Genomic DNA, 113,210 nt, shown 5'->3' with positions numbered 1-113,210 from the left:
CAGCCTTGACGGCGTCACCGAACTGGTGTGTCGCAGTGGTCTCCGTCAGGCCGGGTTCGTTCGGCGGCTCGACGCCCCACTCGTCGGCGACACGCTGTCGGGATTCCGGGTCCGTGACGGGTTCGTAGCCGGGGAGCACGTTGGGAAGCGCGCCGACGTCGCCGGCTCCCTGGACGTTGTTCTGGCCGCGGAGCGGGTTCACGCCGGTTCCCGGGCGACCGACGTTCCCGGTCAGCAGCGCGAGGTTCAACAGCGCGTGCACGTTGTCGGTCCCGGACGTGTGCTGGCTCATCCCCATTCCGGTGACGATTGCCGCTGTATCGGCCTCGGCGTATGCTCGGGCCGCCTCCCGGACGCTTTCCGGTGCAACACCGGCTGCGTCGGCACCCGATTCGATGTCGGCATCGTCGAGATGTGCTGTCAGATCTGTATAGCCAGTCGTTCGCTCCTTGATGAACGACTCGTCGACGAGTCCCTCCTCGAGAACGACTTTGGCCATCGAATTGAGGAGCTGGATGTCGTATCCGGGACGGACGTCGAGGTGGATGTCGGCGGCGTCGGTCGTGTCCGTCTCGCGCGGGTCGATATGGATGAGTGTGGCTCCGTTGCGAATCGCCGGCAAGAAGTACGACCGGAAAATGACGGGATGCTGTTCGGCTGGATTCGCACCGGTGACGAGTAGACAGTCGGTTTCGGCCAGGTCATCGAGCGTGTTCGTCATCGCCCCGGCACCGAGGCGCTCGCTCATCGCGGCGACCGTCGAGGAATGACAGAGGCGAGCGCAGTTGTCGACGTTGTTGGTGCCGAGCATCCGGGCAATCTTCTGGAAGACGTAGTTCTCCTCGTTCGTACAGTTCGATGACGCGAAGAACTCGACGGCGTCTGGCCCGTGCTGGTCGATGATTTCCGAGAGTTCAGCAGCGACGCGACTCAGGGCAGTTTCCCAGGGAGCAGTGACGAAGTGACCGCCCTCACGGACAAGCGGCTCCGTCAGCCGGTCCTCATGCGCAACTACGTCGAATGCGGCCACGCCTTTCGGACAGACCTCACCACTCGTATTCACCGGCCCCGCTGTTCCGGTTGCTTTGCCGTTGCCCGCGTACTCTATCGTACAGCCGACGCCACAGTAGGGACAGACTGTCTGCTCGGCCCGGGGGTTTTGATCCTGACTGTCACTCATTACTCTTTCGAACAAACGGAACGCAGATACAAGTAGCCGACCGGTAAAACCTGTGCGGGTTTATAGAGATTCGAGGCGAATACACCCGCCTTCCCGTGAGGGACGAGTGTTCCGACCGCTAGTCGGAACCGAGGACTAAACAGGCGGGTGATGAAGCCGACACTCCGATGACCAAACCCCCAGCTACACCACGTCTGGATATTCAACGCCAACCGCAATATTTACAATTTAGACTGTTATAACCGCTTATAGAGCCGTTCCAAACGATGCTGGAAGTTCACCGCACCCACCAAGCGAAAATCTGCAACCACTCACAGGTTGGAGAGTCGCTTGACCGGCATGGGTGGAGTGCCAGCAAACTCTGGAACGTCGCCAACTATCACGCCCGCAACGTCTGGGACGAAACCGGCGAGATTCCCGACCATGAAGACTTGAAACGCGAGTTGAAAGACCACATCAAATACAATGGGCTGCATAGCCAGTCCAGTCAGCGAGTTCTTGAGGAGCTTGCTGAAAGCTTTCACTCGTGGTATCAGAAACGCAAGTCCGATGACCGTGCGAACCCGCCGGGGTACCGCAAACGCAACTACTACGACCAAGACGGCAACCGTGTTCACGAAGAACACCCGCGTTCCACCGTGACATGGAAGCAGAACGGGTTCAAGCACGACAAGAAACACAACAAGATTCGCCTGTCGAAAGGCGCGAATCACAAAGAACACCCGAAAGCGTGGGAGTATATGCTGGTCGAATACGAAACCCGGCCTGACGCGACTGTTGAGAACGTCCAACAGGTGCGTGCCGTCTACAACCGTGCGAAAGGTCAGTGGGAGCTTCACATCGTCTGCAAAGACGAGATTGAACCCCCAGACGCTCCCGGTGATGAAACCGCTGGCATCGACCTCGGCATCTGCAATTTCGCCGCCGTAGCCTACAGTACCGAAGAAGCCGACCTGTATCCGGGCAACCGTCTGAAACAAGACGGGTACTACTTCCCGAAAGAAATCGCCAAGTGCGACGACTCAGGCGGCAAGCGAGCAACCCGACTCCATACGAAATGGAGTGAACGCCGCAGCCACTTCTTCCACAGTCTCGCCAAGCACATCGTTGAGCGGTGTGTTGAGAAACAGGTTGGCCGAATCAATGTTGGTGACTTGGAAGGAGTGCGTGAAGACGGCGATGGCGAGGCGAAAAACTGGGGTCGGCACGGCAACCTCGACTTGCACGGCTGGGCGTTCGACCGCTTCACTTCGATTCTCACGTACAAGGCGAAAGTGGAAGGTATCGAAGTGAACGAAGTGGACGAACGCGATACCAGTAAGACGTGTTGCGTGTGCGGGAAAACAGATGAGAATCAGCGTGTTGAACGTGGTCTGTACGTGTGCGAGGAACACGATGATGCGTTCAACGCGGATGTGAATGGGGCGGAGAACATCCGTCTCGAGATAAACAGCGACGATGAAAGTAACTCCGAGTCTTCCGGGCAGTTGTCCGGGGATAGGTGTACCGGCTGGTTGGCACAGCCTTCAGTCTACCTGTACGACCTCTCCTGCGGATTCCAACCGCAGACAGAGGTGGTGGACTGTAGATCTTAATATCCCCACGCTTGGGATTCCTCCGCGTTCACGCGGAGGAGGATGTCAATAGTGTGTCAATAACCTCCGTTTTGGAACAGTGCTAGACCCGTTTTCGGGCTGTCGCAGCTGACCGTGCTTGCGGGTGCGCCGCCAGTTTCGAGAGGCGCACCAAACACTGTAATGGGACATCGGTCGTAGGGCCGGTAGATGCGACCAGCCCTGACGACCGTGCAAGTCTTCGCGCTACTCGCGGTAGTCCTCTGCTCACTGGTTTTCGCCGCGTCGTTCGCTGTCGATATCAGCAGCGCCCGACCTGAACCAGTACCGTTCGATAACACCGTCCAACGTGGGATCACGATGGCCGACGAACAGATCGCACGGAACCAGAGCATTAGCGTCCCGAAAGTAGAGGTCTTCTACTCGCAGTACCGCTACGTCGTCGGCTACGTCGGCCTCGACCAGGCTGTGACCGCGCTCACGGAACCGGGGCACGAGCAGCAGTTCGGCTATCCGCTCGCGGTGTACGTTTCCGACTACAGTGACAGGCCGGTCAGGTGCGGCGACGACGGCTCTCTCCGGACCGCCACACCGCCGGACTGGGTCGAAGCCAATCAGGCCCACTACGTCGTCGATGGGTCGGCGAGGGTCCCGTCCGGTCCGGCGGTTGTGCCGTTCGCCGACCGTGACGACGCCGCGGCGTTTGCCGACAAATGTGGCGGACGAACCATCGACTGGGAGACCCTCAAGACCCAGTCGTTCGACCTCGAACAAGCGGGGGCGATCCGAAACCAGGTCGGTCCGCGGCGGAACGATGCGGATGCCAGTGTGCAGGCGGCGCGAGAACGCCGAAACCGGCCTGTTTCGGTCGAAGTCGGAACCGATGCTCAGACGATACAGGGAGCCGTCGACGCGGCACCGCCGAACACGACGGTCGTTGTCCCAGCTGGCACCTACGACGAGCGGGTGACGATAGACAAGCCGCTCACCCTCAGCGGTCCCGGGGCGACGCTCGACGGCGGCGGGAACGGGACGGTCGTGACAGTGACTTCCGACCGGGTCGGTGTCACCGGGTTCGACATCGTCGGTGTCGGAAACAAGACGGTCGGCGACCCGACGAACGCCAGCGATAGCGCCTGGGACGCAACCGTGACGACCGCCTACGGCAACAGCGACGCCGCCGTTACCGGGCGCAACGCGTCCGGACTGTACGTTGCGAACGTCAGCGTCGAGACGCCCGCCAGCGGCGTCGTTCTGCGGCGGACCCCCGGTGCGGTCGTCGAGAACGTCACGGTCAACGGGACGGCAGACTGGCAAGACGGGTTCATGGGCGTCATCGGGATGCACGGGCCGATTGTCGTGCAGGATTCGGTGTTCAACGGTGGGCGTGACGGCGTGTACCTCCACCGGGCCGACGGGACCGCTGTCCGGAACAACACGTTCAGGGACAATCGCTTCGGCGTCCACCTGATGTACACCTCCCGGTCGCTCGTTGCGGACAACGTCGCCCGGGGGGAGGAGTACGCCGGCGTCGTCGTCATGACGAACCCCGTGGCGAACGCCATCGTCGGGAACGACGTGCGCCACTCCGGCAGCGGCGTCATGTTAGCCGGCTCCCGGAGCTATATTGCGCACAACGTGGTAGTCGACACCGACCAAGCGATGTCGACAAACGCCGACCGGTCCCTGTACGAGCACAACGTCCTCTACGGGAACGACATCGGCGTGCGAGCATCGACGGTCGTCCCGTCGAACATCGTCACCGAGAACGATTTCATCGCGAACGACCGTCACGCGGTCTCGGGACCGGGGCCGCAACGCGTGTACACGCACGAAGGCAGGGGGAACTACTGGAGCGGTGCGTACGACCTCACTGGGGGGGCTGGCCCGGTGTTGGTCCAGTCCTACTCGCCTACCGACTCCGTCGACCGTCGCCTCCACCAGACCGACGCTGCGGTCGTCCTCAGGTCGGCACCGAGTGTCCGGGGTCTCCGGGCACTCCGCGGAACCACGCCCGGCTTCCGCCGGGGAAGCATCGTCGACAGGGCACCCCTGACAGACCCTGCTAACCCCGAGGCCGTCAGGCATCTTCGAAACGAGACCTCGATGGAGGGGGCAGCATGACTGGCGAGACGTACCTCACGGCGGACGAGGTCACGAAGAAGTACGGCGACGTGACAGCCGTTTCAGAGGTCTCACTCGACGTGCCGTCCGACGCCGTGACCGGGTTCATCGGCCCGAACGGGTCCGGGAAATCGACGCTCCTGCGCGTGCTTCTGGGCGTCGAGCGACCGACCAGCGGCACCGTCTCGTACAGCGGGCCTGAGGCCGAACGCCAGCTGGGCTACCTGCCACAGCGGCCGACCTTCCGGCCGGGCTTTAGCGTCCGGGAGACCGCCGCGTTCTACGCGGACCTCGTCGACGACGACCCGGACCGGCTCCTGGAACGTGTCGGCCTCGAAGAAGTGGCCGGCCGTCCCGTGTCCGGGCTCTCCGGGGGGATGACGCGCCTCCTGGGAATCGCACAGGCACTGGCCGGTGACCCACCCATCGTGATGCTCGACGAACCGGCAAGCGGTCTCGACCCGGCGATGAGTCGGCTGATATTCGATATCATTGAATCGATTGCCGACGCCGGTCGCGCCGTGGTTCTCTGCTCACACGAACTACCGCTAGTCGAGGCGACGGCCGACCGACTCGTAGTGCTCGAATCCGGCCGCCTCGTTCGGACCGGGTCGGTCGAATCCCTGCGGGAACAGACCGGGGGGCCGCTCCACGAGACGTTCACGGCGCTTCTGGATCAGGACAGAGCTGCTATCGCCGCTCCGGGGGGTGAGCAGTCATGATGAACGGAAACCGATTCTGGACGGTCTTCGTGCGAGAGGTCCGGAGTGCGGTCAGGACACGCACCTATCTCGTGCTCGGACTGGTCACGGGGATTGTCCTGTTCGGCCTCGCCTACGCCGGGGGCGGCCCCGCTGGCGGCTACGTTCCAACCGTCGTCGATACGCTCGTCGCCGTCGAAGTACTCGTGCCGACGCTTGCCTTCGCGGTCGGCTATCGCGCGATAGCCGACCCCGCCGTCCGGGGTGAACTCGATATCCTCGACACCTACCCGCTCTCGACGTGGTCGTACGTCGGGGGGGTGTACGCGGGTCGTGCCCTCCTGTTGCTCACCATTGTCGTCGTCCCGCTGCTGGCGCTGGGCGTCAACGTGGCGACGACCGCGGGACCGGAGACAACGGTGTTTGCGAGCCATCGCGGCGTCGACTCGCCGTTCCTGTTCATCCGGTTCGTGGCGTTGACGGTCCTGTACGCGCTCACGTCCCTGACTATCGCGTTCCTGCTGTCGGCGCTCGCCCGAAGCCGGGGCCGAGCACTCGTGCTCGCACTCGCCGGGCTGCTTGTCCTCACCGTCGGCAGTGACCTCGCGGTGTTTGCAGCGCTCGACACCGGCGTCACGACGGGCACACTCGGCGGCGCGCTCGCCATGACTCCGGCGGGCGCGTATCGCGGACTCGTGTTCGATCAGGTCCTGTACGTCGCTGTTCCGGGCCGGTCAGCGTTCGTCCCGACGTGGGTCGCCGCCCTCTCGCTCCTGTTCTGGTGGGGACTCACGTTCGTAGGGGCGATGCTTGCGACGGATGCGGCCTGATTTCAGCCGTCGTCCGTTGCGGCCGCGAGTCCGCCGTCGACCAGCCGCGTGAACCGGTCGATGAGACGGTCCGTGAGCGATGGACGGACTGCAGCGAGCAGCCGCCGTGTCTCGTCAGGGTCGGTCAGGGCCACGACGACACGCCCCCGTTCGCCGTACGACTTTTCGAGTATCCCCGCGTCGGCCAGTGTCGAAACGTGCCAGGAAACCGTACTCCGGGCGACTCCCAGCCGGTCGGTCAGTTCGTCTGCCGACAGGGACTCTGCTTCAAGCAGATGCAGGAGAAGCGTCCGCGCAGTTTCGCGCCGGGCAAACGCGAGTACACGTCGCTCCCAGGGATCGTACTCCCGGCTGTAATAGTGCGTCTTGCCCTGAATCTCCTCGGCGACGACGTCGCCGGTGCGGCGTAGTTTCCGCAGGTGATACTGTGCCTGCCCAGTCGCGATATCGAGATCTGCCGCAAGCGCGTTGAAATGGACTCCCGGTTTGGACTCGACGTGGGAACGCACTTGCTCAGTAACCGTGGACATAGTCTTCAGTACGGCTTTCCAGCCACCGGGACAACAGGGTATCGGACGTTCTCACTGCGCGGGAACCCGCTTACATCCCGCCCACCAGTTCTCGCGTTATGTCCTCGGCAGGGAGGGTCTGGCCGCCGTACTCCTCGGCGAACGACTCGGCGTCCGCGCTGTCGCTGAACGGGACGATGGCGGTCCCCATCGACCCCTCTATCTCCGAATTCGCGACGACTGTGAGCTCTTCAGTCGAAGCGAACGCCTCTGACTCCAAGTGCCGGGAGATGATGGTCTTGCCCCCATCAGTCCGGACATCGTAGTCGGTTGCACTGTAGTCGGTCAGGAACGTCTCCGCGGGCGTCCACCCCGACTGTTCTTTGGCGAACCGGTGGCGATACGTGCAGGTCGTACTGCAGAACCGTGCTGGCGGGTCGTGCCCCTCGGGCGTGTTGTCCTGATAGTACGTTTGGCCGACTGGACCCGGGTGCTGGTCGATGACCATCCCACACTGGTCACAGTTCTGTCCGCTCTCGATGGCGACCGGTTTCATCTCTTCACTGGTCCCCAGACACCCCGAGAGCGACACGACTGTCGCGGTCCCGACGATGAAGTGCCGGCGTGTCAGGGCTGGTGCATAGTCAGACATACTAGATAGTACACTAGACGACACCAAATGGTTCGTGGTGCGAGCGTCGAAACGCCGGTCAGTCGGGGACGCTCGGCGGCGCGACCGAATAGATCGCACTCAGCACCAGCAGCGCGATGAGGAAGTCGAACCCGTGTTCGGTGAGGTGATGTACTACCATCGGGACAGCCCCGAGTACAGTCCCGATGCCGACCACGGACCGAAGGACCAGCAACCCGATAGCGACAGTCAACAGAACGTACGGCCGCGACCGGCGTCGGTGTGTACTGGCCGCCGCGACGAAAAACAGCGCCAGCGTTCCGAGCGTAGCGAGTCCCAGCACGGCGATCAACATTGCGGATTGACCGGGACTAATCCAGTCAGCCGTCGGTTGGAGCATCGCTCAGATCATAGATCAGACGGTGACACTGGAATCGGTTTCGGTCGCAGTCGTTGCTGCGCCTGACTCTTACGCCGAGGTGAGTGCTCTGAGACAGTTCCGCCGGTGTATGCCCGTTTGAAAGGGTCTCTGTGTCACTCTCTCAGGTAGCCACCAGCACCGGTCGTCCCGCGTTCTGGACGACTCGGTCGGTCACGCTTCCCATTTGACCAGTTTTCGTGTGAGAATGGCCGTGGTATCCGAGCACGATCAGGTCAGCGTCGACCTCGTCGGCATAGCTGATGATCTCCACGTACGGTTTCCCGTGACAGCAGCGAGTGGTGACCTCGACGCCGAGCGCGTCACCCCTCTCGGCGACCTCTGCGAGTTCATCGTTCCCCCATTCCTCGATTTCGATGGTCTCCAGTTCCATACTACTGAGGGCTGGCTCGGCGTGTCGGTCCGTATCGACAACAAAGACGGCGTGAAGCTCGGCACCGTGTTGCTCGGCCTGTTCGAGCGCGTGTGTCGCTGCGCGGTTCGCGTCAGCACTGCCGTCGGTCGCGACCACAATCGTGTCGTACATACTAAAAGAATGCACCGCTTCCTATTTCAATCCGCTGACCATTATCACAAGCTAATAATCTATTGTTGTATTGGGAACCCGTCCACATATCGATCCGTTCGATTTTCGGAGGTGGCGCGTATCGTATTTACAACGGCTAAACCGCCATTTCCTCCCCAAGTCGGTGGCAATCACGGTTCGATGTTCTCCCGGAAGTCGGGTGCCAGTCCGGTCTGTCGGATACCGGCAAGGTCCGTTATCTCGAACTCGTAGAGTGCGACCCCGCCGGAGGTGGTGGCCGTCTGGAGCGTGTTGGGTCGCCAGGCGTTCTGTGTCATCGCCGTGATATCCGACCATTCGTCCTCAGGCACACTGCTGATATCGCCGGCAAGCATCACGCTCTGCCACTCGAACGCCGTGTCGATGTCGTAGACGAGAAACCGGCCACGGCCGGCTCGCTCAGTCAGTTCCGCTTTCCGACTCGATTCGCCGAGGAGATAGGTGAAATAGAGGCAGGCTCCGTCGTCGAAGCCGTACGATAACGGCAGCAGATACGGGACATCCGCCGTCGGAAGCCCCAAGACTCCGGTCGAGTGTGTGGCGAGGAATTCCCGAATCGCTTCGTCGTCCATCTGTTCGAGTCCGTACTCTTCTAATTGGTCGATTGTCATAGGTCGCGTCTGATCATCCGGTTACGTATCACGAATGCAACCCCACGCTAAAAAAAGTAGAGCGGACTTCTCAGAGGGAGTGGCTGTTCACAATACGGCACAGATACTGTTATATCGCCGAAGTCGGCCGATACTCGTCGGACGGTAGTACGTATGCCCGCTGGTTTTCAGCCAGTGAGAAGTCCCACCGGACGCTATATTGTTGCACTACCAACACGAATACATGGACTTCGATGAGTTCACCGGCGAGATACAGCACAGGCTTGAACTACCCGGTACTGGTGAGGCCGTTCGGGCGACCCGCGCGACACTGCTACCCCTGGGACAGCGCATTCCCGCGGAGAACGCCGCGGACTTCGCTGCCTCCCTCCCGATGGAAATCAAGTGGTATATGACCGGCGCCGTCCGCGACCACGGGCAGCGGTTTGACTGGACGGAGTTCGTCGACCGTGTCGCCGAAATAGAAGGGGTTGAACCGTCGGACGCAGCGTACCACGCACGCGTCGTTGTTGACCTGATGCATACGGCGGTCCCGGCCGCCGATTTTCAGGACCTCCGCGGCCAACTCCCCGAAAGTGCGGACGAGGAAAACTGGCGCGAACTCTTCAGCATAGTCGATGCCGGTGGCTGGGGCGAGGCGGAAGAGGTGCAAACCGGCGGTGGTCCACAAAAGTCTGCTGAAGCCCCTCAGTGGGACAGTCAGTAGCAGCTCTCATATCGGTTTCAAACGAATATATCTTGACACAATCTGGTAATAACTGTACGATTGTTACGCCTTCCCCTCATACTTTGGGAGGTGTACCGACGAGAACTGCTGGCAACGCAGTCTAACTATTCGAGACGCCGATCTCAGCCGCCGGATTTCTAATAGCGTGAGAATCGCGACTACAGTTTATTTACTGACAGCAACAATTCGTAAACACAGCAATGTTCGATTCAATTCTGGTCCCGACTGACGGCAGCGAACACGCGACCCGGGCCGCCGAGCACGGGGCAGCGCTGGCCCGTGCGTTCGGCGCGAGCCTGCACGTCATCGCTGTCATCGACACGCGAACAGCAGGCGGGCCGTTCAGCGGCGACGATCTCGAAGACGAGACACTCGACCGCATGACGGCCGACGCCGAAGAAACAGTCGCGGCTATCACGGACGCGGTGGACGCCGCCGGAGCGATTCAGACGACTATCCGCAAGGGAGATCCAGTTGACGAGATTTGCGCATACCGCGACGACCATGACGTGGACCTGATTGCGATGGGAACGCACGGCCGCACAGGCGTCGGGCGATATCTCGCCGGGAGCGTGACAGAGAGCGTCGTTCGGCAGGCCGACGTCCCTGTTCTCACTGTCCGTGCAACCGACCGAAGTCGCGACACCGCTCCCTACGACGATATCCTCGTCCCGACGGACGGAAGCACACCTGCAGCGGCCGCAGTTGAGCCCGCATGCGAGATTGCGGCGCAGTTCGACGCCCGCGTTCACGCACTGAACGTCGTCAACCTCAGCAATATCGCAACCGGCTCCGAATACACGCTACCGAAAGACCTGATCGAGTCCCTGGAGTCCCAAGGGGAGAAAGTGACAGAGCGGATTGCGGCACGAGCACGCGAATCCGGAGTGGAAACTGTCACACGGGTCGTCAGTGGATTCCCGGCGGCAGATATTCTTGAGTACGCTGACGAGAACGGCATCGATCTGATCGCCATGGGGACGGCCGGTCGGACCGGTCTCAACCGGTTCCTCGTGGGAAGCACGACAGAACGGATCATCAGACACGCCGATATGCCTGTACTCGCAGTCAACGCCCGAGACCAGCGCGGTGACGAGGCCTGAAGACAGGAACGCGTCTTCCTGTCTGTCAGCGTCTGATTGGGTGCGCCCGTGTCCCCGGCGAGGCGGCAGTCAGACCGACACGACCATGCACTTATTACTGTTCCTGTCGTGACACTACCCATGGCTGCGGACAACCCGGTTACGATGACGGACGAGGAACGGGACGCGTTTCTGGACAACGGGGGGACGGGCGTCCTCTCGCTCGCCGCCGGCGACGCGCCGCCGCATTCAGTCCCGGTTTCGTACGGGTACGACGCGCCTACCACCACATTCTACTTCCGGCTAGCGGTCGGTGTAGAGCGGTCGAAGAGAGAACTCGACGACCGCGCGGCGACGTTCGTGACTTATCACGAGACGGATGCGGGATGGCAAAGCGTAGTCGCGAGCGGTCGGCTCGAAGATGTCGAACAGGAGGGGATCGAGACGGAAACACTGGAAGGACTGGAACACGTCGATATGCCCATGGTCGACATCTTCGAACGCCCCCTCCGCGAGGTGGACTTCGAGTTCTACCGCCTCGTACCGGATGAGCTAACCGGACGGACCGAATCCTAGGGCGGACGGTTCTCCGCAGTACCGACTCGAAGAAGAACCGCTGTACTGAATAGGCGAACTCATATCAACATAGCGGTAGAGTACCCTCCATGTCCGAAGCCGCCCACACACAATCGACTGCCGACGCTCTTTCGGGGCTCGACAGCGAATCTGATGGGCTGTCGGCGTCGGAAGCCCGAACGCGGCGTGACAGACACGGCGAGAACGAGATAACGCAGGGGAGCAAACGGACACCACTCGACATCGCTATCGCCCAGTTCGATAGCGCCCTTATCTGGGTTCTCGTTGCGGCCGCGATACTGTCCGTGTGGGCGGGACACGCTGTCGACGCAGTCCTGATAGCCGTGATCGTGGTCGGGAACGGCCTGTTCGGCTTCGTCCAGGACTACCGCGCAGAGGGGACGCTCGAATCCTTGCGGGAACTGACCGCCCCAACCGCGACAGTCAGACGCGATGGGCAGTCCGTCGAGGTCGACGCGACCGAACTCGTTCCGGGCGACGTTATCGAACTGGAAAGCGGCGACGTCGTTCCGGCCGACGGTCGACTGATCGGCTGTCAGTCCCTGGAGGTCGACGAAGCGGCGCTCACTGGAGAGAGCACGCCGGTCTCGAAGGGAACCGACCCGGTGGACCTCGACGCACCGCTCGCGGAGCGAGAACCGATGGTGTACAAGGGCACCAACGTCACGCGCGGTTCGGGCGTTGCCGTCCTCACGGCGACCGGGATGGACACTGAGGTCGGCGCCATAGCCCGCCAACTCGCAGGAACGGAGGAGACTGACACACCACTGCAGACGGAACTCGACACGTTAGGCCGGACACTCGGCATCGGCGTGATGGTACTTGCTGCCCTCGTGGTTCCACTCCTCGTCTTCCGGGGGACCGAACTGGTCCAGGCGGCACTCACCGCGATTTCGCTCGCTGTGGCCGCGGTTCCCGAAGGCCTCCCAGCGGTGGTGACGCTCACGCTGGCCCTCGGTGTCCGGAAAATGGCCGACGAGAACGCTCTCGTGCGGCGCCTGCCCGCCGTCGAGGCGCTGGGGTCCGTCGATGTCATCTGTACGGACAAGACCGGGACACTGACCGAGGGGCGAATGTCCGTCAGCCGCATCTGGGTCAACGACTCTGTTGTCGACAGTGACGAGATGGACGGGGAAGCCCTGTCGGACCGCGTTGCCACGGTGCTCCGCGCCGGGACACTGTGTAGCGATGCGACGCTCGAAGCGGGGGACCCGACGGAGCAGGCCATCGTCATGGCGGCTGACGAGTCCGGAATCGACGTCGAACGCCTCCGCGAAGAGCACCCGAGAACGGACGAGATTCCGTTCTCGTCGGAGCGCAAGTGGATGGGCACTGTTCACGATGACACGGTCTACGTAAAAGGCGCACCCGAAGTAATCCTCTCGAAGTGCTCCCGCGTCCTCACCGATACCGGCCCGGCGGACCTGACGCCCGACAGAGCCGAGCAGATCAGAGAGCAGGTCGGTGCGTTCGCTGACGACGCGCTCAGGGTGCTCGCAGTGGCGTACACGGAAGATCCCACCGTGGTAGAACGGAACGACACAACTGGCGAGGCCGACGATGTCAGTGCCGACCTGATCTTCGCCGGGTTGGTCGGCATGATCGACCCGGCCCGCGAGGAGGTCGCCGACGCGATTGCGGCGACCGAGCGTGCAGGTGTGGCCGTGAAGATGGTAACTGGCGACAACGTCCGGACCGCCGCGGCCATCGCCGGAGAACTCGGTCTGGGGCAGCGCGTGATGGAAGGCCGCGACGTCGAGGAATGCTCCGAGGAAGCGCTCCGCGACCGCGTCGAGTCGGTCGACGTGTTCGCACGCACGTCTCCGGAGCACAAGGTCCGGATTCTGCAGGCGCTACAGGCGAACGGGCACACCGTCGCAATGACGGGCGACGGGGTCAACGACGCACCGGCGCTGAAAAACGCCGACATCGGCGTCGCGATGGGCGTCCGCGGGACTGACGTGGCCAAACAGGCCAGCGATGTTATCCTGCTGGATGATAACTACGCGACAATCGAGCGGGCAATCGAGCGGGGACGGGCGATCTTCGACAACGTCTGGAAGTTCGTCGGGTATCTGCTGAGTGCCAACGTGGCCGAAGTCGCCATCGTCTTTATCGCCTCGCTCTTTGGCTACCTCGTCCTGCCGGCGGTCCAGTTGCTGTGGATTAATCTACTGACCGATGGTCTGCCAGCGCTTGCGCTCGGGGCCGACCCCAAAAGCGATGACGTGATGCAGCGACCGCCCAGAGACCCGGATCGCGGCATCGTCGACCACGATATGCTCGCGCTCATCGGGGGTACAGGCGTCATCTCGACAACTGTGATGCTCGGCCTGCTACTGGTCACGCTTGCCGGCGCACCCGCAGTCACGCCGTACGCGATGACGATGATATTCACCGGGTTCGTGTTCCTCGAATTCGAGAAGCTGTACGTGATCCGCTGGCTCCGCGAGACACCGACGCTGTCGAATCGGTGGCTGGCGTCCGCAGTAGGCGGGTCGATACTCCTGCAACTCGCCGTGCTGTACACCCCCCTCAACGTCTACTTCGGGACGGTCCCGCTCAGACTCACTGATTGGGGGTTGATTGGCGGCATCCTCTTACTCGCCTTGCCACTGTACCTCGCTGTCGCCAGCGGTGTGAAACGCCTGTGACGCTCCGATCCGGTAGTACCGGCCGTTCGGTCTGGGTTTCCACATCTCGTTGCCGATTCCGCCAGGCGTGCGCCTGCAGACGGAGACCGGGCGGCCCTTTGCCCCGGAGTGATTGGCTATCGTTGGGCCGCTCCTCTCGAAAAGCCGTCTACCGTACCGCTCTCAATCCAGTTGTCCGCTGAGCACTTTGGCGGCGACCAGCACCGGGTCCCAGACGGGGCTGAACGGCGGCGCGTACGCCAGGTCCAGCCGTTCGAGTTCGTCGATGGTCATGTCCCCCTCGATGGCCGTCGCGAGCGTGTCGATACGTATCGCCGCCCGGTCTTCCCCGACGATTGCGCCGCCCAGCAGGCGACCGCTCTCCCGGTCGGCGACGAGCGTCACGTCGGTGTCGTCGCCGCCGGGGTAGTACCCCGACCGGGAGCCGGCCGTGACTGTCTTCGACACCGGGTCGAAGCCGGCGGCGCTGGCCTGCTCGTGGTCGAGGAGGCCGACGCGACCGCATTCGAGGTCGAACGCCTTCACGACGGCTGTCCCGGCGATGTTTCCGACGGGCGAGGGGTCGCCGGCGACGGTCTGCCCGATTGCGCGACCGGCCCGGTTCGCGGTCAGTCCGAGCGGGACCCAGTCAGGCTCGCCAGTCACGGCATGGTTGTCCTCGGCGCAGTCTCCGGCGGCGTAGACGCCGTCGACGCTCGTCGCACCGTACTCGTCGACCGCTATCGCACCGGAGGCCCCGAGTTCGACCGGTGTGTCTTCGACGATGGCGGTGTTCGGCTTGATGCCGATACCGACAAGCGCGAGGTCTACGTCGGTGATACCGCCGTCGTGAGCGACCGACGCGACGCGCCCGCCCTCGTCGCCGACGAGTTCCTCGACGGCGGTGTTTAGATGCAGTGTCACGCCCTGTTCCCGGAGGTGATCGGCAACGCGCTCGCCAACTGCTTCCCCAAACGGCGGCAGGAGGTGGCCTGACCGCTGGAAGAGATGGGTCTCGACGTTGTGGGCTCGGAACGCTTCGGCCATCTCCACGCCGACGTAGCCGCCGCCGACGATAGCGACTCGCTCCGGTGGCTCCCAGTCGGCGTACTTCTCGACGAGTGCTGTATCGACGTACTCGATACTCGTATCGACGGCGGAGTCGCCCGGCTCAGAAAGCGCGGTGCGGACCGCGGCGGCCGAATCGAGACCGTGCATCGTGAACGCGCCGTCGAGTTCCGCCCCCGGTATCGGCCCGGTCACCGCGTGTGCGCCCGTCGCGACCAGCAGGTCGCTGTATGGCTGGCTGAACGTCCCACCGTCGTGGGCGACGGTGACCGTTTCTGCGTCGGTGTCCACGCCGACGACTTCGTGGTTTCGGCGGAGGTCGATACCGCGCTCAGACGCCTTCTCGGGCGACAGCGAGAGAAGTTCCGTCAGCCGCTCGACAGTTCCTTTCACGTAGTAGGGCGTCCCGCAGTGGGCATAGGATACCCACTCCCCTTTCTCGAAGACAATCACGTCACGGTCCGGTGCCTCACGGGTGAACTTGCTCGCGGCGCTCAGTCCGGCCGCGTCGCCACCGATGACTACGAACGGGTCCGTCATACAGACCCTCGTATCGCTGCGGTACTAATGATTGCGTGAGGGTCGGGTAACTGCGTGGGCTACTGGAAGCGATTGTGTCCGGGACGGATTCGAACCAGCCAGTCGGTCTGTCCCCTCTCCATGGTCGACCGTCACCAGCATCTGCGGCTGAACGTGGTTGAGGACATGCTGAGCCAACTTTCACACGACTCCAAGACCACTGGCGACCAGTCTGAAGCCGATAATCGATAGTAAGGCTAGCACGGCGGCTCGACGGACCCGGTCACTGACAGCGGTCCTGAGTCGCTTCCCGACTGCGACACCGGCAACGGCCGGCACGGCTGCGAGAACGGACGTTCCAGCGACAACCGCGCTGGGATAGAGCCCGAAGACGCCGGCAAAAGCGACCCGCGTGACGCTAAGTCCCAGAAACACCAGCGCGACGACGCCGACGAACACGCTGTGCGAGAGGTCGAAACTCCGGAGATACGCGACGAGCTGGACGCCGACGTTCGTTCCGCCGAACAGCGCCCCCGAAACGCCGCCGATGCCGACCATCGCAAGCGGTGTCTTCCCGAGGTCGCTGTTGCCCACTGACACCCATCCGGGAAGCGGCACCCGCTGCTGGGCGGTCGCCACAAACCCCAGGGTCAGCAGGCCGAGTCCGACACGGAGCGGCGCTTCCGGGAGCCTGTCGAGTACAGCCATCCCGACAACGGTCCCGACCAGCGCCGCAGCGATGAGCGGTCCGAACCGCTGGCTACAGGTACGCAGTTCACGCCGTGAGAGGTCCCGAACCAGTGAAACGTTGACTGCGAGGATAGGGAGAATCATGAACACGACGGCGGTCGCCGGGTCGATGACCGTCGCAAGCGCCATCGTCCCGACGACGGCGAAGCCGAAGCCAGCAAGTCCGTTTGTCGCCCCAGCGACAAGGACGATGGCCGTCACTATCACGACCATTGTCCACGAGGCTGGCAGAATCATATGGTATCTTGTCCTGTGCGACTCCCACGGCGGCCCGGAACCGATTCCGGGCCGGGGAGTGGTTCTTGCGAAGTACTTACACGGCCCTGGATAAAGCCGCGTCGTGTTTCGCCACGGTGGGTTCGAAGGTGACCGGTTTGCTGCCGGGATCAGAACGTGATGATTTCGTAGTCGTCGTCGACGAGCGAGCGAATGCTCGGGTGGCCGTCGTGCTCGTCCAGCGTGACGAGTCCGGAGTCGGCGACGGCGTCTTCCACGCCGAACGCACCGGAACAGTAGTCACAGACGGCCGTATCCTCTTTGACGGTCTGGTACAGTTCGTGGTAGTCGCTGTCCTCGTCTTCGAGTTCCGGAATCCACTGCGTTCCGGCCCCGTCGAAGATGAGTTCGAGGTCGTCCTCGTCGTTCTCTGCGAACTCCTTTGCGGCTTCGAGGCCGTTTGCGAGTCGGCCGAGATTCTCGTGTCCCTCTGTCCCTGCGAGGATGATGATGGCTGCTTTCGTCATTACGTAGCGTAATAGCACTCCCACTAATATATTATGAATGGGTGCGTGCGACGGCGCTGAACTCGCACCAAGTGTTTATTAACTAGTGCCAGTCGGCAAGTGAATGAGTCGACATACGAGGTATCGTCTACAGATATGGCCTTATTCAGCGTAGGATTCGATGAGCGCTCGGAGCGCTTCTTCTCCTTCCAGGCCGACGACTTCCTCTACCTGCTCGCCATTGGCGAACAGGATGAGCGTCGGCACGCCCCGGACGCCGTACGACTGTGCGAGTTGCTGGTTCGCGTCGACATCGACTTTGGCGACGGTCGCGCCGGTCTCTGCGGCCAGCGTCTCGACGATCGGTTCGAGCATCTGGCACGGGCCACACCAGTCGGCATAGAAATCCGTGAGGACGACGTCGTGCTTGTCGACGACATCGTCGAGATGGTCCGTTCCGTCGATGTGAAGCGGTTCGTTCGCCGTGGTCGTCCCGGCGTCGGATGCAGTATCAGTTGCCATCAACAGACTATACGCGTCAGCGCCAAATAAAGGTTTGCACAAAATATACAATACTGTGAAACACTATTTGCAAGCCAGTGGTAGCGGGATATCTATTCGCGCAGGCGCAGAAATCGGCTCGGCTCGGACGCGACAGCGTGTAATAGAGAGAACGGCGGCGTTAGCTCTCGACAGTCGGGGCCGAGGACTCGGACTGTTCGTACTTGTTCTCGAACTCCTGAATCAGTTGGCCCATCTTCGCGTACCAGTCGTTGAGCATGCGCTGCATCTCGTCTGCGATCTGGGACGGGTCCGTCGGCGAGTAGACGTGGTAGTAGCCGCCCTGGTCGTAGTTGATCTGGTCTTTCTCGATAAAGCCCGTCTGGAGGAGTCGCTGGACGGCGCGATACGCGGTCGAGCGCTCCCGGTCGACTGCCTCGGCGAGTTCGTCGACGGTCAGTTGCTCGTCAGCCTCGACGAGCGCTCGAAAGCACTCCTTGTCGAGTTCTTTGAGCCCGTGGAAACACTCTAACAGCCCCTCACACTGCATATCCCGGCGGAGTTGTTCAGACATCGAATCTGGCATCGTTATCACTGTTCTGTAGCCACTACGCGGTAATAAGACTTGTGTACAGTTCGCACAAATGCATGCACGATCCGGCAAAAACTGCCCTCGGGTGGGCGGTCCAGGCCGTTCACCTCACAGCCGACACACACGCCCGCGAACGGTTAGTCTGCGCCCGTCACGGCTGTATCGCTGGTCTCGCTCCGGGTGCGCCAGTAGCCCTGGAGATATGCGCCGAGAAACATCCCGGCGAGCGCCCAGAGGATGGTGACGTTACCGATACCGAGGCTCGCGTAGGCGGCCCCCGGACAGATACCGGACAGTCCCCAGCCGACGCCGAAGATGGCACCGCCGACCAGGACGTTCCGGTCGAAGGACTTCAGACGCCGTTCGAAGGTGTCTCCGGTCAGCGGCGCGCGGCCGAGGAGGCGGGGTGCGAGAACGAAGGCCACCCCTGTCACGGCAGCGCCGCCGAACATCACGAACACCAGCCCGAAGTCCTCGAATTGGAGGAAGTCAAGGACGACTTCCGGGCGCGCCATGTGGCTGTACGCGAGTCCGAACCCGAAGATGAGCCCGCCGACGAGAATCAGCGGCATGAACGCGGGGTGGCGGTCGTCACTCATGTGTCGCTCCCCCCGGTCGCTCCCGGTCGCTCGCTTCAGACTCTTGCTCCGCTCGTGTCTCGCAGCTCACGGACTCACCCCCAGTGCCGAAACCAGTTGTGCGGTGATGATGGCGACGGCGAGGAACGTCAGGACGCCGGCGATCGACGTTTTCGACGCCGAGCCGACGCCACAGACGCCGTGGCCTGACGTGCAGCCCTTGCCGACGCGTGTCCCGATGCCGACGAATACCCCGCCGAGGAGGAGTCGCCACGGCTGGACGTCCGTGGTCCACGCGCCGCCCTGATAGACGACCGCGTACACGGCCGCCCCGAGGATGATGCCGAGCGTGAACACGACGCGCCAGTCACGGGAGCTGACGTACTGCTGGAACCGGGACCGGTCCGAGACGTACGACAGCGTCGACTCCAAAAACGTGCTCGCGCCGGCGCTGATGCCGGTTCCGAGGTAGATGACGACAGTCCCGAGCCCCACCAGCAAGCCACCGACGGCGTAGCGACTGATGCCGTTCGGAAACAGTTCGGCGGTTGCCTGCAGTGGAAGTGCCTCAATCACCATTGGCGTCGTTAGTCACCCGCAAGGGATTCCTGGCTAGCGGCGCAGTTGTTCGGCCCGAGTTCCAGGGTGAATGCTTCCTCATCGTCGACGGCGTTCTGCCCGAGGTTCGTCGCGATAATCTCCTCGTAGTTGGCCGGCCGCGGCGGCATATCCGAGAGGACGAGCTCGACGAACGCGTCCTTGTCCACGGTGAGCGCGTCCATCTCTTCGACGAGCGCACCGATTGGGGCGGTAAATGTGCCGTCCTCGGCGGGTTCGGCCGCGTCGCTGAAGTGCGCGCCGCCGACCAGCGTGTCGTCGGGCAGGGTCAGCACGCGCTCTTGAAGCGACTCGTAGAGCATACGCGCGGCTTCAGGCGCGCCCTCGTCGCCCTCTTCGAGGTCGGGGCGAGCGACGCTCTCGATGAAGAGCCCGTCACCGGTCGCGAGCAGGCTTCCGTCGACGAGATAAGAGGTCATCCCGGTCGTATGGCCGGGCGTGGAGACTGTCTCGATAGTCGCGTCGCCGACCTGGAACGTGTCGCCGTCCTCGGCGGTCGTCAGGTCGTCGGCGTCCTGCCGAGCTTGCGAGGCAGGGCTCGTGGAGCCTTGCTCCGCGGCGTAGGTGACGCCGCGGTCGACGGCGGCCTCTGGAATGACGCCCTCGATGCCCTCAGCATCGAGGTCGCGAACGCCGGAAATGTGGTCGGCGTGGATGTGCGTATCGAGCGCGTATTTCAGGTCGACACCGAGTTCAGCGGCGTCGTCGAGGTAGCGGTCGGTGAACGAGCGCAACGGGTCGATGATAGCGGCTTCGCCGTCGTCGTAGAGGAGATAGCCGAGACAACCAGAGGACGGGCGCTGGTACTGGAGGAGCGTGCCGGCGCCGTCGTAGCGTTCGACTTCGACGGCCTCGTAGATGCTCGCCCATCCGTTCATGCCGTCTTCGAGATGGTTGACGTCGTAGCCGTGTTCCGCGAGCGTGCCCGCGACGTACTCGCTTGCGCCGCCTTTCGCACACAGGACAGTCACTTCGTGGTCGTCGGGGATCTGAGCGAGGACGTCGCCGTCGATGTCGTCCTCGAGGAACTCGAAGTATGGGATGTTGAGCGAGGTGACGTTCTCACCGTCGATACGCCACTCGTCGTAGTCCGATTGCATACGCGCGTCGAGAAGCGTCACGTTCTCACCGGCGTCGATGCGGTCTTTGAGCGATTCCGGATCGGTCGTTTCTACGTCGGCGTCCGGCGTCGGAAAGTCGTCAGCGTTCATTTTGTGCACTCGTTTCTACCGGGCGGACGCACAAAAGCATTTGCATAGTAATCCACATTCTAAACAATACTATTGGCCAAATAAACCCACGAGTAAATTAAATATAGGCTGAATTAGCATATTAGGGCACTTGAGGCCGGAAATCTGATCAGTAGTTGTTTGCTGAACTTACAAGAATCGACAATCTTTTACTTGGCCGGGCGGTATTGTGCGTTAGCTCCAAGACAACTCAACGGAGCGAATAACCAATGAACGCTGAATTCGATATCGCGGAGACGCTCGACGTGAAAGGTGCATCGTGTCCCATGCCAGTGGTGAAGACGAAGTCGGCTATCGACGACCTCGCCGAGGGTGACGTCCTCGAAGTGCTGGCGACCGACCCCGGGAGTATGAGCGACATCGACGGCTGGGCCGCCGGCACTGCGGGCGTCGAACTCGTCGACCAGGAAGAGGGCGACGACGTGTACAAGCACTACGTCCGCAAGACGGAGTAACGATGAGCACGGACACACCAGACGCGCCGTCCGACGACACGCCCTCGCGTGCGGAACTGGCCGCTCGCGTGGACGAGCTGGAAGACGCGCTCGCGGAGGCTACCAGTGAGGACGACACGAAGAAGATGAGCATCATCGCGACGAAGGGGACGCTGGACATGGCGTACCCGCCGCTCATCCTCGCCAGCACCGCCGCTGCGTTCGGCTACGAGGTGACCGTCTTCCACACGTTCTGGGGGTTAGATATCCTCCACGAGGAGCGTTCGAAAAACCTCAAACTGAGCTCCGTCGGGAACCCGAACATGCCGATGCCGAACGCGGTCGCCGCGATTCCCGGCATGGACCGCGTAACGACGAAGATGATGGAAAAGCGCATCGCGAACAACGACACCGCCACCATCGAGGAGCTGCTGGAGACGAGCCTCGACATGGGTGTGGAGTTCCAGGCCTGTCAGATGACCATCGATCTGATGGACTACGACGAGGACGACTTCTACGACGGCGTCACCACGGGCGTCGGCGCTGCGACAGCGCTTCAGGATATGGCTGACGCCGATATCCAACTTCTCGTTTGAAACGACTAATCGCGTACAGGTAGCTGCGGCGGACAACTATTCTGTCTTTTCCTCGGCGCGCTCACGGCCGACTGCGCCGGCAAGCGCCAGCAAGTAACCGAGCCCGTACTGAACGTCCGGGTCGCGTAGCCCGCGAAGCAATCCGACGGGACCGACCGGCTCGGCCGGTTCGCGCTCCGCTTCACCGAGGCTCGCCAGTAGCGTCTCGATACCGTCGCGGGTGTCGTCGTCCGCAGCCGTCTGTGCGACTTCGCCGAGCGCGGCACCAGTACCGGCCAGCGACGTGACCATCTCGTCGTCGAGCGCGGCGGTCGCCAGCGAGCCGACTTCGGCGAGTTCGGCCAGTTCGTCGAGCGTGCCGCTTCGCTGGAGCGCGAGCAGGGTTTCGAGCGCGTCCTGCAACTCGTCGCCGTTCTCACCGACGGTCTCGGCCAGGGCGACGGTCTCGTCGGTCGCAAGCCCGTCTGCGGACTCGGCGAGCGTCGAGCCCGTGGCAGAGAGCTCACGCACCATCTCGTCGGAGAGCGCACTCTCGCCCAGCGAGAGGACGTCCAGGAGTTCGTTGACGGCGTCGAGATGTTCGACGAACTCGGCGACGGCTTCAGGGTTCTGCTGGATCGCCGCTTCGAGATCGGTCTGCTCGGAGACCTGTTCTCCGGACATGGTCAAAGTAACCCCCGTGCGGTGAGCCAGTAGGACTCGTTGTACGCCAGCTTCGACCAGTGGAGCTTCTCCGAGGGCGGTGCCGGCGACGGCTGGTTCTCGTAGTCGAACTCGACGAACGACGCCGCGTGCATCCCCGTTTCGATGAAACACAGCGTCTTCCCGTCGTAGGTCGCTGTTGCTGGACGGCCGCGGATTTCACTGGCGAGGCGCTGCCCGACGACGCCGGCCTGGTAGTGGGCGACGCTGCCCGCGTTCGGGACGCCGGTGTCGGCGGTATCACCGAGCGCGTAAACGTTGTCGGCGGCCGCGGCTTCGAGCGTGTGCTTGTCGACGTCGACCCAGCCGTCGTCGCCAAGCCCCGCCTCCTCGATGAGGTCGATACCGCCGTGGGGCGGAATCGTCACGAGGAGGTCGTAGTCGAGTTCGGTCCCCTCCATCGAGACGAGCGTCTCCGAGTCCGGGTCGACCGCCTCGGCGTTGAAGAACGTCTCGACCTCGATGTCGCGTTCGTCCATAATCGGCCGGGCCCACTCGGCGATATGGGGGTTGCCGTGGACGCGCTGGATCGGGTACGTGTAGGTGATGTCGACCTCGTCGCGGAGCCCGCGCTCGCGGAACCAGTCGTCGGCCATAAAGACGAATTCGAGTGGCGCCGCCGGACACATATGCGGCGAGCCGATGACGCTCAACACGAGGTGCCCCTCGGTGAACCCAAGCAGTTCGTCACGGAGGGCGGTCGAGCCCGACTCGCTGTAGTAATCGTGCCCGCCGTCCGCGAGGCCAGGAATCTGTTCGGGCTCTAGCGTCGACCCGGTCGCCAGCACGAGGTAGTCGTAGCCGACTGACGGGGCAGTGCCGTCGAACTGCAGTCGCTGGGCTTCGGTGTCGATTTCGGTCACGCGGTCGATTCGAAGGTCGACGGCGTCGTCGACGAGCTCGTCGAGCGGTCGCCGACCGTCGTCCGGTTCACGTTGTCCGAACGGCACGTACAGCCAGACCGGCTTGTACACGTGGTCAGGCCCGTCGTTGACCAGCGTGATTCGGACGTCGCCGGCGTCAAGTTCAGGGTCGAGTCGGTCGGCGAGGTCGTTCGCGAGGACGGTGCCACCGGTCCCGCCACCGACGATGACGACGTGCTCGGTCATGCTTTCTCCACGTAGAACGCGTTGTGGTCGTCGAGTTCTTTGACGGCGAGCAGTTCGTTGCCGGCCTCTTCGGCCCATTCCGGAACGTCGGTGAGCGACTGGTCGGTGTCGCTCAGGAGCCGAACCACGTCACCGGCTTCGGCATCTCGGATCTGTCCGATGAGGTCCATCAGCGGACCGGGACAGGCCGCGCCTCGGGCGTCGACGGTCTCGTCAGGTTCGATGTCAGTCATGGGAGTCTCACAGGTGGTAGTTGGGGCTCACCTGTATTAGTATTGTGCGTAAATTCCAAGATTGTGAAAACAGAAGAGTCCGGCGCAGTGGAGCAAGCGTATCGAACGTACGGCGAGTACGGAACCGCCGGGAGCGCGCCGCTATCTCTATCGGGTAAACACGAGGGCGTAGTGGTACGGCGGGAGTTCGACCTGCCGCTCAAGCGTGAACTCCGACGCCGAGAGCACTGCGTCCTCGGTTTCCTCGGGTGTCATCCGAAGCGCTGTCGGCGGCCCTCGCGGTTCGCCTGCAACGGTCGTGGTTTCGCGCGGACGGTCGTGCCAGTTCACGACGAGTAGGCTCCCGCCAGCCTCAATCGCCCGGAATGCCTGCCGAATAAAGCCTGGCTGGTCGTCGACGCCGTGCAACGTGTTTGCCACCACGAGCGTGTCGACGCGGGCAGGGAGCGCCGAAGGTAGGTTCCGGGCATCGCCGTGGATCGGATCGACGTTCTCGATCCCCTGTTGGTCGGCGAGATCTTCGAGTTCGTCGAGGAGGGCCACATCCAGATCGAGCGCGTACACCGGCTCGGGCTCGACGATGCGGGCGGCTGGGAGCGCAAAGTACCCGCTTCCACAGCCGACCTCGGCGACCGACTCGCCGGACTCGACACCAAGTGTCCGGAGCGTCGCGCCGGGCGTCGGCCAGAGTTTGCTCCACCAGTCCCAGTCGGGCTGGCCGGTGTTCTGGAACCGGTCCATCCCTAGCGGGAACCCGTCGTGTCGATACCCACCAGTCGGTACAGGAGGCACATCCGGACGAGGCCAGTCGCGATGAGGACGACACCCAGCAGTGTCGCGACCGCGCCGACCGTCGTTCCGAAGCCCAGCAGACCGCCGAGCGTCGCCAGTCCAACAACTGCCAGCACGAGGCCAACAGCGATGCGGGTCAGTCTATCAGTCGCTCCAATATTGTTCTCCATACCCATAAGTACGCAATACATCTACCTAAGTCTTACTCGATGCACGCTGGCCACCAGAGCAGTCGCGCCGACAAAATCACACCGCAACGGACTGCTACGGTGCTGTCTGTGACGCCCACGTTGCCGGCAGTCTCGTGTAGACGGCTGCATTGTCGACAAGCACATCGACCGGGACGTACTCGTTGGGGGCGTGGACGGTGTCGGTTCCGAGCGCGAACTCGACAGTCGGGATACCCGCGTTCCGGAGCGTCTTGGCGTCGCCGCCGCCCGTGGCACTCCGGCCGAAGACGCGTTCACCTGTGATGTCCGCCGCCGTCGACGTGACAGCTTCGACGAGCGGGCTGTCAGACTCCTCGGCAGTCCCGACGCTCCAGGAGATATCTGTAATCGTAATCCCCTCGCAGTCGGCGACACAGGACCGGATGTCCGAGAGTACGTCGGGCGTCTCAACCCCGGCGGTCAATCGGATGTCGATTTCGGCGCGGGCGGACTGCGGAACACTGTTTACCGCGTCGCCACCTTCGAAAATGCCGAGGTTTATCGTGGGGTACCGGAACAGATCCCGCGCGACATCTTCACCCAGCGATGGGGCGTAGTATTCGACCGACTCGTCGACGATCGGTTCCACTTCGGGAGCGATATCGAGTCGTCTAGAGCCAAAGCGGTCACGCAGCGTCTCGACGGCGTCGTAGAGTCGGTCGACCGCGTTGATGCCCAGCATCGGCCGGGAACCGTGGGCCCCCTCGCCGCTGGCTTCGAGCGTCAACCAGATGCTGCCCCGGTCAGCAACCGTGACGGAGTGCCGGCCCGCCTCGCAGGTCGGTTCGCCGATCACGCACGCGTCCGCGTCGAGTTTCCCGGCCTCCAGCAGCGCGGGAAGGCCGGCGTCACCGCCCACTTCCTCGTCGCTCACAAAGGCAAACAGGAGCGTGACAGGCGGTTCAGCGTCGGTTGCGGCGAAAGCCTGGATGGCAAGCAGCATCGACGCCACGGCACCTTTCATATCGGTCGCGCCGCGGCCGTACACGCGGTCGTCGACGCGCTCGCCGAGCGGAGCGTGAGTCCACGCGTCGGCCTCGAAGGGAACCGTATCGAGATGCCCGTTGTACAGCAGCGTTCGGTCCGACTCGCCGGGAATCCGAACGAGCAGGTTGGGCTTCGCCGGGTCGACTGCGAACCGCTCGACGTCGACCGGCAGCGGGTCGAGGAACTCCTCGATATCGGTCACAATCGCACGCGTATCCCCGGGCGGGTTCGACGTGTCTATCGCCAGGAGGTCGAGGGCGAGTGTGACCAGTTCCTCGCGGTGGTCTCGAACGTAGGCGAGGGGAGCAGCGGGGCTCATGTGTGGCCGAATATACCGTTAACGACCTTTGCTGTCGTCCAGACCGTTTCTGGGTGGGTGAAGACCAACGTCATATCTTATAATAGAACCAGTGTGCGCAAAAGTATTTCGCAGATATTACAATACTATGTGGTATTATACGTGGAGCCCGCCTGTGGAGAGAAACGACTACAGAACGGAGTCCAGATGAACCGCTACGAGTCCCCTACGCTTGTGAGACGGGATTTGCCTCCGTTTCTCTCATGTAAACTCGCTACCGCCCGAATCACGCGTACTTTTCGATTACGGCACGCAGTTGTGATTCGTCCTGCATTCCGACGAGTCGCTCGACCGGCTCCCCGTCGGCAAACAGAAGCAGCGTCGGGACTCCCCGAACGCCGTACTCGGCGGCGAGCTCCTGGTTCGCGTCGACGTCGATTTTCGCCACTGTCGTGGCGGTCTCGGCCGCGACGGTTTCGACGACGGGTTCGAGCATCTGGCACGGCCCACACCAGTCGGCGTAGAAGTCGACCAGAACCACGTCGTGATCGGTAGTCGTGTCGGACAACTCGGCTTTTCCATCGACCGTAATCGGTTCGGAGGGGTCTCCTGATTCAGATTCGTTGGTACTACCCGAATCTCCCCGGGTACGAAGCTCGTCCAGTTTTTGTCGTCTGATCTCCTCTAGATCGTCAGTCATCACTCCGACATTCGGACCGGGTCGACTTATTTGTTTTGTACACCCTTTGCAATACTGAGTTGCACTGCGGGAGTTTATACGAGAGTCAAGAGTTGGACCTGACCAGCAGTCGATTCCCACCCTCGGCATCACAGCCGTCGGTTCTCTCAAACGGTAACCGGGACAGGCCAGTCTCATATATGACAACAAGTCGGTGTGGCCTATCGTGTGGGGTTCACAGGTAGAATTGCCTCAGTACCCGTGGAAGTGGTCGGTAATGGCGTACTTTACTAGCCATTTGATAGCCACATCATTTCCGAAGTACCACATAACAAGACATACTCCGCCGACGAGCTACGGTTGCAATATCGACGAGTAACGACCCTCCTGCTCGATCCGGAACTCGAAAATTCGCTCCGCCCCTCCGACAGCATATCCGAAGAGACTTTGCTCTGTAGGCACAATACAACACACGAATGGTACTCCCAATCGACCCGAGCCAGATCGACCCCGAAGACATCGGCGAACAACAGGCGACGCTCGAAATGAGTCACGAAGACGCCATCGAACACGTCCGAGACGTGTTCACCGACGCCGGATTCGGTGTCCCCGTCGAGTTCTCGCCCTCCGATATGCTCAACGAGAAGATCGATGCGGACCGTGACCCCTACTACGTGTTGGGGGCCTGTAACCCCGAAGTCGCTGACCGCGCTCTCGATGCGACAGACAACAAACTCGGTGCGCTCATGGCCTGTAACGTCGTCATCTGGGAGGAAGAACCCGGACAACAGCGCGTCTATCACGTCTCGATTATGCGTATCGCCCGCCTCGTCGGGATGGCTCCCGACAACGAGGAGATGGCGGACATCGTCGCCGACACCGGCGAAATCGTCGATGAGGCGTTCCAGAACCTCTAATATGGGGTATCACACGTTCGACGCCGGCCGGGCCGACAAACTCGAAGACGCTCAGCAACGGTACCGCTCTCTCTCTGCAGAAGAGTTGCACTGGGCGCTCTCACCCGACAGTGACGAGACGGTCGCGGACCTCGGGAGCGGGACTGGATTCTACACCGACGACATCGCACCGGCCGTCGAATCAGTGTACGCTGTCGACATCCAGGAAGCGATGCACGACTACTATCGGGAGAAAGGCGTCCCTGACAACGTCGACCTCGTGACGAGTGCGGTCGACGACCTCCCGTTCGATACCGGCAGTCTCGACGGGGCGTTCTCGACGATGACGTACCACGAGTTCGCTAGCGACGGGGCGCTGAACGAGGTCGCACGGGTACTCAACTCGGGTGGGACGTTCGCCATCGTTGATTGGGCGGCTTCCGGCAGCGGTCGCAACGGCCCGCCCGTCGACGAACGGTTTTCCGCCGCCGAGGCAACGGACGCGCTCCGCCAGCACGGATTCACAATCGAGTTCGAGGCGGTGCGACCGGAGACGTTTCTGCTCGTTGCGAGTGCCGAATAACAGAACTGGCTACTGGTCACGTCATTTTTGTATGGCCGAGTGCAGCGCGGAGCCTCCGTGTCAAGGGACCGCCGTCGTGGGTCGGCCGTTAACTGGCGAACAGCCGCCGCTCCGCGCGTTCGTGCTCGGCGGCCAACACATCTACCAGTGGGGCGAACGGCGTCATCTCGTCTATCCCCCGGTCCGCGCTCTCCTCGACTGCGGCTGTGATGACCGGCTGTAGGTCATTCAGTATTCGCTGGGCAGCCGTGTGCCCGAGCGAGAGGAGACGCTGGGCCGCGCCCAGCAATCCGGTGACGAACCCGTGACAGCACAGCAAGCAGGCGTCACGAACAGCCACGCCGGCCAGCGCTGTCACGACGCCGAGGACGACGGCGTAGTTGCCGGGTGTTTCATCGTCGCCGACGCGCTCAGCGTAGCGGTCCAGGAGCGCCTCGTCGCGCAGGTCCGTCTGGAGCGAGAGCAGTCGGTCGCCGGACTGCTTGGCGCTCTCGCGGAACTCCGCGGCCAGCGTCACGGCCGAAAGCCGCTGGTCGGCCCGACAGACCGCTTCGAGATTCCCATCGGTTGCAGCGGCGTGTGCAGCCCGGAGCGCGACGAGTTCGGCAGGTCCGACTTGCCGGCGGAGGTACGTCGACAGGAGCGCTTCGAGGTCCGCCGCGTCGTCGACTCGGTCGTCCTGAATGAACTGCTCCAGTCCGTACGATACGGTGTAGGTCCCGACCGGGAGGAACGAGTCCGCGAGCCGGAACGATTCGAGCGTCGCGGCGTCGCTCATTGGTCGCCCCCATCGATAGTCCGGACGCCGTGGTCGTGGGCGTGGCTGCCGCCGTGACTGTGGCCGCCGCCGTGACTGTGGCCGCCGCCGTCGTGCATGCCGGTACCGTCGCGGTGCGTGTGGTCAACACCTTCATCATCGAACGTTGTCGGCGGAACGTGTTCGTACCGCGTCGGCACGTCTGCGGGCAGCAGTTCGGCGACCGTCGTCTCCATCCGTTCCTTCGAGTCGGTCACGGGGAACAGGGCCTCTCGGTCGCGGACCGCGAGGTTCCAGTGTCTGTTCCCGACTGCGTGACCGAGCTCCAGCGCCGCGGTCGGTGACACCTCGCTGTCGGCGAAATCGAGCACGAGGGCCTCGATCGCGGCGAGTTCGACGACGACGAGGGTGCCGTCCTCGGCTTCCAGCACGTCGCCGTCCGCGAGGTCGCGGGCGACAACGATACCGAGGTCCCGGCCGTCTGTCGTCTCAGTGCGGACTCGCGAGCGCTGGCGTTCAGTGTCCGAGAGCACGACCGTTGCGTGGTCCGACGTAGCGACGGCCCCGGCGGTGGCATCGTCGTTACGGTGACCGAGATAGGTGTCTGCGACCAGCATCAGTACTTCCTCCCGGACGGCGCAGGCGCGTCCACTAACTCCTGTCTGGCGTGGTCCCAGGCCGCGTGGAGCGTCGCCTGGACGGTCTCGGCCCGGTCGCCCAGAGCACGGACCGCGACGCCGGCCCCGTTGGGGAGCGCTGTCGCACCGGCCCGGGCTTCGCCGTCTGTGACGGCCGCATGTAAGGCGTCGCTCAGTTCGGCCTCGTCGCGGTGCGGTGCGAGGACGAATGATGTCCCGTAGACGGTGAACTCGCCGAGAACGCCGGGTGCTGTCGGGTCCCTGTCTCCCGGCGTCAGATGGGTTGCGTCCTCGAACAGGAGCCCGTCAGGCCCGGTCCCGCGCACGCGGGAGAGGTATCGTTCGAACTCGAACCGTTCGCCTCGGGCGAGGCGACCCGGGACGACCACGTCGCTGACAACGGCGGTCGCGCCGGGGGCCAGGTCGACCGTCAGTTCCTGCACGTATCGGGAATCGGCGTGCAGAATCGTCGGCTCGGGCACGTAATCCAGGTGGCCGTCGGTGCCGACGCTGAGGGTCGTGTCGGCGGCGGCGTAGTTACACGTCATCGTCTGGACCTTCGTCGAGCTCTGGGTCGAGACGTGAGCGACGGCTTCCTCTTCAACGGTTATCGACATGTCGTGGCGATCGCCCTGGGCGATGCCGCCGGTCGGCGACTGGACGAAGACAGTGTCGGCGTCGGGATGGGGGTCGTGCCCCAGCGTCCCCGAGACGTGGAACGGGACCGTCGCGTAGTCGTGGACCAGAGTCGTCCCGTCGGCCGTCCGCTCGAAGGTCAGTTCGAGCACGCCGTCTTTCCCCGGCGACCCTACGGCGGCCTGTGGCACGGCCTCGGTCGCATACCCCTCGAACGCCGGGTGGGGCGCGTCGGCGGCCATCAGGCGAACAGCACCCCTTCGCGGACGTGTGACACCACCTCGTCGATGTTCGTCTCGTCCTTGCAGTTGGTGAAGACGACCGGTCCGTCCCGGACCTCGTCGGCGTCTCGCTCCATCACGTCGAGGTCGGCGCCGACGTGAGGCGCGAGATCCGTCTTGTTGACGACGAGTAGGTCACAATCGACGACGCCGGGGCCGCGCTTGCGGGGGATGTCTTCCCCTTCCGCGACCGAGATGACGTACAGCGAGTAGTCGGCGAGTTCGGGGTTGAACGTCGCCGCGAGGTTGTCGCCGCCGCTCTCGACCAGCACCAGGTCCAGTTCCGGGTGGTCGGCCAGGAACGAATCGATCTGTTGGAGGTTCATCGACGGGTCCTCGCGGATGCCCGTATGCGGGCACGCTCCCGTCTCGACGCCGGCGACGAGGTCTTCCGGGACGACCCCGGCAAAGCGTTCGCGCAGCACGTCGGCGTCCTCTTGCGTGAGGATGTCGTTGGCGATGACGCCCACGTCAAGGCCCTGCTCGCGAAGTTCTGGGACGAGCGCGGTCAGCAGTGAGGTCTTTCCGGAGCCGACCGGGCCGCCGATACCGACCGTCGCCACGTCCCGATGTGTGAGACTCATTCGTCTGTCCCCGCTGAGTCTCCGCCATCGGTCGCCGTCTCCCCCTCAGGTGCATCGTCGTCGGCCGACCCGACACTGTCGGAGCGAATCGGGTCGTGAACCGTGACGAGTTTCGTACCGTCGGGGAACACCGGCTCGACCTGAATCATGTCGATCATCTCCGGGACGCCGTCCATCACGTCTTCGCGGCCCAGCAGTTTCGACGCGCCGGAGCGGATCTCGGCGACCGACTGACCGTCCCGGCCGCGCTCGATGCACCAGTCGCTGATGTAGGCGACCGCTTCGGGGTGGTTCAGCGGGACGCCGCGTTCCTTGCGGCGTCGCGCGACCTCTGCTGCGGTAAAGACCGTGAGTCGTTCCTGTTCTTTGGCTGTGAGTTTCATAGCATGTACCGCTGTGCGAGTGGGAGTTCGGAAGACGGTTCGCAGGTGACGTGGTCACCGTCGACCCGGACCTCGAAGGTCTCGGGGTCGACTTCGATGTCGTCGGGGCAATAGTCGTTGTACACCATGTCGTCCTTGCCGGGCGTGCGTGCGCCCTCGATTGGAACGACACGGGAATCGAGCCCGTACTCCTCGCCGACGTTGGCTTCGGCGGCCGTTGGGGAGACGAACGAAAGCGAGAGACCGTGTTTGGCCTTGCCGACCGCGCCGGCCCGTTCGCGCTGGAGAATCGGTTCGCAGGTCATCAGCGACCCGTTGGCCTCGCCCATCTCCGAGTGGACCGGGAAGCCGCCCTTGAACGTCATCGCCGGCTTGACGCCGAAGAACGCAGGGTCCCACAGGCAGATATCGGCGAGCTTGCCGGGTTCAAGCGTTCCGACATGCTTCTCGATGCCTGCGCTGATAGCGGGGTTGACGGTGTACTTCGCGATGTAGCGCTTGATGCGGTGGTTGTCCGCGCCGGTCCCCTCGTCCTCGGGGAGCGGGCCGCGCTGGGACTTCATCTTCGAGGCCGTCTGCCACGTCCGCGGGATGACCTCGGCCATCCGGCCCATCGCCTGGGAGTCGGAGGTCATCATCGAAATCGCGCCCATGTCGTGAAGCACGTCCTCGGCGGCGATGGTCTCCGCGCGAACGCGGGACTCGGCGAAGGCCACGTCCTCCGGCACGTCGGGGTTGAGGTGATGACACACCATTACCATGTCCAGGTGCTCGTCGAACGTGTTGTCGGTGTACGGCATCGACGGGTTCGTCGACGATGGGAGCATGTTCGGCTCGCCGACCATCTCCATGATGTCCGGGGCGTGGCCGCCGCCCGCGCCCTCGATGTGGAACAGGTGCATCGTCCGGCCGTTGACGGCACCGAACGTGTTCTCGACGAAGCCAGCCTCGTTCAGCGTGTCCGTGTGCATACACACCTGCACGTCCTCGTCCTCGGCGACTTCGAGACAGGTGTTGATCGTCTCGGGCGTCGACCCCCAGTCTTCGTGGAGTTTCAGCCCGCAGGCACCGGCCTCGACCTGCTCGCGGAGCGGACCGGGGTCGGAGGCGTTGCCCTTCCCGTAGAAACCGACGTTAACCGGCCACGCTTCGGCGGCCTGCAGGAAGCGCTTGATGTTCTCCGGGCCGGTCGTGGTCGTCGTCGCGCCGCCGCCGTACCCGCCGCCGAGCATCGTCGTGATGCCGCCCGAAAGCGCGTGTTCGTGGAGCTGTGCGGAGTTGAAGTGGATGTGGATGTCGAGGCCGCCAGCGGTGGCAATCTTCCCCTCGGCGGGGTAGACGTCCGTCGACGGGCCGACGACCATGTCGACGCCGTCCATCGTGTCGGGGTTCCCGGCCTTCCCGATGCCGGCGATCTCACCGTTCCGAATTCCGAGGTCGGCGGCGACGATACCGAGTATCGGGTCGATAATCGTCGCATTCGTCAGCACCCAGTCGAGTGCGCCCTCCGCCTGTGTGACGCCGGGGGTCATTCCCAGCCCGTCCCGGAGCGTCTTCCCGCCGCCGAACACCGCCTCGTCGCCGTGGGTCCGCAGGTCGTTCTCGACTTCGGCGAACAGTTCCGTGTCACCCAGGCGGACCTTGTCACCCGTCGTTGGCCCGTACAGCTCGGCGTAGTTCTCGCGGTCGATGTCGCGTGTCATTGGTCGGACTCCGCGTCGCCGCCGTCCGTTGCCGTCTCGCCAGTGTCCCCGAAGCCTGCCGCACGCATGCGCTCGACAGCATCGCTCGTATCGCCGTCGACGCTCCCGTTGACCAGTCCGTTCATCCCGTGGGCGCGGCGCTTCCCGCCGATTTCGACGAGTTCGACTGTCTGCTCGTCGCCGGGTTCGAACCGGACGGCCGTGCCGGCGGGGATGTTCAGCCGCATTCCCATGGCAGCCTCGCGGTCGAACTCTAGGGCTGCGTTGGCCTCGAAGAAGTGGAAATGCGATCCAACCTGCGAGGGCCGGTCGCCGGTGTTACCGACCGTCACTTCGGTCGTCTCGCGACCCTCGTTCAGTGTTACAGTTCCCTCGCCAGGGAGGACCTCACCGGGTACGAGTCCGTCGCTCATCGCGCCACCGCCGGTAGTGTTTCTGACTGTTTGTCTATCATCTGCCCCTCTCTTTGAATACACATACTAAAATGGTTGCTCTCTGCGCAAGTGACGCCTCTATATCGGCAGACGAATTAAATGCTAAAGTTTCTACCGTAGATAAAGGGGACAGACTATCGAACTGTCCTACTTCTCGGAGTCAACACGACTCACGTCCAGTCTGCTGGCAGTGCCGACGATAGGTGGCCCCGGGGCGCGGGCGAGAATATGACGGGCGATTTGGAGGGTCGAGAGCACAAAACTGGCCGACAGCGGCAAGATAAACCGCCGAACCGGAAAAATACCATTATTTTCTATTTTTGCCGTATTGACAACTCCTCTCCCAAAATTGCTGAATAATTCAAATTTTCACGCTAATACTAGTGGCTTCGATGCCTATTCGTCATATCCTTTGACGACCTTATACTCTTCAGACTGTATGGCGGACAATATAAGATAAGAGTGGTAAACCTTATTTTCCCCCTCCCGGACGGCAACACTGTGAGCGAAATCATGGACGAACGTTCGGATATCAAGAGCAAAGAACGAGAGATGGTCAAGAGCTTCGGATATAATGGTTCTAACAACAATCAGAAACTGGCGGTGAAAGCATGAGTCGTCCGTCCGTCAGCCGTCGCCAGTTCCTCGGCGCGAGTGGGGCCGCACTCGTCGCTGGCCTCGCCGGCTGTTCGGCCGGTGAAGGTGGAACTTCGACCGATACCGCGAGCAGCGCCGAGACGCTCAAAATTGGCGTTCTTGAGGACCAGTCCGGGAACTTCGCCCTCGTTGGTGATCCGAAAGCAAAGGCGTCGATGCTCGCTATCGAGGAAATCAACGCCAACGGCGGGATCGACGGAATGCAAATAGAGACGTTCCAGCGTGACCCCCAATCGGACAACCAGCGCTATCAGGAACTCACTCGAACGGCCATCAACGAGGAGAACGTCGACGCGCTGTGGGCCGGCTACTCCTCGGCAACCCGGGAGGCCATACGTCCGATAATCGACCGCAACGAACAGCTGTACTTCTACACCACCCAGTACGAGGGCGGTGTCTGTGACGAGTTCACCTTCGCGGTCGGACCGACCGCCCGGCAGCAACTCGGCATCGTCCTCCCGTATCTAGTCGAGGAGTTCGGTCCGGACATCTACACCATCGCGGCCGACTACAACTTCGGACAGCTTTCGGCCGACTGGGTAAAGGTGCTGGCAAACGAGAACGACGCGAACGTCCTCGGCGAGGAGTTCATCCCGCTCAGCGAATCATCCTTCGGCTCGACGATCAACCGTATTCAGGAGGCGGACCCGGACTTCGTCATGTCGATGCTCGTGGGCGCGAACCACACGTCGTTCTACGAGCAGAAAGCCTCGGCCGGTCTCGACGTGCCAATCGGCACCTCGACGGCGATGGCACAGGGGTACGAGCACCGACGGCTCGACGCCCCGGCGATGGCCAATATCTACGCCGGCGTCAACTACATGGAGGAGGTTCCGACCGACAGCAACACGGGCGACGGCGGCTTCGTCGACCGGTACTTCGAGAAGTACCCCGACGCCCCCTACCTCAACGAGGAGGCCGAGACCAACTACTTCTCGACGTACATGTACAAGAAAGCCGTCGAGCAGGCCGGTACCACCGAACAGCCGGAAGTCATCGACGCCCTGGAGTCGGGGATCGAACTCGGCACCGAGGAGGCACCCGAAGCGCCCGAGGGTGAGACGATCCGCCTCGACGGCGCGACCCACCACGTCGACCACCACATGTGGATTATGCGCGCCGACGAGGAACACAACGTCGAAGCCGTCGAGAACCGGCAGATCCCAGAGACGTTCCTCTCGGAGACGGCCGGCTGTAACCTCCCCGAGAACCCGGAGCAGACCCAGTACACCCCGGTGGACTACTACGAGGAGGCCGAGTAGGGATGGTAAACGGGATCAACCTCGCGCTTCAGTTCCTCGACAGCTTCGCGTTCATCGTGCTCGCCGCGGCGGGGTTGGCCATCATCTTCGGGATCATGGGCGTCATCAATCTGGCACACGGGGAGTTCATCCTCATCGGTGCCTACACGTCCACGTTGTCCGTGACCCACCTCGGGATTCCGCTCGCCGTCGCGATTCCTATCGGCGGTGTCGTCACCGCCCTCTTCGGAATCCTCACAGAGCGGGTAATCATCTCCGGAGCGGTGCCCAACTACGTCAGCCAGCGGACGCTCGACCGGGACATCATCGAACCGCTGTACGACCGGCTGGCCGACTCGATGGTCGCCACGTTCGGGCTCAGCCTGATACTGACCCAGGGCACCCGAATCGCCTTCGGGAACTCCATCGACGGCCTCTCGACGCCCTTCGGTCCCATCGAGTACGGCGCGTTCTCCTACTCCACGTACCGAATCGTGCTGGCTGGGGTCAGCATCGCGCTGTTGGTTGCCACCTACTACCTGTTTACCCGGACCGAGTTCGGCATGCGGGCCCGGGCGACGATACAGGACAAGGAGACCGCACGGGCAATGGGTGTCGATACCGAGCGCATGTACATGCTGACGTTCGGAATCGGGTCGGGACTGGCGGGACTGACGGGTGCACTCTTCGCGCCGGTCATCACGATGCGGCCGACGCTCGGGGACCAGTTCCTCGTCGAGTCGTTCGTCGCCGTCGTCGTCGGTGGCCCGAGCGTCGTCCTCGGGACCGCGCTCTCGGGTGGCGTCCTCGGGGCGATACTGGCCGTGTTCTCGAACCTCTACGGGACGTTCATCGGCCGTATCGCGTTGCTCGTCGCCGCGCTCATCGCGCTCCGGTTCCTCCCCGACGGCATCACTGGGTTTATCGAACAACTACGGAAACGGAGACAGGAGAGCGAGTAAATGTCATCGACAGAACCAACTAGCGCACCGAACAGGTCGCTCCCGGACCGGCTCCGAAGCCGGTTTGAGGGACCGAACACGATCGGGGACTCCCGCGGGTTCTGGGTCGGCTTCGTCGTCGCCGTGGCGGCGCTCGCCGTCTACCCGGTGTTCGGCGACGGCTCGCAGCTGTCGCTGTTCATGGTGCTGGCGCTGCTGGGGCTCTCGCTGTCGGTCGTCTGGGGCTACTCGGGTGTGCTGAGCTTCGGCCAGGTCGTCTTCTTCGGTATCGGGGCCTACACGTTCGGCGTCGTCTCGATCAACTTCGCGACCCCGGGCGGTATCACGGCCGCTGTCGTCGCCGGTATCGTCGGCGGTGGACTCAGCGCGGCGATACTGGGCTACTTCATGTTCTACGGCGGGGTGCGTGACGTCTACGTCACCATCATCACGCTCGTTTCGACGATCGTCATGCACACGTTCATGGCCCAGACCGCGGGGTCCGAGTGGGCTATCGGCGAGGCAGCGCTTGGCGGCTTCAACGGAATGCCAGACATTCCGGTGTTGACCCTTGGCGTTGAGGGGGCCTCCTACCAGTTCATGTACAACCCGTTCCCGATGCGGGTTATCGGTATCGGATCGTTCGAACTCAGCCCGTTCTACTACCTCGTGCTGGTGTTGTTGGTCGGAACGTACCTCGGGCTGCGAGTCCTGGTCAACTCGGACTACGGCCGCGTGATGGTCGCCGTCCGCGAGGACGAGGACCGGACCGAGATGTTCGGATACAACGTGACCCGCATCAAGTTCGTCGTGTTCACCCTCGGGGGCGCGCTGGCGGGCCTGTCCGGCGTGCTGTACGCTGCACGGAACGTCTACATCGACCCGACCGTGTTCTCGCTGCTGTTCGCGACGCTGCCGGTCATCTGGGTGAGTATCGGCGGCCGAAAGAGCCTGCTTGGGGCCGTCGTCGCAACGCTCGCCATCGAATACCTCCGCATCTCGATGGCGGGTGAGCTGGCGCTGGTCTTGCTTGGCACTCTGTTGCTGGTGACGATTCTGGTGCTCCCCGGCGGGTTCGTCCCGTGGGTCCACCAGCAGATTGTCGATGCCCGACTCGGCCCGGGCGAAGCCGGCGGGCCTGATGCTCCTGATGCGTCGAGTGAGGTGAGTGACTAATGAGTGACACTGAAACCGAATCCGACATTGATTCGCTCGGACCGAACGTCCGACAGACCGCCGCGGAGCTGGCAACGGGGGACAGAACTGAAACACTGCTACAGACCGACGGGCTCGTGAAACAGTTCGGCGGGTTCACCGCCACGGACGACGTGGACTTCTCGGTCGCCGAAGGGGAGCTACGCTGTCTCATCGGCCCCAACGGCGCTGGCAAGTCGACGCTGCTGAACCTGATTACCGGCTCGTACGAGGCGACCGCCGGCAGTATCTACTACAACGGCCACGACATCACCGATCTCGACCCACACGAGCGGGTCTCACGCGGTATCAGTATGAAATTCCAGGTCCCATCCGTGTACGGTGCCCTGAGCGTTAGAGAGAACGTCAGGCTCCCCGTCCAGCAGTTCGCCGACGGGGAGGAGCGACGCCGGCTGGTCGCCGAGGCCATTGAGGCCGCGGGGCTCACCGGCTACGAGGACGTCGATGCCGGGCAACTCTCACACGGGCAGCAACAGCAACTGGAAATCGGGATGGCTGCCGCGCTCGAACCCGACTTGCTCCTGCTGGACGAGCCGGTCGCCGGCCTCGACGTGGCCGAACGCGAAGCCATCGCCGAGCGGATCACGCGGCTCAACGAGGAGCAAGGAATCGCCTTCGTCGTCATCGAGCACGACACCGACTTCGTCGCGAGCATCGCCGAAGAAGTGACTGTCCTGCACAACGGCGAGGTGTTCCGCGAAGGGCCGATCGAGGAGATAGAATCCGATCCGGAGGTCCAGCGGATATATCTGGGGGGTGAGTCGTGATGCTCGAACTCGACGATGTTTCCGCCGCCTACGACACGACACCGATACTGCGGGACGTGGACCTCTCCGTCGAGGAAGGGGAAATCGTCGGCGTGATGGGAAAAAACGGCGTCGGCAAGACGACGCTCCTGAAGACGGTGATGGGGCTGCTGGAGCCCAGCGAGGGGACCATCAGCTACGACGGCACCGACGTGACGACCACCTCCGCCGACGAACGCGCACGGGCCGGCATCGGCTACATCCCGCAGGGCCGGGACGTGTTCCCCAAGCTAACCGTCGAGCAGAACATCAAGATGGGCGAGACTATCCGGTCGGACAGCGACGAGACGCTATACGACCAGATATACGACTACTTCCCGGTCCTCGAAGAACGGGCCAGCCAGGAGGCCGGCACGCTCTCGGGCGGGCAACAGCAGATGCTTGCCATCGGCCGGGCACTGGTCTCGAACCCCGACCTGCTCCTGCTTGACGAGCCGAGCGAGGGCATCCAGCCATCTATCGTTGACCAAATCAGCCAGGACATGCAGACAATTAACGAGGACCTCGGAACGACGATTCTGTTCGTCGAGCAGAACCTCGGGGTCATCCGCGAGATGGCCGACCGCTGTTACGCGATGGAGCGTGGGACGGTCGTCGACGAACTCGGTCCGTCGACAATCGCCGACGAGGACGCGATTGCGGAGTACCTCGCGGTCTGAGGCGGATTACGGGGGCATTTTCGCGCCAAGTGGGCGGCGTGCTGGCAGTCGATACGGACTGCTGTGGCATAGCCGGCATACGGGCCCGGCTGTCGGCTAGCTGACGCCTTCATAACCACGGGCAAGCAACCGAATCAACAGGGATTTGAGTACCCACTGTACAGACGTGTACACGAATGTCCGAACGTGACTCATGGATATCGAACCTCGGCTTCGTGCTGGCCGCTGTCGGCGGTGCGGCGGGCCTCGGGAACATCTGGCGGTTCCCGTGGCTGACCGCCGGGAACGGTGGCAGCGCGTTCCTCATCGTCTACCTGCTCGTCGTCGTCGGCATCGGCGTCCCGGGACTGCTCGCTGAGTTCGTCCTCGGCCGCTGTGGCCGGCAGACGCCGACCGCGGCGCTTCGCTCGCTCACCGGCTCCCGCTGGGGGTCGTGGCTGGGCGCGTTCAACGTCCTCACGACACTCGTCATCCTTTCGTTCTACTCTGTCGTCGGCGGGTGGATCCTTCGCTACACGCTGGTCTCGCCGGTCGGGGCGTACTTCGGGCAGCCCCAGCAGTACTTCGGGGCAATGAGCTTCGGCCTCGAAGCGGTCGCCTTTCACCTGCTGTTTCTCGGGAGCGTCGCCGGGATCGTCTTCTTCGGCGTGAGCCACGGTATCGAACGCGTCTCGAAGGTGATGCTGCCCGGCGTCGTGCTAATCCTGGTCGGCCTCGCGGTATGGACGGCCACCCAGCCGGGAACGGCCGCCGGCTACGCGTTCTATCTCAGCTTCGACGCCGAGTATCTCGCCGCCAACTTCCTGAGCGTTATCGGGCCAGCGGCGGGCCAGGCGCTGTTCACGCTCTCGCTCGGCGCTGGAGTCATGCTGACGTACGCCTCGTATCTCGACGACAACGCATCCCTTCCGCGAGACACGCTGGTCATCGCTGTCTCGAACACGTTCATCGGTGTCCTCGCCGGCTTGGTCGTCATTCCGCTGCTGTTTTCCCAGGGTGTCGACCCCGGACAGGGCGGCCCTGGCGCGTTGTTCGTCGCGCTCGCGACGGCGTTTGCGACGCTTCCGGGCGGGGAACTCGTCGCGACGGCGTTTTTCGCGACCGTGTTGATGGCCGCGGTGACCAGCGGTATCAGCCTGCTCGAAACGCCGGTCGCCACGCTCGTCGACAGCTTCGGCGTCCCGCGACGCCGGGCAACGGTGCTGGTCTCGGTCCTGCTTGCGGCCACCGGGAGCGGGCTGGCACTCACGAGCCCGGTGTTCCAGTTCGTCTCCGGCACGCTCGCAGACCTCATGTTGACCGTCGGACTGTTCGCGTTCACCGTCATCGTCGGCTGGCTACTGCGCGGGGAAGCGCTGGCGGAGTTCCGCGCCGGAACCGAAAGCTTCGGGTGGTTAGCCAGGCCGTGGCTCCTGACGGTCAGTTGGGTTCTCCCCGTCGTCGTGCTGTTCTTGCTGACGAACACGCTCGCGTCGCTCGCCGGGATGTCGCTGGGACTCGGCGGCCGAGCGCTTATCGCTGTGGTCGGCACTGTTGCCCTCGCCGTCGCAGTTACGAGCGGAAACTGGAGCGACCGACTGAGTTCGAGCTAAGTACGCCGCGCTTGAATCCGCTGCTATTCTGAGCACGGCACCACCGAGAGGGTTTGTTCGCCGCTTTGGCTTACTGCATATTGTTCGCCAGCGACTCTCGAACGCATCGCAATAATTCCTGAATCCGGTATTGCTGCCATACCCACGGAACTGCATTCTGTCGGTGATCGCGCCGGGTTTTTGTTTGTGCACCCTGTGCATGATCGTATGAAACTTTACGAGGATGTTTCGGTTGGCGACGTACGACAATCCGATGGATACACTGTGTCGAAATCCGAGATCGTAGAATTCGGCGAGAAGTACGACCCGCAACCGTTCCACACCGATGCGGACGCAGCGAAGGACTCCGTCTTCGGCGGGCTAGTCGCTTCCGGGTGGCAGACCGCCGCGATCTGCATGCGTCTCAACGTCGAGAACAGCGAGGATATGGCAACGCAGGCTGGCGTCGGCGTCGACGATCTCCGCTGGCATCAGCCGCTCCAACCCGGTGACACGCTACGACTACGAACCGAAATCATCGACAAGCGACCCTCCGACAGCGACCCGAGTCGTGGGTACATCACCACCCGGCACGAAGGACTGAATCAGGACGACGAACTGGTTATTTCATACGAGGCGACAGCCATGATCCGCCGCGAGACCGACGCGTGACGACATAGCCAAGCTGTGGGATACGTGCCAGTAACGTGGAGACCGCTCGTTTTTAGCCGTGTTCTGGCCCACAGCATCGCAGCATCGCTCATGCCGGAACAATCCGAGACAGCCTGCGAGATTGACACGTACGCATTCAGGTGTTGACGTGTATTCGAGTCTTAGTCACAAACCACTGAGAGAGGAGGCGTGGATAGTGTGAGCGGATAGTTCGGGAAGCGACTTCTCCGGTTTCCATTTGACCGGCGTGGGGAATCACCAGACGTCCCTTGATCTCACGGTGTCAGAGGGGGACGTATCAACATTGATAATTCTCCCACTAAAATAAGTCGGGCCGTAGTAATCTAGCTAAGTGGTACCAGTACATCGTGTTCCAGTTCACTCCCATTGCACTACCGCTGCTCTTGACAACGGTCATGACTGCTCTGACTGCTGTCCTCATCTGGACTAGAGTACTTAATACGTCATCGGGTCGGCGGCCTGCAAACCAAGCACAGTTCCTGACGCTGGTCTGCATTACGGTCTGGTCGGCCGGGCAGGTCGTTGCCGTGGTCACCACCACGCACGATCTGATTCTATTTGGAAACAAAATCACATTTATCGCTACCCTTTGGACGGCCGTCGCGTGGTTTTTCTTCGCTCTTTATTACACCGGGCGGGACGAGTGGATTACACGACATCGGGTAGGTTTGCTGTTAGTTACCCCCTTACTCGGGACACTGGGATATCTCACGAACGATGCAACTGGGTTGTTCTTGATAGAGCCGACGCTGACAGATATCGGTTCTCGAACTGTGCTGGAGTTCGGATGGGGGATCGGAACGTGGCTCGGTGCCGTCCACAACTGGACACTCGCCGTAATCGGCAGTTGGTTCCTGCTGGGAAAGTTCCGTTCGTCACGGAATATCTACCGGAAGATCACGCTCATGAATTTGGTGGGTGCGTTTGTGTTGAACGCCGGGCCGTTCCTGTCGCTCACCGGTTTGAGTCCATTCCGGTATTTTACCCTCAGCGTCGTTGGATTTCTGGTCATCGCGGCCCTGAGTGCATTAACAGTCGGGAGCTACCGTCGATTACAGTACATACCGGTTGAACGGATCTTATCGCTCTTCTCACATCGATGGAACGACCTAACGCCGATGGCCCGCAACGCCGTTATCCAGACCATGCAAAGTGGTGTGGTCGTAGTGGATCGGAAAAACAGAATCGTCGACGTCAATCCGATGGGCAAGCGTATACTCGGTGCACAGAACAAGCGTATCGTTGGCGAGCAACTCACTGACGTTGTGTCTCCAAGTGTGTTTGCGTCATCGGACACGTCTTTTCTTGACCCATCGATGACGGCGGGTGAATTTAATGATGTCTGGGTGGAGACCCCGGAGGGTGAGAACCGCTGCTTCGATGCGCAGATAACAAGCCTCGGCAGCGACGACGATCCTATCGGCCGGACCGCCCTCATCAAGGATGTCACTGATCGGGAGTTGCGAAAAAAACAACTAGAGCATCGGACCAGAGAGCTTGAGCGGCAGAACGAGCAACTCCAACAGTTCGCTGGAATAGTCTCACACGACCTGCGGAACCCACTGACTGTCGCCAGCGGACACATCCAAATCGTCAAAGAGACAGGTGATGAATCGGCCCTCGACGAGGCTGAGCACGCCCTCAACCGAATGGAAGCAATCATTGAGGATATGTTGACCCTGGCGAAGCAGGGACGCTCGATCGGTGAAACGGAAACCGTGACCCTCTCGTCAATTGCCCAGCAGGCTTGGGAAAACGTCGATACGCAGGACATCTCCCTCGAGATTACTGGTGAGTACGAGTTCGAAGCTGACTCGGATCGGTTGCTAAATCTCTTCGAAAACTTGTATCGCAACGCACGGGAGCACGCGGGCCCGAACGTGACACTCACCGTTGGAGAGATGGATGATGGCTTCTTCGTCGCCGACGACGGGGTCGGTATTCCGGAAGACAAACGTGAGAGTGTCTTCAACCACGGTATTACCACTTCTGACTCGGGGACCGGATTTGGCCTGTCGATTGTCAACCAAATCGTCGACGCCCACGGCTGGGACGTGAGTGTGACCGAGTCTACCGACGGTGGTGCCAAGTTCGAATTCACCGGTGTTGCACAGTCTGACTTCGGCTATCGCTACCCGTGACGGAGTGTGAATCGACTGCTGCCGTATGAGTTCACAGGCAGTACGAGGCGGAGGCCCCGTCCCTTGTGGTCGGGGAGGAAGCCGACACCTGATGACACAAAGAACGCTACAATGTCTATCAGGCCCTCTGACGTATAATATGTATTTTCATGAGTACAGGTATATGCTGATACTCGATCCACTGCTGGCACTGGCTGAAATACAATCCGGCTAGTGCTAGCTCAAGAATACTTCCGAAAACACACGCTTATTTTCCCGGTGTGTTACTGATACTGTCGGCTGTACGTCTGTAAGGAATTTCGCCACCGGGGAGAATATCTTACAATAGCTATAGAAAACAGTATGAGAGCGGTTTCGCCCCGTTGTCCGGGGTACAGCAGGCTGTGCAATCGTTTCGTTCATATGCTATTAGCAATCACCTCGGATAATGCCCTTCACCAGACGGGTTCTCTACGGGGAGAATAGCCGTCGGACAGAACTCCTCAGCACCATCGTCTCGAATTCTCTCCCGGTTGTCGGTGTCGGGTTGTTTGACTGGAATGCGGCTGCGTTGCTGTTTCTCTATTGGTTTGAGCTTGGTGTCGACTCGGTCTGGGCACTCGTTCGGGCAGTGTTCGCTGGTCGCCCACCGGATATTGAGACCAGCGCCTTGCTTATGGGACCGCTGGCGGACCGACAGTTTGCCCTCTCCGTCCCGCGAACCGATTTGCGAATATATCTCACGACGCTACTCGCGCTCCCAATTACCGTTCTAATCCTGGCAGTCGTTTGGTTGTTTACCGGGGCCCTGCTCATCGGTCCACTGCCGGAACCCAGCACAGAGACGGTAACTGGTGTGCTGCTGGCAACTGTCGGGATTTTCGTTCTGACGGGGGTCTCGACAGCACGGAATTACTTCTACAACGGGGAGTATCGGAAACACAACTCGACGACGGCGTTTCGTGGACTGTTCCCTCGGATAGTAACCGTCTTTCTCGGCGGCATCCTCACGCTGGCACTGATAACAGCAGCTACGGAGGGGCCTGAAGCAGAACTCGGCAGTCTTGACCCGACTGTCGTCGGACTACCACTGGTACTCATGGTCGTCTGTTTCAAATTCACGTCCGACCTCCTGGGCGTCTACAGCGACCGTCTTGCCGTCTATTTCAAATCATACGATGAGGAACACGGCTGGCAAACGGCCCCGCCGAAGGCACGATCTATCGACGGGACGCTCACTGATGCACCTGAGCGGGTTCGTCCGGTTCGCTGGGGACGGGTCATCGGCGGCCTCCTCCGGCTCCCGTATCACCCAGGAAGCCTGTTTCTCGGTGGCATGGGGCTGCTCGTTGCGGTCCTGTTTGCAATTGGCAGTGCGTGGGACATCGTCGCCGTGATCGTTCTCGCAAGCGTTAGCATCCTGGCTCTCCTGCTGTGTCTCGATCAGCTATTGCGATACGGGACGATCGAATACCGGATTGACCCTGATGCTGGTGCGCTCGTCGCATATGACCGTCTGTTCGGCACGGCACTCTGGCGCATCGAGTCGCGGGAGGAAAGTGGCCTCCGCCTCGAGCAGACGCCGCTCGATTCGCTGCTCGGAACAGAGACGGTTACTATCGAACACGCAGACGGGGAGTACATACTACCACATCTACCCGATGCCGCCTCGGTCATCGCGGTGTTTGACCGACAGCCCGAGCGTTCAGAACCGATAATCCCCGGTCGGGCTGGGTTACTTGGGTGAATCGGCTACTCGTTGTCTGGAACAGGTCGCCGTCGGCCCCGTTATCTATCCTCGGAGACGGCGCTGTCGGTCCACAGGTCATAGCCGACGACAAGCGCCATGCCACTCGTCGGGATAATCACCAGCAGCCTGCCAACGGGTGAGAAGTCGATACCTGCCATCGAGAGACCGATGTACGCAACAGCGAGTACTGGTGGGACAGTGAGGGCGGCACCGAGTCGAGTCCTTTCCGACCGGAGGTAGCCAGCGCCCCAGCCGACGAGTCCTAGGATCACGAGCGGGATCGCGAGCGCCCAGATGAGGAAGGCGGTGAGTTCTCTCCCGATATCGTTTGTGCCGGCTGTGGTGAACAACAGCGTGCCAAGCAAACAGGCTCCAGCGCCAAAGAGAGCGCCGAGTGCGAACGCGCGCTGCAAGCGAGACATCGACGCGCTGTCTCGCCTGAGTACTGTGCCCATTCCGACTACCAGCAGCGCGTTCGCGCTTATGACGAGTCCCGGTCTGAGCGTCCGTTGTACCCAAATTGCGCTAAACGGCGGTGGGTTGAACACATACGAATCACCCGGCCGCGGTGTCGGCCAGAGTTCCAGCGGCACTGCGGTGACGAGCAGACAGACTGCACTCAAACCGAGAATCGGACCGGCGAGCCGATATGAGCGACGCCACATAGCAGGTCACTCACCTCCGAGGGCCACGACGGTTCCGTCCGGCGACACGCTCACGATTCCGCCATCGAGTACCGCCAGTGAGACAGCCTGATACTCGGCCGGATACTGCCATACTGCCTCGCCCAGGCGCGTGGTGAACGCGGTGAGGCCATCATCACTCTGGAACGTGAACACAGCGTCGTCAGCCGCGGCAGTCACCGCACCACCGATATTGATTTCCGAGCACCACCGGGGAACCGGTGGCCCGTTTTCGACGCGGTCGAAGGCGAACGTCGCGCTGGATGACTCACCGGGGCGCTCGATTGCGTACACGCTATCGGGCGTCACGACCGGAAATTCGAGTGACCGTCTGTCGTCGAGACGCCACTGCTCGGTCCCGTCGGTGAGTGACCGGCCTATCAGGTCGCCGTACGTGCCGCTCACATAGACGGTCCCGTCAGAGACGACGGGGTATCCCGAAGGTCGGTCCGAGTGTTCCCACTGGACCTCGCCGGCTGCGGCATCCACTGCCGTTATCTTCTCACCGGCGATGACGACGGTACTGTCGGCCACGGCCAGCCTCGTCCCGTCGGCGGTCGCCGTCCACTGCTGGCGTCCGTCGTCGGTCGCAAATCTCGCTACCCCGTCAGTCGTGGGAACGAACAGGGCGTCATCAGTCACCGTCGGAACGCCTGCCCCGACTGTGTCGGTGTTTCGCCACGCGACGGATCCATCTCCAATCTCAAGCGCGGTGACACTGTCTGCTGTAGCGAGAAAGACGCGATTGTTGGATATTACCGGCGGCGCTGGTTCGTCTCCAAGGTCGACCACTGACGGGACTGTCGCCGGTGTGAGATCGCGCCGCCACTGTTCTGTACCGTCACGGAGCGATAGGGCGACGACACCGGTCGCCGTCGTTAGCACGACAGTTCCGTCGGCGACAACCCCCGCGCTTGCACCGGTGGTTTCACCGTCACCAGACGATGTTGAAACATCTGCGTGCCATCTGACCGACGGCGTCGTGGTTTCCATCCCGACTGGCGCATAGCCCGTGTTCGTCGCGTCGAACCGCGGCAACGGCCACGAGCCGTCGGGCACTGTTTCGAAGCCGGCGCTGTCGATACCCGGTTCGACTGTATGCGATGGGTCTGGTGCGCCGTCGTCAGGGCACGACGACGAACAGCCAGCGATGCTGGCGACTGATCCGGTGGCGACCATTCCGAGGAATGTCCGCCGCGACCTGGAGGGCATCGACTGCTCGTTCCAATAGCTCGATAAAAAATGTTATTACAATATCGCAATCTGCAGGAATCCCAACCTTCGGTTGTCCGGAAGACTCACACACATTCTGAGCAACAGTGTGGGAGACTCCCTCTCTCCTATTATTCGAGGCTCACTTCCCGGGAAAATCCAGCAAAACTTAGTAAATCACTCCCAATAGCGGTTCTATGGCCGAAACGACACTCGCCACAATCGACGAACTGCTGGAGGGCGCTTTCGACGACGTGGACGACCCCGAAGTCCGATACAAACTCAGAAGTGCGCGACAGCTTCTGCAAGTAGTGCAACAGCGACAGGATATCGTGGACGAAGCCATCGATACTGCCGTCGAAGACGAAGAGATCCTGAAAAACCTCCGCGACCTCGGCTACACCGAGTGATGCGCTCCTCCTACCGTTGGCACAGAACAAGCCTTTTGTCTCTCTCAACCAAGTCACCGGTATGACAGACGACACTGCCGAGCAGCTTAGAGCGGAATTAGAGGCGGTTTTCACCAGCGCAGAGTACCCTGTCGAGGAACCGATGGAACTGGTACCAGTTCTGCCGGACGGCCCGAGTACGACATTCGAAGCAGGGGATGTCCGCATCGGGGTGATGGATTTTGGCACAGAATACGCCGAGTATCAGGACTATCCTTACGAGACGGCTGCGGCCCTTATCGACGATCTGATGGCCGGCTTTCGGAAAGAAGGGCTGTTCGACTGAGCGGGATTTTCCTCACACCGCTTGACTGCGTGATGGGTATTCGCTACTTAGCAGTAGCTAACGAAGTCGTGTCGACAACAGCTACAACAGTATTCGCGGTGGGGCTGTCTCAGGTCTCTGCGTCGTACCCCGCGTCCTCCACAGCGGCGATGAGTTGTTCTGTGCTGACGTCGCCGTCGACAGACACTTGTTCGGCGTCTTTGTCGGCTTCAGCGCCTTGGACACCAGCGAGCGCCTCGATGGCCTCCTCGACGGTCTGCTCACAGTGACCACAACTCATCCCTTCGACGGTCAACGTCGTAGACATAGCAGTTTTGACGAAGGATGCGCAGAACTTCTGAGTTGCGACTTACCCGCCAGAACAGCACCTAATAATGACATCTGAATGAATATAGTTAAATTCAACAATTCATTACATAGTACTTCTATATTAGATTGTTACCAATACTTGGCTCTGTGCTCAACACAAGGGAGTATCGAACCCTTTCGGATTCACGCCCAGCGGCGCTCGGCCAGTCACGCCGATAACGGAACTACTCTCAGCATCCGGTTCTGACCGCGCTACAGTAAGTACCGCCGAGGCGTGTCCGTGGCTCGCACAGCCGATTGGCAGCGGGTCTAGTCCAAGAGCGACGCGGCTGCTGGAACTTTTAAGCGACGGGTGATGGGATTGTCCTGGCCTGCTCAAGTCGCACCACGGTCCGTCGAGCCCGTAACAATCGCTACCGCTGGAGAACTGCTTGCGGCCAGTGTGTGACTACAAACTCTCCTAGTCCGACTCGGAAATGTCAACAGTGAGTACCGGAACGGACGACTTCGTGACGACTTTCTGCGCTGTACTCCCGAGCATGTTCTTTTCGTACTTGTCTGCCTGCGTTCCCATCGTAATCAGGTCGATGTCGGCGTCAGCAACGTACGATACGATGCGGTCTGCTGGTTTGCCCCGCTTGATAGCTGTCGAGACCTCGATTCCTTCCTGTTCCAGCGTGTCTCGGACGACCGACGTGGCCTCTTCGCCCTCCGTTCGCAGGTTCTCTAGCACCTCGTCCTGCATCTCGTCATCCATCGACAGGAACGCTCGGTCGTCGACGACATACAGCGCGTGGACGGTGACATCCCGCCCGTCGGCAATGTCGATTGTGTGTTCCAGTACCTGCTCCATTGACGCACTCCCATCCGTTGGAACGAGAATATCGCTATACATCGTTCGTACAAATCAAGTTGTCACAAACATCCCTTTCGATTCTGTTCAGGCATCGCAAACACGGTAGCCGTACCACGATTGTGGCGGACGGTGCTCGGTGCAGGCCTGCGTGGCACCGACTTAGAGATAGCCGAGTCGCTCCAACCGCGACTCGAGGTCGACGTCGTCGAAGCCATCGATATCGTATTCTGCCATTTCGTCCTCCCCGGCAGCGAGTTGGGTGATTTCGAGCGTCTCACTTTGCTCTGCGGAGTCAGCGACAACGTCCGACGGCGGGCGGTCGATAGGCGTTCCGTCGCTGGGTTCGGACCGCCGGCCCCGTACGACCGCTTCGTACTCATCCTCTCCCCACGCTGCGCGCTTGTATACGGTGTCACCGGGTCCGTTCTGGTACACGAGCGACGCGGGCTGTCGGAACCGGTCCGGTTCGTCAGTGTACTGCTCGGCGTACTCCGCTGTCTGCCCGGTCGGTGGTGTCTGGTACGCAGTCGTCTGCCCGTCTGGTGCGACGAACCACCCAGCGTCGTCCGCTTCGCCGTCAAAGGCAGCCAGCACGGCGTCGGGAAACCGCGACAGCGTCGCCAGGGACTCGATTCGCCGCCCCTCGGTCTGCCCCGGACCTCGGACGACCAGTGGGACGTGAAACAGTTCCTCTTGTGTCCCCATCCCGTGCATGACGGCCGGTGGCTCGGTGGCCGCCTGTGGCGGTTCTCCGAACCCGTCACCGTGGTCCGACGTGATGACGACCAGCGTGTCGTCTAAAACGCCGCGTGCTTTCAGGTCGGTGATGACCCGCTCCAAAATAGCGTCAGTCTGTCGAATCGCGCCGTCGTACAGCGGTTCGAGTAGCTGCCCGACGCCCGGCGGGAGTTGCTCTCCGTAGACGCTCCACTCCCACTTGATCGGGAGTTCGTCGTGCATTCCCCAGTACAAGTCCGCACCCCACTCGTCGTAGGCGTCCCGTGTCGCGTACGGCATGTGCGCGTCCATCAGATTGAGGCACGCGGCCCAGGACCCCGTTTGCTCGTCGACCCACTCAGTCAGCTCGTCGGCGTACCAGAAGCCGTCGACACCGTTGCGTGTCTCGGACGGGTCGTCAACGTCTGTCGAATCGGGCCGTTCCGTGACGACGGTCTCGAAGCTGTCGCTGAGCCCGGATGGATGAACCGTGAGATACGGGTTCTCCGTGAACACGCCGGTCTCGTAGCCTTCGTCGCGGAGGAAATCGAAGATCGTCTGGCCGGGTTGCAGCCGCTCGGTAATCCTGAGCGTGTGGCCCTCCGACGGAACACCGGTGAACAGACTCGCATGGGCCGGCAGCGACCAGCTCGCGGTTGTCCGTGCCTGCGTGTACACCGTCGCCTCACGACCGAACGCTTCGAGAAAGGGGGTGGTCCTGCGTCGATGACCCAACAGCGAGGTGTTCGCCGCACGGACACAATCAAGAACGACGAGTAACACGTTCGGGCGACCCATTGTCAGGCTTTAGAAGGTGTCCACGGCAAAAGTATGTTCTGTAATCGTGGTTTTCCAAGATAGCACCAGTGACCTGCCCAGAGATCTTCTACCAGTACGCGTCTGATTTGTCTCTCGCCGCGATACAAGCCGCTCACGATATTCTCACCACTTCGAGGCAGTTCGTCGCTGCTGGAGCTACGCTATGCTCTCAAGACGCACTGGGTCGGGCCTCGCGTGAGTATATTTTATATGGGTCGACAGTCTGGTAACAACAACGTGGTCAAATCGACGGTCCGGTTTCCCGAAACGGTGATGGACTGCGTCGAGGAGATGGTAGCGGAGGGCGTCTTCTCGAACAAGTCCGAGTTTCAACGCTTCGCCGTCGAGTACGTCCTTTCGGAGATCGAGGACTACGAGCCCGAAATGGTTGATTTCGACGAACTACAGAAAGAGGTCTTCCAGCACCAGCCGGCTTCCAGCGGGGCCGAGATGTCGCCGGAGATCAACGAGAACTTCTACGAGAACGCGGCGCGCGTCCGGCAGTTCGCGATTCGCGGTGACATCGAGACGGCAGAAGAGTACATCGACACTGCGTACCCCGTCACTGACCCCCGCTGTTTGCTCCTCGACGACTTGCTCGAACCCTACCGACAGCGCGAAACCGAAGACGAATAGGTCGTTTCCCGGAGCCGATACTCGGCTCCCTCGTCGCATCACCGGTTGAACTATTCGCCGGCGCGTCAGTCGTCGTCAGCGCGGGCCTCTGGCATTGCCTCCGAGCGTGGCCCGGCGGCGTGTCCCTCGTGTGCCAGCGCTGTCGCGAACAGTTCTTCCGAGACAGCAGGAACGTCCACGTCTTCGACCGCACCCTCGGACTCGATGTCGTCGACTGAACGGGGGTACTTCCTGAGGTCTTTGTGGATCGCGATGCCCGCATCAGCGCCCTCACCCATCGCGATCGGGATCTGGTTGTGGCCCGGCGTGAGGTCACCAACGGCGTAGACGCCGGAGACACTGGTCTCGCCGTGGTCGTCGACGGCTACCGTCCCGTCGTCGTTTCTATCGAGTCCCAGTTCGTCGGCCAGTTCCGCGTGATAGTCCGACCCGAGCATCGGGAAGCCGCCCTTGTACTCCCGAACGCTCCCGTCCTCGAACTCGTAGGCCGATAGCCAGCCGTCGTCGTCAGTCTGCTTGCCCGACAGCTCTGTATCGACGATCTCGACCGGGTGATTGTCGAGCATCGTCTGCGTCTCGTCGCTCCACTCGGGCTCCTCGCCGCGAGTCAGGATGTCCACGTCGTCGGTGTAGTTCAGCATAATCATCGCGACGTGGGCCGCGGCTTCGCCGGTCCCCATGACGAAGACCGGCTCGCCGACGAACATGAACGCGTCACAGTGGAGACACCAGTGGAGCCCTTTCCCGGTCCGCGGCAGCGGCGGGTCCGGACGCTCGTCGGCGAACCCGGTCGCCAGGACGACTCGCTTGACCGCCAGTTCGCCGTCGCTCGTCGTCACGGTGAACCCGTCCTCGTTCCCGTCGGTGAGCGGTTCGACCGACTCGACGAAGCCCCGCTCGTAGGTCCCGCCGTAATCCTGCACCTGTTCACGCGCTGTCTCCAGGAACTCGTTGCCCGAAACGTCCTCGGTGACCCCGATGACGTTGTGGGTATCGGTCATCATCGCAGCGCGGCCCCCACCGCGGTTGATGACAATCGTGTCCATCCCCAGTCGGGTGGTGTACAGTGCGCTCGTCAGCCCGGCCGGCCCGCCGCCGACAACGGCCACATCATAGTCGTACCGCCCTTCGGTGTACATTAACGTAATATACGTGCTCAAGGAATAAAAACAGCAGAACAGCGGCCATCTACACAGCAATTCGACGCTGGTGTTACGCTCCGCAAGCGATGCGAACGACAGGCTCGCTATAGTAGCCATTGAAAATCAATGCACACCTGATCGCACAACGGCAGTGCGATCAGTGGGTAAATCGTTTCAATTGTTACTATAGCACCCCTGTCTCACCCAGGGCCGAGGGCCGCGATGTCGGCCCCGACCGTCGCCTGTGCATCAGCCGGGTTCGGATCACTGTCGGCCAGATGCGTCCACTCGTGGGCGGGCAGCGCCGACAGGTGGTCAGTGATCGCTGTGCTGTACGGCGTCGCTTGCACAGTGCTCTCTTTGTCACCCCAGATGTGGTTGATGACGGTCATCGAATCGATGCGTATCTCGACCGACTCCGGGTCACACCGTGCCGCCAGTGCCCGCAGTCCGAGATGGAGGGCGGCGTATTCGGCGACGTTGTTGTTCGTCCGGGAGCCGACCGGACGCCCGAGTCGGGCAATCGGTGTCTCATCGGCCTGAATCACAGCACCGGCACCGGCCGGCCCGTTACTGTGTGCACTGCCGTCAACATAGAGCACTACCTGTGCCACGTCGGAGGTAGCCGAGCCCTGCTGTGACGGGGGCGGGCCAGATTCGACAAGCTCGTCGATTGCGGTCCGTATTTCATCGGCGGATGTCTCCGGGTCGAACAGGCCACCGTAGCCAGCGACGGCAGCATTGATCGCATCGATAGCGGGGGTGAGTTCGTATCGATACAGGGCCAGCAGCTCGTCGACCCGCGTCGCCAGCGGCGAGAGCGTCTCCGCTGGCAGACGCTCTCTCTCACCTGCTGGCTGATTGTGACGGTCCATCAATAATGCGTAGCTGCGGGTGGCTAAAAGACACTTCGCCGCGATAGGCGAGGGATGGCAGGATGCGTCCCGTGAGTACCGGCTACTGACGGGTCGGCGTTTCTGATGAACCAATCGGGACCGCAGTTAACAGCACCGCGACCGTAGCTGTGGCTACAATGGACAGACGGACGTTCCTCGCTGTGAGCGGGCTCACGGCCGCTGGAACACTCGCAGGCTGTAGTGCCCCCAGTGACGACCAGCAAGGGGACGGCGCGACAGCGACGGCTTCCGGACAGGCCGACGGTTCAGAGACGGCTGTCGCTGTCGAGACCGTCGCCGACGGACTCGAATCGCCCTGGAGTGTCACACCGCTGCCTGACGGCTCACAGTTGCTGGTCACAGAGCGCGTCGGCCGCGTGGTGTTGGTCGATTCGGCCGACGGAACAATTACGCCTGTCACTGGCGCACCGTCGGTGTACGCGAGCGGTCAGGGCGGGATGCTCGATGCGGCGCTCCACCCCGACTTTCCGGACCCAGCGTGGGTGTATCTGACATATTCGAAAGCTAACGACAGCGGTGAGTCGGCGACACATCTGGGCCGTGGCCGTCTGAACGCCGCTGACGCGCAGTTCGAGACGTTTGAACAACTGCACGCTGCGGAGCCCTTTGTCGATTCTGACGGGCACTTCGGGTCTCGCGTCGTGTTCGGCCCGGACGGGTTGGTGTATGTGACTGTCGGCGACAGACAGTTCAAGGACTTCGGGCCCGACCACGTCGCTCAGGACAGGACCAACGAACTCGGGACCACACTTCGGCTGACGCCCTCGGGTGGGATTCCCGACGCGAACCCGTTCACCGACGACCCGGACGCGGTCGGTTCGATATTCAGCTACGGCCACCGCAACGCCCAGGGGATGACCGTCCACCCCGACACCGGAGCCATCTGGCAGACCGAGTTCGGCGAGCAGGACGGCGACGAGATCAACATCGTCGAACGGGGCGCTAACTACGGCTGGCCGGTCGCCGACGAGGGCTGTACCTACGGCAGCGGCGATCCGATCGGCGTCAGCCACGCGGAGCGCGACGACGTTGTTGCACCAGTGTATTCGTGGGACTGTGGGTCAGGTGGCTTCCCGCCCAGCGGCACGGCGTTCTACACCGGTGACGCCTTCCCGGAGTGGACCGGCGACCTGCTCGTCGGTGGCTTGGCCTCGCAGTATCTCGCCCGGTTCACCGTCGATGGGCGAACAGTCGAAGAAGCGACGCCCCTCCTCGCCGACCACGGGTGGCGCATCCGCGACGTGGTGGTCGAGCCCGAAACCGGACACGTCCTCGCTGCAATCGACTCGTCGGACGCACCTATCGTGCGACTCTGCCCCGCCTGAATCGAGTGATTCGGCGACAACCGTGTGGGCTGGCGACCTGTGTCCGTAATTTGAATTAGTGTTGGAGCGATGCACCAACGGTGATCGGGGCCGTTCTGGTCCCATACTCCCACAGATCCCTATCGATCAGACTCGACCAGTGAGGCCGGTACCGCGCCATTTTTGCTTCTGAACCCGCTACACTGGCTGTGAACCAGACTGCGATTCTGCACGCCGCGTTCGGAGTCCTGATCGTCGCAGGGTTCCTCGTCTCGGCACCTCTGAGCTATGGCCTCTACGGGCTGGGGGCTACCTGTTTCATCGCCGGCATCGTACTCGCACGGCAGGATAGCGATGGATCGGAAACCGCCGATAGCGTCTGATATCGGGAACGCGACATGGGGTCCGGTATCAGGATGAGGCAGAGCGGTTTGCGGGGCTGTACTGCTCTACCGATATGAACGCCTGTGAGGGTAGTCGTCGGCGGGCGTCTCGGCTTCCTCGGTGGAACCGAGCGGTTCCTTGGGCTTGATCGGGTCGCCCGATTCGAGTCCCTTTTCCGCAAGTGTCCTTCTCCCCATGACCTCGATGATGAGTCGGTTGGCAGCTCACTGGTGATTGAACCGCTCCCTCTCGGGAGTAGCTATTATCGGTCTGACACCTGATGCCGAAGCATGGACCGGCGAACGCGGCTCATCGTCTATTATCTCGTCATCGTCGTCATCGTGCTCTCTGGGTTCGTGGTTCTCTACAACTACGGGATGGCTACGTGGGAGGGGCGGCCTCAGCCGTTGTACCGCTCGGTGGGGGTCATCGTTCAAACGGTCACCACCGTGGGCTACGGCGGGGACGCCCCGTGGACGAGCCCGCAGATGAACTCCCTCGTCTCACTCATGGCGCTCTCGGGACTCGTACTCATTTTCGCGGCCCCCCGGTGCTCGTGGTCCAAGTACTTCCCAAACCACCGACGGGGCCGGTCGGACGACTGGCTCACAGCAGGAGAGCGAAGAGGAGGTACGATCCGACGACAGACAGCGACGGCGTGAGGACCCAGAGAATGACGATTCGGCTCGTCGCTGCCGGATCGAACAGGTTCTCGGCGGTCAGTTCCTCGATGTCCTCCTCGCCAATGGCTGGGACTGATGGAGACGTTTCGGGGGTAGGGGACTCTCCGGCTGCGAGTTCGCCCACAGTTGGACCCGCTGGCTTCTCATCCTTGGTTGATGGGGCGACGAGCGCGCCGGTACTGAGATTCGGCCCCGGCTTGGACTCGGACGGTGGCGTCGCGAGTTCCGTAAGCGTGACAGCGCGACTCGCTCGGCCCCACCCTAGACCGATGATACAGCAGGTCGTGCTCACCGCGAGGCTCGCCGGAATGCCGTAGTACGAGAGGACGGTGATGATCGTCGCACCGACGGAGGAGACGATGAGGGCTGCCAGAATCGGTAGGTCAGTAATGCCGTCGCCGACGGTTGCGAGAGTGCGTCTGGCGATGGTGAACCCACCGAGGCTGATGGCTGCGACTGCGAGGAGCACGCCCTGATTGATACTGACGGCCCCGTTGCCGACCAGCGGGGCGACTGCGTTCGCAGCGTTCGAGGCCCCCGCACTGAAGCCCATGTAACAGGCGATGGCCAGTACCAGTGCCGACCCGATGAGGTCGCGAGGGGACGCGTTTCTGTTGAATCGGACGCTGGGGAACCGGCCCGACCGGTCGATCTGTACCAACTGCCGTTCGAGGCGCGTAAACGACAGTCGAGCTTCGAGTTGCGGATAGGCGTACCGACCGATGGCCGCCCCGATGATGAGGCCGATGAGCGGGGCGACGATCCACGCGGAGACGATTGTAAACATCAACGCCTCGTTGAGCGATCCCGTCGCGAGTCCGAGCCCCACAATCGCCCCTACAGCCGTCATCGAGGTCGAGGCGGGGACGCCATAGATGTTTGAAACCAGCAGCGAGAGGCCAGTGAAAAACAGGACGCCGACACCGGCTACCGGGGTGAACTGTGCGGCCGGGACGATCCCCTCGCTCATCGTGACGATGACGTTGCGGCCGACTGTCCACGCTCCGATGAACGCGAACACGCTGAACAGTGCCGCCGCTGTTACCTTTCTGACCAGCTTGCTCCCGACAGCCGGCCCGAACGCGACGCCTGTTGACGAACCGCCGATGTTGAATCCCACGAACCCGGCGACGAGTAAGCCGAGGACGAGAAGCACCGAGACCATGAATATGATCCTCTACGGACCATTTCGGATACAGCCATAATGGCCTGTTCATCTATCTTCGGTGCTGAGAGGTTTCATCTTGTCACGAGGCTGCCGACCAGTGCTACCCACGGCGTCGGTCACACATTTCGTCGGCGGTTTTATCCGATAGGTGAAACTATCCCTGTCATATGACTGACCAGCCTGTCGACGTCGAACCGGGGGGCGAGAACGTCGCCGGTGAGGTACCCGCCGAGGAGCCGGAATCCGTCACCGACGACGCGGTCGTCCACGACGACGACGTCGAACTCGAACGGACTATCGGGCTGGTCGGCGGGCTGGCAATCGGGATCGGGACGATGATCGGGGCCGGAATCTTCGTGTTTCCAGGGCTGGCGGCCGCCAACGCTGGGCTCGCAGCCACGCTCTCCTTTGCGATCGGCGGCCTGATCGCGTTGCTCGTGGCGCTGCCGACCTCCGAACTCGCCACGGCGATGCCACGGAGTGGAGGCGGCTACTACTTCATCTCGCGAGGAATGGGGACGGCCTACGGCGCAATCGTCGGCCTCGGGCTGTGGCTGGGCCTGATGTTTGCCTCCGCGTTCTATCTGGTCGGGCTCGGTCACTACGCGAGCGCCGTGTTCGCCGAGCTCAACGTCGTGCTCCCGTTCAGTCCGGTCATCGGCATCGGGCTGTTGTTCGGGGCCGCACTGACTGCATTGAGTATCGGCGGCACGGAAAACACCGCGAAGATTCAGAACGTGGTGGTCGGGGTTCTCCTCGTTGTACTCACGGGCTTCCTTTCCTACGGTGTCCTCGACGCTGTTGGCGTATTCGGTGGCGGCACCGTGCCGGAGCAGTTTTTCTCGAAAGGGTACCTCCCAGTGTTGACGACCGCTGCGCTCGTGTTCACGTCGTATCTGGGGTTCGCCCAGGTCGCAACTGTCGCGGGTGAAATCAAGCAGCCGGGTCGGAACCTCCCGCTGGCGATGGTCGGCTCGGTCCTCATCGTCACCGTCTTTTATGTTGTCACGATTTTCGTCGCGACCAGCGCGTTCGGTGCTGATCGGCTGGGGGAGTTCGGGGAGACTGCGATGGTCGAAGTCGCCCGTGACTTCCTCGGGTTGCCCGGTGCGGTCGCGATCCTGGGTGCCGGGCTGTTGGCGACGTTTTCGAGCGCGAACGCGTCGATTCTCAGTGCCTCGCGGGCAGTGTACGCTCTGAGCCGCGATGCGTTGCTCCCCAGAAAGGCGAGCGAGGTCAACCTCCGCTACGGCACACCACACGTCGCACTGCTCTCCGCTGGCGGCCCGATCCTCGTCCTCGTCGCGACTGGCCGGGTCGAACTCCTGGCTGAGGTCGCCTCGTTCCTCCACCTGATTATGTACGGGCTGATGTGTATCGCCCTGATCGTGTTGCGCCGTCGGAACCCGGAGTGGTACTCGCCAAGCTATCAGGTGCCGGGCTATCCGGTGGTCCCGGTCGTGGGCGCGCTCGCGAGTTTCGGACTGATCGTCTTCATGCAGCCCGCGTCAATCGGTATCGGCATCGTGGTCATGCTCGCCTCGTATCTCTGGTACCGTTATTACGCTGGGGACGTGACACTCAAAGGAGACATCTGATTATGACGGACCGACCATCAATACTCGTTCCGCTCCGCGTGCTCGAAGGGGAATCGGTCCCCGAGGGTGTCCCCGAACTTCTCGCACACGCCCACGTTGTCCTGCTGGGGTATCACGTCATCCCGGAACAGACTGCTCCCGGACAGGCACGGATGCAGTTCGAGGACCGGGCCACGGAACGGCTCGATGACTACGAGGAGATGTTCGAGGAGGCCGGAGCCACTGTCGAGCGGCGGCTCGTGTTCACCCACGACGGCCAGAAGACCATCGACCGCATGATCGCTGAGCACGACTGCATGGCTGTCCTCGTTCCGAACGCGACGGGGCCGGTCGAAGACGTGCTGGTCCCAGTCCGCGGGGCCATCGGGGTTGACCGCCTCGCCCGTGTCGTCGCGAGTGTGTTCGGAGAGATGGACGCCGACGTGACGTTGTATCACGTTGCCGACGAAGACACGACGGACGACGACATCCAGACACTCCTCGGTGGAATGACGGACCGACTGGTGGAGTTCGGAATGGACCCGTCGACTATCGAGACACGGATCGACCGCGACCAGGATCCCCTCGACGCGATTGCAGACATAGCTGACTCGTTCGATACGGTCGTCATGGGTGAAACCGACCCGTCCCTGGCGACGTTCGTGTTCGGGATGCCTGCCGACCAGATCGCCGAGCGATTTCTCGGACCGGTGTTCGTGGTCCAGCGCGAACCCGCTCCGGAGGACGAGTAACTCAGCCAGTCGGCTGGGTGGTCGTTGGTGCATGATAGCCCTCCCGGGTTCAGTTCACCACCGACCACGGATAGACGCCTGCCACGCTCACGCTCCTGTCATCCCACGGTACAACGGGGACGACGTACTGCTTCAGTGGGAATCCGGAGACGCTGGCGACGGCACACAGCGAACGGCCAGACCCTTCAGGACGGACTGTGAACCATGGGTAGAGCGGGCCAGGCTGCAGGTGGTACACAGCCGCTTGTACGCTGTGATACATACTGCTAATACGAGGGCCGCCCCAGGCCTCCGGAGCCCGACCGGGTCCGGAAAACGTCTCTGTCACTGCGCTGTGGTCTTACCACTCTCACAGCCCGAAATAATGCGATAGCAGGCGAGAGAGGGTTTACGACAGTCACACCAGATTAGCCAAATATCCGAGGGCACAACTACTGCGTATGCGCCGACGGACGGTTCTCAAATCGACCGGTGCGGTTGGAACGATTGTTGGAGTCGCCGGGTGTCTCGGTGGTGGTCGCTTCGGGGATTCGAACCCCGATGTCGTCCTCGAAGAGCCCGACCGGGAGTTCGAGAGCAGCGACGTTCCGTATCCTGCGTGGGGCGAGCAGATTCCGGACGTGAGCGTCCCTGCGCCGGCCGAATCCACAGAGATTCGACTGCGCGACGTTGAAACCCCAGCCCTCCTCACGTTTTTTTACAGCCACTGCCAGACCGTGTGCCCCGTTCTCATCTCGACCCAGCGGAACATTCAGAGCCACGCACAGAACAACGGCTACGCTGATGCGGTCCGGTTCCTCCCGATGACCTTCGACCCCGCTCGTGACACTGCAGAACGACTCGGGGCGTACGCGGACGAGATGAACGTCGACGCCGAGAGCGAGAACTGGCAATTCCTTCGGCCAGCGTCGAAGCAGCGAGCCAAGGATGTCATACAGGAACAGTTCGGGGTTGTGTTCCAGCGAACCGAACCTGAGGACATGGATATGTACATGTTCACGCACACAGCACTGACGCTCCTGGTCAACGCTGATGGGTTCGTCGAGCGTGCCTACCGCTCGAAGTCGCCGGACGAAGAAACCATCATTTCCGACCTGAAGACGGTGAGAACCGCGTGAACCGCCGACAGGCCGTGGCGGCGATTGCGGGGATCGGTCTCACCGGTGGGAGTCTGTGGGTTGCCCAGAACGGGCTGTCGGGTAGCCAGACCGGGAACACAGAACAGCTTCCGATCCGCGTGGAGACGCTAGATGCACACGGCTCGTCGGCGGGCGAGTCGGCTGTGCCGACCCCGGGAACTGTCACGGTGATCGACCTCTTCGCTACGTGGTGTGCGCCCTGTGACGACCAACTCCGGATACTAAACGCGATGCAGTCCGAGTACGCTGACGTGTCGTTCGTCTCAGTGACGAACGAGCGGCCAAGCGAGACACTGACGAGGGCTGACATCAGCGAGTGGTGGAACCGGAACGGCGGGGCCTGGACTGTCGGCCTCGACCCCGGCAGCGAGTTGCTGGCGGCACTCGGGGCGGACGGACTCCCGTACATCGCGATTACTGACGAGAGCGGGACCGTCCAGTTCGGCCACAGCGGACTCGCCGGGGAAGAGACGCTTCGAGACGAACTCGACGCACTGGTGTGAGATGACCGGAGTTGCCGTACTCGGGACACTCACGTTCGCCGCGGGCGCAGGCGTCACGACGTTTTTCGCGCCGTGTGCGTTCCCGCTGCTCCCGGGGTATATCGGGTACTACATGAACGAGAGCGACCGAGATGTCGGTATGCTACCACCTGCCACCGCCGCTGCTGGTGGGGCACTCCTTGCGCTTCCCCTCGTCGCGCTGCTCGTCCTCGCACTCGGGCAGCCACTGAAAAACGCACTCCCGATGCTCGAACCGATGATTGGACTCGGTCTGATCGCGTTCGGCGTCGCGATGCTCCTGAATCGCGAGCCCGAACTCCGCGTCCCGCTGCCGCAGCGACCGGCGTCGGTAACCGGATTCGGTGTGTTCGGGGCTGTGTACGCGGTCGCTGCGGCGGGCTGTGTCGTCCCGCTGTTCTTCGGTGTGGTGGCCCAGGCACTCGCGTTGCCAGCCCGGACAAGCGTTCTCGTACTGGCGGTGTACGCGCTCGGAGTCGCCCTTCCGCTTGTCGGCGTGACACTCCTTGCGGGTGTTGGCATCGGACTCTGGCGCACCGCGGGCACGCACCTGCAACGACTGCACCAGCTCGCAGCCGTCGTGATGATACTGGCCGGCGGCGGACAGATTTACCTCGCAGTGTTCGAACTCGGCGTGTTGTAAGTTCAATCGAGTGCTGACTGGCCCCTCTCCAGCGAGGACTCGTGTGGCATTCGCACGGGGATACGCAGATTTACACCACAAGCAATTTATCGACATATTAACTACTTCGGCACAGCAATGCGTTGTTCCCGCCGCCACGCCCTCCGACTCATCGGCGCGTCCGGGGTCATCACCGCGACCGCCGGTTGTCTCAATCCCGGCAGTCTCGACAACTACGCGCTCATCGCCAGTGAACAGGACCTCTCATCAATCGGACGGCCGTATCTCTGGCCCGACCCGACCACAATTGATGCGACCACCAGGGTCGATTTTACTACCGAGACGAAACAGCAGTATACGTCCGAGCTGTTTAACACCGGCAGTGTCACCGTCCAACAGTGGCCGCTCGTCGGACGAGACCGATGGGGCAAAGACACGCGACCACGCCCAACGTTCCTTCGACAGGACGGGATCTTTTATGAAGTCCAAATCAGCGAGGAACAGCATCTCGAACGAGAACGCTGGCATTTCGCAGTCACACGGACTGACGAGACACCGCCAGACGACGCCACGGTCGAACGCACCCCCTTCGACCGCTCAACACAGGACAAACGTGTCCTTGAAGCAGCGCTCGACGCGGTCTACGCGGGCAACGATGGGTTTCTCGGCGAGCCTCAATTCGAAAACCTGCAGACCGTCGAGTATCACCACCACCTTGACGCCGAAGCCAGTGAGCTCGTCCCGTCGCCGCCGTTCGATTACATCGAGTACGAAGACGAATACTTTCGGCCCGTCACAGAGCAGCGGACGGTAACCGTCCCAGAATGGACGTACACTCTCGACGAAATCACGAACAATCGCGAAGCGTTCCAGGAGTACGCACGAACGGCGATTCTGGAACTCGATCTGAGTTCACTCGACCTCTCGGAATCCGCTCATGGCGTGATCGACGACGCGATCAGCGAGGAGCCTCGCCGCTACGAAGAGAGCGCACCGCCCTCCGACGAACTTGCGGAGGTTTTGGACGCGCTCGGCATCGCCGGTGACCTCCAGCCGATAGACAGCTACGACGACCGAGTCGACTTCCGGGGTGTCGTCGCCGAATACCAGGGCACAGTCTATCGGTTTAGTCTGATCGTGACACCCTGACTTGCGGTCGGCGGCTGAAACCCCTCGAGGTATTCACCCCATGTACCTGTGCAGCGAATCGCTCCTGTTCCAACACACCAGCCTCGACAGCACCTTCGACGAGAAGGTCGGGGTCGTCTGGAGAAAAGTCGGTGTGCGCTAGCGTTCTATTCCAGACCACGGCTTCAGATCAGCTATGATCGACACCCGAAACGCAAAACAGCAATCACCCGCGTCGGTACAGATCGAGTCGCTGTAGGACCGACCCGATCAGTACGGCGATGGGGATGATTTCGAGTCGGCTGACCAACATATTGAGTGTCAGCATGGCCTTCGCAGTGTCGGGCATCGCTGGCCCAGTGATGCCACTGCTGAGGCCGACGTTGCTCTGTGAGCTCATCACATCGAAAATGACGTATTCGAGTGGGTGAGCCGGTGAGAGAACGCGGAGTAGGACCGCAACACCGATGACGAGCCGTAATCCAGAGGATGAACACGACCGTCGCTTCGGTGTACTCGCGCTGTGCCTGTTCTTCGCTGAGCCGGCGTTCGCCGATCTGCAAGTACTTGATAGCGGTTGGCGGGCGGAACACGTCCCGTATCTACCAGACAGTACCCTTGACTAATGTTACCACGCAGATGAGTTTGAGGCCGCTGACTGTCGACCCCTGCGATCTTTTACACGTCTCCGGGACGAAAGACGACTACAGCGAAGTTGCGTCGCTCGTCAGTTCGTATGAATAGATATGAATGGTGGCGGCGAACCGGATTTCCCAGAGGCTCGCGCACTCCAGTACTCGCCGGAACGCTGGTGGGCTTATCTTCCGTGTTCGGGATGGGTACGGGAGGCAACCCCACCGCTGTGGCCGCCTACACAGGTTTTCCGGCAGCCACACTTATAAGAGTAGCTACTTGGAGGCGCTGTCGAAAAATGTTCCAGCATCCCAACCATAATACAAGATAGCACGGTCTGTCCGGTCGAACAAATCAGGGCACGGCTACAGTCCTGCCTACGTGACACGTCTATGTCAGTCTATTCGGGTCGAACCGAGGATAGTCCTTGCAACGACCCCAGCCAGCGAACTGGTCACAAGTCAGACGGTGGACTACCGAGCGAGACGCCGGCAAGGAAAATCGGCAGGCCGACGATAGCAACGGCGGCGGCGCTGGCTGTGACGACTGGGATGAAAAGCACGCCCAGTCCGAACGGCGTAGGCAGCACCGGGAGTACCGGTAGCATCGACAGTACGAACCCGATAGCGGCCGTTTTCATCGCTAGCCGACGGTTCCCGTGGCCGACTGCGTACCCGGCCGGGAGAAGCACGAACGCGGGTCCAAGAACTAACAGCGCCGACACCGGGGGCGTGAATCCGTCAGCGACGACCATCGGCGCTACCGCCATCGTCGCTCCCAGCGCGATGCCCGCTCCGACTACTGCACCGCCAACGACCGCACGATAGCTCGCACGCTCACGGACACGCCGCTGTGAAAGTGCGATTCCACACACGAACAGCGCAGTGCCACCACCGAACAGCGGTGCCGCTATCCCACCCAACCGCAAAACGCCCGTCGCTCCAAGCAGCGACAGGGCAGTCGCGAGCGCGCCGAAACCGGCGAATGCGACGCCCGCGGAGTCCCGGACTCGTTTGAAGTCCCAATCGAGCCAGGAGACCCCTCCGGCGGCAGCGCCGATCAAGAGGGTAAACACCGCTGCGGGGAGCGTGATGTATGCGAGCGCCTTCACCGCCATCACGGGACCGAGAAGTGTTCCGACCGCGAGGAGACTCAACACCGGCCCAAAGGCCGTGTCACGGGGGACGAACGTCACGACACGCCCGTCGTTCAGTTCGGTCATCGTCATCCGCTGGCCGTCGTCCGAGACGGTCGCGCCGTCGATGGCCCGCCCGACGCGCATCCCATCAGGGGCAATGACGACAAGCCGGTCGGCACCGAGGCCGTCGAGGTTTCGATACCCGTAAGCTTCAGTAAACTCGCCAGTGCGGACCGCCCCGCCGACAGACCCCTCGGCGAAGTCGGTCTCACGGTAGCGCAGCGTTATGACGCCGTCGCCGGAGACGTTCGCGCTCAGAAGCTCGGTGTCCCACATCGCTCTGTCGGCGATAGCGGTCCGGAGGCTCTCGTTCGCCCGGAGACGTGCAACTCCATCTGAGTTAGACAGGCGGTTGTGGACGACCCACGTTGCGCTTCCGTTATCGGTGACGGCGACGGTTGCGTTGCTGTGGGTGACAGTGACCGAGACGCCGTGGGATTCGGCCGTCGATTCGAACGACTCGCCACAGGCGTCACACAGCGGCCGCGGCGGGGGTGCTGCCCCGGCGGGCATGGCGGCGGCAAGGAGCGGTGCACAGACCAGACAGAGGAGGGCGAGATGGCGGAGTCGGCGTGGGACCATATAACATATCTATCCTGTCATGTGTTAAGAGCCTTCGATTACTCAAACAACAGTTACACCAACACGGACGACGGGTGACTCTTCGACCAATACCGCTCTGACAATTGTACCGCCTTTTAGATGTACGTCTCGGCGAAACCATTGGTAGATTATCTGGGATGTTCTTATTCAGTATAACAACTTATATCGACAGAACCACGATGGTAGGCAGAACGCCGTGACAGCAATCGAGATCGAGTCGCTCAGGAAGTCGTACGGCGACGTGACCGCGATAGCGGACCTCTCGCTCAGTATCGACGACGGTGAGTTCTTCGGGTTGCTTGGTCCCAATGGCGCTGGCAAGACCACGACAATGGAAATACTCACCGGGCAGCTTAGTCCGGACGGTGGACAGGCGGCGGTACTCGGTGTCGACCCAGCGACGCAGCCAACAGCGGTCCGTGAACGGGCGGGAATCCTCCCGGAGAAGGAGTCACCGCCGAGTTTCATGACGCCGCGCGAGTACTTCGACTTCGTCGGTGCTATCCGGGGTATGCCCGACCAGGCGGTGACCGAGCAGACCGACTCGTGGGCCGACCGCCTCGGCTTCACTGCCAAACTCGACACGCTGTCCTCGGACCTTTCGCGGGGCCAACAGCAGAAAGTGATGATCGCCGGTGCGTTCTTCCACGAACCGGACGTCGTGTTCATCGACGAACCGCTGGCGAACCTCGACCCGATCGTTCAGGAGCGGGTCAAGCGATTCCTGCGTTCGTATCGGGACGCCGGCAACACGATCGTCGTCACCACGCACGACGTAGACGTCGCCGCCGAACTCTGCTCGCGGGTCGGCATCATGTACGGCGGCGACCTCGTCGCCGACGTCCGTCCGGCGGAACTCGACGCTGACGTGACGCTCCTCGACGTGTTTCTGGACAACGTCGACGCAACAGTGGACCGGGGAGCCAACCCGCTGACACATGAGTGACGGACGGGCGCGCAGGGTGTTCGTCGAGATGCTCCGCGAGGAGTGGCGACTCCACAGCCGGCTCTTCGGCGGCAGTCACTTCTCCCTGTTTCCGGTGTTCATCTGCCTGCTCGTTGGCGGCGCAGCCAAGCTTCTCGCTGTTACCGGGACCGAACCGAAAACCGTGTTCGCCGGGCTCCACGCACTGGTGTTCGTCTTCGGTCTCCACACGGGGTCTCTCGGATTTGTGGGACGGGATGCCCTCCGGAACCTTCTCGGTGACGTGACGCTGCTGGTGTTCTCTGCCCGCACGCTCCCGCTGTCACAGAACACGCTGCTGGGGCTGTTCGTCGTCAAGGACAGTGTCTACTACGCAGTGCTGTTTCTGCTGCCGATCTCTCTGGGAACGGTGCTTGCAGTCCACGGCGTCGCCGGGCCCCTCTTCGTCGCTGCGACTGTCTCCCTTTTGTGGACGACCCTGGCACTGACGTTCGTCCTCGGGATGGGTACGACGATTGCGGCCCTCGGTCTCGCCGGCCGCGGCGTTCCCGGTCTGGCGCTACTTGCGGCCCCACTCGTCGGAGTCGGTGCAGCGCTGTCCAGCGGTGTCGATGTCGTCTCCTACACCCCCTACGGCCTGTTTCTCGCTCAGACTCCCCTGCGGGTCGGCGTGACAGCGACCGGCATCCTCGGCGTCTTTCTGCTCGGGGCTCTCACCTTTGACGCGACCGCGCCTCGCTCTGCTCGAACAGTCGAACCGGCCTTCCGCCGGTGGTGGCGGCGGATCGGTGACCCAGTTGCAACGAAGAGCCTGCTCGACATCCACCGGAGCGCAGGCGGGTTCGGGAAGGTCCTCTTCTCGGCGGCGGTGCTGTTTGGTGTCACCGCCGCGCTGGTCGATTTCGCCGGCCAGATAACGGGCGTGCCACCGTCGACCGGAATCTCGTTCGGTGCGATTCTCGGGCTCTCGGGATTTACGACGTATAACTGGCTCACGCAATCCGACGACGTTACCCTGTACTTCGCCCATCCCCTCTCTGTGAACGCCGTTTTCGCGGGGAAGTTCCGGGCGTTCCTCCTGCTCGGCCCGCTGGTCGGACTCGCGTTCTACGGACTCGCACTGGCCTGGCGTGGCGGGCCGGTCGCCGAGGCGGTCGTCGGGGCCGTCCTGCTCGTCGGTGTCGCCTGCTACATCTTCGGCACCACCGTGTACCTCACCGGCCTCTCTCCGAACGAGTTCCTCTTCGACACGGCCCTGTTCGCTGTTTTCGGCGCGGCAATGGTCCTCCCGCTGGTCCCGATCCTCATCGCCGGGTTCGCCATCTCACCGCTGTCCGGGCCCCTGCTTGCCGCGCTCGGTGGGTCTGGTGGCGTCCTGGGCGCGATCGGCGTCGGCCTTTACCGTCGGTCGTTACCGAAGTGGTCGACGCGGTATCAGCAGGCCTGAACTGCAAAAGCAGCCGTCCGTGACGACGAATAGGACACAATCAACCGGAATGTATCGGTAACGCGGTCGACGTAACCGAATGCGGGCCCCGTGGTATCGCTGTCGGAGTCCTGCTCTGAATATATTCGCACAAAGGCTCTCTACGGCAGCTAGCGACAGATAGATCGCATGGCAGCACAGCAACTCGATCTCCGAGAGATTCCACCGCCGAAGCGTCATCCGAAAATCTTCGATGCGTTCGAGGAACTGGACAGCGGAGAGGCACTGACGATAGTCAACGACCACGAGCCGACGCCTCTTTATCACCAGATGGCTGCGGAGCGACAATCGTTCGACGCCGAGAACTACACTGTCGACCGCATCGGTCCGAACGAGTTCATCGCGACCCTCCCGAAGAAGTAGCGACAAACTCGGAGTCTAAGTCCCGGTTTCCGAATAGCTTTTATCGGGCAGTACTGGTACTTGGATATGGACCGCCGTACCGCGAGGCTACTGAACGGCGTGCTAGCGTTATGCTGTCTCGCGCTTGTCTTCGCCGCTGTGTATCCATTCAGTACTGCGAGCCCACACGCGGAAAATCCGGTTGACGAACGGTTTACCGTCCCCGAGTCCGACGAATACCGGGCGTCGGGAGCGATTGTCGCGGATAGTGAGACAGCGCTCGAATTCGAGGGCGCTGTGACCGCTGACGGCGGCCGCTACCTGTTCATTGACGAGGGCGATGTCCAAGCTGAACAGTATCAGGCGTCGCCGGGCGACCCGGTCTACAGCCGTATCGTCGTCGACGACGGCGGCAGCACCGACCGCCGGCGAGAGCAGATCCAGAGCGATACTGATCGGGAACTCCTCCGGGAGACCCGGACTGACGGGGCCGTCACGTTCATCGTCAAGCAGGAGTCAGAGGATGTGGCGGACGATGTCTCGGGAGCGGCGTCGGTAGTCGTCAGGAGCCTGTACATCGTCGAATACGAACGGGAGGCCGACACCGCTCAGGCAGCGACCGCCTACAGGCCGAAAAACGGCTGGTACGAGGGGAGGGAAACGTACCACGTCACCGGGGCTACGGGGACAGTGCGAACAGTCGGTGACACGACTGACGTTCGCTCCGCGACAGTTACGTGGGACCTGACGAAGTCCGCGGGGACGTATGCAGAACTCGCCCTGGGCAGATTGGCAGGGAAAGCACCGGAAACATACGACCTCTCCTTCGAGTTCGAATCGGGTGAGACGACAGTGAATCGGCCGTCGTGGGTCACCGACGCCCGTACTGAACGTAGCGGACAGTCACAGGACGCGTCGTAACGGCAGGGCTGTCGTGTACGGTCTGTATGGAGCCGCCAGCCCTCGGCGACCCGTTAAGAGTGAAGACTAAGCGCTGTAGAGACTGGGCTACAGGCAGTAGAGTAGAAAACTGCGGTCGGCTTCCCCTCCACGGGCTGAAAGTGCCACGTTCGCCGCGTGTATGGTCGGTTTTATTTTCTTCCCCGCGAACCATCGGGCAGAATGGCATCCTACGTCGCGTTTGACCCCGCCGTCGAAATCAACGGGCAAACGGTACTTACGATAGTCGAAGAGGCGATGGGGAAGTTCTCAGACGAGTACCGGGAACGGGCGCTAACGGCGCTCGATGCGGAGGGAATCACCGACCCGGCGGCCGACGAGTGGTACCCACAACAGGCCTGGCTGAACGCGTTCGAGACGATTGCCGACGACCTGCAACCGCACGTCCTCGACCGGCTCGGCGAACAGATCCCGCGTGTCGCTGACTGGCCGAACGATTTCGACTCTGTTCCGGCGGGGCTCCAGTCGATAGACGAGGCCTACCAGCGCAATCACCGTGGCGGGGACATCGGGCACTACCGCTTCGAATCTGTTGGCGAGCGGACCGGCGAGGTGACGTGTGAGAACCCGTATCCGTGCCCGTTCGACCGTGGCCTCATCCGGGGTGTCGCCCAGCAATACGCGCCGGTCGGCGCGTTCGTGTTCATCGAAGAAACGGGTGAGACGTGTCGTCGGAACGGTGACGATACGTGCACGTACACCGTCTATTGGTAACGCGGTGACTACCGCTCGTAGGTCTCGAGCGCCTCGCGGAGTTCGGCGGCGGAGTACTCCGACGCGAGCTGTACGATCTCCTCTAGGTCTTCGTACGTCTCACGGAGATTTCGAACGCGCTCCTGCTCGCGAGTCTCTGCCAGCACCTGCTCTTCCGCCCGGCGGATGGTCCTGAGCGTCGTCTGGACTTCCCGTTGGATGTACTGTTGGAACACGTCCTGCAGGATGAACCAGACCTCACGTTCGGCCTCGAAACGGACTCGCCTGCCGCCCCCCTCAGACGACCTGCGGTGGATGAGCCCGATACGCGATAGCGTCCGCGTGACGTTACTCACGGTCGATTTCGCGTAGCCCGTTTCTTCGACGAGCTCCGGGATGGAGAGCGGGTCCGATGCGAAGTACAGCACGCCGTAGATGCGCCCGGCGCTTCGGCTGAGGCCGTACACCTCGGCCGACTGCTCCATCGATTCGATGACGCGTTCGCGTGCGACCGCGCTGTCGTCATCACTCATGCATCCGAACTGGCTGCCCTGTTTGCCGCGTGTCCTGCTGCGTCATACCTCTGGCTATTGATTCCGTAAGTATTAAATTGTTTGATTGGTTTGTTCGGATTGAGCCGAACAAACAGAAGCGAACGGCAATACCCTCTACAATCCATGGCAAGCGTCTTCCCCCATCACCCGCCGGTTGACTATGCACCCCGAGAGCAGACGAACGTCGTAGTCAACGGTACCGAACCGACCGACGTCCTTCAGATCCTCTCGTCCGAGGCCGCGCAGGAGATACTGGGGGCGGTCGGGGACGAACCGCGGACCGCGTCGGATATCGCGGACGCAGTCGACCGCTCGCTCCAGAGCGTCTCCTATCACCTCGACCGTCTCTGTGAGGCTGACCTTATCGAACCCGCCGAAACGTGGTACTCGGAGAAGGGGACGGAGATGACAGTGTACGCCCTCGCCACGGAACGACTCGTCGTACAGTTCGGTGACAGCGCTGACCGGTCCGTGTAGCGTCACCAGCCGTTTCGAGCACTGCCCCTTCCCGGGAGTTTGCAGTCATGAACGGCTTTGTTTTCGCTGTCGAGGCAGAAGACAAACAGACCTATTGGACCCCTTCTCGTACGCCGACTATGGACGACGGGACGGGCGCGGAACAGCTGACGGCGACAGTGCGACAGCGTGTTTCGAGCGCACTGGACGCCGACGCTCAAAGCGCGACGGCACTCGACGGCGGGGAAGTCGGGTCGGTCTACCGTGTGTCGTTTCGCGACCGTCCTGACGTGGCGGTGAAAGTCGACGACTCGCCGCTCGGAATCGAGGCGGCAATGCTTCAGTACCTCGACCGTGACACGCCGCTTCCCGTTCCGGACGTCCTCCACGTCGAACCGGAACTGCTCGTGCTGTCGTTCGTCCGCGGAGACGGCCGATTCGGTGAACGGGCCGAACGCGACCTCGCGCGCCACGTCGCGTCTCTCCACGACGTCTCGGCTGACGCGTTCGGCTTTCCGTTCGATACCCTTTCGGGGCCGTTCAGCCAGTCGAACCCGTGGACCGAGTCGTGGATCGACTTCTTCCGCGAGCGACGACTACTCCCGTTCGCAAGGGCTGCACGGGACGCTGGGGCCCTGCCAGCCACCGAGTTCGACCGGGTGCAGCGACTGGCGGAAACGCTCGACGCTCGTCTCGTTGAACCGGCCACGCCGTCGCTGCTGCACGGCGACATCCACCCCGGAAACGCTGTCGTGGCTGACGGAACCGTTCGGGCCGTCCTTGACCCAGCGATATATTTCGGCCACGCTGAAGTGGACCTGGCGTACGTCGACCGACTGGACTCGATCGGCGCTGCGTTCTACGATGAGTACCGCCGCCACCGAGATCTCTCCGAGCGGTACTTCGACGAACGGCGTGACGTGTATGTCGCCTTCCACGCCCTGGAGAACGTCCGGTTTTACGGCGAAGACGGACTCCCGAAGTTCGACAACGCGTTGGACCGCCTCGGGGTGTAAAAACTGAGAGCGGTGGATTCGCCCGCCGTTCCGATGGCCGACTCAGTCAGCCAGCGAGATGTTCTGCCGGAGGTCGTCTTCGATTGCCTCCAGCGTCCGGCCCTTGGTTTCAGGGACGTAGCGGTAGACGAACAACAACCCTACGAGGCTGCAGAGGCCAAACAGCCAGAACGTCGCTGAGGTTCCGACGCCGTCAGTCAGGACGGGGAAGGTCAGCGACACGAGGAGATTCGCACCCCAGTTGGCGACGGTGACGACACCCATCGCCGACCCGCGAACGGAAAGCGGGTATATCTCAGAGATCAGGAGCCAGAAGACCGGGCCGAGACCGATTGCGAAGAAGGACACGAACAGCATCAGACTGATCGTGGCGATGACGCCGAGGCCCCCGCCGAGACCGGGAAGGTAGAACACAGTACCGAGGACGGCGAGCGTCGCGACCATTCCACCGACACCGACGAGGAGCAGTCGACGCCGACCGACACGGTCGACGAGCAGGATCGCCACGACGGTCATCACCACGTTGATCGTCCCGATACCGACTGTCGCAAGGATTGAGGCCACGTTTCCTAGCCCGGTGGATTCGAGAATCGTCGGGGCGTAGTAAATGACCGCGTTGATGCCGGTGATCTGTTGGAACACGGCGAGTCCAAGCCCGACCACGAGCGCTGGACGGAGCCACGGAGCCAGCAGGTCCCGAACGCCGGTTTCGGACTGTGTCTCGACGGTCTCCTCGATCTCGCCGAGTTCCTCCTCGACGCCGCCGGACCGCGTCCGCTTGAGGACGGCTCTGGCTTCGTCTTTTCGCCCGTGTTCGAACAGCCAGCGTGGACTTTCGGGCATTTTCAGGATGCCGATGGCCAGCACGACGGCCGGGACCATCCCGGCACCGAGCATCCACCGCCACGCGCCCGCGTCGGCGAACGCGTAGTTGACGAAATACGAGAGGAGGATTCCGGTGGTCACCATGAGCTGATTGAGCGAGGTGAGCCCGCCGCGAATCCTGGGCGGCGCGATTTCGGAGATGTACAGCGGGCCGACAATCGACGCGAAACCGATAGCGACGCCGTCGATAAGCCGACCGGCGACGAGGACGGGGACAGTCGGCGCGACTGCCATCGTGAACGACCCGACGAAGAACACGATGGCCGCGATGAGGATGAGGCGGCGGCGACCGAGGCGGTCGGCTAACTGGCCGCCGACGGCCGCACCGGCCGCGGCCCCGGCCATCGCACCACTGACGATGATCCCCTCGACGAGCGGCGACATGACGAACGAGTCCTGGATGAACAGGAACGCGCCCGAGATGATCCCGGTGTCGAACCCGAACAACAGTCCGTTCAGCGCGGCTAACGCGGAGACGACGTAGACGAACCGGTCGCCGTCACCGCGGAGGACGTTTCGTATGGTGGCTGTGGACATCTGTGTAAAAATGAACTCGAATCTGTGTAAAAGTCTTTCCAAGTCTTTTCGCACCACGGTGAAGCCACTGGGGGCGGGCGGCGTCGGGCAAGGCCCGGAGCGCAGTCTGCCCGGTCATCGGTCGCGAACGAACGTAACCGGGCACGGAGCGTTCAACATCACCTCCTGAGCCGTGCTCCCGAAGATAGCCTTCCCCGCCGGAGAGCGCTGCCGCCCGCCGACAATCACGCGGTCGGCGGACACGTCTCTCGCGATCGAAACGATACCCTCCCCACTCGTCCCAGTCGTCGCGCGGGGGATAGTCGTCAGCGACTCGGCTTCTAGCTCGTCGATGATGTCCTGTGTGACCGACATCTGTGCGGCCAGCTCGTCCGGGTCGATGTTTTCGTCCGGCGTTTCGAGCAGTTGCTCTACCGCCTCCCGGTACGAGTCCGGATCGAACACATGTGCGATAATTACTGTCGCGTCTGTCGGCACCGTGACTTCAGTAACGGCGTCGACGAGCGTGTCGACGCGGGCGTCGTCGCGGCTACCGATCGCGAGTAGCACGGTTTCGAGGCCGCGCGAATCGGTCGCTGCTGTCACTTCAGTCATCAGCACTGAGCTTCGCTGCCGGGGTAAAAAGAAGCTGCTATGAGTTTACTATAATTATAGTAATTATTTATATTCAGATATATGACCCGCTTCCACCGCGACGGGGACATCCAGCCACTCCTATGAGAGCGGGTGTCGCGGTGGAACGGACCTGTCTCTCACTCGGCAACTCCTTCTGTAATAATCCTCGCGAGGCGTTCTCGGTCGAACAACTGCGCCTCTGTGAACGTCTCGGGGAAGTAGCACTTCGCGTACCGTTCGATCATGAATAGGTTGTGCAACGGGCCGGTGTAGATCGGACCGCCGCGAAACACCCTGTCGTTCTGGACGGCCCTCAACCGGCTGCCCACTTCGTGCTCTTTCATATGGGCGAGCACTGAGTTCTCGAACTCCTCACGGGTCTTCCCCTCGCGATGGTATCGCAGAAGGAGTGAGTCTGGATCTATCTCCAGCAACGCTTCGTAATCGAGCGACTCCGAGCCGGAGTACCCCTCGATTCCGGTGTCCGAGAACGCGTCGGCAATTCCGAGCGTTTGGAAGTGTTCCTTGTTGGCCCCGTTCCCGCTGATCCGATACGGCGTGAACGGTTCCGGCTCCTCGCCGGCGAACATGAGCGCGGCGTTCGGTCGCTCCTCTGGTGCCGAGAGCCGAGCCTGCACCGTTTCGGTTAGCTCGTCGTGGATTGAACGGATCGCCTCGAAGCGCGTCCGTTCCTGAACCATCTCAGCCACCTTCTCGAAAGCCTCGTACAGGCTGTAGTACCGGTAGTTGTGCCAGTCGTCAGTCTGTCGGAAAACGAGGTTTCCGATAAACGGAGCGACGTTCTCCCGGACTTCCGTGAGGTCGGACTGTTCCCATGCTTTGAGCCAGTGTGTCAGTGCGTGCGGATCGATGAGATGCAGATCCGCGTCCATCTCGTAGAACGCCTCCTTCGAGACGCCGTCGCTCCAGAGCTGTGTGAGGGCGTCGAGGTCTATAGACACTCCATCGAGTTCCTCGTAGTGCAGCGTCTTGTACCGTCCACGGTACCAGATTGATTGTACTGCGTCGCCGTGACCGAGCGCGACCAGCATATCGATGTAGTCCGCGGTGAAGGGGGCGATTGTCTCGGGCACAGTTTCGAACTCGACGGTTCCGACTGGCTCCATCGTCACCGAATACGTTCCGTCGGAAGTCGCTGGCCCGGTAGCGCTCGGTTCGGTATCCGTGGTCCTGTCGCCGGTCCCGGCTTCCGAAGATTCCTGACTGCTGTTGCCCGAACATCCGGCGAGTAGTCCACCGAGGGCGAGTGTACCACCGCCTTTCACGACTTCTCTCCGCGTCGGTCGTTCGAACGTTGCTCCGTCCGGGCCACTCATTCGAACTCACCCGTGACGATATCGGCGATTCGCTGCCGGTCGAAGAGTTCGGTGTCGGAGGTCACGTCGCCGAAGATATCGGGATAGAGTTGTTGGGCCGCCCGTTCGGTCAGGAAGAAATTGTGAATCGGACCCTGCCGGAGGTAGCCACCGCGATACACGCGTCCGTTCTGTACCGCGGTCAGTTGGCTCCCGACGTTGTGGTCCTGCATGAACTGCAGGACGGTCTCCCGGAACTCGGTCGCAGATTTTCGCTCGTGGCCGCGGACGAGGATAACGTCTGGGTCGACTGAGAGAAGGGTTTCGTAGTCGTACTCGCCCCGGTTGGTTGTGCTGAGGTTCTCGATATCGGTTCCGGCAAGCGCGTCGGTGACGCCGAGATCACGCCACTGCTTCTTGCTCGTGCCGTTGTCGTTCAGCCGATAGGGCGAGAACGACTCCGGCTCGTCGGTGCCCTCGAACGTAAGGAGGACGTTCGGACGCTCATCAACTGGCGGGAGCTGACTCTGCAGGTCCGCGATGTAGTCGTCGTGTAGTTGTCTGAACGCCTTGTATCGAGCCTGTTCTTGGAAGACCTCGGCGACCTTTTCGAAGGCCTGATACAGGGTGTAGTACCGGTAGTCGTGCCACTCGTCGGAGCGACGGAAGATCAGATTCCCGATGAACGGAGCGACGTTTTCGGCGATTTCGTCGACGTCCGACTGCGACCAGTCGAACCAGTTGACGAGCATCTCTGGGTCATAGAGGTGTACGTCGCTGTCGAGTTCATAAAACTCCTCTTTCGTTCGGACCTCCGGATTCGCGTCAATCGTCTCCTGGTCGACGGACACACCGGGAAGCTCGTCGTAGACGTACGTGTAGTAGCGGTCCGCCCCGCCGATACCTGTGAGGCCATCGGCTTGTCCGAGTGCCACGCCCATATCGGCGTAAGTGCCACCGTAAGGGAGCCACCGCTCGGGAACCGTCTGGAACGTAACGTCGCCCACTGGCTCCATATTGACGGTGTATGATTCAGTCTCAGTCGCTGTTGGGGTCCCGGTTGTCTCCGTTGGCTCAGTCGCAGTGGAGTCCGTGGCGGAGTTGCTCGAACACCCGGCGAGCAAACTGCCGCCCGCGATCAGCCCGGCACCCTTGATATAATCTCTGCGTGTCGGCTGTTCAAGCGTCGTTCTATCGGGGTCAGTCACTGTCCCTCACCCGTGATTATGTCAGCGACGCGCTGGCGGTCGAACAGCTGTTCCTCGACGGGGAGTTCGGGGTATGGCTCGCCGTCGACGTAGCCCGGCCACTCACCGAACTGGTCGGGGTACAGTTGTTTCGCTGTCATCTCTGTCTGGAACAGATTCAGGATCGGACCCTGCCGACGGGCACCCTGAGCGTATATCCGCCCCTCTTGGACGGCAGTCATCTTTCTCAGTACCTCGTCGTCTGCCAGTTGTGACCGAATGTCGTCGAGGTTGTGGTACCCCGTCATCGGCCCGAGGACGAGCAACACGTCCGGGTCGGCGTCGAGAAGCAGTTCGGAGTCGAGCGTGATATTCCGCCCGTCGTCGCCGTACTCGTCACCGACGGCGTCGGCTAACGCATCGGTAGCACCCAGCGGGCGGGTGTGGGCAGCGTAGTAGCCCGGGTGGTTCATTTTGTACCCCCATATTTTCTCGTCGGATGTGGAGAACAGGACCAGAGCCGCACTCGGCCGCTCCTGTTCCGGGGGCAGGCCCGCTCTGATAGTCTGCAGCATCGATTCGCGGACCGATGTGAGTGCCTCGTACCGGTCGCTCTCGCGAAACACCTGCGCGATCTTTCCGAAGATTTCCCAGAGCGTGTAGTATTCGTACGCATCGGCCCAGCCTGATGGCGGTTTCTGATGAGTGCCGCTGAGCGTGTTCCCGAACCACGGGCCGACGTTCGAGCCTATCTCTTCGAGGCTACTGTCGTCCCATCCCTCGGCCGTGGCAACCTTCGCTGGGTCCGCTATATGGACATCGCTATCGAGTTCGTACAGTTTCTCTTTGGTCGGCGGCCACGAGGAGTATAGCCCATCCCAGTCGACCGTGACGCCGTCGAGTCGGTGGAGGAACTTCTGATACAGCGACTTGCGGTATTCGGGCGCGTGCATCGCGTTGATCGCGTCGCCTCGCCCAAGCGCGACCAGCATGTCTACGTGGTGGCCCAGTATCGTGAACACACTCTGGGGGACCGTTTCGAACTCGACGGTTCCCATTGGCGACATTGTAACCGAGTATCTCCCGTCCTCCGACGTTGATTCGTTCGACGAGCCTGACTCACTTCCCGTACTCTTCTCGGCCGGAGTTGATTCGGGTCCGGACTGACCTGCACAGCCCGCCAGCAAGCCTCCGCTCACCACCGCGCCGCTGTACTTCATGTAGTCACGTCTCGTTGGACCTTCGTGATTCGTATCATCTCTCGACATAATGATTAGGCCTGCCTAAAAATATATAACTGCTTCGGAATTTAGGCACACCTTAAAACGGGGCGTTGTCATGGATTCCGAACTGCTGTTCAGTAGTGCGTCTACTGGGAGATATCGCTGTAACTTGTCTTCTGCTTCTATACGACACCGAATCAGTAGCCCACATACGCTTCAGATTCACGACGCCGGCTTCCACCGAGCTGTTTGTGTTACAGCCACGCCTGTCTATCGGCATCGAAATTCCCTACTGTTTGCCGGAATCATGGATGGGCATCGAATCGCGACTGTATCGGGAGCAGCTGAAACCTCTCGGCTATGGCTGGTAGCGACAACAGCGGATCGGGGGAACGTACAACAGTAAAGTGTCCTTGCTGTAGACACACTGGTATGGCTGACGAGGAAATCGACGACGTGGACAGAGCGATTCTGTACGCATTACAGGAGGATGCTCGAAACATGTCGTCCGGGGACATCGCAGAGCGAACCGATACGTCCGACAGCACCGTCCGCAAGCGCATCAACCATCTCGAGGCCAGCGAGGTCATCAAAGGCTACAGCGCTGACGTCGACTATCAGCAGGCGGGCTATCCGCTCCGAATGCTGCTCTACTGCACTGCGTCGATTCCCGAACGAGGCGATTTAATCCCCGAAATCCTCGATATAGACGGTGTGGTGTCGGTACAGGAACTGGTCACCGGGGAGGAGAACCTCCTCGTGACGGCTGTCGGTGAATCGGATAGCGATATCACGCCGGTCGCGCAGGCACTTCTCGATATGGGCCTGACGGTGGCCGACGAAGTACTCGTCCGGAGCCACGAGACGACGCCCTTCGGTAAGTTCGATTCCGAGAACGAGAGGTAGCTGCGGACGGAACTGCTGTCGCACGGTCGTGTCCCGGACACCTGCGTACCCGTGACTACACGGCGGGACGGCGTATGTGAGCGATTGCGCCAGCTTCGATGACGAACTGAGTTCTCTAACGGTCCACTGAACAGTTTGGTAATCCCCTCCCGTCTCGATACCCGATTAGTCCTCAGCAGCCGAACCGATGTCCGTGTGAGCAGGCCATTTGTCTTTGAAGAACTTTGCCGCGACAGGCCGCGATGTACCTTCCTAACCCATTGGCAGTGGTTTTCGCCGGAGCATCGACAACAGGACCATAATGTTCTATAATCTACTATTTTAGGAACAAATTGGTAGTATAGAAGGATTTAATAACCAGTCCGTTCGCACTAGGGGTGAAGACAACCATAATCGGTCAATCACGTCCCGTGATTACCGTGATCGGTCACGAACAACGATGTCAGGACGCAACTCAACGACGACGGTTGGATCACTCCCGGACACGACGGCTAAATCGCCGTTCGTGCCCGTCGCACTCACATGGCTCGTGTGGTCGATGGTGGCCGCGAGCATTGCTGTGCTTGCCGTCCGAATCCGAACCGGGTTCGCATGGGAGATTCCCGGCGTTGTCGCCGTCGACGGACTGACAGTTCTGATGTGGGTGGTCGTCACCTTCTTCAGCGGTATCGTTCACAGCTACTCGCGCCGCTACCTGGCAGGCAGTCGCCTCAAAACGGGCTTTTTCGCCACCGTATTCGGTTTCACGGTGGTCGTGATGGGGCTGGTCGCGGCTGACCACCTTGCCCTGTTCGGGGCGCTGTGGATCGCGATGGGATTACTGATGGCGAAACTCATCGGCATCGTCAGCGGCTGGGACCAGGCACAGGCGGCTGCGACGGTCGCCCGCAAGTACTTCCTCGCCAGCAGCGCGCTCCTCGCTGTCGCGCTGACGGCGCTGTGGTGGACGACCGATGCGACCACAGTCACCGGAGTTACGGCGGCTGCCGACGCACTCGGTGGCCCGGTGTGGCTGGTCGCCGCCGGCGCGCTCGTGCTCGCAGCGATGATTCAGTCCGCCCTGCTCCCGTTCCATGGCTGGCTCCTCTCCTCGATGACCGCACCGACGCCCGCCTCGGCGCTGATGCACGCTGGATTCGTCAACGCCGGCGGCATCCTGTTGACCCGCTTCGCGTCGGTCATCACTGTCGACCCTGCGCTCATGCTCGCAATCGTCGCCGTCGGCGGTGCAAGCGCTATCGGCGGGAAACTCCTGAAATCGGTCCAGACGGATATCAAGGGCAAACTCGGCTGTTCGACGGTCGGCCAGATGGGATTCATGATCATGCAGGCCGGCCTCGGCTTCTTCGGGGCTGCTATCACCCATCTCATCCTCCACGGCTTCTACAAGGCCTATCAGTTCCTCAGCGCTGGCGGACAGGTTGAACACACTAGCCCCAGCGAGGGAACGCCACACACGGTAGGAACGACGACGAGCATCATCGGCGTCATCGTCACACTGCTGACCGGCATCGCCGGCGGCGCAGTGTTCGCGGTGCTGACGGGGAAAGGGACGAAGGTCGACAGCGGCCTCCTACTGACGTTCTTTGTGGTATTCACGACGCTCCACGCGGCCCGTAGCGCCGTACAGCACACCTCGCTTCCGACGGCGACCCGCTACGGGGCCGTCCCAGTGGTCTTCTTCCCGGCTATCGTCATCTACGCCGCGGTCTATACGGGCGTCTCGGGGCTCATGCCTGTCAGCCCGGCAACGACCGAACTGACCCTGCTCCACGGCATTATCGCCGTCGTCTTCGTCGGCATCTACACCGGCATCGAGACCGGGGTTCACGAGCGCAGCCAGCGCCTCTACGTGGCGCTGCTGAACGCCGGTCAACCGGCAGCCGACACTGTGCTCACTGCTACGGAGGACTACAATGAGTACTGAATCCACCATCCACGACAGTATCGACACCGCAGCGACCACCGTCGGCTCCCTCTGGCCCATCCACTCGTTCGTGACGGCAAACCCCCTCGCGGGGTTCGAGGACCAGCCGTTCAGTGAGGCAGTCACGCAGGCAGCCGACCTGTTGGGCGGCCGTGGCTACCCCAGCGCGGAGACGTTCCGTGCGGCGCTACAACGCGGCCAGATAGACCCGGAGATTCTCGACGCGGAACTCTCCGAGGCCGGCTACGAGAACGACCCCGAGGTACTGCTCGACCGGATGGCCACAGCGACCGATGCCTCGAAAAGCGATTCCGACACCACCACGGACCGCGTCGACCAGGTGCTGACGAAGTGGCTGTCGGCGTTCCTCGACGAGGGGAGCGCCCACTGGTCGATGCCGAACCGCGAAGCGGGGTTCTACACCGCTTTCCGCGGAGTGGCCGAGCACGACAGCGAAATCCCCGACGAGGGGGTCATCGCTGACCTGCCCGAGGCACCGACCGAGGCCATCGAAACCGTGCTTGCGCCGTACCCGGAGAGCCAGTGGGTGCCCATTTTCGAGGAGCAACTGGCCGCTCTCCCGGGCTGGACGGGACTCATCAAGCAGCGTGCCGACGACGAGGGGGCGTGGCAGTCGGCGTACCCGATTTCACTGGCGGGGTACCTCGCGGCGCGTCTGGCTCTGCTCGATGCCGTCGGTGCTGACATCGCCCCCTCGAACGACAGCATCGACCCGGACCCGGCCGCCGAACTCGCCGGGGCGTTCCTGCGCGCCTGGGAGGCGACCTACCGCGGCGACCTCGTCGAGACCGTCGCCGCGGAGAGCCAGTCGCTCGCCGACAGTGACAAATCGGGCCGCCCGGACGCACAGATGGTCTTCTGTATCGACACGCGCTCGGAGATCATCCGCCGTCACATCGAGGCCGCGGGCGACTACGAGACCCATGGGTACGCCGGTTTCTTCGGGGTTCCGATGGAGTACCAGGGATACGACGCCGACGTGTCGGTCGACGCTTGCCCGCCGATTCTCGAACCACAACACCGCATCGCCGACGTTCCGACCGACGACGACACCCGGGAGCGCCACGACCGCTTGTGGGGCATCCGTGAGACCGCCGACGAAATCATCGAGACGCTGGAGGCCAACGCCGCCACGGCCTACGGCTTCGTCGAGACCGCCGGCAGCGGCTACGGCCTCGCGCTCGCGGCCCGCACGCTTGTCCCCGGACGCGTGCAGGAGCTATTCGACGCGGCTGACGGTACGGTCCCCGACGAACACGAGTTCTGTGACCCGCTCGTCCACCACCAGCACACCTACGCCGGTGATCTGCCGGTGGGGCTGACCACCGACGAGAAAGTCGAGTACGCCGCCACCGCGTTCGACCTGATGGGCTGGGAGACGTTCAGCCGCCTCGTCGTCTTCACCGGGCACGCCAGTGAGACGACCAACAATCCCTACGATTCGAGTCTGGACTGTGGGGCCTGCGCCGGCAACCCCGGCGGCCCGAACGCCCGCGTGCTGGCGGCGATTTGCAACGACACCGACGTCAGGACCGCGCTTCGTGACCGCGGTTTCGAAATCCCCGAAGACACCGTCTTCCTCGCCGGCGAACACAACACGACGACCGACGAAGTGGCGCTGTACGACAGCGACGTGCCCGAAAGCCACGCCGCTTCTCTCGATCAGCTGCGCGCCGACCTCACCACCGCCCGCGAGAACGCGGCCGCCGAGCGTGCCGAGTCGATGGGTGCCGACACCTCATCAGGGGTCACCGAGACGGAACGCCGCGCCGCCGACTGGGCCGAGACCCGCCCCGAGTGGGGTCTGGCCGGCAACGCCGGCTTTGTCGTCGGTCCCCGCGAACTGACGAGCGATGTCGACCTCAATGGCCGCGCGTTCCTCCACTCCTACGACTGGTCGACTGACCCTGATGGCGAGGCGCTGGAAGCGATACTCACCGGCCCGATGGTCGTCACGCAGTGGATCAACACCCAGTACTACTTCTCGACGGTTGACAACGCCGTCTACGGCAGCGGGTCGAAGGTGACCCACAACCCCGTCGGCAACGTCGGCGTCTATCAGGGCAACGGCGGCGACCTGATGACCGGGCTCCCGCTGCAGTCCCTCATGGCTGCCGACGACGACCTACACCATCAGCCGCTCCGCCTCTCGACGGTCATCCACGCGCCGGTCGCCCGCGTCAACGACGTTCTCGCCGACCATACGGAACTGATGGACTTGCTCGACAACAACTGGCTCTCGGTGACTGTCGTCGACCCCACGCAGGACCACAGCGCTTTCGAGTACGAGCGTGATCTGGAGTGGTCGCCTGTGTCTGCGCTGTCCGAAGCCGACCGTACGGAACCGACTGCCCCTGCGGCCGCAGACGACTGAACTGGGCCGAACAGCCGGTATCTGGAACCGCCGTCACGCTAACTCTTTGTCTCTCTATACTGAGTTTCAAAATAGAAAATCGCTCAGACCAACTCGTATCTACGTAGGCCTATCTCAATTACGGGTATATAAAAACACCTATGGAATATTGTGCCCCGATAGCATACGAAAGAGACACTGAGTACACGTTACTGACAAAAACCGAGTATATGAATCTATATGGCATCGACCAACTCACATCCACTTCAGTAGTGGGAGTTAGCGCGGTGTGAGTCCGACACCGTCCGCGAGCAATTCGTGGGAGCGGAGCGCGTCAGCGTGGTCGCCGACGACGTGCTGGATCATCACCTCATCGACACCGACACGATCTGACAGTTGTTCGAGAAGGTTATTGAGCGTTTCCGGGCTCCCGGAGATCGCTCGTGGCCACTCACCGGCATCCAGCGTGGCGGGCGTCGGTTCGGGCACCGCTCCGAGTTCGTCGATCGCTTCCTCGACAGATGGAGTCGTGCCAACGACCCCTCGCTCCATCCGCTTGAACGACGCTTCGGCCACGGCGCGGAGCCGCGCCGCTTCCGCGTCGGTCTCGGCACAGACCGCGTTCACTGCGACCATCCCCTGTGGCTCGTCGACGCCGCCGGCCAACTCCGACGATTCGAAGTGAGTCCGGTACTCCTCGAACGAACGGGTGGCCAACCCCGGTCGAATGAACGCGGCGAAACAGTAGCGCAGGCCGAGTTCGCCGGCCAGCGCGGCGCTCGACGGACTCGATCCGAGAACCCACGGCACAGGCGTCTCCGCATCTGAACGGGGGATTTCGAGATCACTGTACGCGTGTCCGTCCGGGTAGCTGTCGTAGAGGTGCGAAACGACGGCTTCGATTTTTTCGGCGTGGTCTTCGTCGGGGTTTCGGACGCGGCGGTCCGTCCCGAGCGCGCGGTCCACGGCCGGAGACCCGTTTGCCCGTCCAAGCCCCGCGTCGATTCGACCGGGAGCTAGGCCGTCGAGGGAGCCGAACAGCTCCGCGACTTTGAACGGGCTGTAGTGGTTGAGGAGGACCGCACCCGACCCGAGCCGGATCGAGTCGGTTTCGGCGGCGAGGTTGCCGAGCAGTACCTCGGGTGTTGTTCCGGCGAGCTTGTTTCCCATCCCGTGGTGTTCCGCCACCCAGAACCGGCAATAGCCGAGGCGTTCGGCCTGCTGTGCCGCGTCGACGGTGTTCGAATACGCGTCAGCCGCAGTTCCGTCATTCGGGACCGGAGAGAGATCGACGATTGAGAGGTCCATATCCGCCCACAACGGTGGCGAGGTTTAACCGTTCGGCTACTCACAGTGCGTGGGTATCTCACTCGGGCACACCACTCTGATGGAACGTCCCACTCGGTTATAACTGATATCTAGAAAAAGCAATAGTTTTATGCAATACTATCTTAAACAGAATGTCTCACTTCGCTATACTGGCTATCTCTGGGCAGTGTGAAGGTCGGAGAATTATATCTCTCGGGTACCTTCCGAAACTCCGGAATCCCAAATTAGTGGGACTCAAACGCCATTAGGCCGTACGTTCAGATAATATACTGCCTCATTAATTGTTTCAGAGTCGCGTCCCGAGCTCGTGGGTACAACGGACCTGCTGAAATTACTACCAATACTCAGTAACATCTGTATAGCCATCATATCGAGCTTCTTTCGGGACTATCTTGTCAATGGAGTTCCATTTACGAATCAAGTGATATCATGCCCTTGACCACAGTCGGCTCCATCGCTCGGCGGAACGCGTCGTCGATATCTTCGAGTTCGGATTCGAAGTCGATTATGCCCTCGACGTCGACTTCGCCGTCGGCTAATAGGTCGACAGCCGCGTCGTAGGTGTTCTTGTACCGGAACGAGCCGTGGACGTCGACCTCGTTGTCGATGAGTTCCAGCACGTCGATTGGGACCTCCGCTTCGCTGGCGAGTCCGACCAGAACGACCGTGCCGCCCCGACGGACCACGTCGATTGTCGACTTGATCGACGGCTCCGCGCCGGAGGCTTCGACGACCACATCAGCACCGACGCCGTCCGTGTACTCGGCGACCGCCGCATCGAGATCCGTTTCGGTAACGTCGACTGTCAGGTCCGCTCCTCGTTCTTTGGCGAACTCTAGTTTTTCCTCGACAACATCTGTCAGTATTACGTCCGTCGCGCCCGCGGCACGCGCGGCCTCCAGCACCATCAGCCCGATCGGACCGGCGCCGGTTATCAGCACTGTATCCCCGGTTCCGACGCTGCCGCGGCGGCAGGCGTGAATCCCGACCGAAAGCGGCTCGCACAACGCCCCCTCGGCAGTGGAGACCGACTCCGGTAGTGTGTAGGCGAAGTCGGCCGGCCACGAGACGTACTCGGTGAACGCGCCGTCGTGTGGCGGGGTCGCCATGAACGTCACTTTCTCACAGAGGTGATAGTCGCCGCGCTTGCAGTGGGCACAGCGCCGGCACGGAACGCCGGGTTCGAGCGCGACCCGGTCGCCCGGTTCGTGGTGCGTAACGTTCTCGCCGACTTCGACGACTTCACCGGCGCTCTCGTGTCCGAGGACGAGCGGGTCTTCGACGACGTAGTCGCCGATACGACCGTGTTCGTAGTAGTGGACGTCGGAGCCACAGATTCCAACGTCACGCACGGCAACGAGTACGTCGTCGGGCCCGGGCGACGGTCTGGGACGGTCCTCCAGTTCGAACTCATTTGGTTCTACCAGTACAGCAGTTCGCATACCTGTTGGCACGGAACAGAGCCATAAAAATACACAGGGTGGGCCGCCTCATTGGGTTGCCGTGTCCAGCTACCACTCCGCGACGCTCCCGTCCTCGTGGTGCCACACCGGGTTGTACCAGTTGACCTCTGTCTGTGCCAGTTCGCGGATGAGAGTCTCGTCGATATCGATACCGAGTCCGGGGCCGGTCGGCCGTTTGACGTAGCCGTCTTCGAACTGGAACGTCTCCGGGTCCTCCAGGACCTTGAGTCGCTGGCTCGTCGTCGGGTCGTGTAGATCGAGGTCCTGTTCGTGCAGCACGACGTTCTGGGCGCAGAACCCGACCTGCAGGCTCGCCGCGAACGCGACAGGACCGAGCGGGCAGTGCGGAACGACGGCCACGTCGAACGCTTCCGCCATCGACGCGACCTTGCGCATCTCGCTGATGCCACCGACGTGGGTCACGTCGGGCTGGAGTATCGATACCCCGTCATCGACGAGGAGCCGCTTGAAGTCATAGCGCGAATAGAACCGTTCGCCAGTCGCTATCGGGACAGTCGTCCGCTCGGCGATACTGGCAAACGAGTCGTCGTGTTCGGGGAGCAGCGGCTGGTCGATGAACATCAGATCGAACTGTTCGAGCCGCTCGACGAGATCCGCGGCCATCGGTTTCGAGACGCGGCCGTGGAAGTCGACGCCAACGAGGGCGTCGTCACCGACGGCATCACGGATTGCGGCTACACGCTCAACCGCATGATCGACAGCGTTCGGCGTCTCAATCGGCCGAAACTCCCGGGCGAAGTTGAACTTGAACGCTCTGTAGCCGCGTTCCCGGTCCTCTCTTGCGGAGACAGCCACGTCTTGCGGATCATCGCCACCGAGCCACTGGTACACGAGTAGCTTATCGCGGACGTGCCCGCCGAGCAGTTCGTGCACCGGTGCGCCGTAGTGCCGCCCCTTGATGTCCCAGAGCGCGTGGTCGATGCCCGCGAGCGCGCTCATGAGTATCGGCCCGCCGCGGAAGTACCCGCTCTGATAGAGCTTCCGCCAGTGATACTCGGTTCGGAGCGGGTCGGCCCCGAGGAGATACGCCTCGATAAGTTCGGTAACGGCGGCACGGACCGTCTCCAACCGACCCTGAACGATGGGCTCGCCCCAGCCAACGATCCCCTCGTCAGTCTCCAGTTTTAGAAGCAACCACCGCGGCGGCACGGCGAACAGTTCGAAGTCGGTGATTTGCATAGCTATGTTATCTGCGAGGGAGTACTTGTAATGACTGGCTGCCGATATCGGCCCGACAAAGACTGTAACAAAAATAGGCGTACATTTATGCTGGAGGCTACCGGAGCACCAAGCGTACGCATGAGTGTACTTGACAGTTTCTCCCTCGACGGAGAGACGGCTATCGTCACCGGTGCGGCGCAGGGTCTCGGCAAACAGATGGCGACCGGGCTCACCGAGATGGGGGCCGACGTGGCTATCGCGGACGTGAACATCGAGAAAGCGGAACGGACGGCTTCGGAACTCGACGGTGAAACGGACGTTATCGCGACGGAGGTCGACGTGACGGACGAGGCCTCGGTGGAGGCGATGGTCGAGGACGTGACCGACCGCCTCGGACCGATCGACGTCCTGGTCAACAACGCCGGTATCGTCGAGAACTCACCGGCAGAGGAGACGAGCATCGAGTCCTGGCGGCGTGTCGTGTCGGTCAACCTCGACGGTGTCTTCCTCTGTGCCAAGCACGTCGGCCAGCAGATGCTCGAACGGGGCGAGGGCCGCATCGTCAACGTCTCCTCGATGTCAGGCTTCGACGTGAACGTCCCGCAGAAGCAGGCTAGCTACAACACGACGAAAGCCGGCGTCAGGATGCTGACCCAATCTCTGGCGGTCGAGTGGGGCGATCAGGGCGTCCGCGTCAATGCCATTGCGCCCGGGTACATGCGGACCGAACTCGTCGACGAAGTGCTCGAAGAGAGCCCCGAGATGGAAGAGACGTGGCTGGAGAACACGCCGATGGGCCGACTCGGTCGACCGGAGGAACTGAAGGAACTCGTTGTCTACCTCGCGTCGGACGCGTCGTCGTTCATGACGGGGTCGACCGTCGTCATGGACGGCGGCTACACCTCGCGGTGAAAGCGTCAGGCTTCGGACGACGAGTCGTCAGTCAGTGCCGCCAATCGATCTTTTGTGTCGGCCCACTCGCCACCAGCCTGTGGCTCGTAGGTCGTCGTCTCGAACGCCGACTCGACCAACTGCCGCCCGGTTCCGATGTCAGAAACCGTTCCGGCGGCGACGGCCTGTGTGAGGACGTTGCCGACAGCCGTCGCCTCGACTGGCCCAGTCGACACCGGGCGGTCGGTGGCGTCAGCCAGTAACTGACAGAACAGTTCGTTTCTGACACCGCCGCCACCGAGAACGATGCGCGACGGCGGGTCGTCGACGACTGCCGCGAGTGCGTCGAGTTCCAGCGCCGTTTTCGCCGCCAAGCTGTCGAGCAGGCAGCGGACGATACCGCCCCGCCCCGTGGGGACGGGCTGGTCCGTCTGGCGACAGTAGGCCCGAATCTGGTCGGGCATCGGCTCGTCGATGCCGAAGGCGTCGGCGTCCGTATCGACGAGCGCGGTCCGTGGCTGAGCCTCTTCAGCGGCCGACAGCAACGCCTTGTAATCGGCCGATTCGCCGGCCTTGCGCCACGCTTCGCGGCATTCTTCGAGCAGAAAGAACCCGTTGATGTTCTTCAGGAGCCGAACGGTCCCGCCGACGCCGAGTTCGTTCGAAATGGCGTGCTCGAAGGCGGCGTCTGTCCGTACTGGTTCGTCTCGCTCGACACCGAGGATGAACCACGACCCGGTGTTGAGAAACGCGGCGTCCTCGACTAGCGGGAGACCGGCGACGGCCGCCGCCGTGTCGTGGCTCGCCGGCGTTACTATCTCCGGCGTCGAAGACAGGCCCGAAACGACGGTATCATCGACGGCCCCGAGACGTTGACCGGGTTCGGACAGGTCCGGGAGCAGGTCCGTCGGAACCGACAGCTCCTCGAGCAGGTCGGTGGCCCACATCCGCGCCTCGGGATCGACCATCTGCGTGGTCGAGGCTATCGTCACCTCGCCCGCCGGCTGGCCCCCTATCCGTGCAGAGAGGAGCTGTGGCATCATGAGCAGGCCGTCGCTCGCTTCGAGGAGTTCCGGCTCGCGTTCGGCGATGGTGTGGAGCTGCCACAGCGTGTTCGGGGTGTTCCAGTTCGTGATGCCGGTCACGTCGAACAGCCGCCGCTTCCCGACAGCCTCGAACACTTGCTCGCGCGTGGCCGTCGACTCTGGGTCGCGGTAGGAGACCGGGTCCCGGAGCAGTTCGTCGTCGGCCAGGAGTCCGAAGTCGAGCCCCCAGGTGTCGATACCGACCGTATCGAGGCTGTCGGCCTCGTGGTCGGCAGCCCGGATTCCGTCCCCGATGTGGTCGACCAGCGCGTCGACGTCCCAGACGTAGCGGCCGTCCCGTTCGACGGGTCGGTTATCGAACCGGTGGACTTCTTGCACAGCGAAGGACGACTGCGTCACCTCGCCGAGGAACACCGTCCCGCCGCTCGCGCCGATGTCGATAGCGACGTGATTCATGCTCGGATACTTTCAGGTGTGGTTCGCACGCCTGATCACTGCCCGTAGCTGTCGAGTTTGTCAGCCAACCGGTCGATCTCCTCGTCTGGGAGGATCTCCGGCTCACCGATGGCCCGGGCCTGATGGTGGATGCGCGCGCAGTACTCGACCATCAGCGCAACCGTGTAGGCGTCGTCCAGCGTTTCGTCCGCCGTCAGTACGCCGTGGTTGCGCAACAACGTGGCGTTGAACGACTCGCCCAGCGCGTCGACGGCGGCCTCGCCGAGTTTCTCGGTCGCGTGCGTTTCGTATTCGGCGACCGGCACCTCAGTCCCGATGAACGAGAGGAGGTAGTGCGATGCCGGTATCGCCTCCCCGAGCGAGGCGAACGTCGTCGCGTACGGGGAGTGGGTGTGGACGACGCCGCCGACCGCCGGTCGCTCGCGGTAGACGGCCAGGTGCATCGGAAGCTCCGTCGACGGCTCGATGTCGCCCTCGACGACTGTGCCGTCCGTCTCTACGACCGGGACGTCTTCGGGTTCGATCTCCCCGTAGGGGATTCCCGACGGGCTGATCGCGATGTGGGTCTCGTCGAGCCGGGCACTGAGGTTTCCGCCCGTCCCGGTGGTCAGATCGTCTTCGAGCAGGCTCCGGCCGTACTCGCAGATAGCGTTACGCGTCTCGTAGTGTGAAATGTCTTGCTCTGTCATGTGTCGTGTGTCGATAACTGTCGGTCGGTTGCGGCGAGTGGGATGACGACGGCGCTCGTCGTCACTCGGCGGGCTTCATCTGCTCTTCGAGCGCCATCTCCGCGTCATCTCCGAGCTGGCGCTGGTGGATCGTCTCGCCGCTGGCGGGATCGAACAGGTGCACGTCGCGGTCCGGGATCTCGACGTAGACGTGCTGCCCTTCGCTGATCGGACGCTGGCCGTCCGTCTCCACGATGAACGTCTGGTCGTGGCTCTGTGACCGCGCCTGGAGGTAGACGTAGGAGATACTCCCCATCGGTTCGACGACGTCGACGACGGCCTCGAACTCGTGGCCCAAGTTCGCCCGGTCGTGAAGCGTCATATCCTCAGGCCGGATACCGAGGACGAGTTCGTTTCGACTTCCAACAGCGGACTGCATCCGCTCTGTCAGATCGAAGTCGAAGCCGTCCGCGCGGAGCGTTCCGCCTTCGACCTTGCCTTCGAAGAAGTTCATCGACGGCGAGCCGAGGAAGCCGGCGACGAACTGGTTGGCTGGGCGGTAGAAGCATTCTAGCGGCGTTCCGACCTGCTGGAGTTCCCCGTAGTTGAGGACGACGAGTCGGTCGCCCATCGTCATTGCCTCCGTCTGGTCGTGGGTGACGTATAGCGTCGTCACGTCGAGGTCGTTCTGGAGCCGGTTGATCTCGGTGCGCATCTCCGCCCGAAGCTTCGCGTCCAGGTTCGAAAGCGGCTCGTCCATCAGGAAGACGTTCGGGTCACGGACGATTGCGCGACCGAGCGCGACGCGCTGTTGTTGTCCCCCGGAGAGTTCGCCGGGCTTGTCGTCCAACAGCATGTCGATGTCCATCATCTCGGCGGCGGACGTGACGGCGTCCTCAATCTCGTCGGCGGACATGTCCGTCGACATCTTCAGCCCGAAGGACATGTTCTCCTCGACGGTCATATTGGGGTATAGCGCGTAGTTCTGGAACACCATCGCGATGTCCCGGGCGCGCGGGCCGAGTTGGTTGACCACCTTCTCGCCGATGCGGATATCGCCCTCTGATTGCGTTTCCAGTCCCGCGACAATACGCATGAGCGTCGACTTCCCGCTCCCGGACGGACCGACGAAGACGATGAACTCGCCATCGCGGATGTCCAGCGAGACGTCGTCGACCGCGACGATTGACTCATCTCCTTCACCGAATCGCTTCGTAACGTCGTCGATTGTGATCTTTGCCATTATCTTGCCTCCGATGTACGGCTAAGTGAAGCTACCGCCGCCGCAGGGGCGTCGTTTGCGAGCGATACCTGTCGAGGTGTGGACAGCGTGGTCATTCTTTGATCACCACGCCGAAGCTGAGCCCGGCCGCGAGGTACTTGTTGACCGCGATGAGGAAGATGACGACCGGAACGATCATCGCTGTCGAGGCGGCCGCGAGCATCCCCCATTCGATCGAGCGCGAGCCGATGAACGAGTAGACGAACAGCGTCACCGGCACGGCCTCGAAGCTCGTCAGCACGAGCCCGAACAGCAGCTCGATCCACGCGAAGATGAAGCTGATGATGGCGACCGAGAAGATGCCGGGCTTGGCCGCCGGCAGGACGACCTTCCTGAAGCCCTGGAACTGGGTCGCGCCGTCGACACGGGCCGCCTCTTCCAGCGTCTCGGGGATGCCGTCGAAGAACGCTTTCATCACCCAGACGACAAGGGAGAGGTTGATGCTGACGTACATCAGTACCATCCCGATCCGCGTGTCGAACAGATTGAGCTCCCGGAAGATGATGAAGAAGGGGAGCACGACGGCAATCGGCGGGAGCATCCGCGAGGAGAGTATCCACACGAGCACGTCCCGCTCCATCGGGATGTCGTACCGCGAGAGCACGTACGCGGCGGGGACGCCGATTAACAGCACGAGGACGACCGACGCCGACACCATGACGAGGCTGTTGGCGAACGCCGCGACGAACCCGGAATCCTGGATCAACTGGATGTAGTTGTACACCGTCGGCAGGAAGATCCAGTCCGGGGGCAGCGAATTCGCTGTTCCGGGGGGCTTCAGCGACATCGAAGCCAGCCAGTACAGCGGGAACAGCACGATGAACGACCACGTCAGGAGAATCGTGTGTCGAACCACCGTGACGATGGTCTCACGCGTATCCTTGTCGAGTCGCTGTGACGCGGTCGCGGAGTCGCTATCTGTCGTCGCCATCAGTCCCACACCCCCTCGAAGCCGACCTTCGCAATGATGACGTTACACAGTGCAACGACGAGGACGAGGTAGACGACGGCGATCGCTGCGGCCACGGTGATCTGGTTGTTGATGAACATCTGTTCGTAGATGTTGATGCTCACGAGCTGGGTCGCCGTCCCGGGGCCGCCGCCCGTGAGCCCGTACACCACGCCGAACGTCCGGAACAGGTCGATCAACCGGATGAGCGTCGCAACGAACACGACTGGCTTCATGTAGGGGATGATGACGTGGACGTAGCGCCGCCACATCGGCGCACCGTCGACGCGCGACGCCTCGATGAGCGTCTTCGGCACCGACGAGAGGCCGGCGTAGAAGATGATGAACATGAACGGCGTCCAGTTCCAGGCGTCAAGCAGGATCACCGTCAGCAACGGCACGTCCGAGAGGAAGTTCGGCGCGACGAACGGCGTGCCGGTGTTTATGACGTACGGAATGATGCCGATTTCGCTGTTCAGCATGATCCGGCCGATGGTCGCGAGCGAGACGGGCGCGACGGCCATCGGAATGATGAACAACACCCGGTAGAACGACTTCGCCCGGTCGGAGCCGACGCCGGCGACGAGCGCGGCCAGGACGAACCCGAGGATAGTTTCGAGGAGCAGCGCGCTGACGACGACAGTAATCGTAATGACGAACGAGTGGATCGCGCCGCCGCGGGTGAACGCCGTCTCGAAGTTGCGCAGCCCCACGAAATCAGCTGCGAATACATCGAGTGTCGGCTCCGCGATCAGGCTGAGATACAGGTCGTAGGCACCGGGGAAGAAGGTGATCATGATCATCACCAGCACCATCGGTGCCATGAACCAGTACGGGAGGTAGTCGTTCCACAGGTCCCGAAGCCTGGCGAAGGTCGATTTGGGTGCCGTTTCCGTTTGCGTTGGTGTACTCATTTGTGGGATGTGTTGTGGCTCGGGTATGGCTTCAGTTTAATTGCTGTAGATGTCTTCTGCGATGGACGCCGCCTGGGTCATCGCCTCCTCGGCGGACTTCTGGCCGGCGATGGCGCGCTGCAGTTCCTCAGAGTACCGCTGGCCCCATTCGGGGTACTTCCGGTCGAACGGGTCCGGTGCCGCCGCTTGCAGGGATTCGAGGGTGACCTGTGCGAAGTTCTCGCCGACGCGAGAGCGGAACTCGTCGTTCTCCCAGACGGACTGTCGGACGGAGAAGGCGGCGTCGCCCTCGACGTGCATCCAGGTGTTGGTCGGCTGCGAGGACGCCCACACCATGAACAGGAACGCCTGCTCGGAGTTCTGGGCGTTTTTGGACGTGGAGATCTGCCAGTTGAACGCGTTGGGCGAGAACTGGCCGTCGGCCGGGCTGGGCACCTTCGCGATACCGATAGTGTCCGCAACTGAGGAGTCAGAGCCGGTGAGTCCGGGCCAGAACAGGTTCGCGTCGGAGACGATGTGGCCGGCGCGCCCTTCCTGCATCGTCGAGAGCACGTCCGACCAGGTCTGCGTGGACGCGCCTTCGGGACCGTAGTCCTGCAGCAGGCTGACGTACCAGTCCGCGGCGTTGATGACGCCGTCGGAGTCGAGGCCGGAATCGTCCGGGAAACTGTCCCAGAGCTCCGCGCCGTTCTGGCGCAGGAACGTGTTCAGGATGTAGATGTTCATCCCGTACCCCTTGTCGCCACGGCCGACGGTGCCGACGACGTCCGATTCGTTCTCGTGGATGGCCTGTGCGTTCTGACGGAACTCTTCGAGCGTCTCGGCGACCTCCAGGTCGTGCTTGTCGTAGAGGTCTTTGCGGTAGAACTGCGTCTGGACTTCGACGGTAATCGGCATTCCCGTCCATGTGTCGCTGTAGCCACCACCGTGGGCCTGCCACCGCGACGCCTCGAAGAGGTCGTCGGGCTCGTACCAGTCCTCGTCGAAGAGGCTGTCGTCGTCGAAGAACGGGTCGAGCGGCTGGATCCAGCCTTCCTCGCGGAACTGGTTGACGACCTGATCCATGTAGAAAACGTCGAACTGCCCGGCGCCGGTACTGACATCCGTCTGGCGCTTGGTCCGGAACTGCTGTTCGGGCAGGACGTTCCAGACGACGTCGATCCCAGTCAGTTCCTCGAAGACGGGGACTGCGGGCTTGATGGCTGAAACCCAGGGGTGCTGGACGGCCCCGATGTTGATCGAGGACCCCTCGAACTGTCGCCAGTCGATATCGGCGTCCTCGTACTCGCTGAGCGGAATCGCGAGCTCGCCATCGCTTCCGTCGGTGCTGGTTCCGCCATCGCTACCATCACTACCCCCACTTGAGCCGTCACTTCCGCTCCCATCTGAGCCATCGCCGCCTCGTGTACAGCCAGCGAGACCGCTGAGTAGTCCGACACCTGTCGCTTTCAGAAACGTCCGCCTGTTGGAGTTGGTCATGCCAGTTTGCCTCGTCACTACCGAATTACCGATGCATAATAAAGGTAATCATCTGTAAGGTAGAATACCCATCTCACTGGGGGAGATCCGATGGTTTGCAGTACTAGGACGCCTCTATCTACGAATTCCTCTGTCGCCCGATTACGGGAGACCGTGGCAAGATTTTAATACGCGGTCCGAAAACATCGATAGTACGGATCGTGGCTGAGTCCGCTGTGTGCGTCCAGCTCGGCTGGACCAGTGACAACGGGCTACGGCCCAGACCACCCATGACCCGACCCACACCAACTCACGACCGAGGTACTGCTGTAGTGACGACCGCGACCCGACCGTCGGAGGACGACTGATGCGCGCCAGCACGTTGACCGATGTCGGCGAAATTACCGTCGAAGAGCGTGACCGACCGGACCCTGCGGATGACGAGGTTCTCGTGCAGGTCGGCGCCTGTAGCGTCTGCATGACCGACTATCATATGTACCACGGCACCTTTGCCGCAGAGACACCGCTGGTCCTGGGCCACGAAGGTGCCGGGACCGTTGCGGAAGTCGGTGCCGACGTTGAGGGCTTCGCGGTCGGAGACCGCGTCGCAATCAACCCCACCGTCCCCTGTAACGCCTGCTCGTACTGCAAGAAGGGTGAGACGCACCTCTGTGAGAACAACACGAGCATCGGCGGTGCCGGTGACACCATCCTCGACGGTGCCTTCGCTGAATACGTCCGCGTCCCGGCGATCAACGTCGAGGACATCGGCGAGATGTCATTCGAACGGGCCGCGCTCGCCGAACCGCTCGCCTGCTGTGTCCACGGCGTCGAGCAGACTGACATCAAACCGGGAGACAGTGTCGGTATTATCGGCGCTGGCCCGATCGGCTTGCTGCTCCTGCAGGCGTTCCGCAATGCGGGCGCTGCCCCAATCGTGGTTTCCGAACTCGATGACGAACGGCGAGAGCTGGCTGCCGACCTCGGCGCAGATGCCGTCGTCGACCCCAACGACGAAGATCCCGAGGAAGCGATCCCTGCGGCGGCCGGCGGACCGGTCGATGTCGGCGCCGAGGCTATCGGGCTCGTCCCGACAATCAAGCAGGCCAACGCTGTGACCGCGCCCGGCGGCTCGACACTCATCTTCGGTGTCCCTGACCAAGAAGCGACAATGGAAATCAGCCCGTTCGATGTCTTCTTCGACGAGGTCGACTACCGCGGCTCGTTCTCCCTGACGACCGAGGACTTCGAGCGAGCGATAACACTGCTCAGACACGAACGCATCGACGCCGAGACGCTCATCACCGAACGTATCGGGCTCGACGATCTCCCGACAGCGTTTGAACGGATGGGCAACGCTGAGGGGCTGAAGAAAGTAGTCGTTCCAGGGGACGCCGAGTGAGCGAGTACGACCTCCTCGATACTGTCCGGAAACGCGGTCCTCGTGGCGCTTGACCACGGTATCGGTATGGAAGCAATTCACGGACTCGAACAGTACAGTCCACACTTGATGCGGTGCCCTGCAACCGGCTGCGATCACAATAGGGCTGAAGTGACCTTGCAGGTCTGACATGAGTCTTCTATACACGCTAGCGAATTGGATTGGGAGCGACCGCGGTTGTTCTGGAGAGAAGAACGAATAAATTTCGACAGTCGGAACTCGTAGCGATCCAGAAAATAGTGATAAATGATGTAGAATATCTTCTGGGCCTACTGCACATGCTCCCATCTGTTCTGCTCTAGTGAACAGGCTTTTGTCGCGGCGGGCCGAAACGACGGTCAATGACCGACGAACCACAGTATGCAGTCGAAGCAACCCAGACATCGGTGGCTATCCTCGAAGCGCTTGTCGACGCGAAGGGGCCTGTCGGCGTTACAGAACTTGCCAATATCGTCGGGGTTTCCAAGAGCGTCGCCCATAACCACCTCTCGACGTTGCGTGCGGCCGGATACGTGGTCAAGCGCGCAGAGAAATATGAGGCGTCGCTCCGCCCGTTGTCTCTCGGTGAGCGAACGCGTGATGGACTCAGTTTCTATCAGGCGGCGAAACAACAACTGGACAATCTCGCGGCGGCAACAGGGGAGACAGCGACACTGTTCGTCCTTGAGGAAACGGCCGGTGTCCCGGTGTCGATCTCCGAACCCGAGGACGGCTGGTCAGTCCCGTTCCACGCGGGCGAACGGTTGCCACTCCATGTCAACGCTCCGGGAAAGGCACTGCTGTCGTCGCTCCCGAGTGATCGCGTCGAATCGGTTCTCTATGGAAGAGAGCTTGTCGCACCGACTGACGCAACTCTCGTCGATCCAGACGAACTCATCGAGGAACTGCGCCGGGTTCGGGATGACGGCATTGCGTTCTGTAGAGGAGAACAGTACGAGGGGATTATCGGTGTTGCCGCCCCGCTCCCTGACGTCAGTGGTGATCGGATCGCTGCACTGGGCATCTGTGGCCCCGTCGAGCGTTTGAACGGCCGATACCTCAGGGAAGATATCACCGGGCAAGTCCTCAGCACGACAAAATCCATTCAGGTGGCCCTTACATCGAATTGATGGGTTCCTGAATAACGGGCGTACTACTGTTATTCTATTCTGTCGGTGGCCGCCATCGGAATGGACGAACGCCCTCACTGCCACACACCGCTACCGGCGACGCCTGACCTTCGTGCGTCGAAAAGATAGTTCGCGGTCACCTCGGCATCAGAAGTAATCTCGCGAAGGAGTCGCGGCTCACTTTATTCCCCCTCTGTACTGACTGTGAGATTAAGCACCATCGTGTGAGTGCTACTGCTGTCGATCGCGTGCTGTTCTCTATAGCAGAACAGGCCGCAGGATTGAACAGCGAGGTGTTGTGGGGACAGTCCTACTGACTACAACAGCGGCTATTGGTCTCTAACTCACGCCCACCGCTAATATGGATGTATAATTGATACACTTCAAGTCATATATTTCAAAATTGGGTATGGAATTGCTAGATATACGTCTATTTCACCCAAGTCTGTATATCTCACACGCAACGTCTGATCTTCCACGGAAGTAGATAGCTCTGATGGGTATCGCTACGAGACGACGCAGCACCAGATAACTACTGCAACCGTGACCCTGTCAGAGACGGAGACATACGGTTTCCGCGGGAACTGCAGGAAAACCGACTGTGTTCTCACAATGGGGTGCCACAGCCAGGGCACAGCGGGGGGCCGGATTCGGGGAGCGAAAGCCCGCAGTGTGGGCACCCGTCATCGCCTTCCAGCGTCCGGATCTCCGAGACAATGTCGGATGTCTGCGTGCGGATTGCATCTCTCGCGGCTATTCCTGTGAAGCCATCAGCAGGTTCCGCCCCGCGATACTGGGAGAGAGCGAACTGGGCTCGCTCGGCAACAAACTCCTCGTCCACAGTGAACTCTTCGAGTTGTGCTTCCGGGAACGCTTCCACGCTCTTAGTGCCAGCAAGCAACCCCAGCGCTTCGGCTGCCCGCCCGCGGACGTATCTGCTTTCGTCTTCGAGACACGAGACGAGTGCTTCCCTGGCGTCTGTAAGCCGTTCGGGACACGCAGAGCCGATAACGACGAGAGCTGTGCTCAGGTGATATCGAACCAGTTCGCTGTCCGCTCGAAGATGCTCGGCGAGCGAGTCGACCTGATAGCGGAGTCTGTCGGGACGGCCCATGGCGACGTGGGCCAGCGCCTTCGCCAATTTCTCCCTAACTTCTGGTTTGTCGAACTCCAGGCCGATGCGCAGGTCTGCCACGACCTCAGGCGAGACGACGGCATCGGGATGGTCGACGGCGACGTAGCCCAGCGCCTCTGCACACCGGGCGCGAACGTAGTAGAACTCCGACTCATCCGCCAGTCGCTCGGCAAGCGTCGGGACAACCGGAACCACGCTGTCCGGCGCGCTCTCGCTGACCGTGACGAACAATTTCGCTGTCGTGAGCCGTGTCGGCCGCTCGCTGTTCTGCAAAAACTCAGTGAGCGACGCCAGCACGCCATCGAACAGTTCCGGCTGGTCGTCAGCAGCCGCTTTGAGTGACCGCAAGCACGCCTGTTGGTCAGCCGCTCCGGCCGTCGAAAGCCGCTCGAGTACTGTCAGTGCGTCAGCTTTCTCTCCTTGTTCGAGTAACGTCACAATCTCTGAATCTGGAGGTGCACCGGATTGGTCGTCCATCGGTCCGTTGTCTGCGTTTCTCGGAGAACCCACAAAACCCCTTGCCTCCCGGGTATTACTCGATCCGAAAACAACCGCACACCGTTGAAGCTGTGATACCGCTATTAACGCAGTATATGGTAATGTATCTGCGATAGATACACTTCTATATGAGTGATATCGGTAGAGAGTATCGATATTTGGATGTATTGGTGTGGCGGATATATTAATCCGCTTACATCGGGCGAGTGGCAGTATAAGTAAATACAGTAACTGTCTGCTGATCTATAGTAACAATTGAAACGATTTACACACTGATCGCACTGCCGTCGTGCGATCAGGTGTGCATTGATTTTCAATGGCTACTATAGTAAAACGATGCCCAGCGTAGCTGGATATACGCGGCAGCCCACTGGATTTATCGGACTTCCGCCCGTTTCAGACAAAAACTAAATGATGATGTAGGTTTTCGGTTCGCGCATAGATGAAAAGCAAACGCGCGTCGTTCGAGGGCGCTCTCGAAGCATTGGGTGTGACAGTTTCAAGCACTGCCGAGTCCGACCTCGAAGCCGCTGTTACGGAGGCAGTCACGGAGCCTGCAGTCGGGATCGCGCTCGGCGAAACGGCCGGGGACGAGGCGTTTTCTCTCACGGAGACGCCGGTCACGGTCGACCCCACTCCGGTCGCGCTTCGCGAAGCGACCACCGGCGTAACCGGTGCTGAACTCGGCATCGGCGACTACGGTTCGCTCGTCCTCTCGATGACCGAAGAGGCCAGCGAACTCGTGAGCCTGTTTGTCGAGCGTCACGTCGCCATTCTTCACGAGGAAGACATCCAGCCCGATATGGACGCGGCAGTGGCAGAACTGGACGAGCGGTTCAACGAAACCGGTGGGAGCGCGATCATCGCAACAGGACCGAGCGCGACAGCCGATATGGGCGCGCTCGTCAAAGGCGCACACGGACCCAAGGAAGTCCACGTCATCATCGTCGAGGAGGGTGCGTGACGATGGCGACCGCCGACGAACTCCGCGAGCTGATGCGGACCGAGGGCGCGGCAGTCGCGGAGAACACGCAGGGGTTCAACACGGGGCGCTACGACTCTGTCGCGGACCTGGAAGACTACGAGGAACTCAAGCGAGCGGCCCGGAGTATCAAGGAGGACGCCATCGAGGAACTTCCAGATCTCCTCGATCAACTGACGGAGACCGTCGAAGCGAACGGGGGAACGGTGTACATCGCCGACGACGCTGTCGACGCGAACGACTACATTCGCGACGTCGTCGACGAGCGAGCGGCTGACCGGGTCGTCAAGAGCAAGTCGATGACCAGCGAGGAGATCGAGGTCAACGACGCGCTCGAAGCGGACGGTGTGGACGTAGTCGAGACGGACCTGGGCGAGTGGGTGTTGCAGGTGGCTGACGAAGCCCCTTCCCATATCGTCGCTCCGGCGATTCACAAGTCACGGGAGAGCATTGCGGACCTGTTCAACGAACAGTTCGAGCCCGACGAACCGCTCGAGACGGCTGAGGAACTGACCCGCTTCGCCCGGAAAAAGCTGGGCGAGCAGATCATCGACGCGGAAGTCGGCATCACCGGCGCGAACTTCGTCACTGCCGATACCGGGACGATGGCGCTGGTCACCAGTGAGGGCAACGCCCGCAAGACCGTCGCGGCGACGGACACGCACGTCGCAGTGGCCGGCGTCGAGAAGGTCATCCCGACGGTTGGAGACCTCCACCCGTTCATCGAACTCATCGGTCGGTCGGGCACCGGCCAGGACATCACGTCGTACGTCTCCTTGTTGACCCCGCCGGTCGACACCCCGGTCGTCGATTTCACCGACGACGAAACGCCGCTGTCGGAGTTTGAGTCCGACCGCGATTTCCACCTCGTACTCATCGACAACGGCCGGCTGGAGATGCGGGACGACGAGCACCTCCGGGAGACGCTGTACTGCATCCGGTGTTCCGCCTGTTCGAACTCCTGTGCGAACTTCCAGAGCGTCGGCGGCCACGCCTTTGGCGGCGAAACGTATTCGGGTGGCATTGCGACGGGCTGGGAGGCCGGCATCGAGGGCCTGGATGTGGCCGAGGAGTTCAACGACCTCTGTACCGGGTGTACGCGCTGCGTGAACGCCTGCCCGGTCGGTATCGACATCCCATGGATCAACACCGTCGTCCGGGATCGGATCAACCGCGACAAGGACGCCCCCGGAGAGTGGCTCGTCGACGGCCTCACGCCCGACGAAGCGGACGACGGTGCGCCACTGCAAAAGCGCTTCTTCGGCAACTTCGAGACTGTCGCAAAACTCGGCAGCGCCACCGCGCCGGTGTCGAACTGGCTGGCCGACACGACAGTTGCACGGCAAGCGATGGACCGAATTCTGGGTATCGACCCCCGACGTGACCTCCCGACGTTCGAACGGGAGACGCTCGTCGACTGGGCCGCCGCCCGCGACTCAAAGGTCACAGATCCCGAACGCCGGGCAGTGCTCTACCCGGACCTGTACACGAACCACGTACAGGTCGAGCGCGGCAAAGCCGCCGTGAAGGTGCTCGAATCGCTGGGCGTCGACGTGGTGGTCCCACCGGCACCATCCAGCGGCCGCGCGCCGCTGTCTCAGGGAATGGTCGCGACGGCAACCGACCACGCCGAACGGGTCACGGAGACGCTCGAACCTCATATCGAAGATGGCCGCGATGTGGTCGTTATCGAACCGAGCGACCACGCGATGTTCACACGGGAGTACGAGCGCCTCCTCGACGAGTCGGCGTTCACCGACATCGCGGAGAACAGCTACGAGGTGTTCGAATACGTGTTCGGGCTGCTCGACAACGGGGGGTCCGTCGATTCGCTCTCGACCGTCACCGGCGCTGAAATCGCGTACCACAGCCACTGCCAGCAGCGGACGCTCGGGCTCGAAGCTCACACTGTCGCTGTGCTCGAAGAGTGTGGCTACGACGTCGTCACGTCTGACGTGGAGTGTTGCGGTATGGCCGGGAGCTTCGGGTACAAGTCCGACTACTACGAACTGAGCATGGACGTCGGCGACCGACTCCGGACGCAGTTGCGCGACGACGGTGTCCAAGACCGCCCCGTCGTCGCAAGCGGGACGTCCTGTCTCGAACAGATCGACGCTCTGCTGGAACGGCAGCCGCGCCATCCAATCGAGCTGTTGGCGACATAAACTGAGAACCGCGTGCAGGCAACAGGACACAGCCCCTAACGCGTGTACGGCCGTTATTTATCCCGTCTCTATACCTCTTGCGCGTGTTGGGCTACGTATTGGAATGGACACCACGACCCGAGATGTCGTGCGTGCCGGTGTGACGCGTGCGTATCGTGTCTTGTCCTGTCTGCGGTCTGCAGTGCACGTATACAGGTCCGCAACGACAGCTACTCGCGGAGCGACGGCGCGGCGAGCTGTCCGTTGTCGAACTCGATCGGCGACGGCGCTTCGACGACTCGGAGGTCGTCACGGTCGCGTGCGGCCTCGATCAGCGCGGGTGACGCGTAGAGCTGATGGAGATGCATCGTGTCGGCCGCACGGAGCACACGAACTGTGTCGGTGTCCACGACTCCAATCGTCGACAACGCGGCGACGATGCCGGCGCGGTCGGTTTCGACCACCGGCGGTACTTTCACCCCGCGAATCGTGCTCGCGGTGAGCGCGTTGATGAGCGACGTCTGCGCGTCGAGTTCCGCGACGACGTCTTCGTGGACGACATCCGCAGAACCGACGCCCATCGCGTTTCCGTGTGTCTTCTCTGTCAGCCCGCGGGTGAAGATGCGCTTGACCTCCGGCGTCTCGGGAGCCGGCTCGTTTATCGAGAACGGCCGGCGGCCGATGACGTTGGTATCGAGCCCCTGGCCGCTGATCTCCTTCCCCTGGCGGTCGAACATCACGAGATCGAGATCTTCGAACGGGAGCTTGGGCATCAGTTCGTAGGCAGTCTCTAACAGTTCCGCCTCGCGGTCGAGGAAGCCACTCGGCGGCACGCCCTCTATCAGCGTCGTCTCGTCGTGCTGGTCCTCGACGATTGCGACGCCGCCGACAATCGGCAACTCGTCGAGCAACTGCCCGGTGATCTCTGGAATCATCCGCCGGAACGACCAGTCGACGGCCCACTTGTGCGCGATCTGTGCGCCGCGTTGCTTGCCCATGCCGATGACGAGCATCTTCGAGAGCCCGCTCTCGACTGGCCCGTCGAAGTCCGTATGCGGTTTGACGCGGTTGATGGGGATGATCGCATCGGCCGCCACGGCCTTGTCGTCTGCGACGACGGGCACGTCCCTGTCCGGCGTTCGCCCGACCTCGACCACGTCCATGGTCGACCGGATTTCACAGCCGATAGCCGACTCGGTCACGCCGAGTTCGTTCAGCATCGTTCGCTGGCCCTCGCCAGTAGCCCCACCGTGGCTCCCCATAGCCGGGAAGACGAACGGCTCGTAGCCGGCGTCGGAAACCGCGTCGACGACACCGGCGACAATCGTGGACAGGTTCGCGATACCACGGCTGCCGACGCCCAGCGCGACTTCGCCGCCTTCTGGCACGTCGGCAAAGGACAGGGATTCGACCGCCCGGGCCGCGTGTGTTGCGACGTCGTCCGGCGCTATCGGGTCCGTTTCCCAGTTCTGTTCGATGACGCCGAGTTCGGGGAGCGGCGGGTCGCCACAGGCATCGACGATTGTTTCTTCCGGAACGGAGAGGGCGTCCGCCGCGATCTGTTGATCGGATGCGTTCATACGCAGCATATCAGACTGTCTGTTGATAAACGTGAGCCACGGATCGAACGGTACTGCCCTTCCATCGTGATGCGGCAGTCCGGTAGTACCACTCGAAAATAGCCACCGTGTCTCGGGGGCCGGCATTACTCGCTCGGGTCTGGGATAACGAGCACGGCCACGTCGTTGACGTTCGTCCCGGTCGGCCCGGTCTCGACTGTCGCCTCGATTTGAGAGAGGTACGAGCCGGCGTCGTTTGCGAGAAGCGCGTCGCGGGCCCGTTCGCGGTCGTCGACGACGGTCGCGTCAGCGATAGCCCCGGCCACGTCGGAGCTCCCGTCTTCGCCGTCAGTGTCGACGGCGGCGATGAGCGCGTCGCCGTCGTGGACCAGTGCGCCGGAGAGGACGAACTCCTGATTGGGGCCGCCTTGTCCACCGTCCCCGGTCACGGTCACAGTCGTTTCGCCGCCGGCGAGGAGGACGGCCGGCGGCTCGACGGGTGTTCCCGTCGCCGTAGCTTCTTCGGCGATAGCGACGAGCGGTTTCGCCACCTCGCGGGCTTCGCCGCGCAGGCGAGACGTGAGCACGAGCGGTTCGTACCCGGCTTCCCGTGCGACAGCAGCGGCGGCGTCAAGTGCGGTTGCGTTGTCCCCGATGAGATGGTTCGTGACCCGGTCAAAGACCGAATCGCCGGGAAACGGTGTCTCCGATATTCGGCCGTCTCGTCCGGCTTCGAGGTGGTCTCGAACGGCCGGCGGTGGAGTGAGGTCGTACTGAGCAAACACGTCAAGGGCGTCCTCGTAGGTGGCTTCGTCCGGAACTGAGGGCCCGCTACCGATGGTCGAGAGGTCGTTCCCGACAACGTCGCTGATCAGTACCCCGGCGACAGTGGCGGGAGCCGCGCGCCGTGCTATCTGCCCGCCTTTCAGGTCCGAGAGGTGCTTCCGGACCGCGTTGATCTCTTCAATCGGGACGCCACCACTCAGGAGTCTGTCGGTCGTCGTCTGGAGGTCGTCCAGCGTCAGGTCTCCGGCCGGAGCCGACAGAAGCGCGCTGGCTCCGCCGGTCAGGACAAACAGCACGAGCGTGTCTTCGTCGGCGTCGTCGACGGTTTCGAGAATATCGATGGTCGCCTCAACGTTCCGGTTCGACGGTAACGGGTGGTCTCCGACGGAACTCCGGACAGTTTCGGTGTCGATAGCCTGCTCGACGACGACGTGGCCGCCGCTGAGGGAGTCGCCGAGAATGGATTCGAGCGCGCGGGTCACGCCGCCCGTGGCTTTCCCGCCGCCGACAACAACGACATCGGTGTAGTTGCCGAGGTCGTACGTTGTCTCACCGACTGTCAGCGTCTCACCGACGCGGCTGACGACCGACCTAGTGGCCACTTCTGGCGCAGCCGCGGCCACGGCGGCCTCGATACAATCGAGTGCCACCTCGCGTGCAGCGTTGGCAGCCAGTGCGGCCCGGTTCTGAATCATACAACTGTTTCCATCCGAATCGGTAAAAGTCCCCTCGGTAGCAGGGGTCCGCGAGCGTTGTCTGCCGCGATGAGATACCATCCCTACCGATAATGTGATCATTATATAGCTACTGTTTAAAACCGTCCCAATATACCCCAGCCCTGCTGGAAGCTCCGTCTGAAGATATTCCCGAGTAAGGGAACTTGTAACCGAGTGGATTGCCCAGTTAGAACTGGGTAGAGGCCAAGAAATAGAGCATTCTGACATTTCCTGTTACAGTCAGCGTCCGATGCACCTCCGTCCTCATCGTGCCGGTATCCACCTCTCAACTCTCCGGGCTACTCCAGTCGCCAGTTCTCGGTGTATTATATTGGGCTGGTTGAGCAAGCCAAATGTTTTGGATCAGGACCAGTGGTAGACGTTGTTTTATATCATTACGTATGGATTATCTGTATCCTTCATACGGACATCACTGAATCGATGAAGCAAGCAAGTATCTACATCTTTGATATCGAGATCAAATAACTGGCCTGAATGTGGATCTCTTACTATACTTGTACATATATTTGTACATATAACTCGATCAGCAACCGGCGGCGTTTATTTCCCTTCAGCACTGAGCGTCGATTCAAGCCCTTTTTCGAGCGACACTGTTGATTCATATCCCAGCAGTGTGCGTGCGTCACTGAGATCTGCTTCGCTCTCCTTGATGTCATCTGTGCGTTCAGGGACGTGTTTTATCCCCACATCCGTTCCAACGACATCTCGGACGGTTTCGGCGAGTTCGTTGATAGAGATACTTCGTCCAGTTCCGACGTTGAACGGCCTGCCGATAGCATCCGTTGTAGCTGCAAGCAGGTTTGCACGTACGACATCATCGACGTGGACGAAATCTCGCGTCTGTTCCCCGTCACCCTCGATTGTGAGCGGGTTGCCCGCCTGCGCCTGCCGGATGAAGGTGCCGATGACACCGGCGTACTCCCCGTCAAGCCCACGCGGCCCGTAGACGTTGAAGTATCGTAACGGAACTGTCGGCAGGCCGTACCGTTCTGTGTAAAACTGCGCATACTGTTCACCGAGATGCTTCTCGATTCCATATGGAGTGCGTGGGTCGGCCGGCTCCGCTTCTCTAATCGGGACTGTATCGGGATTGCCGTATACGGCGGCACTTGAGGCGAGTACGACCCGTGCATCCTGCCGTCGAGCGCAATCGAGAACGGTGACGGTTGCCGACCCGTTGAGCTCGTGACAGTCGACCGGCTGCTCGATTGACTCGGGGACACTAACCATCGCGGCCTCATGAAAAACTATGTCGACGTCGTCCATCGCTTCGCTGACTGTTTCCGTATCTCGTATGTCACCCTCAATTACAGTCACATCCTCCGGGAGGTTTGCTCGCCGTCCCGTCGAGAAGTTATCAAGGACTCGAACATGGTTCTCCACCGCTAACGCTGATGTTAGATGGCTTCCAACGAACCCACCACCCCCGGTAACTAGCACCCGACAATTGCTGACATCATTCATCGACATGTCATTCGAAGACGCGGTTTTCATGTTTTAAGTTATTCGTAGACATACGTCTCCTTTCCCGAGCGAGTCATCTCGATCTCATAGAGGCTGTACCGAACTAAACCCGTCTGATACCGTAGCGGCCATGCGTTGTATCCCCACCTCAGACTATACTTTGTTACCTGCTTTTTGCGGATAATACAGGATTGGGGCAATCTCGGAAAGCTGGGAATAACAATGTGATAACTCGTTCACAGCAGAGCACAACGGAGTCCACTACTCGCCACAATGATACCACTATACGTACTGGAGCGTGTGGGCAACCACACCGAACGACCGCCATCGAGAGCGGTTCCGGAGTGGGACTGAGATGTCGGATAGAATCCAACAATCACCCGCTAATGACGGTATCCGCGAGGTTTCCAAGAACTTGCCCGCGGTGGGACTAGTCGCGACCGAGTCGAACGCTGAGTGGATCGCGGCTGAAATCCTTCGCATACACTCACGGGCACACCAAGCAATCGTTACAGCTGCTGTTGATGCTGACCTTCAGGCACTCACTTTTGCCCGGTGGCTTGATGCAGAGGTGGTTCTCCCTTCTGGAAACTGGGCTGAGACCGATACCCCTCGCGAGCGGTTGCGTCTGTTCGCTAAGCAAGCTGGGTATCCGGGACTCCTGTACCATGGTGAAGAGAAGGGGTCAGTTAATCTCTCGGCAAGCCGCGAAGCCCTGGAGAATACCGAGAAATTCACAGTCGAAGCCCGTCTTGAGCCCGTCACGGACCCGGACCCGACTGTCATGGTCGGAATTCCCGCGTACAACGAGGCGGCGACGATTGGGGCAGTAGTGGAGTCAGCTAAGAACTATGTCGACACCGTTCTGGTGGTCGACGATGGGAGTACTGACGACACCGTCGAAGTCGCAGCGGCGGCCGGTGCGACAGTGTATGAGCACGACCGTAACATCGGGTATGGCGGTGCCCTCAACAGTATTTTTGACCAAGCTAGCCGTGGTGACGCCGACTACTTGGTCATACTCGACGCAGACGGGCAGCACGACCCCAGTGACATCCCGGAATTAATCGAACAACAGCGGAAATCCGGGGCGGAAGTTGTCATCGGCAACCGGTTCGATGAGGATGCAGACACCGAGATACCGTTGTACAGGCGGTTTGGCCTATTTGCGGTTAACCTCATGACAAACCTCAGCCTCGGAATCCTCAAGCCGGCAAATCAGATCAGCGATACACAGAGCGGATTCCGTGCGTATAGTACAGAGGCTATAACCTCGCTCGCTGAGGACAACTCAATCGGAGACCAGATGGATGCGAGTACCAATATTCTGTACCATGCTCACTCAAATGGCTACCAGATCACAGAGGTTCCGACGACGATAGATTACGACGTGGAGACTTCTAACAACCTTGGCCCAGTTGAGCATGGCCTCACGCTCGTTGGAAACATTATTCGGACGGTTGAGCGAGAACATCCGATTATGTTGCTCGGCGTGCCTGGTGTCTCCTGCGTTCTGATCGGATTTGTGTTTACTTACCTTACGATGTTCAACTATCTTCAGTCCGGAACTTTTCCACTTGGACATGCTCTGGCTAGCACTACCTTCACAATTATTGGCATCCTCGCAGCCTTCACTGGAATCATTCTCCACTCCTTAGAATTATACCGCCAATAGCTGGCAGTTCAAGTATTTAACGGACAAATTAGGGTTCGTATCTTTCTTTCTCAGGTGTTGGTTTACCAGAGTATTTGATTTTTGATTGGGAACAACTTCTGCATAACAAAGGGTAACCTATATGATTCGTACGTCAATGGAGCACGAACCCATATCAGACTATCTGGAACGGGGACAGCGCTACGAGTCAATGATCAAACTACGGGAGGCACTGGAAATATGACTATCTGCGTCCATGGGCTCGGCTATATCGGGCTTGCAACCGCATCGCTGTTCGCCAACGAAGGCACCGATGTCATTGGTTTCGATGTCAACGAAGATGTAATAGATCGCCTCCACGAGGGTGAGCCCAAAGTCAGCGAGTCGGAGCTTGAGTCGTACATTCAGGATGCGTTAGAGTGTAATCTAACGCCGAGCCGTCGCCCCCAACCCGCTGATGTGCATATCATCTGCGTTCCAACACCGTACGACGAACTGAACGATGAGGCGGATCTGACCTACGTGAAGGACGCTGGGCGAAACGTGGCCAACGTTCTCAGGCCTGGCGACACCGTCATTCTGGAATCAACAGTGCCGCCGGGAACAACTACCGGAATCCTGGCGCCGATCATATCACGAAGCGATCTCAATATCGGTGAACATGTCCACTTGGGGTACACGCCGGAGACGGTGATGCCGGGGAATACGCTCACAGAACTCCGAACCAACGATCGAATCGTTGGAGGTGTTGATGAGGCCTCGGTTAGCGCTATCAAGTCCCTCTACGAACCGCTTACCACCGGAGAGATACATGTCGCCGCTGACCCAACAACCGCCGAGTTCGTGAAACTCGCACAGAACGCTGAGCGAAACGTTAGTATTGCGTATGCTAACACGCTCGCTCTCCTTGCAGAGAACTACGGCATCGATGTGCGGTCTGCGATCACCCTCGCAAACAACCATCCGCGGGTTGATATTCTGAGTCCAGGTCCAGGGGTAGGTGGACACTGCCTTCCTGTCGACCCACGGTTCCTGAGCGATGGCTCTGGTGCAACGGAGCTGATCGATATAGCGAACCGAGTCAACGGCAGGATGCCTGAACACGTTATCAGATTACTCGAGGACGCTATCGACTCGCTCGAAAATAAGACTGTAGCTGTCCTTGGAATAACATACAAGGGTAACGTCAGCGACACTCGAAATAGTCCAGGCTTGGAAATAGCCCAGTTGCTCGGTAATGTCACGGTGGATACACGCCCAGCCATGGATGGGGGTTGGGACGAGGGATCAGTCACTATTCACGACCCACGGGCGACGGACTCCAGACTACAGCTCGTTACGCTCGATACAGCAGTAAATGGCGCTGATGCAGTGATATTCGGGGCAGCACACGATGAGTTTGCAGAACTTAACCCGGCAGACATTCGGTCGAAGATGACGGGCCGAACCGTGATTGACCCGGTCGATGTAATCGACGTGGATCACTGGACTGAGCACGGGTTCGATGTCCGGACAATCTGAGTCGTTCTACGAATACCATTCTGTTAGTAACAACTCCCTCGCGGTCGGCTGGCCATCATCAACGGCGTAGGAGGCCCATAACAATCCTGTTGACGACTCACGGAACCGCTATGAAACCTGATCGGGTGGCACTATTGTCAGAATTTCGCCCTACGAGACGAGGACAACAATGACTGACAGCACTGTGGGTTTCGTCCTTGGAACGCGTCCCGAGATTATCAAGTTAGCCCCGGTAATTCAGGAGTGTCACCGACGTGGCGTCGACACACATATCATCCACACTGGGCAGCATTACTCAGATTCGCTGGATACCGTCTTTTTCCGACAACTCGGATTATCACCGCCAGATACGAACCTCGAAATCGGATCTGACGATCACGGGGCTCAGACTGGTGCGATGCTCGCTGGTATTGAGAAAGAACTTCAAGATGCCGAGCCAACGGTGGTGTTTGTCCAAGGGGACACGAACTCGACTCTCGCAGGTGCATTAGCGGGGAGCAAGATAGATGTCGACGTAGCCCACGTCGAAGCTGGGCTTCGGAGTTTCGATGACGACATGCCCGAAGAGACGAACCGCGTCATCATCGATCACATCTCCGATTACCTCTTTCCCCCGACCGCCGAGACAGCGGTGTTGCTCCGAGACGAAGGGGTCCCCGAGGACCGCATCACAGTCACCGGAAATACGATCGTCGACGCAGTCGAAACCTTTGATGATGAAGCCGCAGACAAAAGTCAGATTCTGAGTGAACTCGGCCTTTCCGAAGGGCAGTTCGACCTATTGACTGCTCACCGGGCGGAAACAGTTGACGACCGGGAAGCCTTCGAGCGGATTCTCAGCGGCGTTGCACGGGCAAGCGCTCAAGCGGACCGGGAGGTCATCTACCCAATCCATCCCCGAGCGGAGGATCGCCTCGAAGAGTTCGGTATCGCAGTCCCCGATCAAGTTCGTCTTATCGAACCACTGGGGTTCTTCGATTTCCTCAGATTAGAGAGTACAGCGGACTTGGTGTTCACCGATTCAGGTGGTGTCCAAGAGGAGACGAGCATCCTCGGGACACCGTGTGTGACGCTCAGGTATGGAACTGAACGCCCTGAGACGGCGTTTGTCGGTGCGAACTGCGTTGCCGGCCGGGAGCCGAGTAGTATCACTGCAGCGGCGACACAGATGCGCGGAAAGGCTGAGGATTGGACGACGCCTTTCGGAGATGGGACAGCCGCCATTCAGATACTCGATTCAGTTTCGGAACTCCCCGTCAGGGAAGCAGTCACAGCGCCCGAGTGACCGGCCGGCAAGCAATGTACGCCCGGTTCTGATTCGGGTAGTTTCTCGAGTACGAATTGACCGCTCTTCAACGACTTGTTTGACCAAGGATAGGGAAGAACGACCAAATCTGTACAACTGGAAGAGCGTGTTCTGTCTGGTTGCTTTCCCGGTGGTAATTCACCAATTGACAACAGGTTACTCCCCATCCAATGAGCTTATTTTGGCCAGATTCCGGACGGGAACTCTTGGCACTAATCGGTTACATGCACTGGTAGTAACTGTCTAATTTTATTACTACGACCGCACCAAGCGATAATGACTACTGATGCTGATGCGAACATGGAGACGGAGACGCTCCCGATCGATCTTCTGTTGGTCGGACTCCTCGGATTCTGGCACCTCGGCGTTGCCCAGGGATATTTCGAACAGTCTCCCGCAGGGGTTTTTTTGGGGTTGGGGGCGGTACTTGTTGCACCGGGATACGCTCTAGTTGCGCTTCTATTCCCACGAGGATCTTCCGAGTCTGGTGGACTGTTTGACAACCGGGAAGGACGAATATCTGCCGGTGAACGACTTCTCCTTGCAGTCGGGAGCAGTGTCTGTATAGTTCCACTATTGGGGCTCGGGTTAGTCTTGGGCTCGCTTGGTGCGACTACCGGATCGTATCAACTCTCTATCGGAGTCACGACGGTACTCCTCACGTTTGCTGCAACGATCCGACGGGCGCGAATGCCATCAGATGTGCGTTTCAGTCCCCTGCGGTGGATGACAACTGTACGGAGCCGAGCGTTTTCAACACCGTCTGGGGGTGTTCCGACGATACGCATTTTGCTTGTATTTGGGCTTCTTCTCTCCGGTACCGGTATTGGGTACGCGGCCATATCGACTGAACGGGGTGAACAGTTTACCGAGTTTGCGCTGGTAACTGAATCCGCCGACGGAGAAGCCATAGCGTCTGAGTATCCGTCACAGATCCCGCTCGGAAGTTCTCGGACTGTTCAGGTCTCCATCGGCAACCATGAAGGCCAAGAACTAAACTATACTGTTGTTGTCATTGCGCAGAGAATCGAGGACGGCAGTGTCCTGGCCACTGCACGGATTGACCGATTCAGAAACCGTGTCGGGGCGGGTGACACTCTCAAGCGGCCACACGAACTGTCCCCCACGCTGGTCGGTGATCACATTCGAGTTTCATACCTCCTCTACCGCAATGAAGCACCAGTTGGGGCGAATCCTCGTCCCGAGAACGCGTACCGCCGCACACACATCTGGGTTAACGTCACCAGTGGCTGATAGCATAGGCTCGAGCTCCGCAAGACCAAGCTATAGTAACAATTGAAACGATGTACACACTGATCGTACTGCCGTCGTGCGATCAGGTGTGCATTGATTTTCAATGGCTACTATAGCCTCGTAACGACAATTCGAGAGGTGTATTTTCTGCTATGTGTGATACCTATGCTTGGCACAGTACACCTGTGACAAGCGCTTATTGTTTTCTAATACAGGATAGTGTCAAAACGTTGGTCTCCCAAGTCAGGAGGAATCTCGACTATTTTAGACGGGATACCACAGGCATTGAAGCCAGATGCCTTCTCCTTTAAACTTAATACAGTTCCGCCGCCATGATTTCTGAAGGAGAAAATGAATTGCGAAGACCGTTCGCACCTCTATCACGTCGTGCCTTCAAAAACACCGAAAAGGATCAGACTACTTCAATGACCCGCTCAAACAGGAGGGAGAAAGTAATAAGCCAACCGACAAGCTTGACGACCTGTAGCCGACGCCACCACTGCCCGTCTGCCAGCGGAGGGAACACCTCACTAGTTACGAGTAGGATCAGAAACAGTCCGACAAGGTAAACTCGAAGACCAGTGATGCCAACGACCCAGATGGTGACTAGTGAGAGCGTTCCTAGAGTCACAAACGATACGAGAAACCACTGGAACCGACTCTGGCTAGGCGCTGACATCGACATGGATGAAACCCACTTGGCCCCCGGCATATGGATTACGTACTAAAGCATAGTGAGACCTGACAAATAGTAATTCCCCTGAAAAGCTATGGTTGTGGTCGATAAGACACCGGCTAACGATACGCTGTCTTTATTATTACACGGTAGCCCCTCCGCAATCAAAAGACGATCTTGTCTGTATAATACCAATTCAGATCTGCCACCTTGGGGGGTATCACCTCGTCCAGAAAGCACTCTTGTCTGTCGGTAGCAATGTTGTACTTAACTATGCCGGCATACAAATTACAATTCAAAATTGACATGTCGGGAGAAAGCGACACGAACGGTGAGAATCCGCTTGTGAGTGTAGTAATACCTACGTATGGGAGAGACGAACACCTGCCAGCCGCGATTAAAAGTGTACTTAACCAACAGTACGACCGGATCGAACTTCTGGTCGTTGATGACGGGTCACCGACACCTGTAGCGACGACATTACCCGAGGATATTTTGAGTGACGGGCGTGTGAAAACTATCCGGCATAAAGAAAACAGGGGTGCAAACGTCGCCCGAAATACGGGTATTCAGACTTCAAATGGTGATTATGTCGCGTTCCTTGACGATGATGACCGGTGGGACGAGACGAAGATCGGGAAACAGGTCGATACGTTCATCGCTCTTGCGTAGTAGATTGTTGATAGCGAGAGCTGCGGCTGAAAGTCGAAGAGGGCAAGGGCACCGCGCCAGCGGTGCCCGATATGTTCCCAATAAGTCGATTCGTGTCGGAATCGGC

Annotated in this window: 110 protein-coding genes, 1 rRNA gene and 1 pseudogene (1 of these 112 running past the window's edge); 53 read left to right on the top strand and 59 right to left on the bottom strand. The window is 61.3% G+C overall.

Translation table 11 applies throughout. The annotated features are described in order from the left end of the window. A protein-coding gene (gene fdhF, locus VI234_RS12190; protein ID WP_336330153.1) for a formate dehydrogenase subunit alpha crosses the window boundary here: on the bottom strand, window positions 1–1,180 show its 5' portion. 872 nt of this gene lie to the left of the window's left edge; only the first 1,180 of its 2,052 coding nucleotides appear in the window; it begins with the start codon at window positions 1,178–1,180; its stop codon lies beyond the left edge, outside the window. Window positions 1,181–1,446: 266 nt separating this feature from the next. On the opposite strand from fdhF, the gene VI234_RS12185 reads away from it, so the two are divergent. The 4 genes from VI234_RS12185 (at window position 1,447) to VI234_RS12170 (ending at window position 6,409) form a co-directional block, all read left to right on the top strand. Next, window positions 1,447–2,775 (top strand): RNA-guided endonuclease InsQ/TnpB family protein, encoded by a 1,329-nt coding sequence (locus VI234_RS12185; protein ID WP_336330152.1) that lies wholly within the window; start codon window positions 1,447–1,449, stop codon window positions 2,773–2,775. Between the two features lie 189 nt (window positions 2,776–2,964). Then, window positions 2,965–4,878: a NosD domain-containing protein gene (locus VI234_RS12180; protein ID WP_336330151.1), complete on the top strand. Its 1,914-nt coding sequence runs from the start codon at window positions 2,965–2,967 to the stop codon at window positions 4,876–4,878. After that, window positions 4,875–5,600: an ABC transporter ATP-binding protein gene (locus VI234_RS12175; protein ID WP_008311784.1), complete on the top strand. Its 726-nt coding sequence runs from the start codon at window positions 4,875–4,877 to the stop codon at window positions 5,598–5,600. Before VI234_RS12180 ends, VI234_RS12175 begins: the two co-directional genes overlap by 4 nt. Then, window positions 5,597–6,409, top strand: a complete 813-nt coding sequence (locus VI234_RS12170) for an ABC transporter permease subunit (protein ID WP_049943020.1) — start codon at window positions 5,597–5,599, stop codon at window positions 6,407–6,409. The genes VI234_RS12175 and VI234_RS12170 overlap by 4 nt, the downstream gene beginning before the upstream one ends. Window positions 6,410–6,411: 2 nt before the next feature. Here VI234_RS12170 and VI234_RS12165 read toward each other — a convergent pair whose 3' ends face one another. The 5 genes from VI234_RS12165 to VI234_RS12145 all read right to left on the bottom strand — a co-directional run bounded on the left by VI234_RS12165 (window position 6,412) and on the right by VI234_RS12145 (window position 9,164). Then, on the bottom strand, window positions 6,412–6,939 hold the full coding sequence (locus tag VI234_RS12165) for a winged helix-turn-helix transcriptional regulator (RefSeq protein WP_008311786.1): 528 nt from the start codon (window positions 6,937–6,939) through the stop codon (window positions 6,412–6,414). Between the two features lie 70 nt (window positions 6,940–7,009). Then, complete coding sequence (locus VI234_RS12160; RefSeq protein ID WP_336330150.1) at window positions 7,010–7,570, bottom strand: nitrous oxide reductase accessory protein NosL; 561 nt, start codon at window positions 7,568–7,570, stop codon at window positions 7,010–7,012. Window positions 7,571–7,628: 58 nt separating this feature from the next. Then, window positions 7,629–7,904, bottom strand: a complete 276-nt coding sequence (locus VI234_RS12155; protein ID WP_004595131.1) for a DUF7471 family protein — start codon at window positions 7,902–7,904, stop codon at window positions 7,629–7,631. Between the two features lie 187 nt (window positions 7,905–8,091). After that, complete coding sequence (locus VI234_RS12150) at window positions 8,092–8,514, bottom strand: universal stress protein (RefSeq protein WP_008311793.1); 423 nt, start codon at window positions 8,512–8,514, stop codon at window positions 8,092–8,094. Window positions 8,515–8,684: 170 nt separating this feature from the next. Then, window positions 8,685–9,164, bottom strand: a complete 480-nt coding sequence (locus VI234_RS12145) for a pyridoxamine 5'-phosphate oxidase family protein (RefSeq protein WP_336330149.1) — start codon at window positions 9,162–9,164, stop codon at window positions 8,685–8,687. Between the two features lie 223 nt (window positions 9,165–9,387). On the opposite strand from VI234_RS12145, the gene VI234_RS12140 reads away from it, so the two are divergent. From VI234_RS12140 to VI234_RS12125, 4 genes are all read left to right on the top strand, one after another. After that, window positions 9,388–9,870 carry a DUF2267 domain-containing protein gene (locus VI234_RS12140; RefSeq protein WP_008311797.1) on the top strand — a complete coding sequence of 161 codons (483 nt, stop codon included), beginning with the start codon at window positions 9,388–9,390 and terminating at the stop codon, window positions 9,868–9,870. 221 nt (window positions 9,871–10,091) lie between these two features. Next, window positions 10,092–10,994: a universal stress protein gene (locus tag VI234_RS12135; protein WP_008311799.1), complete on the top strand. Its 903-nt coding sequence runs from the start codon at window positions 10,092–10,094 to the stop codon at window positions 10,992–10,994. A 120-nt stretch (window positions 10,995–11,114) separates the two neighbouring features. Next, a complete protein-coding gene (locus VI234_RS12130) occupies window positions 11,115–11,549 on the top strand; it encodes a pyridoxamine 5'-phosphate oxidase family protein (RefSeq protein ID WP_336330148.1) in 435 nt (144 codons plus the stop codon). Between the two features lie 89 nt (window positions 11,550–11,638). Continuing rightward, window positions 11,639–14,224 (top strand): calcium-translocating P-type ATPase, PMCA-type, encoded by a 2,586-nt coding sequence (locus VI234_RS12125; RefSeq protein WP_336330147.1) that lies wholly within the window; start codon window positions 11,639–11,641, stop codon window positions 14,222–14,224. Between the two features lie 162 nt (window positions 14,225–14,386). Here the strand turns inward: VI234_RS12125 and VI234_RS12120 are convergent, their stop codons facing one another. From VI234_RS12120 to VI234_RS12085, 8 genes are all read right to left on the bottom strand, one after another. Continuing rightward, window positions 14,387–15,811, bottom strand: a complete 1,425-nt coding sequence (locus VI234_RS12120) for an FAD-dependent oxidoreductase (protein ID WP_336330146.1) — start codon at window positions 15,809–15,811, stop codon at window positions 14,387–14,389. Between the two features lie 180 nt (window positions 15,812–15,991). Then, window positions 15,992–16,777, bottom strand: coding sequence for a sulfite exporter TauE/SafE family protein (locus VI234_RS12115; protein WP_008311807.1), 786 nt, complete (start codon window positions 16,775–16,777; stop codon window positions 15,992–15,994). Window positions 16,778–16,926: 149 nt separating this feature from the next. Beyond that, the gene (locus VI234_RS12110) at window positions 16,927–17,283 is read right to left on the bottom strand and encodes a DsrE family protein (protein ID WP_008311809.1); all 357 of its coding nucleotides are present in this window, start codon (window positions 17,281–17,283) and stop codon (window positions 16,927–16,929) included. 141 nt (window positions 17,284–17,424) lie between these two features. Then, window positions 17,425–17,784: a thioredoxin gene (gene trxA, locus VI234_RS12105; RefSeq protein ID WP_336330145.1), complete on the bottom strand. Its 360-nt coding sequence runs from the start codon at window positions 17,782–17,784 to the stop codon at window positions 17,425–17,427. 160 nt (window positions 17,785–17,944) lie between these two features. Beyond that, window positions 17,945–18,349 (bottom strand): helix-turn-helix domain-containing protein, encoded by a 405-nt coding sequence (locus VI234_RS12100; protein ID WP_336330144.1) that lies wholly within the window; start codon window positions 18,347–18,349, stop codon window positions 17,945–17,947. Between the two features lie 143 nt (window positions 18,350–18,492). Further along, window positions 18,493–18,954 carry a YeeE/YedE family protein gene (locus VI234_RS12095; RefSeq protein ID WP_336330143.1) on the bottom strand — a complete coding sequence of 154 codons (462 nt, stop codon included), beginning with the start codon at window positions 18,952–18,954 and terminating at the stop codon, window positions 18,493–18,495. 66 nt (window positions 18,955–19,020) lie between these two features. Next, entirely contained in the window at window positions 19,021–19,512 is a 492-nt protein-coding gene (locus tag VI234_RS12090) for a YeeE/YedE family protein (protein WP_014031054.1), read from the bottom strand. An 8-nt stretch (window positions 19,513–19,520) separates the two neighbouring features. Beyond that, entirely contained in the window at window positions 19,521–20,762 is a 1,242-nt protein-coding gene (locus VI234_RS12085; RefSeq protein ID WP_336330142.1) for an MBL fold metallo-hydrolase, read from the bottom strand. A gap of 248 nt (window positions 20,763–21,010) precedes the next feature. Between VI234_RS12085 and VI234_RS12080 the strand changes: the two genes are divergently transcribed. Together VI234_RS12080 and VI234_RS12075 are read left to right on the top strand one after the other, a co-directional pair. Continuing rightward, a complete protein-coding gene (locus VI234_RS12080) occupies window positions 21,011–21,256 on the top strand; it encodes a sulfurtransferase TusA family protein (RefSeq protein ID WP_008311821.1) in 246 nt (81 codons plus the stop codon). A 2-nt stretch (window positions 21,257–21,258) separates the two neighbouring features. Next, entirely contained in the window at window positions 21,259–21,831 is a 573-nt protein-coding gene (locus tag VI234_RS12075) for a DsrE/DsrF/DrsH-like family protein (RefSeq protein WP_008311823.1), read from the top strand. A 36-nt stretch (window positions 21,832–21,867) separates the two neighbouring features. Here the strand turns inward: VI234_RS12075 and VI234_RS12070 are convergent, their stop codons facing one another. The 7 genes from VI234_RS12070 to trxA (VI234_RS12040) all read right to left on the bottom strand — a co-directional run bounded on the left by VI234_RS12070 (window position 21,868) and on the right by trxA (VI234_RS12040) (window position 26,861). After that, window positions 21,868–22,494, bottom strand: coding sequence for a DUF1641 domain-containing protein (locus tag VI234_RS12070; RefSeq protein WP_008311825.1), 627 nt, complete (start codon window positions 22,492–22,494; stop codon window positions 21,868–21,870). 2 nt (window positions 22,495–22,496) lie between these two features. Further along, window positions 22,497–23,642, bottom strand: a complete 1,146-nt coding sequence (locus VI234_RS12065; RefSeq protein ID WP_336330141.1) for an NAD(P)/FAD-dependent oxidoreductase — start codon at window positions 23,640–23,642, stop codon at window positions 22,497–22,499. Then, window positions 23,639–23,875: a sulfurtransferase TusA family protein gene (locus VI234_RS12060; protein WP_336330140.1), complete on the bottom strand. Its 237-nt coding sequence runs from the start codon at window positions 23,873–23,875 to the stop codon at window positions 23,639–23,641. The genes VI234_RS12065 and VI234_RS12060 overlap by 4 nt, the downstream gene beginning before the upstream one ends. A gap of 147 nt (window positions 23,876–24,022) precedes the next feature. After that, window positions 24,023–24,616 (bottom strand): class I SAM-dependent methyltransferase, encoded by a 594-nt coding sequence (locus tag VI234_RS12055; protein WP_336330139.1) that lies wholly within the window; start codon window positions 24,614–24,616, stop codon window positions 24,023–24,025. A gap of 2 nt (window positions 24,617–24,618) precedes the next feature. Then, complete coding sequence (locus VI234_RS12050) at window positions 24,619–24,843, bottom strand: YgaP family membrane protein (protein ID WP_442905023.1); 225 nt, start codon at window positions 24,841–24,843, stop codon at window positions 24,619–24,621. Between the two features lie 88 nt (window positions 24,844–24,931). Beyond that, window positions 24,932–26,182: a M20 family metallopeptidase gene (locus tag VI234_RS12045; RefSeq protein WP_336330137.1), complete on the bottom strand. Its 1,251-nt coding sequence runs from the start codon at window positions 26,180–26,182 to the stop codon at window positions 24,932–24,934. A gap of 265 nt (window positions 26,183–26,447) precedes the next feature. Next, the gene (gene trxA / locus VI234_RS12040; protein WP_336330136.1) at window positions 26,448–26,861 is read right to left on the bottom strand and encodes a thioredoxin; all 414 of its coding nucleotides are present in this window, start codon (window positions 26,859–26,861) and stop codon (window positions 26,448–26,450) included. Window positions 26,862–27,316: 455 nt separating this feature from the next. Between trxA (VI234_RS12040) and VI234_RS12035 the strand changes: the two genes are divergently transcribed. Then, window positions 27,317–27,757, top strand: a complete 441-nt coding sequence (locus VI234_RS12035) for a DUF302 domain-containing protein (protein WP_008311833.1) — start codon at window positions 27,317–27,319, stop codon at window positions 27,755–27,757. Window position 27,758: 1 nt separating this feature from the next. Beyond that, window positions 27,759–28,319, top strand: coding sequence for a class I SAM-dependent methyltransferase (locus VI234_RS12030; RefSeq protein ID WP_336330135.1), 561 nt, complete (start codon window positions 27,759–27,761; stop codon window positions 28,317–28,319). A gap of 88 nt (window positions 28,320–28,407) precedes the next feature. On the opposite strand, the gene VI234_RS12025 is transcribed toward VI234_RS12030, so the two are convergent. From VI234_RS12025 to VI234_RS11995, 7 genes are read right to left on the bottom strand one after another with little or no spacing between them, the layout of a single operon-like run. Next, the gene (locus VI234_RS12025; RefSeq protein WP_336330134.1) at window positions 28,408–29,097 is read right to left on the bottom strand and encodes an urease accessory protein UreF; all 690 of its coding nucleotides are present in this window, start codon (window positions 29,095–29,097) and stop codon (window positions 28,408–28,410) included. After that, complete coding sequence (locus VI234_RS12020; protein WP_336330133.1) at window positions 29,094–29,693, bottom strand: urease accessory protein UreE; 600 nt, start codon at window positions 29,691–29,693, stop codon at window positions 29,094–29,096. Before VI234_RS12020 ends, VI234_RS12025 begins: the two co-directional genes overlap by 4 nt. Continuing rightward, window positions 29,693–30,592, bottom strand: coding sequence for an urease accessory protein UreD (locus VI234_RS12015; protein WP_336330132.1), 900 nt, complete (start codon window positions 30,590–30,592; stop codon window positions 29,693–29,695). Before VI234_RS12015 ends, VI234_RS12020 begins: the two co-directional genes overlap by 1 nt. Beyond that, a complete protein-coding gene (gene ureG, locus VI234_RS12010; protein ID WP_008311839.1) occupies window positions 30,592–31,215 on the bottom strand; it encodes an urease accessory protein UreG in 624 nt (207 codons plus the stop codon). Before ureG ends, VI234_RS12015 begins: the two co-directional genes overlap by 1 nt. After that, entirely contained in the window at window positions 31,212–31,598 is a 387-nt protein-coding gene (locus VI234_RS12005; protein ID WP_008311841.1) for an urease subunit gamma, read from the bottom strand. Before VI234_RS12005 ends, ureG begins: the two co-directional genes overlap by 4 nt. Further along, window positions 31,595–33,301, bottom strand: a complete 1,707-nt coding sequence (ureC, locus tag VI234_RS12000; RefSeq protein WP_336330131.1) for an urease subunit alpha — start codon at window positions 33,299–33,301, stop codon at window positions 31,595–31,597. Before ureC ends, VI234_RS12005 begins: the two co-directional genes overlap by 4 nt. Beyond that, complete coding sequence (locus VI234_RS11995) at window positions 33,298–33,714, bottom strand: urease subunit beta (RefSeq protein ID WP_008311844.1); 417 nt, start codon at window positions 33,712–33,714, stop codon at window positions 33,298–33,300. The genes ureC and VI234_RS11995 overlap by 4 nt, the downstream gene beginning before the upstream one ends. Window positions 33,715–34,346: 632 nt before the next feature. On the opposite strand from VI234_RS11995, the gene VI234_RS11990 reads away from it, so the two are divergent. The 9 genes from VI234_RS11990 to VI234_RS11950 all read left to right on the top strand — a co-directional run bounded on the left by VI234_RS11990 (window position 34,347) and on the right by VI234_RS11950 (window position 45,385). After that, a complete protein-coding gene (locus VI234_RS11990) occupies window positions 34,347–35,654 on the top strand; it encodes an urea ABC transporter substrate-binding protein (protein ID WP_008311846.1) in 1,308 nt (435 codons plus the stop codon). Window positions 35,655–35,656: 2 nt separating this feature from the next. Further along, the gene (gene urtB / locus VI234_RS11985) at window positions 35,657–36,595 is read left to right on the top strand and encodes an urea ABC transporter, permease protein UrtB (protein ID WP_336330130.1); all 939 of its coding nucleotides are present in this window, start codon (window positions 35,657–35,659) and stop codon (window positions 36,593–36,595) included. Beyond that, window positions 36,596–37,750 carry an urea ABC transporter, permease protein UrtC gene (urtC, locus tag VI234_RS11980; RefSeq protein WP_336330129.1) on the top strand — a complete coding sequence of 385 codons (1,155 nt, stop codon included), beginning with the start codon at window positions 36,596–36,598 and terminating at the stop codon, window positions 37,748–37,750. Further along, on the top strand, window positions 37,750–38,556 hold the full coding sequence (locus VI234_RS11975; protein WP_008311851.1) for an ABC transporter ATP-binding protein: 807 nt from the start codon (window positions 37,750–37,752) through the stop codon (window positions 38,554–38,556). Before urtC ends, VI234_RS11975 begins: the two co-directional genes overlap by 1 nt. Then, window positions 38,556–39,254, top strand: coding sequence for an ABC transporter ATP-binding protein (locus tag VI234_RS11970; protein ID WP_336330128.1), 699 nt, complete (start codon window positions 38,556–38,558; stop codon window positions 39,252–39,254). Before VI234_RS11975 ends, VI234_RS11970 begins: the two co-directional genes overlap by 1 nt. A 176-nt stretch (window positions 39,255–39,430) precedes the next feature. After that, on the top strand, window positions 39,431–40,846 hold the full coding sequence (locus VI234_RS11965) for a sodium-dependent transporter (protein WP_008311855.1): 1,416 nt from the start codon (window positions 39,431–39,433) through the stop codon (window positions 40,844–40,846). A 207-nt stretch (window positions 40,847–41,053) separates the two neighbouring features. After that, on the top strand, window positions 41,054–41,497 hold the full coding sequence (locus tag VI234_RS11960; protein ID WP_008311856.1) for a MaoC family dehydratase: 444 nt from the start codon (window positions 41,054–41,056) through the stop codon (window positions 41,495–41,497). Window positions 41,498–41,865: 368 nt separating this feature from the next. Beyond that, window positions 41,866–43,659, top strand: a complete 1,794-nt coding sequence (locus tag VI234_RS11955; protein ID WP_336330127.1) for a sensor histidine kinase — start codon at window positions 41,866–41,868, stop codon at window positions 43,657–43,659. Window positions 43,660–44,086: 427 nt separating this feature from the next. Further along, on the top strand, window positions 44,087–45,385 hold the full coding sequence (locus tag VI234_RS11950; RefSeq protein ID WP_336330126.1) for a DUF6498-containing protein: 1,299 nt from the start codon (window positions 44,087–44,089) through the stop codon (window positions 45,383–45,385). 41 nt (window positions 45,386–45,426) lie between these two features. Here VI234_RS11950 and VI234_RS11945 read toward each other — a convergent pair whose 3' ends face one another. Both VI234_RS11945 and VI234_RS11940 read right to left on the bottom strand, forming a co-directional pair. Next, window positions 45,427–46,053: a hypothetical protein gene (locus tag VI234_RS11945; protein ID WP_336330125.1), complete on the bottom strand. Its 627-nt coding sequence runs from the start codon at window positions 46,051–46,053 to the stop codon at window positions 45,427–45,429. Window positions 46,054–46,059: 6 nt separating this feature from the next. After that, a complete protein-coding gene (locus VI234_RS11940; protein ID WP_008311861.1) occupies window positions 46,060–47,250 on the bottom strand; it encodes an outer membrane protein assembly factor BamB family protein in 1,191 nt (396 codons plus the stop codon). A 230-nt stretch (window positions 47,251–47,480) separates the two neighbouring features. Here VI234_RS11940 and VI234_RS11935 point away from each other — a divergent pair, with 230 nt between their 5' ends. Together VI234_RS11935 and VI234_RS11930 are read left to right on the top strand one after the other, a co-directional pair. After that, the gene (locus VI234_RS11935) at window positions 47,481–47,693 is read left to right on the top strand and encodes a hypothetical protein (RefSeq protein ID WP_008311863.1); all 213 of its coding nucleotides are present in this window, start codon (window positions 47,481–47,483) and stop codon (window positions 47,691–47,693) included. Between the two features lie 61 nt (window positions 47,694–47,754). After that, window positions 47,755–48,018 carry an MTH865 family protein gene (locus tag VI234_RS11930; RefSeq protein ID WP_008311865.1) on the top strand — a complete coding sequence of 88 codons (264 nt, stop codon included), beginning with the start codon at window positions 47,755–47,757 and terminating at the stop codon, window positions 48,016–48,018. A 109-nt stretch (window positions 48,019–48,127) separates the two neighbouring features. Here VI234_RS11930 and VI234_RS11925 read toward each other — a convergent pair whose 3' ends face one another. The 3 genes from VI234_RS11925 to VI234_RS11915 form a co-directional block, all read right to left on the bottom strand. Beyond that, window positions 48,128–48,325, bottom strand: coding sequence for a heavy-metal-associated domain-containing protein (locus tag VI234_RS11925; protein WP_008311867.1), 198 nt, complete (start codon window positions 48,323–48,325; stop codon window positions 48,128–48,130). Window positions 48,326–48,787: 462 nt separating this feature from the next. Beyond that, the gene (locus tag VI234_RS11920) at window positions 48,788–49,222 is read right to left on the bottom strand and encodes a universal stress protein (protein WP_336330124.1); all 435 of its coding nucleotides are present in this window, start codon (window positions 49,220–49,222) and stop codon (window positions 48,788–48,790) included. Window positions 49,223–49,342: 120 nt separating this feature from the next. After that, complete coding sequence (locus VI234_RS11915; RefSeq protein ID WP_336330123.1) at window positions 49,343–50,698, bottom strand: sulfatase; 1,356 nt, start codon at window positions 50,696–50,698, stop codon at window positions 49,343–49,345. 231 nt (window positions 50,699–50,929) lie between these two features. On the opposite strand from VI234_RS11915, the gene VI234_RS11910 reads away from it, so the two are divergent. Beyond that, window positions 50,930–51,355 carry a ribbon-helix-helix domain-containing protein gene (locus VI234_RS11910; protein WP_008311874.1) on the top strand — a complete coding sequence of 142 codons (426 nt, stop codon included), beginning with the start codon at window positions 50,930–50,932 and terminating at the stop codon, window positions 51,353–51,355. Between the two features lie 65 nt (window positions 51,356–51,420). On the opposite strand, the gene VI234_RS11905 is transcribed toward VI234_RS11910, so the two are convergent. Next, window positions 51,421–52,494: an NAD(P)/FAD-dependent oxidoreductase gene (locus tag VI234_RS11905; RefSeq protein ID WP_336330122.1), complete on the bottom strand. Its 1,074-nt coding sequence runs from the start codon at window positions 52,492–52,494 to the stop codon at window positions 51,421–51,423. A 203-nt stretch (window positions 52,495–52,697) separates the two neighbouring features. Beyond that, window positions 52,698–53,372 (bottom strand): ribonuclease HI family protein, encoded by a 675-nt coding sequence (locus VI234_RS11900; protein WP_008311878.1) that lies wholly within the window; start codon window positions 53,370–53,372, stop codon window positions 52,698–52,700. A gap of 158 nt (window positions 53,373–53,530) precedes the next feature. Between VI234_RS11900 and VI234_RS11895 the strand changes: the two genes are divergently transcribed. Next, complete coding sequence (locus tag VI234_RS11895) at window positions 53,531–54,739, top strand: PQQ-dependent sugar dehydrogenase (RefSeq protein WP_336330121.1); 1,209 nt, start codon at window positions 53,531–53,533, stop codon at window positions 54,737–54,739. Window positions 54,740–54,927: 188 nt separating this feature from the next. Further along, the gene (locus VI234_RS11890; protein WP_008311880.1) at window positions 54,928–55,101 is read left to right on the top strand and encodes a hypothetical protein; all 174 of its coding nucleotides are present in this window, start codon (window positions 54,928–54,930) and stop codon (window positions 55,099–55,101) included. 66 nt (window positions 55,102–55,167) lie between these two features. On the opposite strand, the gene VI234_RS11885 is transcribed toward VI234_RS11890, so the two are convergent. Further along, complete coding sequence (locus tag VI234_RS11885; RefSeq protein WP_255518503.1) at window positions 55,168–55,299, bottom strand: hypothetical protein; 132 nt, start codon at window positions 55,297–55,299, stop codon at window positions 55,168–55,170. Window positions 55,300–55,392: 93 nt separating this feature from the next. Between VI234_RS11885 and VI234_RS11880 the strand changes: the two genes are divergently transcribed. Then, window positions 55,393–55,764 (top strand): hypothetical protein, encoded by a 372-nt coding sequence (locus VI234_RS11880; protein ID WP_336330120.1) that lies wholly within the window; start codon window positions 55,393–55,395, stop codon window positions 55,762–55,764. Here the strand turns inward: VI234_RS11880 and VI234_RS11875 are convergent. Next, window positions 55,709–56,950, bottom strand: a complete 1,242-nt coding sequence (locus tag VI234_RS11875) for an inorganic phosphate transporter (protein WP_336330119.1) — start codon at window positions 56,948–56,950, stop codon at window positions 55,709–55,711. The genes VI234_RS11880 and VI234_RS11875 overlap by 56 nt on opposite strands. 170 nt (window positions 56,951–57,120) lie before the next feature. Here VI234_RS11875 and VI234_RS11870 point away from each other — a divergent pair, with 170 nt between their 5' ends. From VI234_RS11870 to VI234_RS11845, 6 genes are all read left to right on the top strand, one after another. Then, a complete protein-coding gene (locus VI234_RS11870; protein WP_336330118.1) occupies window positions 57,121–58,551 on the top strand; it encodes an APC family permease in 1,431 nt (476 codons plus the stop codon). Window positions 58,552–58,553: 2 nt separating this feature from the next. Beyond that, entirely contained in the window at window positions 58,554–59,282 is a 729-nt protein-coding gene (locus VI234_RS11865; RefSeq protein WP_008311884.1) for a universal stress protein, read from the top strand. 440 nt (window positions 59,283–59,722) lie between these two features. Then, window positions 59,723–60,400: an SCO family protein gene (locus VI234_RS11860; RefSeq protein ID WP_008311885.1), complete on the top strand. Its 678-nt coding sequence runs from the start codon at window positions 59,723–59,725 to the stop codon at window positions 60,398–60,400. After that, window positions 60,397–60,924: a TlpA family protein disulfide reductase gene (locus VI234_RS11855; RefSeq protein WP_336330117.1), complete on the top strand. Its 528-nt coding sequence runs from the start codon at window positions 60,397–60,399 to the stop codon at window positions 60,922–60,924. Before VI234_RS11860 ends, VI234_RS11855 begins: the two co-directional genes overlap by 4 nt. Window position 60,925: 1 nt before the next feature. Next, entirely contained in the window at window positions 60,926–61,585 is a 660-nt protein-coding gene (locus VI234_RS11850) for a cytochrome c biogenesis protein CcdA (protein ID WP_336330116.1), read from the top strand. Window positions 61,586–61,702: 117 nt separating this feature from the next. Continuing rightward, window positions 61,703–62,713 carry a hypothetical protein gene (locus VI234_RS11845; RefSeq protein WP_336330115.1) on the top strand — a complete coding sequence of 337 codons (1,011 nt, stop codon included), beginning with the start codon at window positions 61,703–61,705 and terminating at the stop codon, window positions 62,711–62,713. 205 nt (window positions 62,714–62,918) lie between these two features. Here the strand turns inward: VI234_RS11845 and VI234_RS21300 are convergent. The 3 genes and pseudogenes from VI234_RS21300 to VI234_RS11825 form a co-directional block, all read right to left on the bottom strand. Beyond that, a pseudogene (locus VI234_RS21300) lies at window positions 62,919–63,360 on the bottom strand (potassium transporter TrkG); the annotation flags it as partial. Window positions 63,361–63,443: 83 nt separating this feature from the next. Further along, window positions 63,444–63,566: ribosomal RNA gene (gene rrf, locus VI234_RS11830) — 5S ribosomal RNA — on the bottom strand. Between the two features lie 213 nt (window positions 63,567–63,779). After that, window positions 63,780–65,105 (bottom strand): hypothetical protein, encoded by a 1,326-nt coding sequence (locus VI234_RS11825; RefSeq protein WP_336330114.1) that lies wholly within the window; start codon window positions 65,103–65,105, stop codon window positions 63,780–63,782. 217 nt (window positions 65,106–65,322) lie between these two features. Between VI234_RS11825 and VI234_RS11820 the strand changes: the two genes are divergently transcribed. The 5 genes from VI234_RS11820 (at window position 65,323) to VI234_RS11800 (ending at window position 69,553) form a co-directional block, all read left to right on the top strand. Then, window positions 65,323–66,072, top strand: coding sequence for an ABC transporter ATP-binding protein (locus VI234_RS11820; RefSeq protein WP_336330113.1), 750 nt, complete (start codon window positions 65,323–65,325; stop codon window positions 66,070–66,072). Next, complete coding sequence (locus VI234_RS11815) at window positions 66,065–67,498, top strand: hypothetical protein (RefSeq protein WP_336330112.1); 1,434 nt, start codon at window positions 66,065–66,067, stop codon at window positions 67,496–67,498. Before VI234_RS11820 ends, VI234_RS11815 begins: the two co-directional genes overlap by 8 nt. Window positions 67,499–67,666: 168 nt before the next feature. Further along, on the top strand, window positions 67,667–67,900 hold the full coding sequence (locus VI234_RS11810) for a DUF2249 domain-containing protein (protein WP_008311900.1): 234 nt from the start codon (window positions 67,667–67,669) through the stop codon (window positions 67,898–67,900). Window positions 67,901–67,966: 66 nt separating this feature from the next. After that, a complete protein-coding gene (locus VI234_RS11805) occupies window positions 67,967–68,800 on the top strand; it encodes a hypothetical protein (protein ID WP_336330111.1) in 834 nt (277 codons plus the stop codon). Between the two features lie 201 nt (window positions 68,801–69,001). Further along, a complete protein-coding gene (locus VI234_RS11800) occupies window positions 69,002–69,553 on the top strand; it encodes a hypothetical protein (RefSeq protein ID WP_008311902.1) in 552 nt (183 codons plus the stop codon). Between the two features lie 8 nt (window positions 69,554–69,561). On the opposite strand, the gene VI234_RS11795 is transcribed toward VI234_RS11800, so the two are convergent. Then, entirely contained in the window at window positions 69,562–70,065 is a 504-nt protein-coding gene (locus tag VI234_RS11795) for a GbsR/MarR family transcriptional regulator (RefSeq protein WP_008311903.1), read from the bottom strand. Window positions 70,066–70,209: 144 nt separating this feature from the next. Between VI234_RS11795 and VI234_RS11790 the strand changes: the two genes are divergently transcribed. Both VI234_RS11790 and VI234_RS11785 read left to right on the top strand, forming a co-directional pair. After that, a complete protein-coding gene (locus VI234_RS11790; protein ID WP_008311905.1) occupies window positions 70,210–70,563 on the top strand; it encodes an ArsR/SmtB family transcription factor in 354 nt (117 codons plus the stop codon). A gap of 119 nt (window positions 70,564–70,682) precedes the next feature. After that, window positions 70,683–71,558, top strand: coding sequence for a fructosamine kinase family protein (locus VI234_RS11785; protein WP_336330110.1), 876 nt, complete (start codon window positions 70,683–70,685; stop codon window positions 71,556–71,558). Between the two features lie 42 nt (window positions 71,559–71,600). Here VI234_RS11785 and VI234_RS11780 read toward each other — a convergent pair whose 3' ends face one another. The 5 genes from VI234_RS11780 to VI234_RS11760 all read right to left on the bottom strand — a co-directional run bounded on the left by VI234_RS11780 (window position 71,601) and on the right by VI234_RS11760 (window position 77,156). Then, on the bottom strand, window positions 71,601–72,980 hold the full coding sequence (locus tag VI234_RS11780; protein ID WP_336330109.1) for a sugar porter family MFS transporter: 1,380 nt from the start codon (window positions 72,978–72,980) through the stop codon (window positions 71,601–71,603). A gap of 114 nt (window positions 72,981–73,094) precedes the next feature. Next, the gene (locus tag VI234_RS11775) at window positions 73,095–73,574 is read right to left on the bottom strand and encodes a universal stress protein (protein ID WP_008311912.1); all 480 of its coding nucleotides are present in this window, start codon (window positions 73,572–73,574) and stop codon (window positions 73,095–73,097) included. A 158-nt stretch (window positions 73,575–73,732) separates the two neighbouring features. Continuing rightward, window positions 73,733–74,932 (bottom strand): ABC transporter substrate-binding protein, encoded by a 1,200-nt coding sequence (locus VI234_RS11770; protein ID WP_336330108.1) that lies wholly within the window; start codon window positions 74,930–74,932, stop codon window positions 73,733–73,735. Next, window positions 74,929–76,119, bottom strand: a complete 1,191-nt coding sequence (locus VI234_RS11765) for an ABC transporter substrate-binding protein (RefSeq protein WP_336330107.1) — start codon at window positions 76,117–76,119, stop codon at window positions 74,929–74,931. Before VI234_RS11765 ends, VI234_RS11770 begins: the two co-directional genes overlap by 4 nt. Beyond that, on the bottom strand, window positions 76,116–77,156 hold the full coding sequence (locus VI234_RS11760) for an ABC transporter substrate-binding protein (protein ID WP_049943023.1): 1,041 nt from the start codon (window positions 77,154–77,156) through the stop codon (window positions 76,116–76,118). Before VI234_RS11760 ends, VI234_RS11765 begins: the two co-directional genes overlap by 4 nt. Before the next feature lie 597 nt (window positions 77,157–77,753). Between VI234_RS11760 and VI234_RS11755 the strand changes: the two genes are divergently transcribed. From VI234_RS11755 to VI234_RS11745, 3 genes are all read left to right on the top strand, one after another. Then, the gene (locus tag VI234_RS11755; RefSeq protein ID WP_008311919.1) at window positions 77,754–78,227 is read left to right on the top strand and encodes an Lrp/AsnC family transcriptional regulator; all 474 of its coding nucleotides are present in this window, start codon (window positions 77,754–77,756) and stop codon (window positions 78,225–78,227) included. Window positions 78,228–78,666: 439 nt separating this feature from the next. Further along, window positions 78,667–80,154: a proton-conducting transporter transmembrane domain-containing protein gene (locus VI234_RS11750; RefSeq protein WP_336330106.1), complete on the top strand. Its 1,488-nt coding sequence runs from the start codon at window positions 78,667–78,669 to the stop codon at window positions 80,152–80,154. Further along, window positions 80,144–82,549, top strand: coding sequence for a DUF2309 domain-containing protein (locus tag VI234_RS11745; protein WP_336330105.1), 2,406 nt, complete (start codon window positions 80,144–80,146; stop codon window positions 82,547–82,549). Before VI234_RS11750 ends, VI234_RS11745 begins: the two co-directional genes overlap by 11 nt. 258 nt (window positions 82,550–82,807) lie before the next feature. Here the strand turns inward: VI234_RS11745 and VI234_RS11740 are convergent, their stop codons facing one another. From VI234_RS11740 to dgoD, 3 genes are all read right to left on the bottom strand, one after another. Further along, window positions 82,808–83,836, bottom strand: a complete 1,029-nt coding sequence (locus tag VI234_RS11740; RefSeq protein ID WP_336330104.1) for an LLM class flavin-dependent oxidoreductase — start codon at window positions 83,834–83,836, stop codon at window positions 82,808–82,810. A gap of 431 nt (window positions 83,837–84,267) precedes the next feature. After that, a complete protein-coding gene (locus tag VI234_RS11735; RefSeq protein WP_008311926.1) occupies window positions 84,268–85,299 on the bottom strand; it encodes an NAD(P)-dependent alcohol dehydrogenase in 1,032 nt (343 codons plus the stop codon). Between the two features lie 69 nt (window positions 85,300–85,368). Continuing rightward, window positions 85,369–86,520, bottom strand: coding sequence for a galactonate dehydratase (dgoD, locus tag VI234_RS11730; protein ID WP_336330103.1), 1,152 nt, complete (start codon window positions 86,518–86,520; stop codon window positions 85,369–85,371). A 120-nt stretch (window positions 86,521–86,640) separates the two neighbouring features. Between dgoD and VI234_RS11725 the strand changes: the two genes are divergently transcribed. Continuing rightward, complete coding sequence (locus VI234_RS11725) at window positions 86,641–87,414, top strand: SDR family NAD(P)-dependent oxidoreductase (protein WP_336330102.1); 774 nt, start codon at window positions 86,641–86,643, stop codon at window positions 87,412–87,414. Between the two features lie 5 nt (window positions 87,415–87,419). Here the strand turns inward: VI234_RS11725 and VI234_RS11720 are convergent, their stop codons facing one another. The 6 genes from VI234_RS11720 to VI234_RS11695 all read right to left on the bottom strand — a co-directional run bounded on the left by VI234_RS11720 (window position 87,420) and on the right by VI234_RS11695 (window position 94,187). Further along, entirely contained in the window at window positions 87,420–88,895 is a 1,476-nt protein-coding gene (locus VI234_RS11720; RefSeq protein ID WP_336330101.1) for a rhamnulokinase, read from the bottom strand. A gap of 35 nt (window positions 88,896–88,930) precedes the next feature. After that, window positions 88,931–89,584 carry a class II aldolase/adducin family protein gene (locus VI234_RS11715; RefSeq protein WP_336330100.1) on the bottom strand — a complete coding sequence of 218 codons (654 nt, stop codon included), beginning with the start codon at window positions 89,582–89,584 and terminating at the stop codon, window positions 88,931–88,933. Window positions 89,585–89,645: 61 nt separating this feature from the next. Continuing rightward, a complete protein-coding gene (locus VI234_RS11710; RefSeq protein ID WP_336330099.1) occupies window positions 89,646–90,806 on the bottom strand; it encodes an ABC transporter ATP-binding protein in 1,161 nt (386 codons plus the stop codon). Window positions 90,807–90,897: 91 nt separating this feature from the next. Next, the gene (locus tag VI234_RS11705) at window positions 90,898–91,776 is read right to left on the bottom strand and encodes a carbohydrate ABC transporter permease (RefSeq protein WP_008311933.1); all 879 of its coding nucleotides are present in this window, start codon (window positions 91,774–91,776) and stop codon (window positions 90,898–90,900) included. After that, complete coding sequence (locus VI234_RS11700) at window positions 91,776–92,708, bottom strand: carbohydrate ABC transporter permease (protein ID WP_008311934.1); 933 nt, start codon at window positions 92,706–92,708, stop codon at window positions 91,776–91,778. The genes VI234_RS11705 and VI234_RS11700 overlap by 1 nt, the downstream gene beginning before the upstream one ends. A 36-nt stretch (window positions 92,709–92,744) precedes the next feature. Then, entirely contained in the window at window positions 92,745–94,187 is a 1,443-nt protein-coding gene (locus tag VI234_RS11695) for an ABC transporter substrate-binding protein (RefSeq protein ID WP_336330098.1), read from the bottom strand. A 346-nt stretch (window positions 94,188–94,533) separates the two neighbouring features. On the opposite strand from VI234_RS11695, the gene VI234_RS11690 reads away from it, so the two are divergent. Together VI234_RS11690 and VI234_RS11685 are read left to right on the top strand one after the other, a co-directional pair. Further along, window positions 94,534–95,568, top strand: a complete 1,035-nt coding sequence (locus VI234_RS11690) for a galactitol-1-phosphate 5-dehydrogenase (protein WP_336330097.1) — start codon at window positions 94,534–94,536, stop codon at window positions 95,566–95,568. Window positions 95,569–95,948: 380 nt separating this feature from the next. Next, a complete protein-coding gene (locus tag VI234_RS11685; protein WP_008311938.1) occupies window positions 95,949–96,716 on the top strand; it encodes an IclR family transcriptional regulator in 768 nt (255 codons plus the stop codon). A gap of 607 nt (window positions 96,717–97,323) precedes the next feature. Here VI234_RS11685 and VI234_RS11680 read toward each other — a convergent pair. Then, window positions 97,324–98,328 (bottom strand): HEAT repeat domain-containing protein, encoded by a 1,005-nt coding sequence (locus tag VI234_RS11680; protein ID WP_336330096.1) that lies wholly within the window; start codon window positions 98,326–98,328, stop codon window positions 97,324–97,326. Between the two features lie 463 nt (window positions 98,329–98,791). Between VI234_RS11680 and VI234_RS11675 the strand changes: the two genes are divergently transcribed. Both VI234_RS11675 and VI234_RS11670 read left to right on the top strand, forming a co-directional pair. Further along, on the top strand, window positions 98,792–99,313 hold the full coding sequence (locus VI234_RS11675) for an LUD domain-containing protein (protein WP_336330095.1): 522 nt from the start codon (window positions 98,792–98,794) through the stop codon (window positions 99,311–99,313). Window positions 99,314–99,315: 2 nt separating this feature from the next. Further along, window positions 99,316–101,496, top strand: a complete 2,181-nt coding sequence (locus VI234_RS11670) for an LUD domain-containing protein (protein ID WP_336330094.1) — start codon at window positions 99,316–99,318, stop codon at window positions 101,494–101,496. A gap of 209 nt (window positions 101,497–101,705) precedes the next feature. On the opposite strand, the gene VI234_RS11665 is transcribed toward VI234_RS11670, so the two are convergent. The 3 genes from VI234_RS11665 to VI234_RS11655 all read right to left on the bottom strand — a co-directional run bounded on the left by VI234_RS11665 (window position 101,706) and on the right by VI234_RS11655 (window position 106,021). Then, window positions 101,706–103,055: a DUF362 domain-containing protein gene (locus VI234_RS11665; protein ID WP_336330093.1), complete on the bottom strand. Its 1,350-nt coding sequence runs from the start codon at window positions 103,053–103,055 to the stop codon at window positions 101,706–101,708. Window positions 103,056–103,180: 125 nt separating this feature from the next. Beyond that, the gene (locus VI234_RS11660) at window positions 103,181–104,515 is read right to left on the bottom strand and encodes a glycerate kinase type-2 family protein (RefSeq protein ID WP_336330092.1); all 1,335 of its coding nucleotides are present in this window, start codon (window positions 104,513–104,515) and stop codon (window positions 103,181–103,183) included. Window positions 104,516–105,097: 582 nt separating this feature from the next. After that, window positions 105,098–106,021 carry an NAD-dependent epimerase/dehydratase family protein gene (locus VI234_RS11655; protein ID WP_442905022.1) on the bottom strand — a complete coding sequence of 308 codons (924 nt, stop codon included), beginning with the start codon at window positions 106,019–106,021 and terminating at the stop codon, window positions 105,098–105,100. 355 nt (window positions 106,022–106,376) lie between these two features. Here VI234_RS11655 and VI234_RS11650 point away from each other — a divergent pair, with 355 nt between their 5' ends. The 5 genes from VI234_RS11650 to VI234_RS11630 all read left to right on the top strand — a co-directional run bounded on the left by VI234_RS11650 (window position 106,377) and on the right by VI234_RS11630 (window position 113,104). Beyond that, on the top strand, window positions 106,377–107,696 hold the full coding sequence (locus VI234_RS11650) for a glycosyltransferase family 2 protein (RefSeq protein ID WP_008311950.1): 1,320 nt from the start codon (window positions 106,377–106,379) through the stop codon (window positions 107,694–107,696). Window positions 107,697–107,915: 219 nt separating this feature from the next. Next, complete coding sequence (locus tag VI234_RS11645) at window positions 107,916–109,196, top strand: nucleotide sugar dehydrogenase (protein ID WP_336330090.1); 1,281 nt, start codon at window positions 107,916–107,918, stop codon at window positions 109,194–109,196. Window positions 109,197–109,365: 169 nt separating this feature from the next. Further along, window positions 109,366–110,481 (top strand): non-hydrolyzing UDP-N-acetylglucosamine 2-epimerase, encoded by a 1,116-nt coding sequence (gene wecB / locus VI234_RS11640; protein WP_049943026.1) that lies wholly within the window; start codon window positions 109,366–109,368, stop codon window positions 110,479–110,481. Between the two features lie 297 nt (window positions 110,482–110,778). Then, window positions 110,779–111,756 carry a DUF1616 domain-containing protein gene (locus VI234_RS11635; RefSeq protein ID WP_336330089.1) on the top strand — a complete coding sequence of 326 codons (978 nt, stop codon included), beginning with the start codon at window positions 110,779–110,781 and terminating at the stop codon, window positions 111,754–111,756. A 949-nt stretch (window positions 111,757–112,705) separates the two neighbouring features. Further along, window positions 112,706–113,104: a glycosyltransferase family 2 protein gene (locus tag VI234_RS11630; RefSeq protein WP_336330088.1), complete on the top strand. Its 399-nt coding sequence runs from the start codon at window positions 112,706–112,708 to the stop codon at window positions 113,102–113,104. Window positions 113,105–113,210: the final 106 nt, after the last annotated feature.

It is taken from the genome of Haloarcula sp. CGMCC 1.2071 (genome assembly GCF_037078445.1).
GTDB classification, from domain to species: domain Archaea; phylum Halobacteriota; class Halobacteria; order Halobacteriales; family Haloarculaceae; genus Haloarcula; species Haloarcula amylolytica.
The sequence above is the reverse complement of the archived record's forward strand: the minus strand, read 5'-3'. Positions and strand labels throughout refer to the sequence as shown.

What these genes read in the sequence shown, in the direction of transcription:
- VI234_RS11945 (WP_336330125.1), bottom strand. Translation starts at nt 46,053, where the DNA reads ATGTGGCGTCGCTCATATCGGCTCGCCGGTCCGATTCTCGGTTTGAGT.
- VI234_RS11915 (WP_336330123.1), bottom strand. Translation starts at nt 50,698, where the DNA reads ATGGGTCGCCCGAACGTGTTACTCGTCGTTCTTGATTGTGTCCGTGCG.
- VI234_RS11795 (WP_008311903.1), bottom strand. Translation starts at nt 70,065, where the DNA reads ATGAGTGATGACGACAGCGCGGTCGCACGCGAACGCGTCATCGAATCG.
- VI234_RS12070 (WP_008311825.1), bottom strand. Translation starts at nt 22,494, where the DNA reads ATGTCCGGAGAACAGGTCTCCGAGCAGACCGATCTCGAAGCGGCGATC.
- VI234_RS12080 (WP_008311821.1), top strand. Translation starts at nt 21,011, where the DNA reads ATGAACGCTGAATTCGATATCGCGGAGACGCTCGACGTGAAAGGTGCA.
- VI234_RS12165 (WP_008311786.1), bottom strand. Translation starts at nt 6,939, where the DNA reads ATGTCCACGGTTACTGAGCAAGTGCGTTCCCACGTCGAGTCCAAACCG.
- VI234_RS11750 (WP_336330106.1), top strand. Translation starts at nt 78,667, where the DNA reads ATGTCAGGACGCAACTCAACGACGACGGTTGGATCACTCCCGGACACG.
- VI234_RS11690 (WP_336330097.1), top strand. Translation starts at nt 94,534, where the DNA reads ATGCGCGCCAGCACGTTGACCGATGTCGGCGAAATTACCGTCGAAGAG.
- VI234_RS11850 (WP_336330116.1), top strand. Translation starts at nt 60,926, where the DNA reads ATGACCGGAGTTGCCGTACTCGGGACACTCACGTTCGCCGCGGGCGCA.
- VI234_RS12065 (WP_336330141.1), bottom strand. Translation starts at nt 23,642, where the DNA reads ATGACCGAGCACGTCGTCATCGTCGGTGGCGGGACCGGTGGCACCGTC.
- VI234_RS12140 (WP_008311797.1), top strand. Translation starts at nt 9,388, where the DNA reads ATGGACTTCGATGAGTTCACCGGCGAGATACAGCACAGGCTTGAACTA.
- VI234_RS11865 (WP_008311884.1), top strand. Translation starts at nt 58,554, where the DNA reads ATGACGGACCGACCATCAATACTCGTTCCGCTCCGCGTGCTCGAAGGG.
- VI234_RS12025 (WP_336330134.1), bottom strand. Translation starts at nt 29,097, where the DNA reads ATGAGCGACGCCGCGACGCTCGAATCGTTCCGGCTCGCGGACTCGTTC.
- VI234_RS11960 (WP_008311856.1), top strand. Translation starts at nt 41,054, where the DNA reads ATGAAACTTTACGAGGATGTTTCGGTTGGCGACGTACGACAATCCGAT.
- VI234_RS12135 (WP_008311799.1), top strand. Translation starts at nt 10,092, where the DNA reads ATGTTCGATTCAATTCTGGTCCCGACTGACGGCAGCGAACACGCGACC.
- wecB (WP_049943026.1), top strand. Translation starts at nt 109,366, where the DNA reads ATGACTGACAGCACTGTGGGTTTCGTCCTTGGAACGCGTCCCGAGATT.
- VI234_RS11895 (WP_336330121.1), top strand. Translation starts at nt 53,531, where the DNA reads ATGGACAGACGGACGTTCCTCGCTGTGAGCGGGCTCACGGCCGCTGGA.
- VI234_RS11810 (WP_008311900.1), top strand. Translation starts at nt 67,667, where the DNA reads ATGGCAGCACAGCAACTCGATCTCCGAGAGATTCCACCGCCGAAGCGT.
- VI234_RS11735 (WP_008311926.1), bottom strand. Translation starts at nt 85,299, where the DNA reads ATGCGAACTGCTGTACTGGTAGAACCAAATGAGTTCGAACTGGAGGAC.
- VI234_RS12015 (WP_336330132.1), bottom strand. Translation starts at nt 30,592, where the DNA reads ATGGCCGCCGACGCGCCCCACCCGGCGTTCGAGGGGTATGCGACCGAG.
- VI234_RS11920 (WP_336330124.1), bottom strand. Translation starts at nt 49,222, where the DNA reads ATGTATAGCGATATTCTCGTTCCAACGGATGGGAGTGCGTCAATGGAG.
- VI234_RS11825 (WP_336330114.1), bottom strand. Translation starts at nt 65,105, where the DNA reads ATGGTCCCACGCCGACTCCGCCATCTCGCCCTCCTCTGTCTGGTCTGT.
- VI234_RS12155 (WP_004595131.1), bottom strand. Translation starts at nt 7,904, where the DNA reads ATGTTGATCGCCGTGCTGGGACTCGCTACGCTCGGAACGCTGGCGCTG.
- VI234_RS11780 (WP_336330109.1), bottom strand. Translation starts at nt 72,980, where the DNA reads ATGTCCACAGCCACCATACGAAACGTCCTCCGCGGTGACGGCGACCGG.
- VI234_RS11805 (WP_336330111.1), top strand. Translation starts at nt 67,967, where the DNA reads ATGGACCGCCGTACCGCGAGGCTACTGAACGGCGTGCTAGCGTTATGC.
- VI234_RS12050 (WP_442905023.1), bottom strand. Translation starts at nt 24,843, where the DNA reads ATGGGTATGGAGAACAATATTGGAGCGACTGATAGACTGACCCGCATC.
- VI234_RS11720 (WP_336330101.1), bottom strand. Translation starts at nt 88,895, where the DNA reads ATGAATCACGTCGCTATCGACATCGGCGCGAGCGGCGGGACGGTGTTC.
- VI234_RS11900 (WP_008311878.1), bottom strand. Translation starts at nt 53,372, where the DNA reads ATGGACCGTCACAATCAGCCAGCAGGTGAGAGAGAGCGTCTGCCAGCG.
- VI234_RS11700 (WP_008311934.1), bottom strand. Translation starts at nt 92,708, where the DNA reads ATGAGTACACCAACGCAAACGGAAACGGCACCCAAATCGACCTTCGCC.
- VI234_RS11680 (WP_336330096.1), bottom strand. Translation starts at nt 98,328, where the DNA reads ATGGACGACCAATCCGGTGCACCTCCAGATTCAGAGATTGTGACGTTA.
- VI234_RS12090 (WP_014031054.1), bottom strand. Translation starts at nt 19,512, where the DNA reads ATGGTGATTGAGGCACTTCCACTGCAGGCAACCGCCGAACTGTTTCCG.
- VI234_RS11975 (WP_008311851.1), top strand. Translation starts at nt 37,750, where the DNA reads ATGAGTGACACTGAAACCGAATCCGACATTGATTCGCTCGGACCGAAC.
- VI234_RS11740 (WP_336330104.1), bottom strand. Translation starts at nt 83,836, where the DNA reads ATGGACCTCTCAATCGTCGATCTCTCTCCGGTCCCGAATGACGGAACT.
- VI234_RS12100 (WP_336330144.1), bottom strand. Translation starts at nt 18,349, where the DNA reads ATGCCAGATTCGATGTCTGAACAACTCCGCCGGGATATGCAGTGTGAG.
- VI234_RS11970 (WP_336330128.1), top strand. Translation starts at nt 38,556, where the DNA reads ATGCTCGAACTCGACGATGTTTCCGCCGCCTACGACACGACACCGATA.
- VI234_RS11815 (WP_336330112.1), top strand. Translation starts at nt 66,065, where the DNA reads ATGAGTGACGGACGGGCGCGCAGGGTGTTCGTCGAGATGCTCCGCGAG.
- ureC (WP_336330131.1), bottom strand. Translation starts at nt 33,301, where the DNA reads ATGACACGCGACATCGACCGCGAGAACTACGCCGAGCTGTACGGGCCA.
- VI234_RS12115 (WP_008311807.1), bottom strand. Translation starts at nt 16,777, where the DNA reads ATGATTCTGCCAGCCTCGTGGACAATGGTCGTGATAGTGACGGCCATC.
- VI234_RS11875 (WP_336330119.1), bottom strand. Translation starts at nt 56,950, where the DNA reads ATGGTCTCGGTGCTTCTCGTCCTCGGCTTACTCGTCGCCGGGTTCGTG.
- VI234_RS11725 (WP_336330102.1), top strand. Translation starts at nt 86,641, where the DNA reads ATGAGTGTACTTGACAGTTTCTCCCTCGACGGAGAGACGGCTATCGTC.
- VI234_RS11670 (WP_336330094.1), top strand. Translation starts at nt 99,316, where the DNA reads ATGGCGACCGCCGACGAACTCCGCGAGCTGATGCGGACCGAGGGCGCG.
- VI234_RS11635 (WP_336330089.1), top strand. Translation starts at nt 110,779, where the DNA reads ATGACTACTGATGCTGATGCGAACATGGAGACGGAGACGCTCCCGATC.
- VI234_RS11880 (WP_336330120.1), top strand. Translation starts at nt 55,393, where the DNA reads ATGGACCGGCGAACGCGGCTCATCGTCTATTATCTCGTCATCGTCGTC.
- VI234_RS12145 (WP_336330149.1), bottom strand. Translation starts at nt 9,164, where the DNA reads ATGACAATCGACCAATTAGAAGAGTACGGACTCGAACAGATGGACGAC.
- VI234_RS12150 (WP_008311793.1), bottom strand. Translation starts at nt 8,514, where the DNA reads ATGTACGACACGATTGTGGTCGCGACCGACGGCAGTGCTGACGCGAAC.
- VI234_RS12085 (WP_336330142.1), bottom strand. Translation starts at nt 20,762, where the DNA reads ATGAACGCTGACGACTTTCCGACGCCGGACGCCGACGTAGAAACGACC.
- VI234_RS11705 (WP_008311933.1), bottom strand. Translation starts at nt 91,776, where the DNA reads ATGGCGACGACAGATAGCGACTCCGCGACCGCGTCACAGCGACTCGAC.
- VI234_RS11710 (WP_336330099.1), bottom strand. Translation starts at nt 90,806, where the DNA reads ATGGCAAAGATCACAATCGACGACGTTACGAAGCGATTCGGTGAAGGA.
- VI234_RS11845 (WP_336330115.1), top strand. Translation starts at nt 61,703, where the DNA reads ATGCGTTGTTCCCGCCGCCACGCCCTCCGACTCATCGGCGCGTCCGGG.
- VI234_RS12130 (WP_336330148.1), top strand. Translation starts at nt 11,115, where the DNA reads ATGGCTGCGGACAACCCGGTTACGATGACGGACGAGGAACGGGACGCG.
- VI234_RS11755 (WP_008311919.1), top strand. Translation starts at nt 77,754, where the DNA reads ATGGCTGACGAGGAAATCGACGACGTGGACAGAGCGATTCTGTACGCA.
- VI234_RS12030 (WP_336330135.1), top strand. Translation starts at nt 27,759, where the DNA reads ATGGGGTATCACACGTTCGACGCCGGCCGGGCCGACAAACTCGAAGAC.
- VI234_RS11715 (WP_336330100.1), bottom strand. Translation starts at nt 89,584, where the DNA reads ATGACAGAGCAAGACATTTCACACTACGAGACGCGTAACGCTATCTGC.
- VI234_RS11655 (WP_442905022.1), bottom strand. Translation starts at nt 106,021, where the DNA reads ATGAATGATGTCAGCAATTGTCGGGTGCTAGTTACCGGGGGTGGTGGG.
- VI234_RS11935 (WP_008311863.1), top strand. Translation starts at nt 47,481, where the DNA reads ATGGCCGAAACGACACTCGCCACAATCGACGAACTGCTGGAGGGCGCT.
- VI234_RS11770 (WP_336330108.1), bottom strand. Translation starts at nt 74,932, where the DNA reads ATGAGTGGCCCGGACGGAGCAACGTTCGAACGACCGACGCGGAGAGAA.
- VI234_RS12120 (WP_336330146.1), bottom strand. Translation starts at nt 15,811, where the DNA reads ATGACGGACCCGTTCGTAGTCATCGGTGGCGACGCGGCCGGACTGAGC.
- VI234_RS11695 (WP_336330098.1), bottom strand. Translation starts at nt 94,187, where the DNA reads ATGACCAACTCCAACAGGCGGACGTTTCTGAAAGCGACAGGTGTCGGA.
- VI234_RS12075 (WP_008311823.1), top strand. Translation starts at nt 21,259, where the DNA reads ATGAGCACGGACACACCAGACGCGCCGTCCGACGACACGCCCTCGCGT.
- VI234_RS11790 (WP_008311905.1), top strand. Translation starts at nt 70,210, where the DNA reads ATGGCAAGCGTCTTCCCCCATCACCCGCCGGTTGACTATGCACCCCGA.
- VI234_RS11675 (WP_336330095.1), top strand. Translation starts at nt 98,792, where the DNA reads ATGAAAAGCAAACGCGCGTCGTTCGAGGGCGCTCTCGAAGCATTGGGT.
- VI234_RS12045 (WP_336330137.1), bottom strand. Translation starts at nt 26,182, where the DNA reads ATGAGCCCCGCTGCTCCCCTCGCCTACGTTCGAGACCACCGCGAGGAA.
- VI234_RS11660 (WP_336330092.1), bottom strand. Translation starts at nt 104,515, where the DNA reads ATGATTCAGAACCGGGCCGCACTGGCTGCCAACGCTGCACGCGAGGTG.
- VI234_RS12170 (WP_049943020.1), top strand. Translation starts at nt 5,597, where the DNA reads ATGATGAACGGAAACCGATTCTGGACGGTCTTCGTGCGAGAGGTCCGG.
- VI234_RS11950 (WP_336330126.1), top strand. Translation starts at nt 44,087, where the DNA reads ATGCCCTTCACCAGACGGGTTCTCTACGGGGAGAATAGCCGTCGGACA.
- VI234_RS11665 (WP_336330093.1), bottom strand. Translation starts at nt 103,055, where the DNA reads ATGAACGCATCCGATCAACAGATCGCGGCGGACGCCCTCTCCGTTCCG.
- VI234_RS12125 (WP_336330147.1), top strand. Translation starts at nt 11,639, where the DNA reads ATGTCCGAAGCCGCCCACACACAATCGACTGCCGACGCTCTTTCGGGG.
- VI234_RS11745 (WP_336330105.1), top strand. Translation starts at nt 80,144, where the DNA reads ATGAGTACTGAATCCACCATCCACGACAGTATCGACACCGCAGCGACC.
- VI234_RS12095 (WP_336330143.1), bottom strand. Translation starts at nt 18,954, where the DNA reads ATGAGTGACGACCGCCACCCCGCGTTCATGCCGCTGATTCTCGTCGGC.
- VI234_RS12180 (WP_336330151.1), top strand. Translation starts at nt 2,965, where the DNA reads ATGCGACCAGCCCTGACGACCGTGCAAGTCTTCGCGCTACTCGCGGTA.
- VI234_RS12060 (WP_336330140.1), bottom strand. Translation starts at nt 23,875, where the DNA reads ATGACTGACATCGAACCTGACGAGACCGTCGACGCCCGAGGCGCGGCC.
- VI234_RS12160 (WP_336330150.1), bottom strand. Translation starts at nt 7,570, where the DNA reads ATGTCTGACTATGCACCAGCCCTGACACGCCGGCACTTCATCGTCGGG.
- VI234_RS12035 (WP_008311833.1), top strand. Translation starts at nt 27,317, where the DNA reads ATGGTACTCCCAATCGACCCGAGCCAGATCGACCCCGAAGACATCGGC.
- VI234_RS12005 (WP_008311841.1), bottom strand. Translation starts at nt 31,598, where the DNA reads ATGAAACTCACAGCCAAAGAACAGGAACGACTCACGGTCTTTACCGCA.
- VI234_RS12110 (WP_008311809.1), bottom strand. Translation starts at nt 17,283, where the DNA reads ATGACGAAAGCAGCCATCATCATCCTCGCAGGGACAGAGGGACACGAG.
- VI234_RS11910 (WP_008311874.1), top strand. Translation starts at nt 50,930, where the DNA reads ATGGGTCGACAGTCTGGTAACAACAACGTGGTCAAATCGACGGTCCGG.
- VI234_RS11925 (WP_008311867.1), bottom strand. Translation starts at nt 48,325, where the DNA reads ATGTCTACGACGTTGACCGTCGAAGGGATGAGTTGTGGTCACTGTGAG.
- VI234_RS11775 (WP_008311912.1), bottom strand. Translation starts at nt 73,574, where the DNA reads ATGACTGAAGTGACAGCAGCGACCGATTCGCGCGGCCTCGAAACCGTG.
- ureG (WP_008311839.1), bottom strand. Translation starts at nt 31,215, where the DNA reads ATGAGTCTCACACATCGGGACGTGGCGACGGTCGGTATCGGCGGCCCG.
- trxA (WP_336330136.1), bottom strand. Translation starts at nt 26,861, where the DNA reads ATGACTGACGATCTAGAGGAGATCAGACGACAAAAACTGGACGAGCTT.
- VI234_RS12020 (WP_336330133.1), bottom strand. Translation starts at nt 29,693, where the DNA reads ATGCTGGTCGCAGACACCTATCTCGGTCACCGTAACGACGATGCCACC.
- VI234_RS11800 (WP_008311902.1), top strand. Translation starts at nt 69,002, where the DNA reads ATGGCATCCTACGTCGCGTTTGACCCCGCCGTCGAAATCAACGGGCAA.
- VI234_RS11645 (WP_336330090.1), top strand. Translation starts at nt 107,916, where the DNA reads ATGACTATCTGCGTCCATGGGCTCGGCTATATCGGGCTTGCAACCGCA.
- VI234_RS11630 (WP_336330088.1), top strand. Translation starts at nt 112,706, where the DNA reads ATGCCGGCATACAAATTACAATTCAAAATTGACATGTCGGGAGAAAGC.
- VI234_RS11785 (WP_336330110.1), top strand. Translation starts at nt 70,683, where the DNA reads ATGGACGACGGGACGGGCGCGGAACAGCTGACGGCGACAGTGCGACAG.
- VI234_RS12185 (WP_336330152.1), top strand. Translation starts at nt 1,447, where the DNA reads ATGCTGGAAGTTCACCGCACCCACCAAGCGAAAATCTGCAACCACTCA.
- VI234_RS12055 (WP_336330139.1), bottom strand. Translation starts at nt 24,616, where the DNA reads ATGGACCGGTTCCAGAACACCGGCCAGCCCGACTGGGACTGGTGGAGC.
- VI234_RS11860 (WP_008311885.1), top strand. Translation starts at nt 59,723, where the DNA reads ATGCGCCGACGGACGGTTCTCAAATCGACCGGTGCGGTTGGAACGATT.
- VI234_RS12175 (WP_008311784.1), top strand. Translation starts at nt 4,875, where the DNA reads ATGACTGGCGAGACGTACCTCACGGCGGACGAGGTCACGAAGAAGTAC.
- VI234_RS11905 (WP_336330122.1), bottom strand. Translation starts at nt 52,494, where the DNA reads ATGTACACCGAAGGGCGGTACGACTATGATGTGGCCGTTGTCGGCGGC.
- urtB (WP_336330130.1), top strand. Translation starts at nt 35,657, where the DNA reads ATGGTAAACGGGATCAACCTCGCGCTTCAGTTCCTCGACAGCTTCGCG.
- trxA (WP_336330145.1), bottom strand. Translation starts at nt 17,784, where the DNA reads ATGGCAACTGATACTGCATCCGACGCCGGGACGACCACGGCGAACGAA.
- VI234_RS11870 (WP_336330118.1), top strand. Translation starts at nt 57,121, where the DNA reads ATGACTGACCAGCCTGTCGACGTCGAACCGGGGGGCGAGAACGTCGCC.
- dgoD (WP_336330103.1), bottom strand. Translation starts at nt 86,520, where the DNA reads ATGCAAATCACCGACTTCGAACTGTTCGCCGTGCCGCCGCGGTGGTTG.
- VI234_RS11995 (WP_008311844.1), bottom strand. Translation starts at nt 33,714, where the DNA reads ATGAGCGACGGACTCGTACCCGGTGAGGTCCTCCCTGGCGAGGGAACT.
- VI234_RS11930 (WP_008311865.1), top strand. Translation starts at nt 47,755, where the DNA reads ATGACAGACGACACTGCCGAGCAGCTTAGAGCGGAATTAGAGGCGGTT.
- VI234_RS11990 (WP_008311846.1), top strand. Translation starts at nt 34,347, where the DNA reads ATGAGTCGTCCGTCCGTCAGCCGTCGCCAGTTCCTCGGCGCGAGTGGG.
- VI234_RS11885 (WP_255518503.1), bottom strand. Translation starts at nt 55,299, where the DNA reads ATGGGGAGAAGGACACTTGCGGAAAAGGGACTCGAATCGGGCGACCCG.
- VI234_RS11685 (WP_008311938.1), top strand. Translation starts at nt 95,949, where the DNA reads ATGACCGACGAACCACAGTATGCAGTCGAAGCAACCCAGACATCGGTG.
- urtC (WP_336330129.1), top strand. Translation starts at nt 36,596, where the DNA reads ATGTCATCGACAGAACCAACTAGCGCACCGAACAGGTCGCTCCCGGAC.
- VI234_RS11760 (WP_049943023.1), bottom strand. Translation starts at nt 77,156, where the DNA reads ATGGGAACCGTCGAGTTCGAAACGGTCCCCCAGAGTGTGTTCACGATA.
- VI234_RS11940 (WP_008311861.1), bottom strand. Translation starts at nt 47,250, where the DNA reads ATGGTCGCCACCGGATCAGTCGCCAGCATCGCTGGCTGTTCGTCGTCG.
- VI234_RS11965 (WP_008311855.1), top strand. Translation starts at nt 39,431, where the DNA reads ATGTCCGAACGTGACTCATGGATATCGAACCTCGGCTTCGTGCTGGCC.
- VI234_RS11650 (WP_008311950.1), top strand. Translation starts at nt 106,377, where the DNA reads ATGTCGGATAGAATCCAACAATCACCCGCTAATGACGGTATCCGCGAG.